Here is a 104155-nt window from a genome sequence, read left to right on the forward strand (position 1 = left end):
CGTGCAGGCACTTCACCCGGTCCGGCATGCCGCCCGCACTCGGGAAACCCTCCAGGACCTCGATGGCGTCACGGCGCGCGAGGTAGTCCTCGTGCGCGGCACGGTAGGCCGCGGCCAGCTCCGGGTCCGTCGTGAGCCGCTCGGTCATCTCCTTCATGACCCCATTGGCCTCCAGCGTGCCGATCGCGGACGCGGCACGCGGGCAGGTCAGGTAGTACGTCGTCGGGAACGGCGTGCCGTCCTCCAGACGGGGCTGGGTCTCGACCACGTCCGGGTTGCCGCACGGGCAGCGGTGCGCGATGGCGCGCAGCCCGCGCGGCGGCCGGCCGAGCTGGAGCTCGAACGCGGCGATGTCCGCAGCGGTGGGCGCGGTGGATTCGGTCTGCGGAGGGGGCGTGTCCATGCCTGCCTTGAATGTCATCGGTCGGACTGTATGAATCGGTACGGGGAGAGGGTGCGGCGCGTACCCGGGGTCACTCGCGGTCCGCGCTGTCGACGCCGTCCCAGAGGTTCGAGTGCCAGGGCCGCCCCGTCGCCCCCGGCTCGCCCCCGCGCTCCTCGGCCGCGTCCGGGTCGACCACCGTATAACCGGTCTCGCCGGGCAGCACGTAGTGCAGGTGCTGACGCGCGAGACGCCGGATGTACGCGTCGTCCTTGAGCCGCGCCTTCTCGTCGCGCAGCTCCTCGGTCCGCTGGTGGGCCTCCCGGGAGAGCCTCTCCTGATCGGCGATCTGGTCGCGCTGGGAGATGTACTGCCGCATGGGGTACGCGAGCGCGACCACCAGGGAGCAGACGATCAGCGCCAGGAACGCGGCCCGCCCGGTGAGCCGTGAACGGCGGGCCTGGCGGCGGTTCTGGGACCGGTAGACGCGGGCCGCCGTCTGCTCGCCGAGCAGCCGCAGCCTGGTCGCGGTGGAGAACCGGTCGCGGTCCTTCCCGGCCATGTCTCACGCCTCCCCGTTACGCACGTCCGTCCCCGCACACGGTACGGGACCGGATGCGGGGACGGACGGAGGCTGGTGCTCCGGACTCGGGCTGTCAGCCCTCGAAGCGGAACCGCGGGAACGCCGAACGACCGGCGTACACCGCGGCGTCGTCGAGGATCTCCTCGATGCGCAGCAGCTGGTTGTACTTGGCGACGCGGTCCGAGCGGGCCGGGGCGCCGGTCTTGATCTGGCCGCAGTTCACCGCGACGGCGAGGTCGGCGATGGTGACGTCCTCGGTCTCACCGGAGCGGTGGGACATCATGCACTTGAAGCCGTTGCGCTGGGCCAGCTCGACGGCGTCCAGGGTCTCGGTCAGCGAACCGATCTGGTTCACCTTGACGAGCAGGGCGTTGGCCGAGCCCTCCTCGATGCCACGGGCGAGGCGCTCCGGGTTGGTGACGAACAGGTCGTCACCGACGATCTGCACCTTGGAGCCGAGCTTGTCGGTGATGACCTTCCAGCCCGCCCAGTCGTCCTCGTACAGCGGGTCCTCGATGGAGACCAGCGGGTACGCGGAGACGAGCTCCTCGTAGTACTCGGTCATCTCGGCGGCCGAGCGGGACTTGCCCTCGAACTCGTAGACGCCGTCCTTGTAGAACTCGGACGCGGCGACGTCGAGCGCGAGCGCGATGTCGCGGCCCGGGACGTAACCGGCCTCCTTGACGGCCTCCAGGATGAGGTCGAGGGCGGCGCGGTTGGACTCCAGGTTGGGGGCGAAGCCGCCCTCGTCACCGAGGCCGGTGGACAGGCCCTTGGTCTTCAGGACCTTCTTCAGCGTGTGGTAGATCTCCGCGCCCCAGCGAAGGGCCTCGGAGAAGGACTCGGCGCCGATCGGCGCGATCATGAACTCCTGGATGTCCACGTTGGAGTCGGCGTGCGAGCCGCCGTTCAGGATGTTCATCATCGGAACGGGCAGCAGGTGCGCGTTCGGGCCGCCGAGGTAGCGGAACAGCGGGAGGTCGGACGCCTCGGACGCGGCGTGCGCCACGGCCAGCGAGACGCCGAGGATGGCGTTGGCGCCGAGGGAGCCCTTGTTCTCGGTGGCGTCCAGGTCGAACATCGCCTGGTCGATGAGGCGCTGCTCGGTGGCGTCGTAACCGACGAGCTCCGGGCCGATCTGCTCGATCACGGCGAGGACGGCCTTCTCGACGCCCTTGCCCTGGTAACGGTTGGGGTCCCCGTCGCGAAGCTCAATGGCCTCGAACGCACCGGTGGAGGCGCCGGACGGAACAGCAGCACGTCCCGTGCTGCCGTCGTCGAGGCCAACCTCGACCTCGACCGTGGGGTTGCCCCGGGAGTCGAGGATTTCCCTGGCTACGACGACGTCGATGGACGGCACGAGGCATCTCCTTCTGGGATCTGACACTGGTTGTGCAGGGTCACTGTGGCCTTGCGCCACGAGCCTAACCGGCTCGGCACGCTCCGTCGGCCGTCCGCCCGTCCCCTGGGACGAAAAAGGACCCAAGGACCTGCATTCCGGGCAAAGCTCCAGAAATTTACTGACGGGTAACCACAACTGTTGAACACTCACCTCCACGGCGGGCCCGCGCCCCGCCCCCGAGCGCGACGGCCGCAGGGGTCCGGACACGACCCCGGCCCGGCGCGCGGGGGGTCTGCGCGCCGGGCCGGGTCTCCGGGGCAGGAGGAAGACCCCGGGCCGTTTCCGGCTACTTCAGGTGGAGCTGCTGACCCGGGAAGATCAGGTCGGCGTCGTCGACGATGTCGTCGTTCAGCTTGAACAGCTTCGCCCAGCCGCCCTTGACCTTCTTCGCGTCGGCGATCTTACTGAGGGTGTCGCCGGCCTTGACCTTGTACTCGCCGTCGCCCTTCTCGACCTTCTCGCCGGTCGGGGTGGTGACGGTCTTCTCGGCGGCCGTGCGCTTCTCGCTGCGCGTGGTGGGCTGCTCGGCCTTGCGCTCCGGCGCGGCCTGCGGGGCCGTGTCGCCGTTCTTCGAGGAGCCGGTGTCGACACCCGGGTCCACACCGTCGTTCGTCAGGCCGCCGGCCCCGGCGCAGGCCCAGGCACCCGGGCCCTGCAGGTCGAGGAGCTTCTCGGCGGCGGCTATCTGCTGGTCCTTGGAGGCCAGGTCGGCACGCGCGGCGTACTGCGTACCGCCGGCGGCGGCCCAGCTGGACTGCGAGAACTGCAGGCCGCCGTAGTAACCGTTGCCGGTGTTGATGGACCAGTTGCCACCGGACTCGCACTGGGCGACGGCGTCCCAGGTCTCGACGGAGGCGGCGGAGGCGCCGGTCGCGCCCATCAGCGGTACGGCGACGGCGGCACCGGTGACACCGGCCAGGGTCGCGACACGGACGGCCTTGGACGGGCGACGGTGCTTGCCCTTGCTGGAAAGCAGCATGGTTCTCCTCACCGACGCCTACGAGGTGAGCTGTCGGGTTCGGGCCTGTGAGTTGCCCGGTCGCCCCCACTCGCGGACGACTTCACCCCTAGCCGTACCTCCGCCCGTCTTCCGACGGCCGGGTCCGGCGCTTACCTGGGTCCCCCGCTCCTGCCTACGGCGCTTTACGCGTCGGTCCCCTTCGGCCGACGGCAGGATTCGGCGTGACGGTCGAAGGTGCCCGCGGTGCGAGCGGCTCCGACCGTAAACACACGCAACCCCCACATTCAAAGATGGACATAACGACCAATCAGCCCGAACCGATCCAAGGTGAACATCCGTTTACGCAGGTCGGAGCCAATATGGACGGATCGGACGGACCGGCCGCAACAGTTCAAGCAAAGAGACCCATGTCTCACTTACGCATAAGTGGACATAGGCCTCTGAACTACCCCTGATTTCGGGGTGTTTTCCTGCTTTTGATCAGTTGGCGGCGGCGGTCTCCGACGGCGCGTCCTGCGCGTCGGACCCGAGGCCGAGGAGGTCCAGGCTCTGGCCGGGAAGGATCAGGTCCGGGTCGGAGCCCAGCTCGTCCTTGTTGGCCTCGTAGAGCGCGGGCCAGCCGCCGCGGAGATCCTGCGCGTCGGCGATCGCCCAGAGGTTGTCGCCCTCGCGGACGGTGTACGTCCCCTCCGCACCCTGACGCGCCTCGGATTCACCGCGCGAGGCGTGCCGGCCGGACTCGCGCCCGTCGTCCGGGCCCGATCCCTCGCCCGCCTCGGGGGCGGGCGTGCCGCGGTGCTTGCCGGCCGTCCCGCCGTCGCCCTTCGAGGCGCCGGACTTCCCGGAGGCCTCGGGGGACGGGGTGGCCGACGGCGACGCGCCGTCCTCGTCCCCCTTGTCCGCCGTGCCGTCGGAGGCGTCCGACGGGTCCGGCGCTTCGGACGAGGGGGTCCCGGACGGGGTCGCGGTGTCCGAGGGCTCGGCGGAGGGGGTCTCGGACGGCGTCGCGGTGTCCGAGGGCTCCGCGGAGGGCTCGCCGCCCGGGTCGATACCCGGCAGCGTCCCGTCCAGGGCGAGACCGGAGATCACCGCGCAGCTCGGCCACGCCTGCGGTCCCTTGTCGTCCAGGACCTTCTCCGCGACCGAGATCTGCTGCGAGCGGCTGGCGAGGTCGGCCCGGGGCGCGAACGCCGTGCCGCCGTACGCCGACCATGTGTCCTGCGAGAACTGCAGACCGCCGTAGTAGCCGTTGCCGAGGTCGGCACTCCACATGCCGCCGCTCTCGCATTCGGCGACCCGGTCCCAGGTCGACGCGTCAGCGGCTTGCGCGCCTCCGGCGCCGAGCAGCGGGATGGCAATGGCCGATCCGGTGACGCCTGCGGCGACGACGATGGCGGGTGCCTGGCGAGGGCGGCGGTGTCTGCCGGTCGCGGAGCCCATGGGATTGCCTTCCGTGTGACTGACATGTGACGGGTGAGTCGAACGGTGAACCTAGCCCTACTCGAACGTGTGTCACAAGTCGATGCAGCGGAGATCACGTGAAAGTCACAGAGTTGACAGGCTGTCACCTTTTTCGGCCGGATGCCCCGGACCGAACTCCACAGGAAGCGTGCGCAGTCCACGCATGATGAGTCCACCGCGCCACCGCAAATCGGCAGGATCCGCAGCGAGCCGCAGGTCAGGGAGGCGCCTCAACAGGGTCGCCAGGGCCACCTGCCCCTCCAGCCGGGCCAGTGGAGCCCCCAGGCAGTAGTGGATTCCGTGACCGTAGCCCAGGTGCTGATTGTCACTCCGAGCGAGATCCAGGGTGTCCGCATCCTGGAATCTGTCCGGATCCCGATCGGCGCAGCGCGGTAGCTCCCAGGCGCCGCGCTGTCGATCCGGCCGACATCAGAGAGACGGAGTTGCGGTTCGCACCACCGCCAGTACCCCGGAACGGAGCTGGCCGATGACAGTGAGCTGAGGCACCGTAGGCCGCCGGTACACCTCCACTCCCCTGCGCGCCCATCCTCGCCGCGGCGTCCGGCGCCGGTGTAGACCTCGCCGCAAAGACTCTTGATGCGTCCACTCAAGGGGTAGACCTGATCGCCGATACGCCCGTTCCGGAAGCCAAGCTTCTTCAGCGCCTCCATGAGACACCGGGCGCGCTCCTCGCTGAAGATCGCCGGCACGCCGATCTTCACCTGTTCGCCGTGGACAGGAGTGCCGTCGTCATGGCGCAGTGTCGTGTTCCTACCGCTGCCTCGGTCGGTCTTGCGGTAGACCACGTATCCGTTGTGAATGGTCTCGCTGTAGAGGCGGTTGCGTAGGTTCCCGACGGTCCAGGGCACTCCACTACGGGTGAACAGCTTGCGCTTGTTGAGTTCGTCGCAGGTCCTGGTGAGGCTCGCGCCCTGGTCGGTGACGAGCTCGACAGCAACAGCGAGCACCATGAACTCGTGCTCGTCGGTGACGAGGACGCTGAACTCCTTTTGGCGCTTTCCGACCCACGAAGCTTCCTGGGCGATCGCGTAGCCGTAGGGCGCGGGGCCGCCAGGCCAGCCGCCGTAGCTGATTTTCAGTTCGCGGCCGGCGGAGGTGCGCTCCGCGATGCGCCGCCACTCCCGCTCGGAGAAGGTGACGTACTGCATGAACTGGGACCAGCCGAAGTCCGTGTTGGTATCGATCCCTTCGCCTACCGAGATGAAGTGGATACCGAGGTCGGCCATCCCCCAGGCCCACTGGTAGGCAGCGCGGGCGGTGCGGCCGATGCGGTCGATCCTGGGGACGAGGATTCGGTTGAAGCGCTGCTGGTGCGCATCGAGAACGAGGCGCTCCATCTCCGGGCGACTCTCCAGAGCCCCGGACACCGCTCCGTTGAGGCCGGGGCATTTTATGGGGAGCGTACCTCAGTTGGTGATTCGAAAAGGAGCCGATGAAATCTCCTGCGGATTTCACGGAGGAGCAGAGAGACCTCCCCCCGGAACATGCGCACGATAATCATAAAATCCTCCTGCTGTGCCGCGATTCCTCGATCTTCAGGAGACACTGCGTGAAAGCATGGCACCGGGGCGAGGGCCGGAATGGCCGCAGAGTGACGAACGGCAGGGCGCGCCAGGGGGCGGGCGTCCCGCCTGGTCGGGCAGGGCAGGGGCGAGGGGTGGCAGCAGGCACCCGCCGGATACCGTCGTCCGGTGAACCACACCCCGTCGCCGGAACTCTTCACCTGGGAGTTCGCTACCGACCCGTATCCCGCGTACGCCTCGCTCCGCGAGCACAGCCCCGTGCACCGCACCACGCTGCCCAGCGGTGTCGAGGCCTGGTTGGTGACCCGTTACGCGCATGCCCGGCAGGCCCTCGCCGACAGTCGCCTCTCGAAGAACCCGGCGCACCACGCCGAAGACGCGCAGGGGAAGAGCAAGACCGGCATCCCTGGGGAGCGCAGTGCCAACCTCATGACGCACCTGCTGAACATCGACCCACCCGATCACACCCGGCTACGCCGACTCGTGTCCAAGGCGTTCACCCCGCGCCGGGTCGCCGAGTTCGCACCGCGCGTGCAGGAGTTGACGGACCACCTCATCGACGGATTCGCCGGCCGGGGGGAGGCGGACCTGATCCACGATTTCGCGTTCCCGCTGCCCATCTATGCGATCTGCGACCTGCTCGGAGTCCCGAGCGAGGATCAGGACCAATTCCGGGACTGGGCAGGAATGATGATCCGGCACGGTGGCGGCCCTCGTGGCGGCGTGGCCCGGTCGGTGAAGAAGATTCGCAGCTATCTCGCCGAACTGATCCACCGCAAGAGGGAGAATCCCGGCGACGACCTGATCTCCGACCTGATCCGGGCGAGCGACCACGGCGAGCACCTCACGGAGAACGAGGCCGCCGCCATGTGCTTCGTCATCCTCTTTGCCGGTTTCGAAACCACCATCAATTTGATCGGGAACAGCGCCCACGCGTTCTTTCGCAACCCCGCACAACGCTCCGTTTTCCAGAATGCTGTCGACGGGGGTGACGACACGTTCCTGGACACCGCCATCGAGGAGCTGCTGCGTTTCGACGGCCCGGTGGAAATCGCCACCTGGCGCTACGCCACCGAGGCGCTGGAAATCGGCGGGCAGGAGATTCGCGAGGGCGATCCGGTCCTGGTCGTACTCGCCGCTGCTGACCGTGATCCGGCCCGCTTCGAGGAACCCGACACCCTCGACCTCTCCCGCCGCGACAACCAGCACCTCGGATACGGGCACGGCATCCACTACTGCCTGGGAGCTCCGCTGGCCCGGCTGGAGGGCCGCACCGCGCTGGCGACCCTGTTCCGTCGTCTGCCGGATCTTCAGCTGGCCACCAGCCCCGACGACCTGCGATGGCGGGGTGGCCTGATCATGCGCGGCCTGCGCACGCTGCCGGTGGAGTTCACTCCTCGGTGACGGCCCGGAGGTGAGCCTGCTGGAACCCCGCCGTACGGGTCGGTGGCGAACTCCCAGGTGAAGAGTTCGGGCGCTGCGGCGGGCGCGTGGGCCGTGCCGGGGGCGTCTCGGGACAGCCTGCCCCGGGGCTGTCCTTCACTCCCCGACGCTATCCGGAGCGGTCCCGGGGGCCGTGAGCCCCTCCGCCGTCCGGATCGCGTCCCGGTAGGCGCGGGCCGCGGCCCGCAGGGCGGCCTCCGGGTCGGTCCCGTCCTGTTCGGCCTCCACGGCGAGGGCGAGCAGCCGGTAGCCGACTCCGTCGCCCTCGGGGAGCACGGCGTCGAGGCCCGCGGCCCGGGCCCGGCTGCCGAGCTTGGCGGCCAGCGCCAGACCGGGCTGGCCGAGCGGCACCCCGTCGGTGACCGATTCGCGCTGCTTCTCGATCGCCTTCGTACGGAGCCAGTGCGCGTGGACGTCCTCCGGGGTCTCGGCGGTCGCGTCGCCGAAGACATGCGGGTGGCGGTGGATCAGCTTCTCGACGATCGTGGCCGCCACGTCGTCGATGCCGAACGGCTCCTCCTGGTCCTCCTGCGCGATCCGGGCGTGGAAGACGACCTGGAGCAGGACGTCACCGAGCTCCTCGCGCAGTTCCTCGCGGTCGCCGTCCTCGATGGCCTCGACCAGTTCGTAGGCCTCCTCGATGGCGTACTTCGCGAGGCCCTTGTGCGTCTTCTGCGAGGTCCAGGGGCATTCGAGCCGGATCCGGTCCATCACCTGCACCAGGTCCAGGAGCCGCGCGCCGGGCAGGTCGTACGAGCCGGGGAGCAGCTCCAGGTCCGGCATCTGCACCCGGCCCGAACCGCCGAGGCGGGCCAGGCCGTCGGTGAGCCGCTGATCGCCCTCGCCGCCCACCAGCACCACCACGGTCCGGCCGCCCGCGCAGTCGTCCACCATCTCCTCCGCCGACGGCGCGCCGTGCTCCACGGCCACGCCGGCCTCCCGCAGATACGGCAGCTGCGGGTGGCCGGGCTCGGCGCAGAGCACCCGGTCGGCGGCGTGCAGCGTCTGCCAGGCGGGCCAGGACAGCAGACCGGGGGCGACCCGGTGGCTGGCGGTGAGCAGGACGATGCGGCCGGGGTCTTCAGCGTTCACCCCCCGAACCTACCTCCGGGAACGCGTCAGGCGCCCGCCTGCTCCTGCCCCTCGACCGGGGTGACCTGGGTGATCCACGGCGTCTTGTAGGTGCTGAGCTGGACCTTCTGGTCGTCCCAGCTGCCGTAGCGCGGGTTGACGTCGATGTGCAGCGCCTTCGACGCCTTGGTGAGGTTCTCGCCGACGGCCTGCACCCCGGCGGGGCTCTGCAGGTCGGCGCCGAGCGCCTGGGCCAGCTTCTGGAGCTGGACCTCCTGGCGCAGGCTCGCGTCGATCTGGCCGGGTGCCACCCAGCGCTGCTCCAGCATGCCCGTCCGTACGGCCTCGTCGCCGCCGGACTGCTCGGCGGCTGCGCTGCGGATCTGCTGGATCTCCTTGCGGCTGACGCTCACCCCGGCGTCCTTCGTGGCCCGGTCGAGGACCCGTCCGAAGATCAGGCCGGACAGCTTGACCCGGGTCAGCTGGCCCGACTTCGTCACCAGTTCCTCGGAACGGACGGATTCCTGCTGCGCGCTGCGCACGTCGGCCGCCTGTGCCTGGACCGTGGCCACGTCGATCCGGTCGCCGCCGACCACGGCCGCGGCACCGGGGTGGGCCTCGCTGCCGCAGGCGGTCAGGAGCGGCGCCGCGACGAGCGTGGCGGCGGAAAGGGCGAGCGCGGTACGACGACGGCGGTGCAAAGGAGCCTCCCGGGGAGAGTTTGTGCATCAGTGCACAAAGCCTTGCGGTGATCGATGTTAGGCAGTGGACGTGATTCGGGCCACTGCTTCGACCAACGATTTCCGGACCGGTCAGTGTGGGGTCGCGGGCGAAATCCCTTCCGGCTCACCCTTTTCGGCCGTCCCCGGCCTCACGCCGAACCGCGTACGTCCTGGTGGTGGGAGAGTTGCCGGCGGAGTTCGGTGGGGAGCGGGTGGTGCGGGCCGTAGACGCGCTCCGTGTCGTACAGGAGGGCCTGCAACTGGGCGCGGCCCGCCGCGTGGTCGCCCACCCCGAGCAGGAGGTGCCCGATGCGGTGGCGGATGTCGAACGCCCGGCCGGGGCCGGACTGTGTCGCGTAGCCGTTCTCGTAGGAGGGGAGGACGGCGCGGTATTCGGCGAGCGCGGCGGCCGCCTCGCCGAGCTGCTCCAGGCACTGCGCGGCGTCGTAACGGAACTGCAGGGCCTGGGAGTCGGCGGGGCCCGCTTCCGCCGCGCGGTCGTCGGCGAGGCGGCGGAGCTCCGGGAGGGCGCGGCGGTACTGGCCGTCGTCCATGAGCGTGGCCGCGTACTGCTTGCGCAGGATCCGGACGACCGGTGAGTGTTCGCCGTGCTCCTGGGCGGCGGCCGGGAGGATGCCCCCGAGGATGTCGACGGCCTGGGTGATACGGCCCTCCCCGAGCAGCCGCTTCACGTCGTCGACGGCCTGCGCGACGTTCGGCCGGGCGGGCGGTGCCTCGGGGGCGGGGGGTGCCTGCTGGGCGGGTACGGGCGCGGACGCGGGGACGGCCGCCCGGTCGGGCCAGGGGGCGTGCGGGCGGAGGAAGGGGCGGGTCGGGTCGAGGGGCCCGGCCGGGGTGCCGCCGAGGGGCAGCAGGGGGCGCAGGGACTCGTAGACCTCCTGGGCGGAGGCGGGGCGGTCCTGGGGGTCCTTGGCGAGCAGCCGCAGGACGAGCGTTTCGAGGGCCTCGGGGACCTCGGGCCTGAGGTGCCGGACCGGGAGCGGTGGCTCGTAGAGGTGGCGGTGCAGGACGCCGAGGGCGGTGGAGCCGCTGAACGGGACGTCGCCGCAGAGGAGTTCGTGCAGGAGCACGCCGAGGGCGTACAGATCGGTGTACGGGCCGACGGCGCCGCCCATCGCCTGTTCGGGGGCCATGTAGGCCGGGGAGCCGATCACCGATCCCGTGTGCGTCAGACGGGTGGTGTCGGTGTCCATCACGGAGGCGATGCCGAGGTCGAGCACCGTGAGGGTGCCGTCGGGCTTCACCATCGCGTTACGGGGCTTCAGGTCGCGGTGGACGATCGGCACGGCGTGCACGGCGGAGAGCACGGCGCACAGCTGGGCGGCGATGGCCACGGCCCAGGGCCATGGGTAGGGGTCGTGCTCGGCGAGGTGGTCGGCGAGGTCGGCGCCCTCGACGTACTGCATGACGAGGAAGAGGTCGTCGCCGTCGCTCCCCGCGTCGTGGACGGTGACCAGGCCGGGGTGGTCGACCTGCGCGGTGACCCGGCACTCGCGGACGAACCGGCGGCGCAGCTCGTCGGCGGCCCCGCTGCCGGAGGGGCCCGCGACGCGTTCGGGGTGCAGGAGCTTCACCGCGACCCTGCGGTCGAGGCGCTGGTCGTACGCCGTCCAGACCTGTCCCATGCCTCCCTGGCCGAGAATGGTCGCCAGCTGGTAACGCCCGGCGATGACGCGCCCGTTCACCTACTGTCACCCTCCTTGCGGAGGTAGTCGCTCAGCTCGTCGAGCTCGGCGCGCACCTGGTCGATGCGCTGGGGCCCGGCGGGCCTCGGGGTGGCGGGGGGCGTGGCGGGTGCGGGAACGGGGGGTGCGGGCTGTGCGGGGGCGGGGTTCTGGCGCGGGGCGGGCAGATAGCTGTTGGAGGGTGCGGGCGGGGTGGGTGCGGGCTGCCGCGGCGCGAGCCCTGCGGACGGGAACGAGGACACTCCGGGGTTACCGCCGTTGTAGGGGTTGCCGTACGGACCTGCCTGCGGCCCGGTCCGGAGGCTGTCGCGCGCCGCGAAGTGCCGTATGTCCGTGTACAGGTAGTAGGTGACCGCGCCGATGAAGACCACCAGCATCCAGGACAGCATGACGATCGCCTGGCCGTCCGTGATCACGTCGTCGTCCTCCACGGGCAACGCCCCGAGGTACACGATGAGTCCGATGTTCAGCGCCAGTACGAGGCCGAACAGCCACCAGTCGCGCTGCTTGCGGGTGACGATCGCCAGTCGGAGCATCGGCGCCCAGGCGAGGAACGTGCAGCTCAGCAGGGTGAGCGCCACGAAGACCACGCGCAGTGCGACCAGCGTGGACGGGGACGGACGGCGCTTCGGCTGCTGCTCCGGCGGATAGCCGTAGCCGTGCATGTGCTGCTCCCGGAGGGGTGGAATGGGACGTGTGCAGTGAGCGTATACAGCGATACGGACAACCGGTCCCGGGTTGTGCACAACCGTTGTGCTCACGTCACTTCGGAGCGACCGATCCGTCCGTGAGCCCGTCGTACATCCCCTGCACCAGTTGCCCACCGAGCCGGCCGGCCGTGCGCAGCGCGTCCTCGAAGGCTGCGAGTGCGCTGAACTGCTCACCATACGTGCGCTGTTCGGCCAGCGGCAGGCGCGGCACCTGGAGGCGTCGGGCGTCGAGCCGGGTCGCGGTGGAGGCGTAGCTGCTCGCCTGGCGGTTGTTGGCGGTGCCGCGCAGGAAGCCGGCGAGGAACCAGGGGTCGAGGGCGGCCGGATCGGGGCGCAGGAGCTGGAGGTTGCGGCCGAGCGCGGCCCCGGCGGTGGCCTCGTCGACGACCCTGGCGACCGAACCGCCGCCGATCACGGGCACGACGACGTCGCCCGGTTCCAGCAGGATCGGGGCGCCTTCCGGGGACGCGGCCGGCGGGGTGGAGGGCGTACCGCTGGGGGCCGTCCCGGAGAGGACGTCGTGCTCGGTGAGGACCGGTGCGGTGCCGCTGCCCGAGCCGGTGCCGGTCCGCAGGTGCAGGGCGCCCGCGCGGGCCAGTTCACCGACCGTGGTGTACGGCCGCCTGGCCGGTTCGCAAGGGGTGGCGGGGGGCGGGGTGAGCCGGGTGGTCAGCTTCAGGGTCTCGTCCAGCCGCTCCCGTACGCGTACGAGTTCGGCGGCGGTGGCGCCGGTGGCCGGGGGCGGCAGATGGCGGGCGGGGGCCAGGTCCACGTCGTCGTCGAGGAGTTCGATGACGGGGACGGCCCGGCTGGTGCCGGGGCGCTCCTCCACGGGTTCCCGGCGCCCCGGCGCGTCGAAGGGGGTCCACGCGTCGAGCACGGCGCCGCGGACCGCCGGCCAGTCCAGCCGGTCACGGCCGGAGGGGGCGCCCGCGGGTTCGGGCTCCGCCGCGTCGACGACGAGCAGTTCGGGCGTCGAGGGCTGTTCGGTGCCCGGCTTGCGGAGGACCCAGATGTGGAGCGGGATGCCGTACGGGGGTGCGGCGCCCGCGGGGAGCGCGATGACGGCACGCAGGGCGCCCCGGCGGAGCAGGTCGGCGCGGATCCGGCGGCCCGAGCGGCGGGAGGCGGCGGCCGGGGGCATCAGCACCACGGCGGTGCCGCCTTCGCGGAGATGGGCGAGGGCGTGCTGGACCCAGGCGAGTTCGGACTCGGTGCGGGCGGGGAAGCCGTACTCCCAGCGTGGGTCGTAGGCCAGTTCGTCGTGGCCCCAGTTGCGCTCGTTGAACGGGGGGTGGCAGAGCACGGCGTCCACGGCCAGCCCGGGGAACGCGTCGGTGCGCAGGGTGTCGCCGGTCCGTACGGCGAGGGCGGGTCCGTCGGCTCCGCCCCCCTCGGAGTGCAGGGCGAGCCGGAGCGCGGTGAGCGCCGCGAGGTCGGGGTCGGCCTCCTGTGCGTACAGCGCCGTGGGCCGGCCTACGGCGCACAGCAGGGCGCCTGTTCCGGCGGCGGGGTCGAGGACCGTGCGGGATCCTCGCCCGCCGTTCTGCCGGGCGGCCTCCCTCGCCGGTGCGGCGAGGTCGGCCATCAGCTCGGCGAGGCCGGGGGGCGTGAGGGTGTACTGGCGTGGGTTCGCGTCGAGCTGGCGGCGGAAGAGGAAGTCGAAGGCCTGCCGGGCGCCGGTCTCCGCGGCCAGTTCGGCCGCGGCGCGCAGCAGCGGGACGGAGGGCAGGAGGGCGGACGCCGTGGGTGTGGGGACCGCCCGGCCCGCTCCGAAGCGGGCTGTGAACACGTGGTCCAGGGCGCCGGGCAGCACGCCTGCCATCCGGGCGTCCGAGACGGCGGTGATCTCCAGCCAGGCGGTGGGCCGGTCCCTGACGAGCAGCAGGGCGCACCCGGTGTGGACGAGTGCGGTCACCGCGCCGTCGGGGTGACCGGCCACCTGCTGCCAGACCCGTTCGCGTAGCGGTACCTCGGCGAGCTTGCCCTGGTCGCGGAGCCAATCCTCGACCTCGGGAAGCGCGAACGAAGGGCTGGCCTCGGTGCCTCCGACGGGCTTGGGGAAGTCGGCGTGCCGGCGGCGCCAGTTGCTGACGGCGGCGCGGCCCACGCCCGCGAGCCTGGCGATTCCGGCCGCGGTCACCTCGGTCGAGTTATCCGGCACTGGCCTGTCTCCCGTTCCGCGCACATCGGTGTCGCCTGCTGTGTGTGGGTGAGCATACCGATACCGCCAAGCTACCGGTTCACACGAAATGCAGTGTTGACTCGGTTCACAGGGAATGGTCTTATTGACCTGCCGCACACCGATGCGGCGCAGCGTTCCGCTCACAGTCCCCGTTCTTCATCGGAAGGGCACAGCCATGTCCCAGTACACGCAGCCGCAACAGCCCCAGCAGCCGTACGCCCCCGCGCAGGCGCCGGGCACAAGCCCCGCCCGCAACGGTCTCGGTACCGCCGCCCTCGTGCTCGGCATCATCGGGACGGTCTCGGGGCTGATCCCGTTCTTCTTCTGGCTCGCGGGGATCCTCGGCCTGATCGCCCTGATCCTGGGGCTGGCCGGGCGGGGCCGCGCCAAGCGCGGGGAGGCCACGAACAAGGGGGTGACGACGTTCGGCGCGGTCCTCGGCCTCGTCGCACTGATCCTGTCGGTCGTCGGAGCGGTCCTGACCTTCAAGGCCGTGGACGACGTGGTGACCGACATCAACAAGGCGGTCCAGGAGAGTTCGGCCTCCGCGAAGCCGGCCGCGGGCGGGGAGGCGGCGGCCGGCGAAGGAGCGGCCGGCGGCACGGAGGGCAAGGACGACGTCCTCAGACAGGGCGACTCCGCGGTGTACGACGACGGCCTGGAGATCACCGTGGGCGCCCCGGCCTCGTACACCGCCGACGAGTTCGCGATCGGTCACACCAAGGGCAACAGCGCCTGGACGGTCTCGGTCGTCATCGAGAACAAGGGCAAGGAGAAGTTCGACACGTCGCTCGTCAGCCTCGACGCCCGCGCCGGGAAGGACGGTGTGAACGCCGAGCAGATCTACGACGGCACGATCGGCGAGGGCTTCACCGGCACCGTCCTGCCGGGCAAGAAGATCACGGCGAAGTACGCCTTCGACGCCCCGGCCGACGCCGGGCACCTGACCGTCGAGGTCGCCCCCGGCTTCGACTGGGACGCGAGCCAGTGGGAACTGAAGCTCTGACGGACGAGGACGTCGGCCCGCCTCCTCGGAGGCGGGCCGGTCCTGTGGCGTCAGCCCGTCCGGTGCCGCACCCAGACGTTCGGCTCGACGTACACGGCGTACCCGTGGGCGGGCGAACAGTGCACCGGGACCAGAGCGCCCGCCACCTCGACCGGCCCCTCCGTGTCGAACGGCAGCCCGGTCCACTCCCGCCACCGGTCCAGCGATCCGCTCACCGTCATCGACACGGGGGCCACTCCCTCGATGACTCCGCCGGCCCGCACGTGGACCCGCAGCCACGGGTCGTACGGCAGTCCGTCCTCGTCCCGGACTCGGCGGGCGTACTCGGCCATCGGCACCGCGGCCTCCGCGTGCTTCGCGCTCGGCCTGACCGGGGCGACGAGTTCCCGGAACCCGAGGCGCCTGGCGTTGTCCCGCATCGCGGCCACCATGCGCCCGGAGATGCCCTGCCCGAGCCGCCCGGTCGCCACCGTGATCTCGATCGCGCTGACGGTGTCCGGGGTGCGCCCGTGCCGCAGGTCGGAGAACGCCCACAGCAGCACCTGGTCCCAGCCGCCTTCCGGCAGCCGCCCCCGTCCCGGCGCGCCGAGGGCGAACGGCACGCTGTACCCCCGGGCCACCACGGCGCCCCCGGGGTCGGTGGCCACGAGCACGAACTCGGGGAACTCGGTGGCTATGCGGGGGAAGTTGGCCCAGCCGACCAGGTCCTCCAGCACGAAAGCGGGCCAGGTGTCGGGCATCTCCCCGAGCGCCCCGGCGAGCTCGGGACGCTCGGCCAGCGTGGTGATCTTCAGGTCCATGCGGCCACGGTATGCAGCGCCCGCCCCCGGGCCAACATATTTCCGGGCCCGCACCGGGCCGGTGACCAGCACACCCGCCCGGGCATGGGCGTCACCGGCCCCGTCAGGGCGTCCTCAGCGCGTGGGCGCCTCGGTCGGACTGCCGCCGGTGGGCAGCTTCTCGGCGGGGCAGCCGGACAGCACCTTCCGCATGGCGTCCCGTTCGGCCTCGGTCACCCACAGGCCGTACTTCGCCTTCACCGACACCTGACCCGCCACATACGTGCAGCGGTACGCCTTGTTCGGCGGCAGCCAGGTCGCGGTGTCCCCGTCGCCCTTGCGGCGGTTGGTGGACGAGTCGGCCGCCACCAGGTTGAGCGGATCGTTCGCGAAGGCCCGCCGCTTGCCGTCGCTCCACTTCTGGGCGCCCTTCTGCCAGGCGTCGGACAGGGCGACGAGGTGGTCTATGTCCACCTTGCTGCGGCCGCGTTCGAAAGCGATGCGGCCCCCGGTGTACGGATCGGGGTCGAGGACGCCGCTGAGCACCTTGCAGCCGTCGGCGTCCCGCCGGACCCCGGACAGCTGGTGTGCGAGTACGTCGTCCCGGGTGCCGCACCCGTTGCGGTCGGTGTCCAGCCAGGCGGACCCGAACTCGTCACGGTCGTAACCGGTCTTCGGCGCCCGGCCCTTCACCACGAGCGCGTCGACCGCCTTGAGCGCCGCCCCGCCGGCGGCCGGTGCGGTCGTGGTGGCCGAAGGGTCCGGCAGGTCGTCCAGGGCGTCGCAGCCGGTCAGGGCCAGCGACCCGGTCAGGGCCAGCGTCAGCAGCGGGGCCAGGCGGTGGCGGTGCGGGTGGCGTACGGAAGGAAGAGGCGTCACGGCGGCCAGCGTAGGCGCAGGGCGCAAGGGCGCCGAAGGGGGTCACGCCCCCGTCGGCGCCCCGCCGCACCCCCGGGAGGCTCTACGACCCCAGGATCGTCGTGAGGAACTCCCCGGTCCACGAGAGGAGTTCACGCCCGACCACCGGCTTCCCGCCGATCCGGCCCGCGGTCGGACGCGGCACCAGGATCTGGTGGGCGGCCTGCTTGATGACCGTCTTCGGGTGCAGCCGCTTCAGCCGCAGCTCCTGCGACTCCCGCAGCTCCACCGGCGCGAAGCGGATGTTCGGCCCCTGGAGCACGATCTCGCCCACCCCGCAGGCCCGGGCCAGCATCCGCAGCCCCGCCACCAGCAGCAGGTTCTCCACCGGCTCCGGCAGCTTGCCGTAACGGTCGGTGAGCTCCTCGCGCACCGCCCTGATGTCCTCCTCCGAATTCGCGGAGGCGATCGAGCGGTACGCCTGCAGACGCAGCCGCTCACCCGGGGCGTAGTCGTGCGGGACGTGCGCGTCGACCGGGAGCTCGATCTTGACCTCCAGCGGCGGCTCCTCCTCGACCCCGCCGTCCACGGCCGCCCGGTAGTCCGCGACCGCCTCACCGACCATCCGGATGTACAGGTCGAAGCCGACCCCCGCGATGTGCCCGGACTGCTCACCGCCGAGCATGTTCCCGGCGCCGCGGATCTCCAGGTCCTTCATCGCCACATACATGCCCGCGCCCATCTCGGTGTGCTGGGCGATGGTCGCGAGCCGCTCGTGCGCGGTCTCGGTCAGCGGCTTCTCCGGCGGATACAGGAAGTAGGAGTAACCCCGGTCCCGGCCACGGCCGACGCGGCCGCGCAGCTGGTGCAGCTGGGAGAGGCCGAAGTTGTCGCCGCGCTCCACGATCAGCGTGTTCGCGTTGGAGATGTCGATGCCGGACTCGACGATCGTCGTGGAGACCAGCACGTCGAACCGCTTCTCCCAGAAGTCGACGACGACCTGCTCCAGCTGGCTCTCCCCCATCTGCCCGTGCGCCGTCGCGATCCGCGCCTCGGGCACGATCTCCCGCAGCCGCGCCGCCGCCCGGTCGATGGACTCGACCCGGTTGTGGATGTAGAACACCTGGCCCTCACGCAGGAGTTCACGCCGCACGGCCGCGCCGATCTGCTTCTCCTCGTACGGCCCGACGAAGGTGAGGACCGGGTGCCGCTCCTCGGGGGGCGTCGTGATCGTCGACATCTCACGGATGCCCGTGACCGCCATTTCGAGCGTACGGGGGATGGGTGTCGCCGACATCGTGAGCACGTCCACGTTGGCCCGGAGCTTCTTCAGCTGCTCCTTGTGCTCGACACCGAAGCGCTGCTCCTCGTCGACGATGACCAGGCCCAGGTCCTTGAACTTCGTCTCCGACGAGAACAGCCGGTGCGTGCCGATGACCAGGTCCACGGACCCGTCCTTCAGCCCCTCCAGCGTCGCCTTCGACTCGGTGTCCGACTGGAAGCGGCTCAGCGCCCTTACGTTGACGGGGAATTGCGCGTACCGCTCGGTGAAGGTGCCGAAGTGCTGCTGGACCAGCAGCGTCGTGGGCACCAGGACGGCGACCTGCTTGCCGTCCTGGACCGCCTTGAAGGCGGCGCGCACCGCGATCTCCGTCTTGCCGTACCCGACGTCGCCGCAGATCAGCCGGTCCATCGGGACCGACTTCTCCATGTCCTCCTTGACCTCGGCGATCGTGGACAGCTGGTCGGGCGTCTCCGCGTACGGGAAGGCGTCCTCCAGCTCCCGCTGCCACGGGGTGTCCGGGGCGAACGCGTGGCCGGGGGCCGCCATCCGCGCCGAGTACAGCTTGATCAGGTCGGCGGCGATCTCCTTGACCGCCTTCTTGGCGCGCTGCTTCGTCTTCGTCCAGTCGGCGCCGCCGAGCCGGTGCAGGGTCGGGGCCTCGCCACCGACGTACTTGGTGACCTGCTCCAGCTGGTCGGTGGGGATGTAGAGGCGGTCGCCGGGCTGGCCGCGCTTGGCGGGGGCGTACTCGACGAGGAGGTACTCGCGGGTCGCGCCCTGCACGGTGCGCTGCACCATCTCGATGTAGCGGCCGACACCGTGCTGCTCGTGGACGATGTAGTCGTTCGCCTGGAGGGTCAGCGGGTCGATGGACTTACGGCGGCGGGCCGGCATCCGCCCCAGGTCCTTGCTGGCGGTGCGCTGCCCGGTCAGATCCGTCTCGGTCAGCACGGCCAGCTTCAGCGCCGGGTCCACGAAGCCGTTGTCGATGGCGCCGCAGGAGACATGGACGAGCGACGGCGTGATCTCGGCCAGGTCCTGGTCGAGACGGGCCGGGATGCCCTCGCCGCCGAGCACCTCGACCGTGCGGGAGGCGGGGCCCTGCCCCTCGGTGACGTACACCGTGCGCCAGCCCTCGGCGAGCCACCCCTTGGTGTCGGCGAGCGCCCGGGCGGTGTCGCCGCGGTACGCCTCCGGGGCGTGCATCCCGAGCTTCAGGGAGTCCCCGTCGAGCTCCTCGTCGGCGGCGAACGGGGAGGTCGACCACCACATCATGCCCAGCTCACGGGCCCGGTCCCGGACGTCCGCGATGCCCCACAGGGACGCCGCACCGACGTCGATCGGGGCCTCGCCGCCGCCCGCCGTGGCCGCCCAGGACGCCTGGAGGAACTCCTGGCTCGTCGCGACGAGGTCGGCGGCCCTGGTCCGCACCCGCTCCGGGTCGCAGACCAGCGCCATGGAGCCCTTCGGCAGGACGTCGAGCAGCAGCTCCATCTCGTCGACGAGCACCGGGGCGAGGGACTCCATGCCCTCGACGGCGATGCCCTCCGCGATCTTCCCCAGCAGCTCGCCCAGCTCCGGATGGGCCTCGGCGAGGGCCGCGGCCCGGGTGCGTACGTCCTCGGTGAGCAGCAGCTCACGGCAGGGCGGGGCCCACAGGCCGTGCTCGGCGACCTCCAGGGACCGCTGGTCGGCGATCTTGAAGTAGCGGATCTCCTCGACGTCGTCGCCCCAGAACTCCACCCGCAGGGGGTGTTCCTCGGTCGGCGGGAAGACGTCCAGGATGCCGCCGCGCACGGCGAACTCGCCGCGCTTCTCGACCAGCTCGACCCGGGCGTACGCCGCCGCCGCGAGCGCGTCCACGACCTCGCCCAGATCCGCGCTCTGCCCACTGCTGAGCGCGACGGGTTCCAGGTCGCCGAGCCCCTTGACCTGCGGCTGGAGGACGGACCGCACCGGTGCGACGACCACCTTGACCGGGCCGGTCTCCGGGTCGTCGGGCCGGGGGTGCGCAAGGCGCCGGAGCACGGCGAGACGGCGGCCCACGGTGTCCGAGCGGGGTGAGAGCCGCTCATGGGGCAGGGTCTCCCAGGAGGGGTACTCCGCGACGGTGTCCGGCGGCAGCAGGGTCCGCAGCGCGGCCGCCAGGTCCTCGGCCTCCCGGCCGGTCGCGGTGACGGCGAGCACGGTACGCCCGGCGTCACGGGCCAGCGCGGCCACGGCGAAGGGGCGCGCGGCGGGCGGGCCGACCAGGTCGACATGGGCCCGGTGGCCGTCGGAGGCGGCCTTCACCGCTTCGGAGAGCGCCGGGTCGGTGACGACGACATCCAGCAGACCGTGCAGGCTCATGAAGGTTCCGTCCGGTGGGGCGAGTGGAGCAACGCGAAGGACCCGACACGTGGCACGGGCCGGGGGCTCCAGCGTACGACGCCGGTGTGTCACTCGCGCGAGGGAACGCCGTTGTCCGTACGGCGGCAGCGAGGCTAAACTTAGTCCAGCAGCTAGTCCACTTCTGGCCCGAGCGAGGCGGTCATGGAAGCAGCCCGGCAGTACAACGTGCACGAGGCCAAGACGCACTTCTCGCGCATCCTGCAGCAGGTCGAGACGGGCGAGGAAGTCGTGATCAGCCGGGCGGGGGAGCCAGTCGCCAAGGTCGTGCCCCTGCACCCGAAGGTGCGACGGACCGGTCGCGGCTCGCTCCGGGGACAGATTCACATCCCCGACGACTTCGATGAGCTCCCGGACGATATCGCCGAAGCCTTCGGGATGCGCTGATGCGTCTTCTGCTCGATACCCATATCGCCCTCTGGTGGCTCGAAGACTCCCCCGAGCTTTCCGAGGAGGTGAAGGACCTGATCGACACGGAGCCCGCCGTGTTCCTCAGCGCCGCCACTCCCTGGGAAATCGCCATCAAGCAGTCCGCCGGGAAGCTCGCGGGACCCGATGATCTGGCCGAGCGGGTCCGCGACTGCCAGCTGACGAGCCTCGCGATCACCGCAGGACACGGGGTCAGGGCCGGCCGCCTCCCCCCGCTCCACCGTGACCCCTTCGACCGCATCCTCGTCGCCCAGGCCCAGACCGAAGGGCTGACGATCGTCACCCGCGACAAGTGGATCCCCCAGTACGACGTGCCGGTCATGCACGCCTGACGAAGGCAGCGGGAACCGAACCGGCCCCGGGGTGTTTGGAGGAACACCCCGGGGCCGGATCCGTCATCCTACGTCCGCCGCCGTCACCCGTCCGTGGCGATCGCGTTCAGGACGTTCATCCGGCCGGCCCGGAAGGCCGGGACCAGGGCGGCGAACAGGCCGACGAAGGCCGAGGCGACGAACACGGTGAGGATCGTCGGCCACGGGATCTCCAGGACCCCGAGCCCCTCCAGGGCCAGCAGCTTCTGGGCCGAGGTGCCCCAGCCCATGCCCAGGCCGAGTCCGAGCAGCGCGCCGAACAGGGCGATGACCACGGACTCCAGCCGGATCATGCGGCGCAGCTGCCGGCGGGAGAGGCCGATCGCCCGCATCAGGCCGATCTCACGGGTCCGCTCGACCACCGACAGGGCCAGGGTGTTCACCACACCGAGCACCGCGACGATGATCGCCAGGGCGAGCAGGCCGTACACGATGTTCAGCAGCTGGCCGATCTGGTCCTTCAGGTCCTCCTTGAAGTCGGCCTGGTTCTGCACCTTGTACTGCGGGTACGCGGCGAGCGAGCTCTTGAGGGCGGCGTAGGCTTCCTTCTCCTTGCCGTCCTCCGCCGTCGCGAACATGATCATGTTCCCGGGCATCCGGTCGGCGGCGACGTGACGCTCGGCCGTGGCGACGTTGATGTACATCGCACCCTGGTCGACGCTCGTGTCGTCCGAGGTGATCGCGGCGACCTTCAGCTTCGCGGTGTCTCCGGCCTTGAAGGCGACGGTGAGCTCGTCGCCGACCTCGATCCTGTGCAGGGCGGCGTAGTCGGAGCCGACCGACATGGCGTTCTCGCCGTACGCCGCGGACAGTTCACCGGCGACGGTCTCGCGCCGCAGGTCCTGCGGGTACGTCGGGTCGGCGGCGGTGACCTGCTCGTCCGCCGTCGAGCCGTCCGGGTTGGTGAGCTTCGCGGCGAGCACCCTGTAGTTCGTGACGTGCTCGATGCCGGGGACCTTCCCGATGGCGTCGGCGGCCTGCGGCACGATCAGCTGGCCGGTGTCGGACTGGACGATGAAGTCGGTGCCGACCGACTTGTCGAGCTCGTCGGTGGCCGAGGCGACCATGGACGAGCCGACGACGGACAGGCACGCCACCAGGGCCAGGCCGATCATCAGGGCCGCGCCGGTCGCTCCCGTACGCCGGGGGTTGCGCAGCGCGTTGCGCTCCGCGAGCCGTCCGACCGGGCCGAACAGCCGCAGGACGACGAGGCCGAGGACCCGTACGACCGCACCGGCGAGCAGCGGGCCGATCACGATGAAGCCGATGAGGGTGAGGACCACGCCGAGGCCGAGGTAGAGCGAACCCTCGCCCGCCTCGTCGACCCGGGTCGTCGCCCACAGGCCCGCGGCTCCGGCCCCGGTGAGGACCAGGCCGATCCCGGCACGGATCCAGCCGGACTTCGCGTCCGCCGGGGTACCCGCGTCCCGCAGGGCGGCCATCGGGGAGACCTTGCCGGCCCGGCGGGCCGGGATGTACGCGGCGAGGACGGTGACGACGATGCCGAGCGCAAGGCCGATCGCGGGAGTCGTCCAGGCGATGGTGAGGTCCCTGGTGGACAGCTCCATGCCGACGGCGCCCATGAGCTTCATCAGCCCGACGGCGAGCCCGATGCCGGCCGCGACGCCCAGGACCGACCCGACGATGCCCAGGAGCACCGCTTCGACGAGCACCGACCGGTTGACCTGCTTACGGCTGGAGCCGATGGCCCGCATGAGGCCGATCTCGCGGGTGCGCTGGGCGACCAGCATCGAGAAGGTGTTGACGATCAGGAAGATGCCGACGAGGAAGGCGATCCCCGCGAAGCCGAGCATCGCGTACTTCATGACGTCCAGGAAGGAGCCCATGGAGTCCTTGTTGGCGTCCGCGGCCTCCTTCTGTGTCTGCAGCTTGTACGCGGCCGTGTCACCCAGCGCGGCGGCGACGCTCTTCTTCAGCTCGGTGTCCCCGACACCGGGTTCGGCGGTGACCGAGATGTGCGTGAAGACGTCGGGCGCGCCCAGCAACTTCTGCTGCGCGGTGGCGGTGTCGAGGTAGACGACGGCCGCACCGGGGTTGGTCACGGTGAACGAGGCGATACCGCTGATCTTCGCCTTGATGTCCCCGGTCACGGCGATGGTGCGCACCTCGTCGCCGAGGGCCAGGTGGTGCTTCTCGGCGGTGTCGGCGTCGATCATGGCCTCGGTGGGCCCGCGCGGGGCATGACCGGAGGTGATCTCCATGGACCGCAGGTCGTTGTCGGTCCAGTTGCCCGCGATGGTCGGGGCACCGGTGTCCGACCCGAGGTTCTTGTTGTGACTGTCGACGAGGGTGACGGCCATGCTGCTGACCGCGCCCTCCGCCTCCTTCACCCCGTCCACGCCGGAGACCTCGGCGACGAGGGACGCGGGAAGCGCCTCGGGCTTGCCGTTCTCCGGGACGTCGGTGACCTCGGCGGCCTTCGGGCTGACCGTGACGTCGGCGGACGTCGCCGCGAAGAGCTTGTCGAAGGTGGTGTTCATCGTGTCGGTGAAGACGAGCGTGCCGCAGACGAACGCCACCGACAGCAGGACGGCGACGGCGGAGAGCGCCATCCGCCCCTTGTGCGCGAGGAAGTTGCGCATCGAGGTCTTCCACACGGTCATGACGTCCGCCCGCGTGCGTCGAAGTCCTTCATCCGGTCCAGGACCTGCTCGGCGGTCGGGTTCTTCATCTCGTCGACGATGGAGCCGTCGGCGAGGTAGAGGACCCGGTCCGCGTAGGAGGCGGCCACCGGGTCGTGGGTGACCATGACGATGGTCTGGCCGAGCTCGTCGACCGACCTGCGCAGGAAGGACAGCACCTCGGCGCCGGCCCGCGAGTCCAGGTTCCCGGTGGGCTCGTCCCCGAAGATGATCTCGGGGCGGGCCGCGAGCGCCCTGGCCACCGCGACGCGCTGCTGCTGACCGCCGGAGAGCTGGGTGGGCCGGTGCTTGAGCCGCTCGGCGAGACCCACGGTCTCCACGACCTGCCGCAGCCAGGCCGCGTCGGGCTTACGGCCCGCGATATCCATCGGCAGCGTGATGTTCTCGATGGCGTTGAGCGTGGGGAGCAGGTTGAACGCCTGGAAGATGAAGCCGACCCGGTCCCGGCGCAGCTGCGTCAGCTTCTTGTCCTTGAGACCGGTGATCTCGGTGTCGGCGAGGTGGATCTGACCGGAGGTCACCGTGTCCAGGCCCGCCAGGCAGTGCATCAGCGTCGACTTGCCGGACCCGGACGGGCCCATGATCGCCGTGAACTGCCCGCGGACGATGTCCACATCGACGTGGTCGAGCGCCACGACCCGGGTCTCCCCGGCGCCGTACGCCTTGACGACCTGCCGCGCCCGCGCAGCGACGGCCGTACGCCCTCCAGTGTCCCCGTGCCTGGGAATGGTTACAGCCGTTGTCACGGTTTATCTCCTATGTCGGTCGATGCGCGGACGTCTCTGTGTACGTTCCGAGTCTCGGGTGCAGAGGGGTTCCGGCGCGCTGGTGCCCGGCGCAGTCTTCGAGGGGGGTTTTCCCCACCCCGCCCCCTGCGGCCGGCCGCATCCGCGGTTCGTTCCGCGGTGTAGGAACACGCTAAGGAACGGGGTGCCCCCGTCTCGTCCTCCGGCGGGAGGAACGGCCCCCAGGCCCAACTACGGTGCTCCCCCTAGGGGTCGGGGCCCTCGGGGCGGGAGCCGAGTAGGGGTCTCACCCCTCGGCCTGCGGCTCCCGGACGGCCACCGGCGGTGAGACAGTGTCACCCGGCACATAGATGCATAGGGAAGGGAACCCTGTGGGCGGCACGGGCGGCACAGGCGGCACGGACGGCACCGGCGGTACGGACAGCCCGGAAGCGGTACGCGGCGGGACCGCCCCGGACACGGCCCCGGACACCGACCGGGGACGCCGCCCCGTCGCCGCGGCCCTCATGCTCGGCATGGGGCTCGCCGCCATCGACGGCACCATCGTCGCGACCGCCGTCCCCCAGATCGTCGGCGACCTCGGCGGATTCTCCGTCTTCTCCTGGCTCTTCTCCGGCTACCTGCTCGCCGTGACCGTCACCCTGCCGGTGTACGGGAAGCTCTCCGACACCTTCGGCCGCAAGCCCGTCCTGATCGCCGGCATCATCCTCTTCCTGGCCGGCTCCCTGCTCTGCGCCGCCGCCTGGAACATGGCCGCCCTCATCGCGTTCCGCGTCGTCCAGGGGCTCGGCGGCGGCGCCCTCCAGGGCACGGTGCAGACCATCGCCGCCGACCTGTACCCGCTCAGGGAACGGCCGAAGATCCAGGCGAAACTGTCGACCGTCTGGGCCACTTCGGCCGTGGCGGGGCCCGCGGTCGGCGGACTGCTCGCCGCGTACGCGGACTGGCGCTGGATCTTCCTGATCAACCTGCCGGTCGGCGCCGTCGCCCTCTGGCTGGTGGTCCGTCACCTCCACGAACCCTCCCGGCCGCGCCCCGCCACCCGCCCCCGCATCGACTGGGCGGGCGCGCTCGCCGTCTTCGCCACGGGCGCGCTCCTGCTGACCGCGCTCGTCCAGGGCGGCGTCGCCTGGCCCTGGCTCTCCGCCCCCTCGCTCGGACTGCTGGGGGCGACCGCCGCGCTGGCCGCCCTGACCGTCCTCATCGAGCGCCGCGCCGCCGAACCCGTCATCCCGGGCTGGGTCTGGCGGCGCCGCACCATCGCCTCGGTCAATCTCGCCCTCGGCGCGATGGGGCTGCTCATGGTCGCCCCGACCGTCTTCCTGCCGACCTACGCCCAGTCCGTCCTCGGACTCGGCCCGATCGCCGCCGGGTTCGTCCTGTCCGTGATGACCCTCAGCTGGCCGGTCGCCGCCGCCCTCTCCGACCGGGTCTACAACCGCATCGGCTTCCGCCGCACCGCGATCACCGGGATGTCCGGGGCGCTGCTGGTCCTGCTCTGCTTCCCGCTGCTGCCCTACCCCGGCGCCGCCTGGCAGCCCGCGCTGCTCATGCTGCTGCTCGGCGCGACGCTCGGCCTCTTCCAGCTCCCGCTGATCGTCGGGGTCCAGTCGACGGTCGGCTGGACCGAGCGCGGCACGACGACCGCGTCCGTGCTCTTCTGCCGCCAGGTCGGCCAGAGCGTGGGCGCCGCGCTCTTCGGCGCCGTCGCCAACGGCGTGCTCGCCTCACGGCTGGCCGCCTCCCCCGTCCCGGGGCTGCCCGGCGACCTGGACGCCGTCTCGCACGCACTCGACGACCCGGCGGCGCTCTCCGCGGCGGCGACGGACCATCTGCGGCGGGCCGTCGACACCGCCGTGGACCACGTGTTCACCGGCGCCGCGGTCGCCGCCGCCCTCGCCCTGCTGGTGCTCGTCCTCGTGGCCCCGCGCCGCTTCCCTGTCCTGGCCGAGCACGAGAGCGCTCCCCGGGCACCGAAGGCCTAGACAACTGACGGGTTACCTGGGGTAGTTCGTCCGTAACCCTCCCCCTCCGCGATACCCGCGAGTAACGTACGCGCTCCCACCCGCGCACCCGCGCACCTGCCTTGCAGCCCGTCCCCGGGCCCGAGCCATGCAAGGAGCACCGCCATGCCGCACGACTCGCAGCCACCCCCGCCCCGGCAGCCCCCGCACACCCACCGCCCCGCCCCACCCCCGTACCCCGGCGACTACCTCATGCCCTGGCAGAGCTGCCCGCCGCCACCACCCCGCCGCCCGCAACGCACCCCGGGCCCCGCCCCGGCACCCGGGCACCACAGCGACCTGCGACGGCTGCGCACCGCCTACCGGCTGCTGCGCCGCGTCTCGACCCTCACCGCACTCGGCTACTTCACCCTGTTCCTCCTGCTGTCCGGCTACGCCCCCGCCCTGATGACCCGTCCTGTCGGCGACGGCGGGCTCACCACCGGCCTCCTCCTGGGCCTGTGCCAGTTCCCCGTCATCCTCGTCTCCCTCGCCCTCTACGAATGGACCGCCCGCCGCACCGTCGACCCGCTGAGCGCCGGACTCCGCGACCGGGCCGGCCGCGGCACCCGCCAGGCACCGGCACCGGACCGCCGGAGAGGCGCGGGCCGGTGAACGGGTTCGACGCTTCCGCCCAGACGATGTCGCTCACCGCGTTCATCGCCGTCGCCAGCCTCACCCTGCTGCTCTGCGTCATGACCGGACCCGACCGCGACGACCTCGACGCGTTCTACACCGGCTACCGCGCGCTCTCACCCCTGCGGGGCGGCCTCGCCATAGCCGGTGACTACCTCTCCGCCGCCACCGTCCTCGGCACCACCGGAGTCATCGCGCTCACCGGCCACGACGGCCTCGTACTCGCCCTCAGCACGGTGCTCTCCCTGGTCCTGCTGATGTTCCTGCTCGCCGAACCCCTGCGCAACGCGGGCCGGTTCACCATGGGCGACATGCTCACCCGGCGGGCCCCCGGCCGGGCCGCCCGCATCGCCTCGTGCGCCGTCACCCTCGCCGCGCTGCTGCCGCTGATGGTCGTGCAGCTCGCCGGCAGCGGCAATCTGCTCTCCTTCATCCTCGGCTTCGACAGCTCCGGATTCCGCACCGGATCCATCATCGCCCTCGGCATCGTCATGATCGGCTACGCGGCCATCGGCGGGATGAAGGGCACCGCCCTGATCCAGATCCTCAAGACCGTCGTACTCCTCGGCGCGGGACTCCTCGTCTCCGTACTCGTCCTCGACCGCTTCGACTGGGACGCCGGCGCCCTCCTCCGCGCCGCCGAGACCGGCAGCGGCGCCGGCACCGCCTACCTGCACTCCGGCCTCCAGTTCGGCGGCAGCGACCTCGACATGATCAGCTCCGAGCTCACCGTCGTGCTCGGCGCCGCCTGCCTGCCCCACATCACCATGCGGATGACCGGCGTCCGCGATGCCCAGGCGGTCCGGCGCTCCCTGTCCTGGGCGGTCTGCGTCGTCGTCGGCCTCTGCCTCCTCCTCGCCGTCATCGGCTTCGGGGCCGCCGCACTCGTCGGGAGCGACCGCATCACCGCCGCCGGCGCCCAGGGCAACAGCGCCGTCCTCCAGGTCACCGGCGCCGTCGCGGGCGGCGGCGAGCTCGGGGCGCTCGTCGTCACCACCATGACCACGGCGATCTTCCTGACCCTGCTGGCCTCGGTCGCCGGAATGATCCTGGCCTGCGCCAACTCGCTCGCCCACGACCTGTTCGCCCACGGCAGGCCGGCCGGCCGCCCGATGGAGCCCCGCACCGAGATGGCCACCGCCCAGGGCGCGGCGATCGGCGTCGGAGCGGTCGCCGTCACCCTGGCCGTCCTCGCACGGCACTGGAACGTCCAGGCGCTGGTGACCCTGTCCTTCTGCGTCGGGGCGTCCGCCATCGCCCCGGCACTCGTCTACAGCATGTTCTGGCGCCGCTTCACCCGCACCGGGCTGCTCTGCACCCTCCTCGGCGGCACCGCCTGCGTGTTCGTCCTGATCACCGGCACCAACCTCGTCTCCGGATCCCCCGGTTCGGTCTTTCCCGGGCGGGACTTCAACTGGTTCCCGCTCACCACGACCGGCCTGGTCTCCATCCCCTTCGGCTTCCTGGCCGGGTGGCTGGGCACCGTGTACGGACGGGACCAGGACACCGCCGGACAGCGCCGGCAGTACGAGGCCGTCGAACCCTGGATCCTCGCGGGCGCCCCGCCCGCGGGACGGGGATGAAACGGGCCCGGCTCCGGCCCCCGCGGGGGTCGGAGCCGGGCCGTCGGCGTACGGGGCGCGCGTGGCAGGTCAGCCCTTGAGCGCGGCCACCTCGGGGGAGGCGGACGCGTCGGCCGTCTCACCGGAGGCGGCGTCCCGGCGTACGGCCGGGATGAACGCGGCGATCGCCACGGCGACGACGGCGACACCGCAGCCGAACATCAGACCGGTACGGAACCCGGCCTCGGAGGTGAAGCTGTAGCCGGCCGTCTCCGTGGTCATCTGGGCCAGGAGCGCGCCGATCACCGCGGCGCCGATCGAGGTGCCGAGCGAACGCATGAGGGTGTTGAACCCGTTGGCCGCGGCCGTCTCGGACAGCGGGACCGAGCTCATGATCAGGGCGGGGATCGCACCGTAGGCGAGGCCGACACCGCTGCTGCTGATCATGAGGAACAGCATCAGCCCCCAGGCCGATCCCATCAGGAGGATCCCGATCCCGTAGGCCGCGGCGATGACCAGCACACCGGAGATCAGCGTGAACTTGGGGCCCCGGGCGTCGATGAGCTTTCCGCCGAACGGGGAGACGATCATCATCATGAGACCGCCGGGCGCCATCCACAGGCCCGCGGCGAGCATCGACTGGCCCAGGCCGTAGCCGGTGGCCTCGGGGAACTGCAGGAGCTGCGGCGCGATCAGCATGCCGGCGTACATGCCGAAGCCGACGAAGAGCGACGCGATGTTGGTGATGAGGACGCGGGGGCGGGCCGTGGTGCGCAGGTCGACCAGCGGGTCCTTGGTCCGCAGCTCCCAGTAGCCCCAGACGAGGAGCACCACGACGGCGACGGCGAACAGGCCGAGCGTGGTGGTGGAGGTCCAGCCCCACTCGGCGCCCTTGGACACGGCGAGGAGCAGGCAGACCAGACCGACGGCCAGGCCGAGGGCGCCGGGCACGTCGAAACGCTGCCCCTTGGCGGCGGCCGGGACGTCCGGGATCAGGAACCAGATCAGGGCGAAGATGACGAGGGCCAGCACGGCGGAGCCCCAGAAGAGCACCCGCCAGTTCGCGTACTGGGCGACCGCCGAGGCGATCGGCAGGCCGAGGGCGCCGCCGATGCCGAGGGAGGCGCTGACCAGGGCGATGGAGGAGCTCATCTTCTCCTTCGGCACCACGTCACGCAGCAGGGCGATGCCGAGCGGCACCATGCCCATGCCCATCCCCTGCAGACCGCGTCCGACGATCATGGGGACGACGGAGGACGCGAGCGCGCACACCACGGACCCGACGATCAGCGGGACCGCGCAGGCGAGCAGCATCCGGCGCTTGCCCAGCAGGTCGCCCAGCCGTCCGGAGACCGGCACACACACCGCCGAGACCAGCAGGGTGGCCGTGATCACCCAGGCGGCGTTCGAGGACGTGGTGTCGAGGAGCTTCGGCAGCTCCGCGATGAGCGGGGTGACCAGGGTCTGCATGATCGCCGCCACGGTGCCGGCAAAGGCGAGCGTGGCGATCACACCGCCTGATCTGGCTGTCGGCTGGGGGGCATCCATGAGGATGGGACTCCTAGGGATCGTTGTTGCGTTCTACCCGATAACGATGTGCATCGTACACGTCCAATGTGTCATACACGTTATGTGTCCAGTACACATCTCGGGCCACGCCGAAAACGGCCGGACGGACGTCACAAGAACGCCCTCCGGCCGCGAACCCCTGACTGAAGCCCCCCGGCCCCCCCTCAGTCCCCCGCGGGACCTGCCACCGCGCGCCCCGTCAGCGCCGCCAGCGAATTGCGTACGTGCGTCATGTGCGCCTGCACCTCCTCGCGGACCTCCTCGTGCTCCCGCAGGATCCGCTCGGTCTCGCGCACCACACGCTCCTCGGCCATCCGGGCCCCCGACAGCAGCTCGGCCGCCCGCGCCTCCGCGTCCTCCTGACCGTGCCGGGCCGCCTCCTCCACATCCGCGAGCTCCCGCCGCGCCCGCGCGAGCAGCGCCTCCCCGTGCGCCGTCAGCTCCGCCTCACGCTCCGCCGTCGCGGCCTCCGCACGGGCGATCTCACCGTCCGCCGCCTTGCCCCGCTCGGTGTGCTCCTGCTCCTGGTGCGACAACACGCCCGCCGTACGACGACGGGTCCCGGCCATCTCCGCCTCGGCGGCACCCCGCACCTCACCGGCCTCCTGGCGCGCCTCCTCCACCAGCGCCCCGGCACCGCCCCGCGCCGCGGCCAGCGCCTCCTCCGCACGGGCGTCCGCCGCGGCCCGCACCGCGTCCGCCTGCTCACGCGCCGCCTCACGGACCTCCCGGCCCGCCGCGTCCGCCGCGTCCCGCAGCGCCTGCGCCTCCTCCAGCGCCGCCCCCCGCGCCGCCTCCGCCTCGGCCTCCGCCAGAGCCAGGATCCGCTGCGCCCGCTCCCCCAGCGACACAAACGTCTGCGGCGCGAGCGAGGCCACCACCTCGCCCAGCCGCGCCGCCTCCGCCGCCAGCTCCTCGGCCTGCACCGTCAGCCGGGAGAGCCGCTCCTCCGCCCCGTCCCGCTCCGCGGACAGCGAGGCCACCATGCGGTCCACCTGCTCAGGACGGTAACCACGCCCCCGTACACCGACGAAACCGTGCGCGGACACCGGTCCACCACTCATCCCTGAAGCCCTCTTTCCCGCTCTCCGACCCGACGACCATGAAGCAATACGTCAAGGATGCGGTAATTAGCCCGGAAGTCGGAATCGATCAGCCGTATTCAGGACCGAAGCGACCCGCATCACAGAACTCCACACAAAAGGCGCCCACCCCATCACGGGACGAGCGCCTCTCGTACACAAAAGGTCAGATCCGATCGGACCGGCTCACAGCAGCCCATCCCACATCTGCTCCAGCAGAACCGACCACCAGCCCTCCGGCGACGCCAGCGCCGCCGGATCGACCGCCACCAGCTGCGCCTGGAAATCAACCGTCCAACGCCCAGCCTGCTCCGGGTTCAACCCGAACCGCAGACGCCACATCCGGCCCAACAACGCCATCGACCGCACGAACTCCGGCAGCCCCGTGTTCACGAACTGCGGCGGAACCGGCTGACCACCCGGACCCGCCTCCACCGGAACAGCCACGATGTTCGCCGTCCCGTACTGCACACAGATCGCCCGGCCGAAGTCCGAACCCATCACCAGGTACGAACCCGCGTCCGACGCAGGCTGCACCTGACGCTGCGCCGCCAGCTCCGCCAGCGTCGGCACCACCGGATGACCCGGCTGCGCCCAGAAGAACGGCCCGAAATCAACGGGCAGCCCCGCCCACACCAGCGTCCGCGCCACCACCTCGGGTACACCCTGACGGGACACCGCCCGCTGATCGAAACGCAGCACACCCTGAGGACCGAACGCCCCCAGCATCTCCTCCGCCAACGCCTCCGGAGGCACCGCCATGGCAGGCGGCATCTGCGGCAACGGCGCCCGCACCGGAGCCGGCCGCGCCGGACCGTCCGCCACCTGGTGCAACTCACCCTGATGCGTCAGCAGATGCTGCATCCCCTGCTGCCGGCTCGCATGATCCGTACCGTACGGCGCGACACTCGTGATCCGGACCTGCGGCCACGTCTCCCGGATCATCCGCGCACAGTAACCACCCGGCAGCTCACACGACTCCAACTCCGTGTGCAGCTCGATGACCTGCTGCGGCGGCACGTTCATCGCCCGCAGCTCATGCAGCATCTGCCACTCCGGATGCGGCGTACCCGGCGCCGAACGCCGGATCAACTGCTGCTCACTGCCGTCCGCCGCACGGAAACGCAGCACGGCCTGATAGCCCGGACCGACCGTCGGCTGCCCCGCCGGCTGCTGCGGATAGCCGTACGCCCCGGGAGGAGGAGGCGGCGGAGTGTGCGGGCCCTGAGCCGGAGCCCCGGGAGGACCGGGCGGACCCGGAGGACGCGGCGCACTCGGCCCACCGATACTCGCGTCGGCGAACATCGTCGCGGCATGGTGCACCCCACCACCCGGAGGCGGCGTCGCCCCCGGAGGAGGCCCGGGCGGACCCGGAGGACCAGGAGGCGGCGGCGTCACACCCTGAGCGCCCTGAGCCCCAGGAGCACCCGGAGGACCGGGAGGCGCCGGCGGACCGGGCGGACCCGGAGGACGCGGCGCGTTCGGCCCACCGATACTCGCGTCCGCGAACATCGTCGCGGCATGGTGCACCCCACCACCCGGAGGCGGCGTCGCCCCCGGAGGAGGCCCGGGCGGACCAGGAGGCGCCGGCGGCTGCGCCCCCGGAGGCGGCGTCGCACCCGAATCCGGCGCACCCGGAGGACCCAGCTGCGAAACGAGCTGCGTCGGCACATAACCACCCGCCGGCGCACCCGGCGCACCAGGCCCCGAAGGCGGCGGAGTCGCACCCGGCCGCACCCCCGGCGTACCAGGCGCCCCGGGCGGCGGCGGAGTCGTCGACCCCGACCCCCGCGCACCCCGCGGCGGCACGACCGCCTTGCTCGTTGCCGCGTCCGCGATGTCCTGCGCCCCGGCACCCGGACCCGCAGAAGAAGGAGCAACAGGCGCAGGAGTAGAAGGCGCAGAAGGAGCCGAGGCAGCAGGAACACGAGGCCCCGGAGGCGGCGCCTGCGGATCCAGCCCCGGAACGACCGCCGTCGGCGGCAGCTGACTGCCCCCCGACATCAGAGCCGTGGGAGCCTCCGCCGGAACGACCCGCGGCGGAGCCTCGTCATCGTCCGACCCCGAGAGCGGCGGCGCGAACACCGTCGCCGGCAACGGCACCGCACCCTCATCGGCACCCGCGTTCGTGTCCGTACCCGCCCACGGCGTCCCCCCGGCCGGCACCCCGTCATTCGCCGTCGGCTCGTGATCCGCCTGCCCACCGGCAGCCGGCCACGCCGACCCCGAATCAGCACGCGCCGGCGCCGGAACAGAAGGAGGAGAGGGAGAGAGGGAGGGAGAGGGCGCAGGCGGCGCATCCGACTCCGCACGTCGGTCCGGAATCCCCAATTTGTCCGCCGCCTCCTGAAGCCACTCCGGCGGCGTCAACAAGAACGACGTCTGATTCAGATCAATACGCTGCGGCGGCTCCGGAGCAGCATCCACCTCCGCGGACACCCCGTAATCCTCCTCATACCGCCGGATCACCTCACCCACCGGCAACCCCGGCCACAACGTCGCCTCACCACTGTCCCGGGCGATCACCAGCCGCTGACGGCCCCCGTCCGAAACAGGACCCTCCGCACGGTCCTCGGCCCACACCACGAAACCCAGCTCGAACTCACGGACCCGGACCTCACGGTGCTGATACGCGGGCACATCACCGTTGACCCACTCATCCGCCCGCTCCTGCGCCTGCGCGAACGTCACCACCGCGCTCACCCCTCCACCGGGACGGCCCGCGCGAAGCCACCGTCCACCATCAGGTTCGCCACCGTCTCCAGCTCCGGCGGATTCCCCGCCAGCCGCTGAAGGAACGCATCGAAGTCCTCACCGCACGGCAGCAGAAGCCGGTCCACCCGCTCCTGCACACCCCAGCCGTCCTGATCCCGCGCATCGTCGTACGCGCAGAACCACACCGAACCCACGTCGGCACCCCGCACCTTCACCGCAAGAATCCCACCCTGGACAAAACCCACGCCCAGAAAATCCTTCGTGAAGTGATCACGCAGACACTTGTTCACATAGACCAGATCATTCACAGCCGCTTCCTCACGCACCGTGAAGAACGGCTGATCCACCAGCAGACCCAACTCCGCGTCCAACGCCGCACCCACCGGCGCCGAACCACCCGCCGCCTTCAGGAACGACCGGTACGCACCCGGAAGCCGATACCCCAGATCCTCCTCGACCCCCAGGACCTGCTGCTCACCCACCGCCACCGAACCCTTCGGCAACCGGAAATGAGCAGGCCGCGTCTCCTGCAACGGCCGCGTACCCCGACGGTCCTGATCCACCGCCGCCGTCGCCAGACCACCGTGATGACGCAACAACGCCTTCACCTCGACCGGCACCAGCTCCATCCGCCGGCCACCCGCCACGTGATGCCACGTCCAGCCGTGCGGAGTCGCCACCGCGGGAATCGTGTCCCACAGCTCATGACCACTCGCCGCCAACGCCGCGTTCGCCGACACGTAATCCGTCAACCGCAGCTCATCGACACCGAACCCCGGAGGCGGATCCGCGATCTCCGCGGCCGCACGCGCATACGGCGAAAGCACCGGATAGCCGTCCCCGTCCACACGCACACCCCTCGGGTGGCGGGACGCCCGGACCGGATCCGGGAAATGCACGACCTGCCCGGCATAGGCCGCATTCGGTGGCGCGGCTTGCTGCCCGAGCCGACCTGTCGTCATGGCGGTTGCCCCCTGCTGCGTCTGGTGTTCCGCACAGCCTATGCGGTGACGCAACAACACCCCCCGCCCCCGGCCACCCCCTCACCCACCGTCACCACCACGTGACGGACGCACGACAACCACCCCACCCACCCGCGACACGCAGACACGTTTCACCCACCCCGCTTCCCCACCACCCTGCATATTTGGCAGGCTGTCCCCCGCAACTCGGGGGATTGCAGGGAGGGACACCAGCACCATGCACACAGCACAAACAGTCACATCCGGAGACCCACGACTCAGCTGGAGCACCACCGAACCCAACCACCCACCCCAGCTCCACCACCGCCGCGACGGCATCCTGCCCGCGGTGGCCGCAGCACTGTCCGTACGCGGAGAAACCCTCACCTGCACCGCAGGCAAAGGCGACCAACCACCCGTCCTCCACCCCCTCGTACAGGACTTCCTCGACACCCTCACCAGCAACCAGCGCGAACGCTTCACCGGCCGCTGCCCCGAAGCCATACTCCTGTCACGCCAGCTCACCGCAGCCGACGACAGCCGCTCCAAACGCGCCCAGCGCAAACCCCTCACCAACGGCGAAGCCCGCCGCGCACTCAAACACGCCCGCCTCACCGCCCGCCGCATCCGCGAGGACGGCGACCCCCTCCACGGCAGCTACGCACCCCCCTGCCGCTCCTGCACGGCGATGCTCGCCCACTTCGGCGTACGCCCCGTCGACCTCACCACCGGGGCGGCGACCACCGCCGAGAAGGGCTGAGCACACCACCATGCACGACCGCACCGACGTACCCGCCCAGCAGACCCGCACCTCCACCACCCGCTTCCCCGTCGCCGTCGACGCCGCCCTCCGCGACGCCGGATGGCAACCCGGCCGCTGGGACATCCGCCAGGCCGAGGAATGGGCCGACGCCCTCCGCTCCCACGCCTCCCCCGCCGGACACCAGCACGCCGTCTTCCCCGCAGCCGTCGAAGCCTGGGCCGAATTCGGCGGACTCCGCATCACCACGTCCGCACCCGGCCGGCAGATCGCCACCCCCACCGTGCACATCGACCCGCTCAGCGGACTCCACCTCGCACGCACCCTCGGCGACCTCGGACGCGCACTCGAAACCGAAGTCGCCCCCCTCGGCGAAGAAGGCGACGGACAAGCCGTCCTCGCCATCGACAACGAAGGACGCGTCTACTCCATCGACCACACCGGCGACTGGTACCTCGGCTCCGACATCGACCGCGCCCTCGAAACCCTCATGACCGGCACCCAGCCCGCCCGCCTCACCAGCGGCTGACCCCCCTCACGCCTCCCCGGCATCCGGCAGCACCGCCGACACCCGGAAACCCCCCGCATCCGTCGGCCCCGACACGAACACACCCCCCAGCCCCAGCACCCGCTCCCGCATCCCCACCAGACCGTTGCCACCACTCGGCAGCCCCGCATCCGCCGTCACACCATCCGTCGGACCGTTCTCCACCTGCATCGCCACCTCCGCCCCCCGATGCGCCAACCGCACCCACGTCCGCGCACCCGCCGCATGCTTGTGCACGTTCGTCAACGCCTCCTGCACCACCCGATACGCCGTCTGCTCCACCTCCGGCGCATACGGACGCAACTCCCCCTCCACCGAGAGCTCCACCGTCATCCCCGCCTCACGCGACTGCGCCACCAACGCCTCCACCTCATGCAGCCGAGGCCCCTCCTCCAGCGCCTCCGCAGCAACAGCGGCCGCCACCCGGCCCACCGAAGCCAACGGCACCTGACCCGCCCGCGGAGCCACCAGCGCGTCCCCACTCCGCAACACCCCGAGCATCTCCCGCAGCTCCGTCAACGCCTGCCGGCCCATGTCCCCCACCAGCACCGCGTTACGCACCGCCTTCGCCGGATCCTTCGGCGCCACCGCCTGCAACGCCGCCGCATGCACCACCATCAGACTCACCCGGTGCGCCACCACGTCATGCATCTCCCGCGCGATCCGGGTCCGCTCCTCCGTACGCGCCCACTCGGCCCGCTCCTCCGCCCGGTCCGCCAGCAGCGACAGCTCCCGCTCCAGCGAATCCGCACGCTCCCGCAGGCTCTCCATCAGCCTGCGCCTGGCCCCGATGTAAAGACCGAAGAGCACCGAGGGCGCCGTCAGGCCCAGCGACATGAACAGGGACACCACCGGCACGTACCAGACACCCGGCCCGAAATCCGCGTGCTCGTCCACGCTCTGCCGCAGCCGGACGTACGACACGATGAACGTGCCGACCAGCGTCATCCCCGTCAGCACCACCGTGATCCTGCGCGGCACCTCCGACGCCGCCAGCGTGTAGAGCCCGACGATCGCCATCAGGAAGCCCATCTCGGCCGGCGTCGTCGCTATCGACACCAGCACCACCGCGATCGGCCACCGCCGCCGCAGCACCAGCACCGAACCGGCCAGCAGCCCGAAGAGCACCCCCAACGGCACCGGCAACCCGGTGTCCCCGGCGAACTCCACGCCCTCCAGCGCACACTCCAGCGCCGAAACCAGCGCCAGCCCCACGTCCAGGGCGACACCGCGCCGCCGCTCCCACCACCAGTAGCCGCGGGGGGTCGGCCCCGCCGCTTCCTGGTCTGCCCCCGTTGCGGTCATGGCATCCAGCGTACGGGCGGACGCATCTCATTTTCCGGAGACTCCGGCAGCACGGAAAGTGACCGGTCACACCGCAAAGGCGGGTAGATCGCACGATCTGGTGAACCGAGCATCCTTTCGACCCGGACGTCCGCATTCCGGACCACGCTTTCCGTATGACACATGCCAGTGGCAAGTACGCGGACTTCGAAGGCCTGCGCGAGAAGGCGATCGCGCTCCGGCGGGAGGGGCTCAGCCGCCGCCAGATCCGCGACCGGCTGTACGTCGACAACAACGACATCCTCAACCGCCTCCTGGAAGGCGAGCCCGCCCCGGAGTGGACGAAGCGCCCCAACGCCAAGGACGACATGCGCGCGAAGGCCCGGGAGCTACGGCTCCAGGGCATGACCTACGACCAGATCCAGGTGGAGCTGGGGTGTTCGAAGAGCTCGATCTCGCTGTGGGTACGAGATCTGCCGAAGCCGGAACGCAAGCGGACTCGCGAGGAGGCATCCGCCATCGCGCGGCGCGGCTGGGAAGCGACTCTTCAGCGGCGCGAGGAGGAGCGTCAGGAGACGAAGCGGATGGCGGCCGCCGAGTTCGCGACGCTGACCGATCGGGAGCTGTTCGCCATCGGGGTCGCGCTCTACTGGGCAGAAGGCTCCAAATCCAAGCCTCACCGGCCGCAGGAGAGGGTCACGTTCATCAACAGCGATCCGGACATGATCTCGCTCTACCTCGCCTGGCTGCGCCTCCTTGGCGTACCGCCGGAACATCTCCGGTTCCACGTACACATCCACGAGACCGCCGACGTCGCAGCATCGGAGCGCTACTGGGCGGACCTGACGGGCGCCCCGGACTCGGCATTCGGCAAGACCACGCTGAAAACGCACTCACCGAAGACGAACCGGAAGAACGTCGGGGAGAGCTATCGAGGCTGCCTCGTAGTACGCGTCCTGAAAAGTGCCGAACTGTACCGTCGCATCGAGGGCTGGTGGTGCGGCATAGTGGGAGCCACACTGTCGGCCGGATGACCTTGTCCGGTTTGACAGCGACACCCGCCATCCCCTATGGTGTAATCGGCAACACGTGTTACTTTGGATAACATATTCCAGGTTCGAGCCCTGGTAGGGGAGCTTCGCATCGGGCCCCGACCTCACGGTCGGGGCCCGCGCTCGTTTCGGGTATATACGCCCCCGGTATCCTGCGGATGTCCACCACCCGAAGCCGAAGGGCACATCCGTGAGCGCCAACCGCCCGGCCGCCGTCGTCGTCCTCGCAGCGGGTGAGGGCACCCGCATGAAGTCGAAGACTCCCAAGGTCCTGCACGAGATCTCCGGGCGCTCGCTCGTCGGACATGTCGTCGCCGCCTCCCGTGAGCTCGACCCGCAGCACCTCGTCGTTGTCGTCGGCCACGCCGCCGAGCAGGTCACCGCGCACCTCGCCGCCGGGGACACCCCCGTACGCACCGCCTACCAGGCCGAGCAGAACGGCACCGGCCACGCGGTCCGGATGGGCCTGGAGGAGCTCGGCGGCACCGTCGACGGCACCGTGATCGTCGTCTGCGGGGACACCCCGCTGCTCTCCGGCGAGACCCTCTCCGCGCTCGCCGCCACCCACACGGCGGACGCCAACGCGGTCACCGTGCTGACCGCCGAGGTCCCGGACTCCACGGGCTACGGCCGGATCGTCCGCGACACGGCCACCAGGGCGGTCACCGAAATCGTCGAGCACAAGGACGCCACCGATGCGCAGCGTGCGATCCGGGAGATCAACTCCGGGGTCTTCGCGTTCGACGGCCGGCTGCTGAGCGAGGCGCTCGGCAAGGTGCGTACGGACAACAGTCAGGGCGAGGAGTACCTCACCGACGTGCTGTCGATCCTGCGTGAGGCCGGGCACCGTGTGGGGGCGTCGGTGGCGGGCGACCACCGGGAGATCCTGGGCATCAACAACCGGCTGCAGCTGGCCGAGGCGCGGCGTCTGCTGAACGAGCGGCTGCTGGAGCGCGCGATGCTGGCGGGTGTGACGGTCGTGGACCCGGCGTCGACGCTGATCGATGCGACGGTGACGTACGAGCGTGACGCGGTCGTGCACCCGGGGACGCAGCTGCTGGGGTCGACGCATCTCGCCGAGGACGCCGAGGTGGGTCCGAACTCCCGTCTGAAGGACACCGTGGTCCATGCGGGCGCGCGGGTGGACAACACGGTCTCGGACGGTGCTGAGGTGGGTCCTGGGGCGTCGGTGGGGCCGTTCGCGTATCTGCGGCCGGGTACGCGGCTGGGTGCGAAGGCCAAGGCGGGTACGTACGTCGAGATGAAGAACGCGACGATCGGTGAGGGCACGAAGGTGCCGCATCTGAGTTATGTCGGGGACGCGACGATCGGCGATCACACCAACATCGGTGCGGCGAGCGTGTTCGTGAACTACGACGGGGTGGCGAAGCACCACACCACGATCGGGTCGCACTGCCGGACCGGGTCGGACAATATGTTTGTGGCGCCTGTCACGGTCGGGGACGGCGTTTACACGGCTGCGGGTTCGGTCATCACCAAGGATGTGCCGGCGGGTTCGCTGGCCGTCGCCCGGGGCCAGCAGCGGAATATCGAGGGTTGGGTCGCCCGGAAGCGGCCCGGGAGCGCGGCGGCTCAGGCCGCTCAGGCCGCCTCGCAGGAGTCCGACGGCGAAAGCTGACCGGAAACGGGTGCGCCAAAGGCGGCGTACCGTGATAGATGCTCACCCATTTCGGCTGGCTCGTCGCACATCGGGACACATGCTGCGCGGGGCCAGATACACGTCTGAGGAGACTGTGCTGTGACCGGGATCAAGACGACCGGCGAGAAGAAACTGATGTTCTTCTCCGGCCGCGCCCACCCCGAGCTGGCCGAGGAGGTCGCGCATCAGCTGGGTGTCGGCCTCGTGCCGACGAAGGCCTTCGATTTCGCCAACGGTGAGATCTACGTGCGTTTCCAGGAGTCCGCCCGTGGCGCGGACTGCTTCCTGATCCAGAGCCACACGGCTCCGATCAACAAGTGGATCATGGAGCAGTTGATCATGCTGGACGCGCTGAAGCGCGCGTCTGCTCGGTCGATCACGGTGATCGTGCCGTTCTACGGGTATGCCCGTCAGGACAAGAAGCACCGTGGGCGTGAGCCGATCTCGGCGCGTCTGATCGCGGATCTGATGAAGACGGCGGGTGCGGACCGCATCCTCACGGTGGATCTGCACACGGACCAGATCCAGGGCTTCTTCGACGGTCCGGTGGACCACCTGTTCGCGCTGCCGATCCTGGCGGACTACGTGGGTGCGAAGGTCGACCGTTCGAAGCTGACGATCGTCTCGCCGGACGCCGGCCGTGTGCGGGTGGCGGACCGTTGGTGCGACCGGCTGGACGCTCCGCTGGCGATCGTGCACAAGCGGCGTGACAAGGACGTGCCGAACCAGGTCAGCGTCCATGAGGTCGTGGGTAACGTCGAGGGCCGGGTGTGTGTGCTGGTCGACGACATGATCGACACGGGTGGCACGATCTGTGCCGCTGCGGACGCCCTGTTCGCGCACGGTGCGGAGGACGTCATAGTGACGGCGACGCACGGGGTGCTGTCGGGTCCGGCCGCGGACCGTCTGAAGAATTCGAAGGTGAGTGAGTTCGTGTTCACGGACACGCTGCCGACGCCGGGTGAGCTGGAGATCGACAAGATCACGGTGCTTTCGATCGCGCCGACGATCGCGCGTGCGGTGCGTGAGGTGTTCGAGGACGGTTCGGTGACGAGCCTCTTCGAGGAGCAGGAGTAGTCACACGGTTGATCGCCTGCGGGTGATCGACTTTGGGTGCGGCCTTCCCGCCGGGTAGACTGAACAAGTTGCTCGGCGAGGGAGGCCGTTCTCATGCCTGGTCATGGGGTCGGTGGTCCGTTATCGACGCGCTCTTCGTAGCAGGCCTGTCGTGGGCCGGGTGACCATCGGTTTTTCGTCACCTTTTGTGTCACCTACGAGGAGTGCAGCATGGCTGAGATCAAGCTCGACGCAACGGTCCGTACGGAGTTCGGCAAGGGCGCTGCCCGTCGTACCCGTCGTGCCAACCTGGTTCCCGGGGTCGTCTACGGCCACGGTGCTGAGCCGGTTCACATCAACCTGCCGGGCCACGAGCTGCTGCTGGCGCTGCGTACCGCCAACGTGCTGATCGGTCTTGAGATCGACGGCAAGGACGCGCTGGTGATCCCGAAGGCCGTGCAGCGTAACGCCATCAAGGGCAACATCGAGCACGTCGACCTGCTGACCGTGAAGCGCGGCGAGAAGGTCGAGGTCGAGGTCGCGGTGCACGTCGAGGGCGAGCTGGCCCCGGGTGGCAACCTCCTGGAGTACGTGCAGAACACGCTGCTCGTCGAGGCCGAGGCCACGCACATTCCGGAGTCCGTCACGGTCTCGATCGCTGGTCTGGACGCCGGTGACTCGATCCTGGCGAAGAACATCCCGCTGCCGAAGGGCTCCGTGCTCGCCGGTGACGAGGACGCCGTGGTGCTCCAGGTCGTCTCCGCGCAGGTCGAGGAGGCCCCCGCCGAGGAGGCCCCGGCCGAGGCCTGATCCTCGCTCCACCTGTTTGACTGACGGGGTGGCGGTTCCCTTCCGGGGGTTCCGCCGCCCCGTTTCCCTGTATCGACCGGCTGTGTACGTACGCGAGGAGACCGAGCTCTGATGTCCGACGTCACCGACCCCTGGCTGATCGTGGGCCTCGGTAATCCTGGCCCCGAGTATGCGGCGAACCGGCACAATGTCGGTTTCATGGTGGCCGATCTGCTGGCGGAGCGGATCGGTGGGAAGTTCAAGCGGGCGCAGAAGGCGCAGGCGCAGGTGTTGGAGGGGCGGGTCGGTCCGCCGGGGCCGGCGAGTCGTCGTGTGGTGCTGGCGAAGCCGATGTCGTACATGAATCTGTCGGGTGGGCCGGTGACGGCGTTGCGGGATTTCTACAAGGTGCCGACGGATCATGTGGTGGCGGTGCATGACGAGCTGGACATCGATTTCGGGATGTTGCGGCTGAAGCTGGGTGGCGGTGACAACGGGCACAACGGGTTGAAGTCGATGACGAAGGCGATGGGTCCGGATTATCACCGGGTGCGGTTCGGGATCGGGCGGCCGCCTGGGCGTATGCAGGTGGCGGATTTTGTTCTGAAGGATTTTTCGTCGGCGGAGCGCAAGGAGCTTGCGTATCTGGTGGACCGGTCGGCGGATGCGGTGGAGTCGTTGTTGGCGGAGGGGTTGGAGCGGGCTCAGTCCGCGTACAACTCCTGACATTCCTGGTGCTTCTTGGGTGTTTTTCGGCCATAGGTTGACCGGCGGCAGGGCTCTGCCCAAGGATCGGCCCCCATGAAGCGGAGTTCCTCCCACCGGCTGGTGGCCCATGGCCGTACGTTCGCCGCGGGTTGTGTCGTGCTGTTGTTGCTGGTGGCGGGCGTGTGGACGTCGTGGGACACCGCGCATCACATCGTTCTGGCCAAGGGCCGTGAGCACGGGACGATGACGGTGACGGGGTGTGGTGACGACGCGTGTACGGGGTCGTTCGCGCCGGACGCGGATTCGCAGGCGCGGTCCGAGGTGGCGGTGGAGCGGTCCGTCGCGGTGAAGAAGGGGGATCGTTTCCCCGTGGTGGTGAAGCCCGGGACCGGGGACGTCGTGCGTACCGGGTTGCCGGGCTTTCTGCATGCCTGGGTGCCGTTGGGTGGTGCGCTGGTGCTGGCCGCGTTGTTGATCGGCGGCGGGATGCGGTTGCCCCGTACTGCATGGGGCACCGGGGTCGCGGGTGCGGTCCTGCTGGTGGCGACGTTCATCGCCCTCTGACAGGGGCCGCACCCGCTCACATGGTGATCAGCCGGTGTTGCGGAGGCCTGCGGCGACGCCGTTGACGGTGAGCAGCAGGGCCCGTGCGAGCAGCGGGTCGGCTTCTTCGCCGCGTTCGGCGGCCTGGCGCTGGCGGGCGAGCAGGGATACCTGGAGGTAGGAGATGGGGTCCAGGTAGGCGTCGCGGATGGCGAAGGTCTGCTGGAGCACCGGGCTGGTGCCGAGGAGTTCCTTGCCGCCGGTGACCTTGAGGACTTCCTGCACGGTGAGTGCGTGCTCGGCCTCGATGACGTCGAAGACGTGCTTGAGCTCGTCGGGGACGAGGGTGTCGACGTAGTGCCGGGCGATGCGCAGGTCGGTCTTGGCGAGGGTCATCTCGACGTTGGAGAGGAAGTTCTGGAAGAAGTGCCACTGTCCGTGCATTTCTTCCAGGACGGGGTCGAGGCCGGCTTCGCGCAGTGCCTTGAGGCCGGAGCCGACGCCGAACCAGCCGGGGACGATCTGGCGTGACTGGGTCCAGCCGAAGACCCAGGGGATGGCGCGCAGGCCGTCGAGTGAGACACCTGAGCCGGGGCGGCGGGAGGGCCGGGAGCCGAGGTGCAGGTCGGCGAGCTGGTCCACCGGGGTGGAGGCGAGGAAGTAGGCGGGGAGGTCGGGGTCCTCGACGAGCTTGCGGTAGGCGTGGTGGGCGGCGTCGGAGACGGTGTCCATGGCCGCGTCCCAGCGGGCGAGGGCTTCGTCGGACTGGCGGGGTGCGGTGTGGAGTGCGGAGGCCTGGAGGGTGGCCGCGACGGTCAGTTCCAGGTTTTCGCGGGCGAGGGCGGGGATGAGGTACTTGTCGGAGATGACCTCGCCCTGCTCGGTCACCTTGATCTCGCCCTCCAGCGTTCCCCACGGCTGGGCGAGGATCGCGTCGTGCGAGGGGCCGCCGCCGCGGCCGACGGTGCCGCCGCGGCCGTGGAAGAGGCGCAGGCGTACGCCGTAGCGGTGGGCGACGTCGCGGAGGCGGCGCTGGGCGCGGTGGATCTCCCACTGGGAGGTGGTGATGCCGCCGAACTTGGAGGAGTCGGAGTAGCCGAGCATGACCTCCTGGACGTCGCCGCGGAGGGAGACGAGCCGGCGGTAGGAGGGGTCGGCGAGCATCTCGTCGAGGATGACGTCGGCGGCCTTGAGCTCGTCGGTGGTCTCCAGGAGGGGGACGATGCCGATCTTGGCCCAGCCGCCGTGGAGGTCGATGAGGCCGGCTTCGCGGGCGAGGACGGCGGCGGCGAAGACGTCGTCGGCGCCCTGGCACATCGAGATGATGTAGGACTCGATGACTTCGGGGCCGAAGCGCTCGAAGGCCTGGCTGATGGTGTGGAAGACGCCGAGGGTCTTCTCGCCTGCGGCGTCCAGCGGGGCCGGGGTGGGGGCGAGGGGGCGGCGGGAGCGGAGTTCCTTGGCGAGGAGCTTCTGCCGGTAGTCGCGGGGCATGTCGGCGTAGCGCCAGGATTCCTCGCCGAGGCGGTCGAAGAGTTGGCCGAGTGCGTGGTGGTGGGCGTCGGCGTGTTCGCGGACGTCCATGGTGGCGAGCTGGAGGCCGAACGCGGTGAGCGTGCGGATGGTGCGGTCCATGCGGCCGTCGGCGAAGAGTCCGCCGCGGTGCTCGCGCAGGGAGGTCTGGATGAGGACCAGGTCGGCGATGAGCTCGGAGGTGCCGAGGTAGTCGCAGCCGGGGCGGTGGGGGGTGCCTGAGGCGAGGCGCTCGCGGGTGTTGACGAGCTTCTGCCGGATGCAGGTGGCCTTGAGGCGGTAGGGCTCCTCGGCGTTCAGCCGCTTGTAGCGGGGGCTGATCTCGGGGAGGCGCTCCAGGTCGGTCTGGAGTGAGGTGAGGAGCTCGTCGGTGGCTCCGGTGTAGCGGATGGAGTTGGAGAGCAGTCCGCGCAGCTGGTCGACGAGTTCGAGGGCGTCGGTGATGCCGTGCTCGTGCTGGAGGATGAGCACGTCCCAGGTGACGGTGGGCGTGACGTTGGGGTTGCCGTCGCGGTCGCCTCCGATCCAGGTGCCGAAGGTGAGGGGGCGGGTGCCGGCGGGGAGTTCGACGCCGACGCGCTCCAGCTCCGCGGCCAGGTCCTCCAAGACGTCGCCCACCGCGTTGGCGTGGAGTTCGTCGAGGTAGTAGATGGCGTTGCGGGCCTCGTCGGCGGGCTCCGGGCGGACCACGCGGAGTTCGTCGGTCTGCCAGATGAGGTCGATGTTCTCGGCCAGCCGGATGTCCTGGCGTCGGCGGTCGGCCTCGATGACCGGGGTTTCGAGGAGTTCGGCGATGCGGCGGAGCTTGTTGAGTACGGAGCGCCGTGCGGCCTCGGTGGGGTGTGCGGTGAAGACGGGCCGGACGTTGAGGTTCTTGACCGTCTCGCGCAGGTGTTCGGGGTCGGCGTCCTTGAGGCGGTCGGCGGTGCGGGCGAGGAGTCCGCCTTCGGCTGCCCGGCGGTCGCGCATCTCGTGGGCGCGGTGGACCTGCTCGGTGACGTTGGCGAGGTGGAAGTAGGTGGAGAAGGCGCGCACGAGCTGTGCGGCGGTCTCCAGGTCCGTGTCGCCGAGGAGCTCGGCTGCTGCCTCGCCGTCGGTGCGGGTCAGGGCGCGGACGCGCTCGACGAGGTCGAGGAGGTCCTGGCCCTCCTGTCGTACGAGGGTCTCGCCGAGGAGGTCGCCGAGGCGGCGGATGTCGGCCCGCAGTTCGGTGTTGGCGGCAGGGGTCTGGTCGGCACTGCTCACAGTGTGCGGCTCCTTGCAGTGGTTGAGCACGTCTGTCAGGGGGGCCGGGGCGCTCGCGGTGCTGACGGGTCACCCCGGGTATGCAGAGTGCGGACCGCGCTGTCCGACCCACCCAGGATAGGTGTCCGGGGGTTCGGCGTGCTCGTTGCCCTGCACCGTGAGACGGATCGGTGGCAGGCGGGGGGTGGGGGCCTCGCCGCACGGGGGTTGTGGCGGCGGCGCTCTCGTGTCGTGGCGCTCTTCGCTGTCATACTTACGTTGCCGTAGGTTACGGAAGCGTAGCCCGTTCATACCGTCATATTTCCTCACCTCACGGGGGACTCCCCATGCCCACCAGCCCCGATGTGATCGACGACGGCCTGCCGACGGCAGGCGACTCCGCAACCCGGTCCGGCACGCTCGGCGGCGACAAGAAGCGTTCGATCGAACAGATCGCGCTGCTGCTGTTCATCGTGGTGCCCTTCGCGGCCCTGGTCGCGGCGGTGCCGCTGGCCTGGGGCCGCGGTGTCAGCTGGCTCGACCTGGGTCTGCTGGTCGCCATGTACTACTGGGGCTGCCACGGTGTGACGATCGGCTTCCACCGGTACTTCACGCACGGCTCGTTCAAGGCGAAGCGTCCGCTCCGGCTCACCCTGGCCGTCGCGGGCTCGATGGCGGTGGAGGGGCCGCTGGTGCGCTGGGTGGCCGATCACCGCAAGCACCACCGGTTCTCCGACGCCGAGGGCGACCCGCACTCGCCGTGGCGGTTCGGTGAGAATCTGCCGGCGCTGCTGAAGGGCCTGTGGTGGGCCCACATCGGCTGGATGTTCAACGAGGAGCAGACACCGCAGCAGAAGTACGCCCCGGACCTGGTCAAGGACCCGGCGATCCGTGCGATCTCGCGTCACTTCCTCAGCTTCACGATCCTCTCGCTGGCGATCCCGCCGCTGGTCGGTGGCCTGGTCACGATGTCCTGGTGGGGTGCGTTCACCGCCTTCTTCTGGGGCTCGCTGGTCCGGGTCGCGCTGCTGCACCACGTGACGTGGTCGATCAACTCGATCTGTCACGCGGTCGGCAAGCGGCCCTTCAAGTCCCGTGACAGGTCCGGGAACGTGTGGTGGCTGGCGGTGCTCTCGTGCGGCGAGTCCTGGCACAACCTGCACCACGCGGACCCGACGAGCGCGCGGCACGGGGTGATGAGGGGCCAGATCGACTCCAGCGCCCGGCTGATCCGCTGGTTCGAGAAGCTGGGCTGGGCGAGCGACGTGCGGTGGCCTGATGCCTCGCGTATCGCCTCCCGCCGCAAGGCCGCGGCCGCAGACCCGGCATGATTGACGACGTGGCGACCGACGGAAGTACCAGCGGCGAGAAGAGCAGGCCTGCCCCCACGCGAAGGCCCCGGCGGGTCCGGATGACCGGCAAGGAGCGCCGCGAGCAGCTCCTGGACATCGGCCGCACCCTGTTCGCCGACAAGGGCTTCGAGGGCACCTCGGTGGAGGAGATCGCGGCGCGTGCCGGGGTCTCCAAGCCGGTGGTGTACGAGCACTTCGGCGGCAAGGAGGGTCTGTACGCCGTCGTGGTCGACCGCGAGATGCGCCAGTTGCTGGACCTGGTGACGGGGGCGCTCACGGCGGGGCATCCGCGCGAGCTGCTGGAGCAGGCGGCGTTCGCGCTGCTGGACTACATCGAGACGTACACGGACGGTTTCCGGATCCTGGTGCGTGACTCGCCGGTCGCGCAGTCCACGGGCACCTTCGCGTCGCTGATCAGTGACATCGCGACGCAGGTCGAGGACATCCTGGGCCTGGAGTTCAAGGCCCGGGGCTTCGACCCGAAGCTGGCCCCGCTGTACGCGCAGGCGCTGGTGGGGATGGTGGCGCTGACGGGTCAGTGGTGGCTGGACGTACGGAAGCCGAAGAAGGCCGAGGTGGCCGCCCACCTGGTGAATCTGGCGTGGCACGGGCTGGAGAACCTGGAGTCGAAGCCGCGGCTGATAGGCCACCGGAAGAGCTGATCAGCGGCGCGTCACCCGTTGTGATGACGCCTGTGGATTCCCGGCCGTAGTGTGGTCGGCAGGGCACAGAATCCCGTCCATGGGAGGAACAACCATGAGCGCCGAGCCGATCACCGGGCACAGCAGCCGCTGGCCGGTGCCCCCGCAGGACGGATACACCGTGGACGACCTGTTCACGCTGCCCGATCTCCCGCCGCACACGGAATTGCTTGACGGGAGCCTGGTTTTTGTGAGTCCGCAGCGAGATTTCCACAGCACGATGATCGACCTTCTGGTGACCGGGCTCCGGCACAGCGCCCCACCGGAACTGAGGGCGCGCCGCGAGATGACCGTGGTCCTCGACCGGCGCAACGCTCCCGAGCCGGATGTGTCCGTCGTCCGGGCGGAAGCGGTCACCGGGCCGGAGCTGACCCGTTTCGCAGCTGCGGACGTGCTCCTCGCCGTCGAGGTGGTCTCACCCGACTCCGAGGCCCGCGACCGTGACACCAAGCCGCAGAAGTACGCGGCGGCCGGCATCCCGAACTTCTGGCTGGTCGAGATGGCCGGGAGCGACAAGCACCCGGTCGTGCGGGTCTACGAGCTGGACCCGGTGAACAAGACGTACGCGCTGACGGGCATCCATCACGACCGGCTCAAGACGGGTGTGCCCTTCCCTGTCGACGTCGACATCTCGCCGGAGGCGCTCGACCGGCTCTGAGCGGTCATCCGGCCGTGCGGACCACCGCGAAGATCCGGCGGAACGGGAAGACCGTGCCGTGCGGGCCGGCCGGGTAGGCGGTGCGCAACAGGTCGCGGTATGCGGTGAGGAAGGCGTCGTGGGCCTCGGGGTCGTCGGCGAGGGCGTCGAGGACGGGGCGCAGGCCGGTGCCCTTGACCCAGTCGAGGACGGGGTCCTCGCCCTGGAGCAGGTGCAGGTAGGTGGTCTCCCAGACGTCCACGGTGCGGCCGGGCGCGGTGAGGTGTTCCAGGTATTCGGTGGGGGTGTGTACGGCGTCCGCGTGGCGCAGGAGGCTGCCGAGGCGGTCGTGCCAGCGGGGGGATTCGGCGAGTTCGCGCATGAGGGTGTGGCTGGGGGCGTCGAAGTTGCCGGGGACCTGGAAGGCGAGGGTGCCGCCCGGGGCGAGGGCGTCCAGCCAGTGGGGGAAGCGGGCGGTGTGGCCGGGGACCCACTGGAGCAGGGCGTTGGAGACGATGAGGTCGTACGTCTCGGTGGGCTCCCAGGTCGCGGCGTCGGCCTCGGTGAAGTCGAGGAGGGGTCCGGCGTGGGTGCGGGCGCGTTCCAGCATGCGGGGTGAGCTGTCGTAGCCGGTGGTGCGGGCTCCGGGCCAGCGGTCGCCGAGGAGCGCGGTGACGTTGCCGGCGCCGCAGCCGAGGTCGGCGATCCGGGGTGCGGGTTCGTGCGGGAGGGGGCCGATGCGGGCCAGGAGGTCGTGGAAGGGGCGGGTGCGGTGGTCCGCGTGACGGAGGTACTGCTGGGGGTCCCAGCTGGTTGCTGCCATGGGATCAGGATCACCAGCATTTTCTCTTGATGTCAAGACACTTGAATTCAAGAGACTTCATGTCGAGGGACCCTCTACACTGATCGACATGGAGGACGAGGTCGACCGACTGGTCGCTGCATGGCGCCGCGAGCGCCCCGACCTCGACGTGGAACCACTCGAGGTCCTGAGCCGCGTCTCGCGCCTGGCCCGGCACCTGGACCGGGCCCGCAGGATCGCCTTCGCGGAGCACCAGCTGGAGCCCTGGGAATTCGACGTCCTGACGTCCCTGCGCCGCGCGGGCGCCCCGTACCAGCTCTCCCCCGGCCAGCTCCTGACCCAGACCCTGGTCACCTCGGGCACGATGACGAACCGCATCGACCGGCTGACCAAGAAGAATCTGGTGGAGCGGCTCCCCGACCCGAGCGACCGCCGTGGCGTCCTCGTCCGGCTGACCGACCTGGGCCGCGACAAGGCCGACCAGTCGCTGGCCGGGCTGCTCGCCCAGGAGCGGGCCATCCTGGGTGAGCTCTCCCGCCAGCAGCGGTCCGAACTGGCCGGACTGCTACGCCAGTTGACCGCCCCGTTCGACAACATCCCCGGTTAGCGCGACCGGTCCCACCCCGGCCCGCCGGGCCAGCGCCACGGCCGCCAGCGTCGAGTGCACGCCCAGCTTCCCCAGCACGTTCTGCATATGCGTACGCACCGTGTGCGGGGACAGGAAGAGCCGCTCCGCGACCGCCTTGCGGCCCAGGCCCGCCACCATGCAGCGCAGCACCTCGCGCTCGCGCGGTGTCAGCGACTCGACGAGCTGCTCGCTCTCGGTGCGGTGCTTGCGGGCCGCCGTCAGCTCCCGCAGGACCCCGGTCAGCAGCGCGGCCGGCAGATGCGTCTCGTCCCGCAGCACACCCCGTATGACCGTCAGCAGCCGTTGCAGCGAACAGTCCTTGGCGACCCAGCCCGAGGCACCGGCCTGCAGCGCCTTCGCGGCCCGGCGCGGGTCGTCCTTCTCGGCGAGGACCACCGTGCGGATCCGGGGCTGACTCGAACGCACCCCCGCCACCAGCGAGATGCCGTCCACCGGACCGCCGGCGGGTGCGCCCTCCGGTGCGCCGCGCGGCGCGGGGACGACGCCGGCGCCACCCGGGGCGAGAATGCCCAGTTCGGCGTCGACCAGCATCACGTCGTAACGCCGCCCCTCGGCGGCCGCGCGCTCCAGACACCGCAGCGCGGCGGGACCGCTGCCCGCCGCGGACACGTCGACGTCCGGTTCGGCGGCGAGGGCCGCCGCCAAGGACTCGGCAAAGATGCGGTGGTCGTCGACCACCAGAACCCGGATACGCGCCACAGACACCCCCATGCTGTGTGAACTCCTGGGGCGCCCCGTTCATGGCCTGCCCCGACGAGGACGGACCACGGCGGACACGACGCCCGGAGCGTTCCGGTGAACAGCCGGCTCACGGCCGCCGCCGTGTGCCGGCCGCCACCCGCCCCGGGCGTCGTATCCGACTGTCTCGTCCCCTGAAACGGCACCGGCCCCCACCGGTGCTGCGCATCAGCCTACGGTGGGCGGTGGTTGTCGGAAGGCGATTCACAGAACTGACCGCCCAAGGTGTTTAGGGTGTTGCACATGTTCCGTCTTGAGACCGAAGTGGACAAGGAACGTCGTATTCTGCTGGGCCGTCGGCTGCACGACGACAACTGGGACGGATCACCCGAGTTACGCGCCCTGCGGTCCACCTCCGCCGAGCACGAAGTCCCGCTGGAGGTCTGGCTCCTGGACGAACGGGGGGAGCTGGCCGGCGGACTGAGCGGGCGGACCTGGGCCTACTGGCTCCATGTGGACCTGCTCTGGGTCGACACCCGCCACCGCGGTCTCGGTCTCGGCTCACGGCTGCTCGCCGAGGCGGAGCGCCTCGCCCACGACGACCGGGCCTGTATCCGCTCCCGGCTGGAGACCTGGGGCTTCCAGGCCCCGGACTTCTACCGGAAGCAGGGGTACGAGGTGGTCGGCGAGGTCGAGGACTACCCGCCCGGCGTCGCGGAGTTCATCCTGGTCAAGCAGTTGGAGCGATCCGCCGGCCGCCCGCCGAGGGAACCGCGGGGAAGACTCCTGGGGCGGCGTAACCGGCCGCGGTGAAGGCCTCCGAGACGGCCTTGGCGACGGTGTCCTCCATCGCCTCCTCCACCAGCACGATCGCCGAGCCGCCGAAGCCGCCGCCGGTCATCCTGGCGCCGAGCGCCCCGGCCTCGTTCGCCGCGGAGACCACGAGGTCCAGCTCCGGGCACGAGACCCGCAGGTCGTCGCGGAGCGAGACGTGGCCCTCGTTGAGGACCGGGCCCGCCGCGCGCACCTCGCCCGCGTCGAGCAGCGCGATGACCTGCTCCACCCGGTGGTTGTCGCTCACCACATGGCGGACGTAGCGCACGACCGACTCGTCCTCGCCGGCCGCCGCGAGGGTCTCCAGCGCGGCGTCGAGGCCCTCGTACGGGAGGTCGCGGAGGGTGCCGATGCCGAGCGCCCGGGCGCCCGCCTCACAGCCGGACCGGCGCTCGGCGTAGGCGCCGTCGCCCAGGGCGTGCTTGACGCGGGTGTCGACGACCAGCAGGCGCAGTCCGTGCGCGGCGAGGTCGAAGGGGACCTGGCGCAGGGTGAGGTCGCGGGTGTCGAGGTGCAGGGCGTGGCCCTCGGTGCAGCACGCCGAGGCCATCTGGTCCATGACGCCGCAGGGCACGCCGACGAAGGCGTTCTCGGCCCGCTGGCCGAGCACGGCGATCTCCGGGGCGCTCAGGCCCAGCTGGAAGAGGTCGTTCAGGGCGAGCGCGGTGACGACCTCCAGGGCGGCCGAGGAGGAGAGGCCGGCGCCGACCGGGACGGTGGAGGTGAGCTGGATGTCCGCGCCCGTGACGGAATGCCCGGCCTCGGTGAGCGCCCAGACGACACCGGCCGGGTAGGCGGCCCAGCCGTGGCCCGAGTGCGGGGTCAGCTCGTCGACGCGCAGGGAGACGACGCCGCCCGGTACGTCGGTGGAGTGCAGCCGCAGCTGCCCGTCGGTACGGCGGGCGACGGCGGCGCGGGCGGTGTGCGGGAGGGCGAGCGGCATGACGAAGCCGTCGTTGAAGTCGGTGTACTCACCGATCAGGTTCACCCGCCCGGGGGCGGCCCAGATCCCCTCGGGGGCGGTCCCGTAGAGCTCGGTGAAGGAGGCGGTGAGCTCGGCGTTGTCGGTCATGGTGCGGTGGGCTCCTCTCGGCGGGCGAACGTCCAGGCGTCGGCGACGATGGCGGCCAGGTCGGCGCGCGACGGCTGCCAGCCGAGCCGCTCCCTGGCGGTGGCGGCGGAGGCGACGAGGACGGCCGGGTCGCCGCCGCGCCGGGGTGCGGCGGTCTCCGGGACGGGGTGGCCGGTGACCTTGCGGACGGTCTCGATGACCTCGCGTACGGAGAAGCCGTTGCCGTTGCCGAGGTTGCAGATGAGGTGTTCGCCCGCGGTGGCCGCTCCGAGGGCCAGGAGGTGGGCCTCGGCGAGGTCGGCGACGTGGATGTAGTCGCGTACGCAGGTGCCGTCGGGGGTCGGGTAGTCGTCGCCGTAGACGGAGATCGACCCGCGCTGTCCGAGGGCGACCTGGAGGACCAGCGGGATGAGGTGCGACTCGGGGCTGTGGCGCTCGCCGCAGCTGCCGTAGGCGCCCGCGACGTTGAAGTAGCGCAGGGAGACGGCGGCCAGGCCGTGGGCGGTCGCCTCGCCGGAGATCATGTGGTCGACGGCGAGCTTGGAGGCGCCGTAGGGGCTGGTGGGCGCGGTCGGGTCGGTCTCCGTGATGGGGCTGGAGACGGGCTCGCCGTAGGTCGCCGCGGTGGAGGAGAAGACGAGGGTGCGCACTCCGGCGTCGCGCATGGCGGCGAGGAGGGCGGTGGTGCCGCCGACGTTGTTGACCCAGTACTTCTCGGGGTCGGCGACGGACTCGCCGACCTGGGAGTACGCGGCGAAGTGCAGCACTCCGTCGTAGGAGGGGTCCAGCCACTTGGCGGCGTCCTGGATGCGGCCCTCGATGAACTCGGCGCCCTCGGGGACGCCTTCGCGGAAGCCGGTCGACAGGTCGTCGAGGACGGTCACGGTGTGACCGGCCTCCAGCAGGTGGGTGGCGACGACACTGCCGACGTATCCCGCGCCGCCCGTCACCAGGTACTTCTTGCCGGTGTTGCTCACTCGCTCGCTACCTCTCGCAGTCGCTGGGCCGCGGCCTCCGGCGGCACGTCGTTGATGAACACGCCCATGCCGGACTCGGAGCCCGCGAGGAACTTCAGCTTGCCGGTGGTCCGCCGGATGGTGAAAAGCTCCAGGTGCAGTCCGAACTCCTCGCGGCCGGGGACCCTGAAGGGAGCCTGGTGCCAGGCGGAGATGTACGGGGTCGGCGGCTCGCCGGGGCCGAAGATCCGGTCGAATCGCCTCAAGAGTTCCAGATAGATCTGTGGGAACTCTGTGCGGGCGCCCTCGTCGAGTTCCCGCAGGTCGGGGACGCGGTGGCGCGGGTGGAGGTGGACCTCGTACGGCCAGTGCGCGGCGTACGGCACGAAGGCGACCCAGTGCTCGCCCTCCAGGACGACGCGGTCGCCGTCGGCGAGCTCGCGGGCGACGACGTCGTCGAAGAGGTTGCGGCCGGTCTCCGCGCGGTGGGCCTCCATCGAGCGGAGCATCTGCTCGGTGCGCGGGGTGACGAACGGGTAGCCGTAGATCTGCCCGTGCGGGTGGCCGAGGGTGACGCCGATCTCGGCGCCCCGGTTCTCGAAGCAGAACACCTGGGTGACCTGCGGGAGCTCGGCGAGGTCGGCGGTGCGGTCGGTCCACGCCTCCAGGACCAGGGCGGCCTGGTCCTCGGTGAGGCCGGCGAACGACACGTCGTGGTCGGAGGTGAAGCAGACGACCTCGCACCGGCCGGAGTCACCGGCGAGGGAGGGGAAGCGGTTCTCGAAGACGGCGACGTCGTAGTGGGTGTCGGGGATCTCGCTGAGCCGGCCCTCCTGCGAGGGGCAGAGCGGGCACTCGTCGGCCGGCGGGTGGTAGGTGCGCCCCTGGCGGTGCGAGGCGATGGCCACCGAGTCGCCGAGCAGGGGGTCGTGGCGGATCTCCGAGTCCTCCCCGGAAGCGGGGACGGCATCCAGCGGCCGCAGGTCGACGGCGTCGCGGACGGTGTCGTCCGCGGAGTCGTAATAGATCAGCTCACGGCCGTCGGCGAGGGTCGTAACCGTCTTCTTCACCAGGCTCCTCCATATAACGCGACACCCTCCAAACATAACCGCACATAACAAATCACAAGTCAACACGGAACGTCAATGCCGCCGAGTCCTGTGAGCAGCATGTGCAGATGGATGGGCAGATCAGGACATTTCCTCCCGTCCGATCACGATCAAACAAAGAACGTCATGCGACCTGTTCATTTTCTGAACACATAGGCGTAGGTTCCGACGGGTTCAGTTCGCGCAACGAAGCGAGTACCCCCCATGCACTATCTGGCCGAAGGGCTCCGGCTCCCCACGAACGGGCTCGATTACACAATCCTGGCGATCTACTTCGTCGTGGTGCTCGGCATCGGCTTCGCCGCCCGGGCCAGTGTGAAGACGAGTCTCGACTTCTTCCTGTCCGGAAGGTCACTGCCCGCCTGGGTGACCGGTCTGGCCTTCGTCGCGGCGAATCTCGGTGCCACCGAGATCCTCGGCATGGCGGCGACCGGCGCGCAGTACGGCGTCGCGGTCGTCCACTGGTACTGGATCGGCGCCATCCCCGCCATGGTCTTCCTCGGCCTGGTGATGATGCCCTTCTACTACCGGTCGAAGGTCCGCTCCGTACCGGAGTTCCTGCTCCAGCGCTTCGACAAGTCGGCGCACCTGCTGAGCTCGGCCCTCTTCGCCTTCGCGGCGATCCTGATCGCCGGTGTGAACCTCTACGCGCTGTCGATCGTCGTGGAGGCCCTGCTGGGCTGGCCGAAGTGGGTCGCGATCGTCGTGGCCGGCATCTTCGTGCTGCTCTACATCACCATCGGCGGCCTCTCCTCGGCGATCTACAACGAGGTGCTCCAGTTCTTCGTCATCCTTGCCGCGCTCATACCCCTGACCATCCTCGGTCTCAAGCGCGTCGGCGGCTGGGACGGTCTGACCGGCTCGCTGGAGCAGAGCCACGGCGAGAACTTCCTCTCCGCCTGGGGCGGGACGGGCATCGGTGACGCCAACCCGCTCGGCGCCAACTGGCTGACGATCATCCTCGGCCTGGGCTTCGTGCTCTCCTTCGGCTACTGGACGACCAACTTCGCCGAGGTGCAGCGTGCCCTGTCCGCGAAGAACCTCTCGGCCGCCCAGCGCACCCCGCTCATCGCCGCGTTCCCGAAGATCTTCATCGTCTTCCTCGTGATGATCCCGGGCATGGTCGCCGCCGTCGTCGTCCCGAACATCGGATCGGCCCACTCGGACCTCACGTACAACGACGCCATTCCGCTGCTGATGCGGGAGCTCCTGCCCAACGGTGTGCTCGGTATCGCGGTGACCGGTCTGCTGGCCGCGTTCATGGCCGGTATGGCCGCCAACGTCTCGTCGTTCAACACGGTGTTCACCACGGACATCTGGGCGCGTTACGTGCAGAAGGACAAGCCGGACGCGTACTACCTGAAGTTCGGCCGCGGCGTCACGGCCGCCGGTGTGCTGGCCTCGATCGGCACCGCGTTCATCGCTTCGAGCTTCTCGAACATCATGAGCTACCTCCAGACGCTCTTCTCCTTCTTCAACGTCCCGATGTTCGTGGTCTTCATCATCGGCATGTTCTGGAAGCGCGCGTCGATGAAGTCCGGAGTCTGGGGGCTGGTCGCGGGCACCACCGCGGCGATGGTCAACTACTTCGTCATCTACAAGCAGGGCATCATCGACATCCCCTCCGACCAGGGCGCCAACTTCGTCTCCGCGATCGTCGGATTCGTCGCCGGCGCGGTCGTCATGGTCGCCGTCACCCTCTTCACCGCGCCCAAGCCGGAGGCCGAACTGGCCGGTCTGGTCTACGGGACCGAGGCCCCCGGCGCCGACGAGCCGCCCGAGGAGGGCGACGACGCCTGGTACCGCAAGCCGGCACTCCTCGGCTGGGGCGCCATCGTCCTCGCCGCCCTCTGCTACCTGCCCTACTCGCTCTGATCGGAGGCACTCACCATGTCCGACCTGCACAAGGAAGTCTCCGAGCTGGAGCAGAAGTCCGCGACCGCGGCCCGGCTCTTCGACATCCGGCGGATCATCGGCGGTCTCTTCGTGGTCTACGGAGTGATCGTCACCATCGCCGGTATCGACCCGTCCGACGCCGACCTGAAGAAGGCCGAGGGCGTCCACATCAACCTCTGGACCGGCCTGGCCATGCTGGCACTCGGCCTCTTCTTCCTGATCTGGATGAAGCTGCGCCCGGCCCAGGTGCCCGACGGGGCGCCCGGCACGCCGGAGAGCTGACCGGAACGCCGCAGGGGCCGGACCGTCACGCGTTCACGCGAGGCCGTCCGGCCCCTGCGGCATTCCCGGCGCGGCCCGGTCGAGCAGTCCCGTACGGGCCGCGAGTGCGGCGGCCTCCAGCCGGGAGCCGACCCCGAGCTTCATCAGCACCCGCTGCACATGGGTGCGGGCGGTGCTCGGCGCGATCCCCATGCCCGCCGCGATCAGCCGGGTGTCCTCACCCTCGGCGACCCGCACCAGCACCTCGACCTCGCGCGGGGTCAGCATGCGCAGCAGCCGCTGCCCCTCGTCGTCCGGCTGGACCGCCGGGTGCAGCAGCTCGGCGAACGCGCCGCGCAGCAGCTGCGGGGCGACCGCGACCTCTCCCGCGCGGGCCTTGACCATGGCGCGCTCGACGCCCTCTATGCGTTCGTCGTGGCGGACGTAACCGGCCGCTCCCGCGGCGAAGGCGGCGGCGATCCCCCGCGGGCTCGGCACCGGTCCGAGCACCACCACCGCGACCTGCGGGCGCTCCCGTCCGATCCGTACGATCGGGTCGAACGCCCCGGGTTCGGCGGGCGCCGCCGTGCCGAACAGGCAGACCTCCGGCGCCCTGCTGACGACGAGTTCCGCGGCCCCCGAGGTCGGCGCGGCTGCCGCGAGCACCCGGTGCCCGCGCAATTTCAGCGCCGAGGCGAGTGCCTCGGCGAGCAGACGGTGGTCATCGACCACCATGAGCCGCACGCCCATCGAGATAGCCCCCACGTGTGCAGCGCACTACCGCTGCGTAACTCCGAACAGGCCCCCCGGCCTCTCTGACCCGGCAAGTTACACGCTTGTTCGACGTGGCGCGCCCTCTACCGGGCAGAAGCCCCCCTGAATGCCGAATTCTGAGTCATTCAGTACTACTTGCCCGTCGGAAAACGATCGGCCCTGCCGGTCGGATGATCAACCGGCAGGGCCGTTCCGCCTGACCCGCCCGGGAGCGGGCCGGGCGGGTCAGACGGTGCTGAAGGAGACGACGAGGTACTGCTTGTCGTCCAGTGTGCTGGACTTGCTGGGCTCACTGACCATCTGCTCGGAGATGAACAGCCGGCCCTTCTCGTAGATGAACTCGGCGTAGTTGACGGAGAAGCTGGTCTCCGCCTCGCGCACCGACTCGTCGTCCGGGTTGACCATCAGCACGGTCTCCTCGAAGGTCGAGCCGTTGATGGAGACGATCTGGCCGCCCTTGTCGTACGGGGGCCTCTTGTACGCGATGACGTTGGAGCCGTCCGTGCGCAGCGGGGTCAGCGTGTAGCGGTCGCCCGCGTCCGCCCTGCCTCCGACGAGCTTGCCGGTGGTGAGGTCGAAGGCGACGATCTCGTTGGTGTCGCCGTACTCGCCGCCGCCCTCGTGCTCCTCGGTCGGCACGTAGATCCTGTTGTTGCCGACGGCCAGCGAGGTGCAGTCCTCGACCTCGGTGGAGCCGCAGTCGCCCGCGTACTTGTCCGCGTCGGCGGAGATCCGGACGATGAGCTTGCCGGTGGCCGCGTCGATGGAGAAGAAGTCCGAGATGCTGCTGCCGTCGCCGGCGGTGTCGCCGACGTCGGCCGCGACGACGAGCGGCTTGGTGGAGACGATGTGCGCGTACTCGACGCCGGCCGGCATGTTGTACGAGGAGAGCGGTGCGCCGGTGGTCGGGTTGAGCGCCTGGATGGTCAGCTGCGGTTCGTCGTAGCTGCCGCACTTGCGCACGACCGCGAGGGCCTCGCCGCCGCCGTAACCCATGTCGTAGCAGTTGTTGGTGTCGGCCTTCGGCTTCCAGAGCTCGGCGCCGTTCGCGAGGTTGAAGGCGGCGCCGCCGCTGGTGCCGCCCGCGGCGACCGTGGTGCCGCTGAGCGTGACCTCGTTGAACCTGACGGGCTCGTCACCGCTGGCGGAGGAGGTGACGGACTTGCTCCACATCAGCTTGCCGGTGGCGAGGTCGAGCGCGCCGATCCGGTTGCAGGAGGGGTACTTGTCCTTGGCGGTCGGCTTGCCCTCCTGGAAGGCGATGGCCGTCTTGTAGTCCTTGCTCATGTGCCGGGACGCGGCGCAGACCTGGCCTTCCAGCGGGATGGACCAGAGTTTGGTGCCCTTGGCGAGGTCGTAGCCGACGATCTCGTACACGCCGGACTTCACGTACACCTTGTCGGTGGCCCAGGAGCCGGCGACGACCGTGGTGTCGGTGACCTTCGGGTGCGGAAGCTGGAAGCCGACCTTGGACTTGGTGTCGGACGGTGCCTTCTCGGTGCCGCCGGCCAGGCCGTCGCCCTTGCCTCCCTTGCCCTCGCCGTCGGCGCCGCCGCCGTCGGGGCCGGCCGAGGACGCCTCGTCCTGCTTGCCGTCGTCACCGCTGCTGGAGGCGTAGATGATCCCGCCGCCGACGATCAGCACCACGGCGACGACCGCGGCGACGATGATCTGCATCTGGGTGGTGAACTTCTTGCCGCCGCCGGGCTGGGGGGTGGCGTACTGCGGCTGCATCGGCGCGGTCGGGTAGCCGTACCCCTGCTGCGGGTACATGCCGGGCTGGCCGGGCGGGGGCGTCTGCGGGAAGCCGTAGCCGGGCTGGGCCGGCGGCTGCCCGGGAGGCGGTCCCTGCGGGAAGCCGTAACCGGGCTGGGCCGGCGGCTGCCCGGGAGGCGGTGCCTGCGGGTAGCCGTACGCCGGGTTCTGCGGCGGCTGCCCCGGCGGGGGCGTCTGCGGGAAGCCGTAGCCACCGGCGGGCGGCGGGGGCGGGCTGCCGTAGCCACCGGCGGGCGGCGGGGGCGGGCTGCCGTAGCCACCGGCGGGCGGCGTGGGCGGTGCGGCCGGGGGCTGCTTGGCCAGCGGGTCGGCGGGCGGCGGGGTGGGTGCGCCGAAACCGCCGGGCGGCGGGTCCTGCGGTGCTCCGAATCCGCCCTGGGGCGGTTCGTTGGGCGGCTGGGGCGGCTGGGTCATGGCGTACGTACCTCTGCGGAGTCTGAGAAGGAGGGGCTGCGGTGGCGGTCGTCGGCCGTCACTTGCCGAAGGCCATCATGGTCGTCTGTTCCTTCTCCTCCTCGTCGTTGCTCGCGCTGACGCGGTCGCTGACGACGAAGGAACGGCCGCCCACATAGAAGGTCTTGGACGAGAAGAAGTTCTCGATCCGGGTCGTGGAGTCCGGGTGCTGCAGCACCACCTCGGGCGCCCCTCCGGTAGGTGCGATCGTCGCGATGGCCCCGCCCTTGTCGTACGAGGGCTCCAGGTAGACCAGGACCTTGCCGCCCTCCATACCCAGCGGCTTCATGGTGCGCTCGGCGGGCGCCGCCGACTTCCACTTGGTCTTGCCGGTGTTCAGGTCGAACGCGATGACCTTGTTGGTGCGGCCGGTGCCGCTGGTGTCGTCCTCGGTCATCATGTAGAAGGTGTTGGCGTCGGCGGCGAGACCGCTGCACCCTTCCAGCTGCTGGCCGAAGACCGAGAAGTCGTTCCCGCAGTCGACGGCGGGGTTGTCCCCCTTGTCACTGATCAGCTGGGAACGGAGCGCTCCGTTCTCCTTGAGCGCGAGGATGCCCCACTTCTTCTCCTCGCGCTGGGTCAGCGAGACGACGAGCGGGCTCACCGAGTAGACCTTGTCGATCTCCCAGCCGCGCTTGGGCTGGTACGTCCACTTGGCCTTCCCGGTGGTCGGGTCGACCTCCTGGATCTGGTGCTGCGGGTTGTCCACGTCGTCGGTGCGGCAGCTCACCGCGGCGATCAGCTTGGGGCCGCCGGCGAAGGCGAACGGCTGGCAGTTGCCCGACGGCTTGCCGAACAGCTCCTTGCCGTCGCTGACCCGGTAGGCGTTGGAGTTGCTCGTACGGCCGACGGTCAGGGTGTCACCGCTGATCGCCAGGCCGATGTCGGACAGCAGGTCCCAGGTGCCGTTCTTCTTGACCGACTTCTTCCAGCCGGCCTTGCCGGTGTTGAGGTCGATCATCTGGAGGTCGGCGCAGTCGGCCCTGTCCGTCGTGCCGTTCTTCACGCCGATGACGATCTTGCCGTCGGCGGTGGCCGTCCCGGGCGCCGAGCACATGTCGGCGGGCAGCGGGAGCTTCCACTTCTCCTTGCCGTCCGCCACGGAGTAGCCGACGACCGAGCGGTACATGCCCTTGACGATCGTGTCCCCTACGATCCACGGGCCGTACACGTCGGCGCCGTTGCGCGGAAGGTCGACGTCGTTCTTCGTCAGCCAGAGGACCTTCGCCTCGCCGTCCTTGCGCCCGGCGTTGAGGTCGTCGTTCGCCTCACGGCCGTCGCCCTTGCCGTCGCCCTGGTCAACGGTGGGCGAGGTGCTCGGGTCAGGGGCGCCGCTGCTGGACTTGGCGACGGGCTTCTTCTCGTCGTCGTCACCGCTCGTGGCGAAGAAGATGCCGGCGCCGGCGACGAGGAGCACGGCGACCGCGGCACCGATGATGACGGCGGGCTTGCCCTTGAAGGGACCGCTGCCGGAGCCGCCGGGCGCGGGGGTGCCGGGGTACTGCTGCTGCGGGTAGCCGTAACCGGGCTGTTGACCGTAGGGGCCGGGCTGTTGCGCGTACGGGCCGGCCGGGGCGCCGTAGGGACCGGGCTGCTGGGCGTACGGGCCGGGCGCCGGCTGACCGGGTGCCTGCGGGTAGCCGTAGCCCGGCTGCGCCCCCGGTGCCTGCGGGTAGCCGTAACCGGGCTGCGCGGGCGGAGGCGTCTGCGGCGCGCCCGGGGGCGGCGTCTGCGGGGGCACGGGCGGCATCTGCGGCGGGGCCGCCGGTGGTGACTGCGGCTGGGGCGGCTGGGGGGTGCCCTGCGGATCCTGCGGAGCCCCGAAGCCCCCCTGCGGCGGTTGCTGGCTGGGCGGCTGGGTCATCAGCACGTCCCCCTTCGTGCGGTCCGGTGCCCGGTCCGGTCTCCCCCGCGATTCCGCTGGGCTCAGAGGATCAGGTGCAAGGAATCTCTGAATTCCCCCCGGAAAGGAGCGAATCGGGCATGGCTTCCGCGGCGTTACGACAGTCGAGCGGGGCTTCTTTGTACCACCCGCACCACACAGGGCACCGGTTCGGTCCACCCCCTGTTCCCAAGGGAGAACCGGGCCGTGACGCCGTCGTTATGCACCTGTCACGGCCGCCCGGGCCCGTCCTCCCCGATGCTCCGTCAACTGTGCCCGGGAGGTGCGGCTTTCACAGGATCCTCGCAGGTGCGCCCTATTCGCCGAAGACCAGCAGCGCGGTCGCCGCCATCTCCTCCTCGTCGTCGTCCGCGCTGATCCGGGTCGCCAGCAGTACGGAACGGCCTCCCGCATAGGCGACTTTCGGCTCGAAGAGGGAGCTTTCGGTCTCGGCCGCCGACGCCGGGTGCTTCAGCAGTGTCCGGAGTTCTCCGCCGGTCGGTGCGAGCGTGGCGATCGATCCGGCCTTGCGGTACGACGCCTGCACGTGGACGAGCACGTCCGTGCCTTCCATGCGCAGCGGCCACACCAGCCGGTGGCCGGGTGCGGCGGCCTTCCAGACGGCCTTGCCGGTGGCCAGGTCGAAGGCGACGACCTTGTTGGCCTCCCCCTCCTTGTCGGCCTTCGGCTCGGTCGACAGATAGACGCGGCCGCTGTCGGCCGCGACACCGGCGCAGCCGTCGAGGTTGCCGCCCTCCGTCACGGAGTCCTCGTCGCACCGCACGGCGTAGTTATCGTCCCCGCCGGCCAGCTGGGAGCGGTAGGTGCCGTCGTCGTTCAGGACGGCGATGGCCCACTTCTCGGGCTGCTTGATCGAGATGACGAGCGGGCTCACGGAGTAGACGTGCGCGACCTCCCAGCCGGGCTTCAGCCGGTACGTCCACTTCGGGGCACCGGTGGTGGGGTCGACCTCCTGCACCTCCTGCTGGACGGGGTCGTCGGGCTGCGCCTGGCAGCTGACGGCTCCGATCATCCGGGCGCCGCTGGTGTAGGCGTACGGCTGGCAGACGCCCTCGCGCCTGCCGAAGAGCTCCTTGCCGTCGCTGATCCGGAAGGCGGAGGTGTTGCCGGTGCGTCCAAAGGTCAGTGTGTCGCCGTTGACGGCCATGGCGACGTGGGACAGGGCGTCCTGCGCCCCGGTGCGCGGGACCGTCTTCCTCCAGCCCGCCCTGCCGGTACGGAGGTCGATCATCTGGAGGACGGAGCAGTCCGCTTCCTCCTCCGCGACGTTGTCCTCGACGGCGACGACGATCTTCCCGTCCGCGGTGGGCAGGGTGGGCGCCGCGCAGAGGTCGGTGGGAAGGGCCAGGGACCACTTCTCGGTGCCGCCGGCCGCCGCGTAACCGGTCACCTTGCGGTACATGCCCTTGGCGACGATGTCCCCGGCGAACCAGGGGCCGTAGGCGTCCTCGCCGTACGCGGGCAGGTCGACGCCGTTCGCCGCGAGCCACGCGACCTTCGCCTCGCCCGGCTCGCGCCCCGCGTTGAGTTCGGCGGCGGTCGGTGCGGTGACGGTCCCGTCCTTGTCCGCCGTGGGTGAGCCGCTCGGCTTCGCGACGTCACCGCTCTCTCCGGCGACGGGCTTCTTCGTGCCGCCCCCGTCGTCGCCCGTGGCCAGCCATATGCCGCCGCCGGCCAGCAGCAGCACGGCGAGCGCGGCGCCGACGACCACACCGGTCCGGCCCTTGAACCGGCCACCGCCGCCGGGCCCCGGCGGCGGTCCGCCCGGTGCCGTGACGGTGGGCGGCTGCGGCGGACCGCCGTAACCCGGGTGCTGGGCATAAGGGTTCGGCTGGGCGTACGGGGCGGGCTGCTGGGTGCCGGGACCGTAGGGGCCCGGCTGCTGGGCGTACGAGCCCGGCTGCTGCGGCGGGTATCCGTATCCGGGTGCCGGCTGAGGGGCCCCGGGCGGACGGTCGTGCGCGGCACCGAAGCTTCCCTCGGGCGGTTGCGGGCCGGGCGGCTGGGTCATCAGCACGTCCCCCTTCGTGCGGTCCGGTGCCCGGCGCGTTCACACGGCCGGGCGGAGTCCTCTGCGCCGTCCGCGGCGCGGCGGGCGGGCCGCCCGCTCACTCGCCGAAGGCGAGCATCGTCTTCGTGCTCATCTCGGCCTCGTCGTCCTCGGTGGTGCCGACCAGCGGCAGGGTGAGGAGGGAACGGCCGTCCTCGTAGTCGACCTCGGCGGCGGTCATGCCCGCCTCGATGGCGGCCGTCGACGCGGGGTGGGTGAGCAGCGTCCGCGGCTCGCCGCCGGTGGGTGCGAGCGTCGCGATCTCGCCGCCCCGTGTCTCGGTGGCGGCCACGTGGACGAGCAGCTTCCCGCCGTCCACACGCATCGGTTCCATCCTCCGCCCGAGCGGGGCGTCGGCCGCCCATTTCTGCCGGCCGGTGTCGAGGTCGAACGCGACGACCCGGTTGTCGATGTCGAACTCGACGTGCTTCCGCTTGGTCGAGATGTAGAAGGTGTCGTCGTCCGCGGCGGCGCCCTCGCAGTCGTCCCTGTTCCTGGAGAGGACCAGGTAACCGCCGCACCTCACCTCGTAGTCGGCGAAACCGAGGTCGACGTCCCGGGTGCCCAGATCGATCCGCGAACGGTAGGTGCCGTCGTCCCTCAGGGCGACGAGCCGCCATGCGTCGTCCTTGCCCATCGCCACCACCAAGGGGCTGACCGAGTAGACCTGTTCGACGGACCAGCCCTCCTCGACGGCGTACCGCCACTTCAGCTTTCCGGTCGCCGGGTCGAACTCCTGGACCTCGTGGCCCTCCGCGCAGTTCGCGAGGGCCACCGTCCGGGGTCCGCTCACGAAGGAGTAGGACTGGCAGTCGCGTGGCTGTGCGGCGAACAGCTCCTGCCCGTCGGCCGCCCGGTAGGTGTGGACCTGTCCGGGGCGCGCGAACGTCACCGTGGCGCCGTTCGACGCCATGGCTGGCCGCCGCTGGATGTCGGGGTTGTTCGGCATGGACTTCGTCCAGCCCGTCTTCCCCGTCCGCAGGTCGATCATCTGCATGACCGAGCAGTCCGCGCCGGTGTCGGTCTCCTCCCCCTCGGTCACGACGACGATCTTGCCGTCCGTGGTGGGCAGGGTGGGCGCTCCGCAGATCTCCTTCGGCAGCCGCAGGCTCCACCGCTCCGCCCCGTCGGACATCGAGTAGCCCGACACGGTGCGGTAGAAGGACTTGGCGACGATGTCGCCGGCCCTCCACGGCCCGTACACGCCCATGGCCCGGGCCGGGAGGTCGACGCCCAGGCTCCGGACCCAGCGGACCTTCGCCTCGCCCGGCTCGCGGAGGCCGTCGAGCCGCGCCGCCAGTTCGGCGTCGCTCTCGCCCTCGCCGTCGCTCTTCCCGTCGCTCTGGCCGGCCGTGGGCGCGGGTCCGGCGGCCGGCTTCCTGCCGTCGTCACCGCTCAGGGCGAACCAGACGCCGCCCCCGGCGACCAGGACCAGGGCGAGCACGGCGCCGACGACCGCGCGGGTCCTGCCCTTGGAGCGGCCACCGCCGCCGGGGCCGGCCGGTCCCGTGCCACCGGGCGGCTGCGGCGGCGGGGGGCCGTAACTCCCCTGCGCCGTCGGCCCGTACGGCCCGGGATGCGGGGCGTACGGGGTCGGCGGGTGACCGTATCCAGGGGCGCCGGGCGGCGGATCGTACGGGGCTCCGAAGCTCCCCTGCGGTTGTTGGCCGGCAGGCTGAGTCATCGGCGGATCCCCCTCGTACGTCCATGGCTCCGCAGGGTCACGCCAACCCGAGCGGATCTACTTTCTACCACCCGCCCGGGCACGGCTCTCGGCCCGCACCGGGGCCATCCGTCAGGCGTCCTCGGCCAGTTCCAGCCAGCGCATCTCCAACACGTCCCGCTCCGCGACCAGTTCGCGCAGCTCGGCGTCGAGGGTGGCGACCTTCTCGAAGTCGGTGGCGTTGTCGGCGATCTGCGCGTGCAGTGCCGTCTCCCTGGTCGACATCTTGTCGAGCTGCCGCTCGACCTTCTGGAGCTCCTTCTTCGCGGCGCGCGCCGCCTGCGGCGAGACCGTCTCGGCCGGTGCGGCCTTCGGCGCCGAGGACCCGGCGGCGGAGGCGGGCGTCGCCGTCTCCTCCATGCGCTGCCTGCGCTCGATGTACTCGTCAATGCCGCGCGGCAGCATCCGCAGCGCGTGGTCGCCGAGGAGCGCCATCACCTTGTCGGTGGTCCGCTCGATGAAGAACCGGTCGTGGGAGATCACGATCATCGATCCGGGCCAGCCGTCGAGGAGGTCCTCCAGCTGGGTCAGGGTCTCGATGTCCAGGTCGTTGGTGGGCTCGTCGAGGAAGAGGACGTTGGGCTCGTCCATCAGCAGCCGCAGGATCTGCAGCCGGCGCCGCTCACCGCCGGAGAGGTCGCCGACGGGGGTCCACTGCTTCTCCTTGGCGAAGCCGAACTGCTCGCAGAGCTGCCCGGCCGTCATCTCACGGCCCTTGCCGAGGTCGACGCGGTCGCGGACCTGCTGGACGGCTTCGAGGACCCGCAGGTTCGGGTTGAGTTCGGCGACCTCCTGGGAGAGGTAGGCGAGCTTGACGGTCTTGCCGACGACGACCTTCCCGGCCGCGGGCTGCACGTCGCCCTGGCTGCGGGCCGCCTCGGCGAGCGCGCGCAGCAGCGAGGTCTTGCCCGCGCCGTTGACGCCGACGAGGCCGACGCGGTCGCCGGGGCCGAGCTGCCAGGTGAGGTGGGTGAGCAGCGTCTTGGGTCCGGCCTGGACGGTCACGTCCTCCAGGTCGAAGACGGTCTTGCCGAGCCGGGCGTTGGCGAACTTCATCAGCTCGCTGGTGTCGCGCGGGGGCGGCACATCGGCGATCAGCTCGTTGGCGGCCTCGATGCGGTAGCGCGGCTTGGACGTGCGCGCGGGGGCGCCCCGGCGCAGCCAGGCCAGCTCCTTGCGCATCAGGTTCTGCCGCTTGGACTCCTCGGTGGCGGCGATCCGCTCCCGCTCGGCCCGCGCGAACACGTAGTCGCTGTAGCCGCCCTCGTACTCGTGGACCGCGCCGCGCTGGACGTCCCACATGCTGGTGCAGACCTGGTCGAGGAACCACCGGTCGTGGGTGACGCAGACGAGTGCGGACCGGCGGGCGCGCAGGTGTCCTGCCAGCCAGGAGATGCCCTCGACGTCGAGGTGGTTGGTGGGCTCGTCGAGGACGATCAGGTCCGGCTCGCCGATGAGCAGCTTGGCCAGCGCGATCCGGCGCCGCTCGCCGCCGGAGAGCGGGGCGATGACGGTGTCCAGGCCGTGTTCGAAGCCGGGGAGGGCGAGGCCGCCGAAGAGTCCGGTGAGTACGTCGCGGATCTTGGCGCTGCCGGCCCACTCGTGGTCGGCGAGATCGCCGATGACCTCCTGGCGGATGGTCTTCGCCGGGTCCAGGGAGTCGTGCTGGGTGAGGACACCGAGACGCAGCCCGCCGTTGTGGGTGACGCGGCCGGTGTCGGCGTCCTCCAGCTTGGCGAGCATCCGGATGAGCGTCGTCTTGCCGTCGCCGTTGCGGCCGACGACGCCGATCCGGTCGCCCTCGGACACCCCGAGGGATACACCGTCGAGCAGGGCACGGGTGCCGTACACCTTGCTGACCTGCTCGACATTGACCAGATTGACGGCCATTTCACTCCTGCGACGGGGGTCCCTGCGTCGGGGACCGCTCGGCGTCCCAGGGTAGTCGCCACGCGGGGTGCGATAGCGTGCGGCGATCGATCATGGGGAGAAACCCCAGGTCGGAGCGGTTCGGAACATCTTCGGGGTGGGGACTTCATGATGCGTGGAGCGGTACGGGCTCTGATTCCGGCGGCGGTGGCGGCGGTGGCGCTGGCCGGCTGTTCGTCGTCGTCCGGCGGCGGTGACGGTGCGGACCCGGGGAAGAACGGGGACAGCGCCCCTTCCGGGGCCGCCGGGAGCACCGCCGCGGCGAAGGGCGTCACGCTCGGCGGCGCGGGCTCGCCCTGCGAGCTGCCGGTGACGTTCGACCTGGCGGCGGACTGGAAGCCGCAGGCCGTCACGGTGGAGCCGGGTTCCGACCTGGCCGCGCTGGGCGAACAGGGCCCGGTCACCATGGTCTGCGAGGTCGACGCGAAGCCGGCGGGGAACATCGGCTACCTCCGCGTGTGGCAGGGCGAGGCGTCCGGCGACACCCCCCGCGCGGTGCTGGAGGCCTTCGTCAAGGCCGACCCGAACGCGGGCGAGGCCGCGTACACCGAGGTCGAGGCCGGTCCGCTGCCCGCCGCCGAGGTCGGCTACACCGTGAGCGGCGAGCTGCTGGACGAGCCGAAGACCGAGCACGCCTTCGCGGTCACGACCCCCGACGGCCCGGTCGTGGTGCACCTGGGCGGGCTGGACTCCCAGGAGCACCAGGAGATGCTCCCGGCGTACGAGCTGGCGAAGAAGACGCTGAAGCTGGGCTGACGGCGACGGCTGCGTGCCCGTCCCCCGCCGTCTCCCCCTGTCAGACGACCGTGGCGCCCGCCGCCGGGGACACCGCCACGCGGGCGTTGCGGCAGGTGCCCGAGGTCAGCAGCGCGTCGGCCACCTTCCGCGCGGACTCCTCGTCGGCGGTCAGGAACGCCGTGGTCGGTCCGGAGCCGGAGACCAGCGCGGCCAGGGCCCCGGCGGCGGTGCCCGCCTCGAGGGTGTCGGCCAGTGCGGGGCGCAGGGAGAGCGCGGCGGCCTGGAGGTCGTTGGAGAGGGCATCCGCGAGGATGGTGGCGTCCCCCTTGCGCAGGGCGGTCAGCAGGGCCGGCGAGGCGGCCGGCTCCGGGACGTCCGTGCCGGCGGTGAGCCGGTCGAACTCGCCGTACACGGCCGGGGTGGAGAGCCCGCCGTCGGCGACGGCGAAGACCCAGTGGAAGGTGCCGCCGACCTCGACGGGCGTCAGCTGCTCACCGCGGCCGATGCCGAGGGCGGCCCCGCCGACCAGGCTGAACGGCACGTCGCTGCCCAGCTCGGCGCAGATCTCCAGGAGTTCCTCCTGGGTGGCGCCGGTGCCCCACAGGGCGTCGCAGGCCAGCAGGGCGGCGGCGCCGTCGGCGCTGCCGCCCGCCATGCCACCGGCGACGGGGATGTCCTTGGCGATGTGGAGGTGGACGTCGGGGGCGATGCCGTGCCGGGCGGCCAGCGCGATCGCGGCGCGGGCCGCGAGGTTCGTGGCGTCCAGCGGGACCTGGTCGGCGTCCGGTCCCGAGCAGGTGATGCGCAGGGCCTCGGCGGGGGTGACGGTGACCTCGTCGTACAGGCCGACGGCGAGGAAGACGTTGGCCAGGTCGTGGAAGCCGTCGGGGCGCGCGGCGCCCACCGCGAGCTGCACGTTGACCTTGGCGGGTACGCGGACGGTGACGCTCTGGGTCATGCGGAGGGCTCCGGCTTGTTCTCGGCGATGGCGGCGAACTCCTCGACGGTGAGGGCCTCGCCGCGCGCCTGCGGCGAGATCCCCGCGGCGGTCAGGGCGGCCTCGGCGGCCGGGGCGGAGCCCGCCCAGCCGGCCAGTGCGGCGCGCAGCGTCTTGCGGCGCTGGGCGAAGGCGGCGTCCACGACGGCGAAGACCTCGGTCCTGCTCGCGGTCGTACGGATCGGTTCCGTGCGCCGGACCAGCGACACCAGCCCCGAGTCGACGTTGGGCGCGGGCCAGAACACCGTGCGGCCGATCGACCCGGCGCGCTTGACGTCGGCGTACCAGTTGGCCTTGACCGACGGCACTCCGTAGACCTTGTTGCCGGGCTTGGCGGCGAGCCGGTCGGCGACCTCGGCCTGCACCATGACGAGGGTCCGCTCGATGGTGGGGAAGCGTTCCAGCATGGTGAGCAGCACCGGCACGGCGACGTTGTACGGCAGGTTGGCGACGAGCGCGGTCGGCGGGGGGCCGGGCAGCTCGGTGACGAGCATCGCGTCCGAGTGGACCAGGGCGAAGCGGTCGGTGCGCTCCGGCAGCCGTGCGGCGACGGTGGCGGGCAGGGCGCCCGCGAGCACGTCGTCGATCTCCACGGCGACGACCCGGTCGGCCGCCTCCAGCAGTGCCAGGGTCAGCGAGCCCAGGCCGGGCCCGACCTCGACCACCACGTCGTCGGGCCGCACCTCGGCGGTCCGTACGATCCTGCGGACCGTGTTGGCGTCGATGACGAAGTTCTGACCGCGCTGCTTGGTGGGGCGTACGCCCAGCGCTGCGGCCAGCTCGCGGATGTCTGCGGGGCCCAGGAGGGCGTCGGGCTCTGTGGTGCTCACCCGTCAAGCCTACGGCCGGAGCCAGGGCGCTCCGTCCGGCACGGGACCGAAGCCCCGCGTCTCGCGGAGGACGACGACCTCGTCGCCGTCGTCGAGCCCGGTGGCGGGGGCGGGGGCGACGAGGTCGCGGGCGCCGACCGTGACGCCCTCGGCCTCCAGGAGCTCCCCGACGTCGTCCGCGAAGGTGTGCAGGGTGCGGGACGTCCCGTCGACGCTGACGCGGACGGCCTTGTCCTGGGCGAGGAACGCGACGGTGCCGCCGGCCAGCACGGCGACGACCAGGGCGCGCGGGACGAGGCGCCGCAGGCTCTCCGGGGTGCCGGTGTGCCTCCGCGCCGCCCGGTGCCCGGCGGGCTCCTTCCGGCGGGCCGCCTGCCGGGGCACCAGCGGGGTGTCCAGCACCGTGGGGTCGTGGACCGGCAGGGGGCCGGGCCAGGGCCCGGCGGCGACGATGGTCCGCTCCTCGTGGAGGGAGCGCGTCGGTGCCGGGAGCGGGGCGGGGGGCCTCGGGGCCGGGGCGTGCCTCGTACGCCGACTGCCGCGCGGTGCGCGGTGACTGCCCTGCGAATGGCCCACGACGCTCCAGACGTTCCGGCCTGCCGACCCCGTTGCGCGGGGACGATAGCCGAGCCCCCGTAACCGTACAAAGTTGTACGATTACCCCACGTGTCGGCAGGCAGCCTCCCGCCCCCTCAGAAGTCGAACGCCCGCGCGGTGTTGTCGTAGACGGCGGCGGCCAGGGTGTCCTCGTCGGTGCCCCGCACCTCGGCCATGGCACGGAGCGTGACCGGGATCAGGTAGGGCGCGTTGGGCCGTCCGCGGTACGGGGCGGGGGTGAGGAAGGGGGCGTCCGTCTCGACGAGCACGAGTTCGGCGGGGGCGACGGCCAGCGCGTCGCGCAGGGGCTGCGCGTTCTTGAAGGTGACGTTGCCCGCGAAGGACATGAAGTACCCGGCGGCCGCGCAGATCCGGGCCATGTCGGCGTCCCCGGAGTAGCAGTGGAAGACGGTCCGCTCGGGCGCCCCGGCGTCGGCGAGGATCCGCAGGACGTCGGCGTGGGCGTCACGGTCGTGGATGACCAGGGCCTTGCCGTGCCGCTTGGCGATCTCGATGTGGGCCCGGAAGGACTCCTCCTGGGCGGCCACGCCCTCGGGTCCCGTACGGAAGTGGTCGAGGCCGGTCTCGCCGACGGCGCGTACGTGGGGAAGGGCGGCCAGCGCGTCGATCTCGGCGAGCGCCTCGTCGAGTGCGGCCCTCCCGCCCGGCTCCCGGGCCCCCTGGCGGGAGGTGCCCTCCGGGTCGCCGTGCACGATGCGCGGCGCCTCGTTGGGGTGCAGGGCGACGGAGGCGTGGACGGACGGGTGCGCGGCGGCGGTCTCGGCGGCCCAGTGCGAGCCCTTCACGTCGCAGCCCACCTGGACGACGGTGGTCACGTTGACCGCCGCGGCCCGGGCCAGGCCCTCCTCGACGGTTCCGTCCTGCATGTCCAGATGGGTGTGCGAATCGGCGACCGGAACCCTGAGGGGTTCGGGGAGCGGCGGGGCGTCGGTACGGCTCATGCCCTCGACTCTACGAGGGCATGAACCCTCTCTCACCGCCGGTGGAAGGGGCGCAGCAGATCGGACAGCTGCCAGTGGCGCGCCGACGGGCCGGCGGCCGGGACGGCGGTGGCCACGGACATCTCCTCGGGGGCCTCGTGACTGCCGGCCGCGGTCTGCCGGGGCCTGAGCAGCTGCTGCACGGTGGACACCCGGCCGGCGCGCATGATCCGCACCACGTCGCCACCGCAGTTCGCGCAGGCCGGGGTGGACAGCGGCGAGGGCACGCGCTCCCCGTCCGCCGTGTAGACCACGAACGCGTTGCCCGAGCTGTCGACGTGGTGCTGTATCTCGTAGGCCTGTTCCCAGCCGTACCCGCACCTCATGCAGGCGAAGGCGTACGCCTCGTGCACGGTGGCTGCTGCGATCTCACTCATGCCTGCTCCTCTTGTCCGCTGGACAAGCACTCCGGACAAGCACTCCGGATGGTGCGTTCCACCCTCAAGTGGACGCCCTCGCCGACGGCGACGCACCAGGTCTGCCGAGTGTTGGAACGCTTTTGGCCGATCCGTGGCCGAACTGCCCGCCACGCGGCTCGGGCTTTACATTTCAGGTTAGTCCTTTGCCCTGCTCCTGGCCGGTCCGAGCCGCGTTCTTTGCCGCCACCACCGCATCGAACACCTCCCGCTTGGGCAGCCCCGCGTCGGCGGCGACCGCCGCGATGGCCTCCTTGCGCCGCTCCCCCGCCTCCTCGCGCACCTGCACCCTGCGCACCAGCTCGGCGGCGTCCAGCGCCTCGCCCCCGGAGTCGGTGGCACCCTCGACCACGACGGTGATCTCGCCGCGCACGCCCTCGGCCGCCCAGACCGCGAGCTCGCCCAGCGGGCCGCGCTTGACCTCTTCGTACGTCTTGGTCAGTTCCCGGCACACGGCGGCCCTGCGGTCGGCGCCGAACACCTCGGCCATCGCGGCCAGGGTGTCGTCCAGCCGGTGCGGGGCCTCGAAGAAGACCATCGTGCGGCGCTCATCGGCCACCTCGCGCAGCTTCCCGAGCCGCTCGCCCGCCTTGCGCGGCAGGAAGCCCTCGAAGCAGAAGCGGTCCACGGGCAGGGCGGACAGCGCCAGCGCGGTCAGCACGGCCGACGGGCCCGGTACGGCGGTGACCTTGATGTCCTGCTCCACGGCGGCGGCGACGAGCCGGTAGCCGGGGTCGGAGACGGACGGCATCCCGGCGTCGGTGACGAGCAGGACGCGCGCGCCGCCGGCCAGGGCCTCGACGAGCTCGGGCGTACGCGCCGACTCGTTGCCCTCGAAGTAGGACACGACACGCCCCGTCGTGTGGATGCCCAGCGCCTGGGTGAGCCGGCGCAGCCGCCGGGTGTCCTCGGCGGCCACCACATCGGCCGTCTCCAGCTCGGCGGCGAGCCGTGGCGGGGCGTCCGCCACGTCGCCGATGGGGGTCCCTGCGAGTACGAGCGTTCCAGTCGTTCCAGTCACATCGGCCATCCTCCCAGCACGGGCGGCACCACTCGCACAGATGCGTTCCCTACGATGGCGCGGTGACGAGTACTGCGCCCGAAGCCCAGCAGGGCAACGACGCCGGGGATCACACCGGCGACCAGCCGCCTTCCTGGCAGCAGCGGCTGCGCCGCTTCGGCCATTCCCCACGGCCGGAGACGGGGCTGCGCGAGCGCCTGGACCCGCCGTACGCCCGCCCCGGCGCCCAGTTCTGGAACGTGGTCGGCGCCCCGCCGGTCCTCGCCGACCGCCTGGTGCGCTGGTCCGCCTGGGGCGGACCGCTGCTGGTCGCCCTGGTCGCCGGGGTGCTGCGGTTCTGGAACCTGGGCAGCCCGAAGGCGGTGATATTCGACGAGACGTACTACGCCAAGGACGCCTGGGCCCTGGTCAACCAGGGGTACGAGGGTTCCTGGCCCAAGGACGTCGACAAGCTGATCCTCAAGGACCCGTCCTCGGTGGACATCCCGGTGGACCCGGGTTACGTCGTCCATCCCCCGGTCGGCAAGTGGATCATCGGGTTCGGGGAACAGCTCTTCGGGTTCACCCCGTTCGGCTGGCGCTTCATGGTGGCGCTGCTCGGCACCCTCTCGGTCCTGATGCTGTGCCGCATCGGCCGGCGCCTGTTCCGCTCGACGTTCCTGGGCTGCCTGGCGGGCACCCTGCTCGCCGTGGACGGGCTGCACTTCGTGATGAGCCGCACCGCGCTGCTCGACCTGGTGCTGATGTTCTTCGTGCTCGCGGCCTTCGGCTGCCTCCTCATCGACCGCGACTGGTCCCGGCGCAAGCTGGCCGCCGCGCTCCCGGTCGACGAGGAGGGGCTGCTGCGCCCGGACGCGCACATCGCTGAAACGCTCCGCCTGGGGTGGCGCCCGTGGCGGATCACGGCCGGCCTGATGCTCGGCCTGGCCTTCGCGACGAAGTGGAACGGGCTCTACATCCTGGCCGCGTTCGGTGTGATGGCGGTGCTCTGGGACGTCGGCGCACGGCGCACGGCGGGCGCCGTCCAGCCGTACCGTGCGGTGGTCCTCAGGGACCTGCTGCCCGCGTTCGTCTCCACGGTGCCCGTCGCGATCGGCACGTACCTCGTCTCGTGGACCGGCTGGATCGTCACGGACAAGGGGTACTACCGCAACTGGGCCGCCACCGAGGGCAAGGGCGGCAGCTGGACCTGGCTGCCCGACTGGCTGCGTAGCCTGTGGCACTACGAGAACCAGGTCTACGAGTTCCACGTCGGCCTGACCTCCGGCCACACCTACCAGTCCAATCCGTGGAGCTGGATCGTGCTGGGCCGCCCCGTCTCGTACTTCTACGAGGAGAAGACGGGCTGCCTGGAGTCCTCGACCAACAAGTGCGCCCGCGAGGTCCTGGCGCTCGGCACCCCGCTGCTCTGGTGGGCGGCGTGCGTGGCACTGCTGTACGTGCTGTGGCGCTGGTTCTTCCGCCGCGACTGGCGTGCGGGCGCGATCGCGTGCGGGGTGGCGGCGGGCTGGGTGCCCTGGTTCTTCTACCAGGAGCGCACGATCTTCCTCTTCTACGCGGTCGTGTTCGTGCCGTTCCTGTGCCTGGCGGTGACGATGATGATCGGAGCCCTCCTGGGCCCGGCGGCCGGCACGGGCACCAAGCACCGCCTGGGCATGGACACCGCCGACCCCACGGGTGAACGCAGACGCACGCTGGGCGCGATCGCGGCGGGCGTGCTGGTGCTGCTGATCGTCTGGAACTTCATCTATTTCTGGCCGCTGTACACGGGCACGTCGATCCCGGAGGACTCCTGGCGCGACCGGATGTGGCTGGACACCTGGGTGTGACCGAGCCGACCGCGGCCACCCGGCCCCGTAACCGCAGGCAGCTCATCGTCGAGGCGGCCGGCCGCGTCTTCAGCGAGCACGGCTACCACGCGGCGTCCATGGAGAGGATCGCCGCCGGGGTGGGGATCACCGCGGCGGCGCTGTACCGGCACTTCCCGAACAAGTACGCGCTGTTCGCCGAGTGCGCCGACACCACGGCGGGCCGGCTCGTCGCCGCGCTCGACGAGGTGCCGCCCGGGGCGGCGCTTTCCGACGTGGTGAGCGCCCTCACCCGGGTCACCGTCGCGCACCGCGCGTCGGGCGGTGTGTACCGGTGGGAGGCCCGGTACCTGGACCGCGAGGACCGCCGGCGTCTCATGGTGAGGTTCGGGCACATCGTCGGGCGGGTCGCCGGGGCGGTGCGGCGTGAGTACGCGGTGCCTGACGACCGGCTGCGGGCCGTGGCGGCCCTCGGCGCGATCGGGTCCATCACGATGCATCACACCTCGATCGCCCAGCGGCGGGCCGAGGAACTGCTGTCGGCGTCCGCGCTGGGCGTCGCCGCGGCCGGCCCCGCGGCGGCCCGGAGGGGCGCACACCCGGTCGAGCTGCCCGCCCTGCCGGTGCCGCGCACACGGCGCGCGGAGATCCTCGCGGCCGCCGTCCCGCTGTTCGCCCGGGACGGCTTCACCAGCGTCACGAACGGGCAGATCGCGGAGGCGGTGGGGCTGGCCCCGTCCGCGCTCTACCGTCACTACTCCGGCAAGGTCGACATCCTGGCGGCCGCGTGCCTCCAGGCGGCGGGACTCCTGGCGCAGGGCGTCGACCGGAGCCTCCAGGAGGTGTCCGGCCCGCACGACGCCGTCGAGGCGCTGGCGGCGACGTACGTGGCGTACAGCTTCGAGCACACCGCGCTCAACAGCGTCGCCGAGGCCGAGCTCGCCGGCCTGCCGGCCGGCCTGCGGCAGCCCCTGGTCCTCGCCCAGCGCGAACACATCGCCGTCTGGGAGCAGCAGTTGCGGCTGGCCCGTCCGGAGCTGGACCCGCGTCAGGCCCGGGTGCTGGTGCACGCGGGGTTCGGGGTGGCGGTCGAGGCCGGACGCGGACTGCGGTGGCAGGACAGCTACCGCCACCGCGACGCCGTGACCTCCCTGGTCGTGGCGGCCCTGGGCCTCAGCCGGCCCTGTTCCCGGTCGGGATCGTGATCGGGGTGGTGGTCCCGGAGGAGCCCTTGTTGAGGAACAGCATGGCCAGGGCGCGCACGAACTGGTCGAACATGTAGAAGGTGCCGGGCATGACGGGCGACAGACCCTCACGGAACAGGATGTACGCCGGCCACGCGGTGCGGACGAGGGTCGCCGACACGTAGTCGCGTTTCAGTCCCAGCCAGTCGCCGACCTCGTCGCTGAGGACGTAGCGCACGAACTCGTTCAGGAACCCGCGCGTGACGCCGAGGTCGATCTGGGCGGTCAGGCCGAGCAGCTCCTCGGCCAGCTCGATGCCCTCGGTCGACGGGGTGAGGATCGGGGTGAGCACCTGCGCCGACTGCTTCTCGGCGGCCGCCCAGGTCTTGGGGATGTGCTCGTACGGCACACCGAGCAGGTGGACGGCGACCTGCCACGAGTGCAGGAACGCCTCCTGGTCGGCGGCCGGGTACGGGATCCTCCAGTCGAGCAGCTTCCTGTGGACGTAGGTGCCCAGGCTGTGGAAGGTGACCAGGATGTCGGCGGCGCTGATCGGGACGGTCTCGTCGGCGACCACCCGCCAGTGCGGCGACTGCGGCAGCAGATGGCGCACCGCGGCGTGCACCACGCGCGTCTTGTTGGCGGTGACGACGAACTGCCCCGTCGGCTCGAAGGCCTTCAGCTGGGCCAGGTCGTAGCCGAACGTGAACGTCTTGGCCGCGCGGTCCTGCATCTGGGCGCCGCCCGCGGACCAGTAGACGCTCTTGGCCTCGCGCGGGATGACGGTGCTCATGATCCCGCTGCCGAGGCCGTACAGCATGAAGAGGTACGTGTCCCTGCGCCGGTTGAAGTCCGCGGCGCGGGCCAGCTTGGCGGGGTCGGCCCAGGAGGGCAGCCTGTTGACCTGCCCCAGGTACGCGGCGAACTCGGCCGGCAGGCCGCCGGGCAGCGGGTCGTCGTTGTTCACCCACGACACCCAGGCGGTGTTGATCGCGGGCACGTGGCCCTTGTCGAGCATCGAGACCATCAGAGGGTCCGCCGCCTCGTCCCAGATCCACTCCGGACCGGTCCCCGCGGCGGCGCCCTTCACCGCGCCCGTCGACGCCCAGGCCTGGGCGGAGTTCCCCACGCCCACGAGGCCGAGCGCGACACCGAGGGACAGGACACTTCGCCTGTTGAGATTATGCATTTACATACCCACTTCCCTGCTGGACCAGGCCGCTTCATCCGCCTTGCCTGGCTTGCGAGTTGCGCTACCACCGCGTTTCCGATCATGCCGAAAGATGTGATTCCTGATTAACATAGCGAGGCGCACCACCGTCGGCAATGGTGAGGACCGAGGCCAAGCGGAGACGTAAAGCGGCCACATGGCAGAAAGCGCTCTCCCGGGGCGCATCGCGGTCCGGTAACAACCCCCTCAGGGAGCACCCCCGTCCCGTAAAGTGCCGGAGGAAGGCCTTGTTTGAACATGTTCAAGCAAGGCTCATGGGGAGGGGGACTGCACAGATGCGCAGTGGAGCGAAGGTCGCCGTGGTCGGCGGAGTGTTCGTGCTGGTGGCGGGGGGACTCGGCTACGGCGTGTACGAGGTCGTGCTGGGGGGTGGCGATTCCGGGGGGACGGAGTCCGCGTCCGCGTCCTCCGAGACGAAGACCGGGCCGCCGGACAAGAAGGAGATCGAGGAGACCGCCAAGGGCTTCCTCACCGCGTGGGCGTCGGGCGACGCGTCGACGGCGGCGCAGCTGACGAACAACGAGTCCGTGGCCGAACCGCTGCTGGCCGGCTACACCGAGGACGCCCACGTCACCAAGGCCGTGATCACACCCGGCCCCGCGGTCGGCACCAAGGTGCCGTACACGGTGAAGGCCACGGTGTCCTACGAGGGGAAGACCAAGCCCTGGTCGTACGCCTCCGAGCTGACCGTGGTGCGCGGCCTGACCACCGGCAAGGCCCTCGTGGACTGGCAGCCCGCGGTGATCCATCCGCAGCTGACCGAGGGGGCGTCGCTGAAGACCGGCGAGTCCTCGACGGCGGCGATCGAGGCCGTCGACCACGACGGGAAGGTCCTCGACAAGGAGACGTACCCGTCGCTGGGGCCGATCCTGGACACCCTGCGCGAGAAGTACGGCGACTCCACGGGCGGTTCCCCTGGCATCGAGACCTGGATCGAGCCTGCCGACGAGCAGCTTCCCAACACCACGCTGCTGACGCTCGCCAAGGGGAAGCCCGGCAAGCTGCAGACGACGCTCGATGCGGGCGCCCAGGCGGCGGCGGAGAAGGCGGTCAAGCAGTTCAGCGGGGCGTCGGTGGTCGCGGTGAAGCCGTCCACGGGCGCGATACGCGCGGTGGCCAACAACCCGGCCACCGGCTTCAACGCGGCGATGCAGGGGAAGCAGGCCCCCGGCTCCACGCTGAAGATCATGACCGCTGCCATGCTGCTGGAGAAGGGCCTGGTCACGGCGGGCGGTGCGGCGGAGTGCCCGAAGGAGGTGCGGTACTACGAGAGCACGTTCCACAACCTGGGCAACTTCTCGCTCCCGCCCACGGACACGTTCACCACCAGCTTCGCGCGCTCCTGCAACACGGCCTTCATCAAGAAGATCGACGAGGTGGACGACGACGCCGCGCTCGCCAAGGAGGCCCGCGACGTCTTCGGGATCGGCCTCGACAACTGGAAGACCGGCATCACGTCCGTCGACGGGAGCGTACCCGAGGCGACCGGCGGTGAGGCGGCGGCCCAGTACATAGGCCAGGGCACCGTCCAGATGAACGCCCTCAACATCGCGTCCATCACGGCGACCGCCCGCACAGGAACGTTCCACCAGCCCGTGATCGTCCCGCAGTCCCTCGACGACCGGCAGCTCGCCACCGCGTCGCGGTCACTGTCCCAGAACGTCACCCGCCAGCTGAACGACATGATGCGTGCCACCGCCTCCTGGGGCACCGGCAAGGCGGCCATGGCCTCGGTCAACGGCGACAAGGGCGCCAAGACCGGCTCCGCCGAGGTCGACGGTCAGTCCACGTCCAACAGCTGGTTCACCGGTTTCAGCGACGACCTCGCGGCAGCGGCTGTCGTCCAGTCCGGCGGCCACGGCGGCGACGCGGCCGGCCCGGTCGTCGCGGCGGTGCTGCGCGCGGGTTCCTGACCGGCGCCCTCCGGCCGACGGCGCGCGCACCGGGAACTGCCTGGTGTGCGCGCCCGGCCGTTCAGTAGCGTGCGGGCATGAGCACTTCCGACACCACCCCCGCCACGACCTCGACCGACGCCCACCCCCGTTTCGCGGAAGCCCTGCGGGAGCTGGGCCTCGACGTCGAGGTACGCCGCTTCCCCGACGCCACCCGCACCGCGGTCGAGGCCGCCGCGGCGATCGGCTGCGAACTCAGTCAGATCGTCAAGTCCCTGATCTTCGAGGCGGACGGCGTTCCGGTCCTGGTGCTGATGGACGGCTCGTCCCGGGTCGACGTGGAGCGCGTGCGGGCCGAACTCGGCGCCGGAAAGGTCAAGCGGGCGGGTGCCGACCTGGTCCGCGAGACCACCGGTTACGCGATCGGCGGGGTCCCGCCGTTCGGGCACCGTACGAGGACCCGGGTGCTGGCCGACCGGGGACTGCTGGACCACACGACGGTCTGGGCGGCCGCGGGCACCCCGCACACGGTCTTCCCCCTCGCCCCGGGGCGGCTGGTCGAACTCGCGGGCGGCACCCTCGTGGACGTGCGCGAGCGGACCGCGTGACCCCGCTGGTGGCGGCGGCCGTGCTGGCCGCCGCGATCACGCACGCCAGCTGGAACGCGATCGCCCACGCCATACGTGACCAGCTGCTCTCCTTCACCCTGATCTCGGGCGGCGGGGCGCTGATCGGGCTCGTACTGGCCTGCTTCGCCCCGCTCCCGGCGTCCGGTGCCTGGCCGTACCTGCTGGTCTCCGCGGCTCTGCACGTGGCGTACATGCTGCTGCTGATGCGCTCGTTCACCCTGGGCGACTTCGGCCAGATGTACCCGATCGCCCGGGGCACGGCCCCGCTCGTCGTGACGGTCCTGGCCGCCGTGTTCGTCGGGGAGCGCCCGGACGGCTGGGCCACGGCGGGCGTCGCGGTGGCCTCGGCGGGGCTCGTCGGGCTGGCGCTGTGGGGCATCCGCGGCTCCGGCAAGCGGCCCCAGTGGCCCGCGATCCTGGCGGCCCTCGCCACGGGTCTCGCCATCGCCGGGTACACCACGGTCGACGGCGTCGGGGTCCGGGCCTCGGGCACACCTGTCGGCTACATCGGCTGGCTGATGGTCGTGCAGGGTGTGATCATCCCGGCGTACGCGTACGCGCGCAGGCGAGGTGAACTGGGGCCGCAGCTCTCCCCGTTCCTCAGGCGCGGGCTGCTCGGCGCCGCCCTGTCCGTCGCGGCGTACGGCCTGGTGCTGTGGGCGCAGACCAAGGCCCCGCTGGCTCCGATCGCCGCGCTCCGGGAGTCCTCGATCATCGTGGGCGCCGCGATCGGGACGCTGTTCTTCAAGGAGCGCTTCGGGGCGCCCCGGATCGCCGCGGCCGGACTGATGGTGGTCGGCATCGGCCTGATGCTGCACACGAGCTGAGCGCCGCTCCGCCCGTCACCGTGCGGCGGAGGCCGCCAGTTCCACTACGATCTCGCCGTCCTCCTCCTCACCGGTGGGGCGGAAGCCGAGCGAGGCGTAGAGCTCCCTGGCCGCCGTGTTGTCCGTGTCGTAGGAGAGCCGGAGCACCTCGCACCCCTCCTGTTCCACCAGCCATGCGGCCAGCGTGCGTACGGCGGCGCGGCCGAGGCCCCTGCCCTGCTGGGGGCCGTCGACGAGCACCCCGCCGATCCAGTACGAACCGTCGTCGTCCCGGGCCCACATCACATGCCCGGTGACGGCGTCGTCCCCGTACACCGCGAGCGAGTGCCAGGTGTCCTCGCGCAGGGACAGCAGCAAGTAGCGGGCGGCCAGTGCGGGCGCGTGGGCGCGCTGGGAGTCCTGGGGCGCGATGTCGGCGACCGCGCGCCAGTTGGCGTCGTCCACCCCGCGCAGGGTGACGCGCCGGCCGGTCCGGTCCGTGAGTCCGTGGTCGATCATCCGGGCAGGGTAGGCAGCGGGCCGCCGGTCCGGCTACCGGGTTTCGGGGTCCGCCGTCATCGCCGCGCGGAAGCCCGTGTTGACGGCCAGCAGGCCGCCGTCCACCCGCAAGGTCGTGCCGGTGATCCAGGCCGCGTCCGGGGAGGCCAGGAAGACGACGGCGGACGCGATGTCGTCCGGTTCGCCGACCCTGCCCAGCGGATAGAGGGACCGCGCCCGCTCCAGTACGGTCTCGCGGCCCGCCCAGGCGTCCGTACGGATCGTGCCCGGGGCGATGAGGTTGACGCGGACACCGCGCGGTCCGGCGTGCCCGGCGAGCGTACGGGTGAGGCTGGCCAGGCCCGCCTTCGCGGCGCTGTAGGCGTGGCCACCGAAGTCCTGCTCGCCGTTGACGGAGCCGATGTTGACGATGGCTCCCCGGCCGGAGGCCACCAGGTGCGGCAGGGCGGCGCGGCAGCAGCGGTAGGCGCCGGTGAGCGTGATGTCGAGGCTGCGGGCCCACTGTTCGTCGGCGTCATCCTCGAAGAGCGGGGCGTCCTGGTGGTCGGCGTAGGCGTTGTTGACCAGGATGTCGAGGCGTCCGAAGGCGGCGACGGCGTGCGCCACCGCCGCCTCGACGGCCGTCCGGTCGCCCACGTCGCAGGCCAGGGCCTCGGCGGTGCCGCCCGCCTCGCGTATCCCGGCGGCCGTGCGCTCGGCGCGGTCGGCGTCCAGGTCGGTGACCAGGACGGCCGCGCCCTCGGAGGCGAGCCGGCGGGCGGTGGCCGCCCCTATCCCTTGTCCCGCGCCGGTGAGCAGCGCGGCGTATCCGTCGAGGCGAGCGAGGCGAGGAGTCATAGCGCCGACCGTACTGCCCGGACCAGGGCCTGGGCACGGGGGTCGGCGGTGACTCCCTTCTGCAGACCGTTCGTCACATAGCCGAGCGCGATGCCCGATTCGGGGTCGGCGAAGCCCAGCGAACCACCGCGCCCGGGGTGCCCGAAGGAGCCGGGTCCGAGCAGCGGCGCGGACGGGCCGTGCAGCATGTAGCCGAGGCCGAAACGGGTGTTGACGACCAGGACGCGGTCCGGCCCCGCGGACTCCTCGGTGCGTGCCAGGGTGAGGGTGGCGGGGGCGAACAGCCGCTGCCCGTCGACCTCGCCGATCATCGCGGCGTAGCAGCGGGCCAGCCCACGCGCGGTGGCGGCGCCGTTGGACGCGGGGAGTTCCGCCGCCCGGTAGGCCGGCGCGTTCTCGTCGGGGAAGGGGTCTATGGCTCCGAAGGCGCGGCGGGTCAGCGAGGCCGGATCGCCGTACGCCTCGACGACGGAGCGCTTGGGCCGCATGCGCAGGGCGCCGCTGCCCTCGGCGGGCGGGGGTTCGACGGGGCCGATCCGCCCGATCCGGTGCGCCTCGTCGGCGGGGAGCCCGAACCAGAAGTCCAGCCCGAGCGGCCGGGCGATCTCCTCGGCGATCCAGCGCCCGATGGTCCGCCCGGTGACCCTGCGCACCAGTTCGCCGACGAGCCAGCTGTAGGTCTGGGCGTGGTACCCGTGGTCGGTGCCGGGCTCCCACTGGGGCTGCTGGGCGGCGACGGCCTCCGGCCCGGTGACCCCGTCCGCCGCCTCCTCGGGCGTGAGCGTCGTGTCGAGGGCGGCCAGCCCGGCCCGGTGGGCGAGGAGGTGGCGTACGAGCACGCGCTCCTTGCCGTTCGCCTTGAACTCCGGCCAGTACGTGCCGACGGGGGCGTCCAGGTCCACCTGCCCGCGCTGGTGCAGCAGCAGCGGCACGGCGGCGGCTACGCCCTTCCCGGCGGAGCGGACGATCTGGACGGTGTCCACGGCCCAGGGTTCGGTGCCGTCGACATCCCTCGTCCCGGCCCACAGGTCCACGACCTTGCGGCCGTGGCGGTAGAGGGCGACGGCCGCTCCCCGCTCCCCGCGCTGTTCGAAGTTACGGACGAAAGCGTCCCGTACCGCCTCGAATCCCGGCGCCACCGTGCCCCGTACGTCCACGCCTGCTCCCGCGCTCCCGCTCATCCCCCCATGGTGCATTGCCCCGCAGGTGGAGCGGGTGCCGGGTCATCATCTGTTCATGGACGCGGAACGGACACGGAACGCGGGTCGAAGCCGAAGGGCAGCTCCAGCCGGTGCCTGCGCATGAGTTCCTCGTCGCAGAGCAGGTCCTGGGTACGGTCGTCGGCGGTGATCACCCCGTCGCTGAGGATGACGGCGCGCGGGCAGAGTTCGAGGGCGTACGGCAGGTCGTGGGTGACCATCAGCACGGTGACGTCCAAGGAGCGCAGGATGTCGGCGAGTTCACGGCGGGAGGCCGGGTCGAGGTTCGAGGAGGGCTCGTCCAGGACGAGGATCTCCGGCTCCATGGCGAGGACGGTGGCGACGGCGACCCGGCGGCGCTGGCCGAAGGAGAGGTGGTGCGGGGGCCGGGCCGCGAACTCCTCCATGCCGACCCGCTTGAGCGAGGTCATGACCCGGTCCTCCAGCTCGGGACCGCGCAGCCCCGCGGCGGCGGGCCCGAAGGCGACGTCCTCGCGGACGGTCGGCATGAAGAGCTGGTCGTCGGGGTCCTGGAAGACGATGCCGACACGGCGGCGGATCTCGGCGAGGTGCCGCTTCTCCACGGGCAGCCCGGCGACCCGGACGGTGCCGGCGCCCGCGTCGAGGATGCCGTTGAGGTGGAGGACGAGCGTGGTCTTGCCCGCGCCGTTGGGTCCGAGGAGCGCCACGCGTTCGCCGCGGTCCACGGTGAGGTCGACGCCGAAGAGCGCCTGGTGGCCGTCGGGGTAGGCGTAGGCGAGGCCGCTGACCTCGAGGGACGGCGCGGGGGCGGTGGGCAGGCTCATACGGTCCATCCCAGCAGACAGACGCCGAGGGCGAGCACGGGGAGTGCCGCTGCGTGCGCCCACTGGGTGCGGGAGGCGGTGACCTCGTCGATCACGGGCATGGTTCCGGTGTAGCCGCGACTGACCATCGCGAGGTGGACGCGCTCGCCGCGCTCGTAGGACCGGATGAAGAGGGCGCCCGCCGTCTTGGCGAGGGCGCCCCAGTGCCGTACTCCGCGCGCCTCGAAGCCGCGGGAGCGCCGCGCGATGGACATCCGGCGCAGCTCGTCGGTGATGACGTCGCCGTACCGGATCATGAAGGACGCGATCTGGACGAGCAGCGGGGGCAGCCGGAGCCGCTGGAGGCCGAGGAGCAGGGAGCGCAGCTCGGTGGTCGAGGCGAGGATCACCGAGGCGGCCACGCCGAGGGTGCCCTTGGCCAGGACGTTCCAGGCGCCCCAGAGGCCGGGGACGCTGAGGGAGACGCCGAGCAGCTCGGTCTGCTCGCCGGGCACGACGAACGGCATGAGCAGCGCGAACGCCACGAACGGCACCTCGATGACCAGCCGCTTCAGCAGGAATCCGGGGCGGATCCGGGCCACCGCGGCGACGGCGGCGAGCAGCACCGCGTACAGCACGAAGGCCCAGACGGCCTCGCGGGGGGTGGAGACGACGACCACGACGAAGCAGAGGACGGCGGCGAGCTTGCAGTGCGGCGGCAGGGCGTGGACCGGTGAGTGCCCGTGCCGGTAGAGCTTGTGAGCGTGGCCGGCGCCCATCAGACGGACTCGGGGGTGCGGGTCTCGGGTGCCTCCGGCGTACGACGGCGGCGCACCGCCCAGAAGACGCCGCTGCCGACGGCGACGGTGACGCCGACGCCGATCACTCCGGCGAGGCCCCCGGAGACCCGGGCGTCGCTGATGTCCTTGACGCCGTAGTCGGCGAGCGGGGAGTCGGCGGCGCCGTGTTCCTGGACCTTCTCGTCGATGCCCTTGTCGGCGGCGACCTTCTCCAGGCCGTCGGGGCTGGCGGAGGCGTAGAAGGAGACGAAGCCCGCGAGGACGAGCGCGGCGGCCAGACCGGCGCCCCAGACCTTGCGGGTGGAGCGGGCGGCTGCCGGGGCGGGGTGGGCGGCGGGGGCCGGGGCATCGACGAGCTCGCCGTCGACCCGGAGCTTGAGCGGGGCGGTGAGCCCACGGGCCCCGTGCACCAGGTCGGGGCGCACCGCGATCACGGCGCCGACGGTCAGCGCGGTGATCGCCGCCTCCCCGATGCCGATGAGGACGTGGACACCGACCATCGCGGTGAGCACCTTGCCGATGGGTACGTCGGTGGTCCCGCCGATCGCGTAGATCAGGGTGAACGCGACGGCGGCGGCCGGCACGGAGATCAGCGCGGCCACGAAGGCGGCGGCGGTCGTCGAGCGGCGGGTGCGGGGCAGCACCCGGGTCAGCCCGCGGAAGAGGGCGTAGGCGACGACGGTGGTGACGACCCCCATCACCGTGATGTTCACGCCGAGCGCGGTGAGGCCGCCGTCCGCGAAGAGGATGCCCTGCATCAGCAGGACGACCGCTATGCAGAGCAGCCCCGTGTAGGGCCCGACGAGGATCGCCGCCAGCGCCCCGCCCAGGAGGTGGCCGCTGGTGCCCGCCGCGACCGGGAAGTTCAGCATCTGCACGGCGAAGATGAACGCGGCGACGAGCCCGGCCAGCGGGGCGGTGCGTTCGTCCAGTTCACGCCGGGCGCCCCGGAGACCGACGGCGACCGCGCCTGCGGCGACGACACCTGCGACTGCGGAGACAGGTGCGTTGATGAAACCGTCGGGTACATGCATGGAGTGGCTCCGCTTTCGGGCGTTGCTGCTGGCGGGGGCGGGAAACGCTCCATGATAGAGCCCTCTTGCACATAGTTCGCAAGAGCGCATCTATGACAACTGCACCAACCCTCAACATGCCCAAATGGGAATATATGGGACATTAGGGGGAGAGATTTTCACACAGGAGGAGCCGGCCATGTCCCTCGTGATCCAAGAACACGCCCGAGCCCGGCTCATCACCGACGGCCCCGACCCCCGACTCGTCCCCGTGGAACTGCGCTGGGACCCCGACGAGCCCCGGACCGCCCACGTCCGGCTCCCCGGCGGCATCGACCAGGCCTTCGACCTCGACCTGCTGGAGCGCGGTCTGCGCTCCCCCGTCACCCGCGGCGACATACGGATATGGCCGTGCGGCCGGGCCCAGCTGGTCCTGGAACTGCACTCGCAGGACGGCGTCGCCGTCTTCCAGTTCGACAACGCGCCCATCATCCGCTTCCTGACGCGGACCCGTGCGAGGACACCGAAGCGCCCGCCGGCCACCACCGCCACGGCCACCCGCGCCACCTCCGCCCCCGCCACCCGCGCCTGAGCAGGACGAGAGCCCCCGTGCCGCGTGCACGGGGGCTCTCTGTCGCCCCGGCCCCCCGTCCCCACAGGTAACCGGCGCTCCGGGGGCGCGTTCCGCTCAGACGCGCGCCCCGGGGTCTCGTCGCGTCAGACGCGGACCAGCTCCCGCTCGCCGCCGCCCTCGGACGGCCCGTCCTCGGCGAGGTCCTTACGCAGGCCCTCACCCTCGACGTCCACGTTGGGCAGCGCACGGTCCAGCCAGCGCGGCAGCCACCAGGCGCGCCTGCCGAGCAGGGCGAGCACCGCCGGCACGATCGCCATCCGCACCACGAAGGCGTCGAAGAAGACGGCGATGGCCAGCGAGAAGCCGATCATCTTGATCATCTGCTCCGAGGAGCCGATGAAGCCGGCGAAGACGGCCATCATGATCACCGCGGCGGCCGTGACCACCCGGGCGCCGTGCTTGAAGCCGGTGACGATCGCCTGGCCGGGGGTCTCCCCATGGACGTACGCCTCGCGCATCCGCGTGACCAGGAAGACCTCGTAGTCCATCGCGAGGCCGAAGACCACGCCGACCATGAAGATCGGCATCATGCTCATGATCGGACCGGTCTGCTCGACCCCGAAGAGCGAGCCCAGCCAGCCCCACTGGAAGACCGCGACGACCGCGCCCAGGGCCGCGACGACCGAGAGCAGGAAGCCGAGGGCCGCCTTCAGCGGGACGAGGACCGAGCGGAAGACCACCATCAGGAGCAGGAAGGCCAGGCCGACGACGAGCGCCAGGTAGGGCAGCAGCGCGTCGTTCATCTTCTCCGAGAAGTCGATGTTCATCGCCGTGGCACCGGTGACCAGCACCTCGGCACCCGTGTCGCTCTTGATGCCGTCGCCCGCGTCACGGATGGCGTGGACCACGTTCTCCGTCTCGACGGAGCTCGGCCGGTCCTTGGGGATGACCGTGATGGTCGCGGTGTCGCCGGCCTTGTTGAAGACGGCCGGAGTGACCGCGGCGACGCCGCCGGAGCCCTCGATCTCGTCGGAGACCCTGTTCACCGCGGCCTTGCCGTCGGAGCTCTTGCTGGTGTCGACGACGACCATCAGCGGGCCGTTGAACCCGGGGCCGAAGCCGTCGGAGAGCATGTCGTAGGCCTGGCGCTGCGTGGTCGACTTCGGCTGGGCGCCGTCGTCCGGCAGACCCATCTCCAGCGAGGCGGCCGGTACGGCGATGGCGCCGAGGCCGAGGACACCCACCAGCAGCACCCACACCGGGCGGCGCAGCACGAACCGGGCCCAGCGGGTACCCATGTTCGGCTTCGCCTCGGGCTTGTTCTCCGCCTCGGCGGCCTTGCGCGCCTTGCGGCCCAGGACCCGCTTGCCCGCGAAGCCCAGCAGCGCCGGGACGAGGGTGAGGGCGATGAGGACGGCGATCGCGACCGTACCGGCGGCGGCGAAGCCCATCTTGGAGAGCATGGGGATGTTGACGACGGCGAGGCCGACCAGCGCGATGACGACGGTCAGACCGGCGAAGACCACGGCGGACCCGGCCGTTCCCACGGCCCGCCCGGCGGCTTCCTCACGCTCCCGGCCCTCGGCCAGTTCGGCGCGGTAGCGGGAGACGATGAACAGCGCGTAGTCGATGCCGACCGCGAGGCCGATCATCATCGCGAGCGTCGAGGTGGTGGAGCCCAGGTCCAGGACGTTGGCCAGCGCGGTGATCGTCGAGACCCCGATACCGACCCCGATGAGGGCGGTCAGCAGCGGCAGCCCCGCGGCGATCAGCGAGCCGAAGGTGATCACCAGGACGACGGCGGCGATGGCGACACCGATGATCTCGGTGGCCCCCGTCTCCGGCATCACCTGGAGCGCGTCACCGCCGATCTCCACCTTCATGCCGCTGTCCTGCGCGTCGTGGCCCACGTCCTCCAGGGCCTCCCGCGTCGCGTCGGTCAGCTCCATCGAGCTGACCTTGTAGGACACGGAGATGTACGCGGTCGAGCCGTCCTTGCTGACGGCGTTCGCCTTGTACGGGTCGGCGACGGAGGCGATCTGGTCCGAGCCGGACTTCAGTTCGCCGACGATCCCCTGGATCTCGGACTTGTTCGCCGCCTGGGACACCTTCTCGCCCTCGGGGGCCTTGAAGACGATCCGGGCGGTGGCGCCGTCGGCGCTGCCGCCGGGGAAGCGCTCCTCCAGCAGGTCGAAGGCCTTCTGGGCCTCCGTGCCGGGGATCGAGAAGGAGCTGGAGGTGGCGGTGGCGGCGGACGAGGCACCGAACCCGGCCAGCGCCAGCAGGGCCACCCAGATCAGGGCGACGTAACGGCGACGCCGGAAGGCGAGCCGTCCCAGTTTGTACAGGAATGTAGCCACGGAGGGGTTACTCCCGGTCAGGTCGTTGAGTGGAAGAGGGCGTGAGGAACCAGCCCGACGACGAGAGCGGCGTGTCAGGTGGAGCGTCGGAGACAGGTCGTACGGGAGGAGAAAAGGGGACGTCAGACGCCGAGGGCGGGGAACACCACGGATTCCGCGTAGTCGATGAGGAACGCCTGGTCGACAGGGCGGTCGTCGACCAGCTCCCGTGCGGCGAAGGCGCCGATCATCATGTGGGGCACATAAGGAAGCGCCGAATTGTCCGGCGGGACTTCCCCTCTGTCCACGGCCCGCTGGAGCATCGCCCCGAGTCCGGTCATCTCCGGCTCGATCAGCAGCTCGCGCAGTGCCTGGAAGAGATCGGGGTTGTTGTGGACGGCATGGCTCAGACCCCGCAGCAGTGCGGAGTTCTTCTCCATCTGGCAGTCGTCGGTGCGCCCCATCACGGCGAGGAAGTCGCCGCGGAGCGAACCGGTGTCGACATCGCCGAGGTGCACCGGCTTGTCGTTCCGGAGCGCCTTGACGACCAGCTCGGCCTTGCTCCCCCACTGGCGGTAGAGGGTGGCCTTGCTGGAACGGGTGCGGGCGGCGACGGCGTCCATGGTCAGGGCTTCGTAGCCGACCTCGCCGAGCAGGTCGAGCACGGCCTCGTACAGCTCGTTCTCACGTTCGGGCGTGAGCCGGCTGCGTGCCATGGGTCGACCTCCTCTTCCTCGCGCCTGCTGGATCGTACGCCAGTCGAAGATCAACTAACGGAACGAAACTGTTTCGTACACTTCGAAGATACTCCCCGCCCCAAGCGAAACGAAACAGTTTCGCTTGTGTCCTGCACCACAAGTTGCCGCGGGCCCTTCACACGGAAAGCATTGGAGGGTGAGTGACGACGTCGCGTATCTCCGTTTCCCGCACCTCCACAAGGATTTGCTCTGCTTCGCGGCGGAGGACGACCTCTGGGTCGCCCCTCTCGCCCCGGCGGGGCAACGGCCCGGCCGGGCGTGGCGGCTGACCATCGACCGGACCAGGGTCAGTCATCCGCGCTTCTCGCCCGACGGCAGCCGCATCGCCTACACGACCTGGCGCACGCTCGACCCAGAGATCCACCTCGTCCCCGTCGAGGGCGGGCCCGCCCGCAGGCTCACCTACTGGGGGTCGACCGACGCCCGGGTCTGCGGCTGGAGCCCCGACCCCGGGGACTCGTCCCAGATCCTCGCCGTGTCCTCGCACAACCAGCCGTTCTCGTACTTCTCCTGGGCGTACAGCGTCCCCACCGACGGAAGCCCCGGCGGCAAGCTCCCCTGGGGGCCCGTCTCCGACATCGCGGTCGCCGACATCGACGGCGAGCGGCGCACCCTGCTCCTCACCGGAAAGCCGCCGCACGAGCCGGCGGCCTGGAAGCGGTACCGGGGCGGCGCCATGGGCCGGCTCTGGCTGCACGGCGAGCGGCTGCTGCCGGACATCGACGGGCACCTGGACGCGCCGATGTTCGTCGGGCGCCGCATCGCGTTCCTCTCCGACCACCAGGGCGTCGGCAATCTGTACTCCTGCCTGATGGACGGCAGCGATCTGCGCCGGCACACGGACCACGACGCGTTCTACGCCCGGCACGCCTCCAGCGACGGCAGCCGGGTGGTCTACCAGTGCGGCGGCGACCTGTGGCTGGTCGACGACCTGGAGTCCAAGGACGCGAAGCCCCGGAAACTGGACGTACGGCTCGGAGGGCCCCGGACCGGCAGGCGTACGTACCAGGTGCCGGCGTCCAGCAACGTCGACTCGCTGGCCGTCGACGAGACGGGCCGGGCGAGCGCCGTCTCCGTGCGCGGCAGCCTGTACTGGCTCACCCACCGCGACGGCCCCGCCCGTACGATCGCCGACACCCCGGGGGTGCGGGTCCGGCTGCCGGAGATGCTCGGCAGCAGCGGCCAGGTCGCGTACGTCACGGACGCGGAGGGCGACGACGCGGTCGAGATCGCCTACCTCCCCCGGGCCAGCGGCGACCGCCCGCCCCGCCGGCTGGCCGCCGGGCAGCTGGGCAGGGTCCACGAGCTGATCTCCGACCCGGAGGGCGAACGGCTGGCCATCGCGTCGAACGACGGCCGGCTCCTGCTGCTGGACACGGGGGAGGGCGCGGAGGCCGGGATCGTCGACGTCGTCGAGGTCATCGAGGACCTGGAGAGCGGCCGCGTCGAAGGCAGCCTCGTGGAATCCGGGGCCGCCGGGGCCGGGGACAGCGGGGCCGGTGGCACCGGGGCCGGGGACACCACGGAGGTCACCGAGCTCATCCGTTCCGTGAACGGCCCGGTCCGCGATCTCGCGTTCTCCCCGGACGGCCACTGGCTGACCTGGTCGCACCCCGGCGTGGGCCGGTCACTGCGGCAGATCAAACTCGCGCGGATCACCGGCCCCGACGCCCCGGTGATAGTGGATGTCACCAACGGCCGCTTCGAGGACGAGAACCCCGTCTTCACCGGCGACGGCCGCTATCTCGCCTTCCTGTCCTGGCGCGGCTTCGACCCGGTGTACGACGTCCACACCGGCGACCTCTCCTTCCCGCTGGGCTGCCGCCCCTATCTGGTCCCCCTCTCCTCCGCCACCCCCTCCCCCTTCGCCCTGCTCCCGGACGGCAGGCCGGCGGCGGGCGGCCTGGACCCGGTGGACATCCCCGAGGGCCCGGTCGAGGGGCCGACGGTCATGGTGGAGTTCGAGGGGCTGGAGAACAGGGTCACCCCGTTCCCCGTCTCCGCGTCGAAGTACTCGGGGCTCCAACCGGTCAGCGGCGGCGGCCTCGTCTGGCTGCGCTGGCCGATCTCCGGGGCGCTGGGCGAGACCTTCGCGAACCCGGCGGACATGTCCGGCCGGCCCACGCTGGAGCACTTCAACATCGCCAAGGCCCGCAAGACCGAACTGGTCGGCCACCTCGACTGGTTCGCGGTCAGCGGGGACGCGACCCGGCTGGTCGTCATGGACGACGGCGAGCTGCGCGCCGTACCGTCCAACGAGCCCGGCGACAACGACACGACGGTCTTCCTCGACCTGCGCCGCATCCTGCACGACGTCGACCCGGCGGCGGAATGGCGCCAGGCGTACGGGGAGGCCGGACGCATCACCCGGGCCTACTTCTGGGAACCGGACATGTGCGGCATCGACTGGGACGGCGTGCTGGAGCAGTACCGTCCGCTGGTCGAACGCGTCGCCTCACCCGACGAGTTCGCCGATCTGCTGCGCGAGGTCCTCGGCGAGCTCGGCACCTCCCACGCGTACGTCTCGCCGGCCCGCCGCAACGAGGGACCCCCGCACTACCAGCGGGCGATCGGCCTGCTGGGCGCCAACCTCGTGTGCCGCGACGGCGACTGGACGGTGCAGCGCGTCCTGCCCGGCGACTCCTCGGACTCCAAGGCCCGTTCACCGCTCGCCGGTACGGGCATCAGGGAGGGCGCCGTCCTCACCCATGTCGATGGCCGGCCGGTCGACCCGGTGGCGGGCCCGTACCCGCTGCTGACGGCGGCGGGCGGCACCACGGTGGAGCTGACGTTCCGCCCGGCCGGGGGCGAGTGCGGCGGCCGGTCCCGGCGCATCGCGATCGTCCCCCTGGTCGACGAACGCCCCCTGCGCTACCAGGACTGGGTGGCCAAGCGCCGTGAGGTCGTACGGGAATTGAGCCACGGCAAGTGCGGCTACCTGCACATCCCCGACATGGGCGGCTCCGGCTGGGCCCAGTTCAACCGGGATCTGCGGCTGGAGGTCTCGCGTCCGGCGCTGATCGTGGACGTACGGGGCAACGCGGGCGGCCACATCAGCGAGCTGGTCGTCGAGAAGCTCACCCGCACCATCCTCGGCTGGGACCTGACCCGCAACGCCCAGGCGGTCAGTTACGCCTCCAACGCCCCCCGGGGCCCGGTCGTCGCCCTGGCCGACGAGGCCACGTCCTCGGACGGCGACATGATCACGGCCGCGTTCCGGCTGCTGAAGCTGGGCCCTGTGGTGGGCCAGCGCACCTGGGGCGGCGTGGTGGGGATGACCGGCCGGCACAAGCTCGGCGACGGCACGGTGATCACGGTGCCGATGAACGCGGCCTGGTTCGACACGTACGGCTGGTCCGTCGAGAACTACGGCGTCGAGCCCGACCTGGAGGCCCTGCGCACCCCGCTGGACTGGGCGGAGGGCCGCCACGCGGTACTGGACGACGCGGTCAGGATCGCCCTGGACCTGCTGGCCGCCCACCCGGCAGCCACACCCCCCAGCTACGACACGGCCCCGAACCTACGCAGGCCCCCACTGCCCCCGAGGTAGCCGCCCAGCCCGGCCAGATCAAGCTCAGCCCACAAACCAAGCCCAGCCCGGCACAATCAAGCTCAGCCCGGCACAATCAAGCCCCTCCGGCGATTGAGGAGCGGGGGACCGGGGCGGAGCCCCGAAAGCCGCACCGCGCACCCCGCACCCCGCACCCCGCAAAGAAGGGGCGTACCCAGAACCCTGGGTACGCCCCAACAGACCTCAGACGCGCAGTGCGTCAGCGACCGGAACGCTCACGCGCCTGGTCCGCAGCGTCCTGCGCCCGGTCGCGGGCGCCGGGCCGACGGCCCTGCGCCTGGTCCTGGGCACGGTCCGAGCGGTCCGAGGAACGCTCACGCGCCTCGTCCCGCTTGCCGCCGGCCTTCTGCTGCTTGGCCTGGTCGGCAAGCTCCTGCGCCTTGTCCTTGAACTGGTCTGCGATGCCCATGCTGTTCACTCCTATGTGGGTGCGTGGGGTCGGTCCCGGTGGGACCTCGCTCAGACTTACACACCCGGACATTCACCGCATTTCGATCATCAACGAGAGACGCGGGCCTTCCGGTCGGCCTCGCCACCGGCCCCCACGAGCCCCTTGCTGACCCCGTCGAGCCGCGACCCGAACCGCTTCATCTCGCGCTGCCCGACGGTCCCGACCACCATCGGCAGGTACCCCCGGATCGACTGCATCCCGCGCAGCCACCACTGGGCGTACACGTGCGCGGAGCGCCGTTCGATCCCGGCCACGATCCGGTCGACCGCCGGACCCAGGGGGTACGTGCGGTTCGTCGGCCACGGCAGCCGCTGCCGCAACTCCCGCATGACGTCGTCCTCGTCGGCACCGCGCACCATGTCCGTGTCGGTCCAGGACAGATAGCCGACCCCGACCCGCACACCCCGGTGTCCGACCTCGCCGCGCAGGCAGTGCGCGAAGGCCTCCACGCCCGACTTGGACGCGCAGTACGCGCTCATCATCGGCGCCGGGGTGATCGCGGCCAGCGACGCTATCTGGAGGAAGTAGCCGCGGCTCTCCATGAGCACCGGCAGGAACGCCCGCGCCGTCACCGCGCCGCCTATCAGGTTCACCTCGATGACCCGCCGCCACGCCTCCGGGTCGGAGTCCACGAGCGGTCCCCCGGAGGCGACACCCGCGTTGGCGACGACGATGTCGATCTTCCCGAAGCGCGCCTTGACCTCCTCGGCGACCCGGCTCATCGCCTCGTGGTCGGTGACGTCCGCGTGCCAGTGGCCGCTCTCCGAATGCAGCCGCTCCGAGACCTTCTTCAGCTCGTCCGGCTCCAGGCCGACCAGCGCCAGTGTGGCGCCCCGCGCCGACAGCTTGCGGGCCAGCAGCTCGCCCACTCCCCGCGCGGCGCCCGTGACGACGACGACCTGACCTTCGAGACTCCGCCTGCCGCTCATGCGACCTCCTCCTCGCTCACGGCTTCCGCCGTACTGCCCGCGCCTTCCACAGTGACGTACAGGGCCACCAGCTCGCGCAGCTTCGCCGTGACCGCCTCGGGCGCCTCGACCGGCGTCATATGGCCCATGCCCGCCAGCTCGGTGAGCCCGAGGCTCTGCGGCAGCGCCGCTTCGATGGCCCTCGCGTGCACGGGCGGCGTCAGCCGGTCCTCCGTACCCGCGATCACCGCCGTCGGCAGCCGCAGTTCCCGTACGCGCGCCTCGAGGTCGAGCTCCGCGAGCACGTGTCCCCAGGCGACCCGCGCCCTGCGGGGACACGCGTGGACGATCCTGGCACAGGCGTCCACCCGTTCCGGGGCCGAACCGCGCCCCATCGTGGCGTACTTGAGAATCGCCCTGGACACCGCGTTGACCGGCCCGAGCGGCGCCCGAGCGCCGAGGACGGCGGTGGTCATCCGGGTGCGGAGCGCACCGGCCCGCAGCGGGAGCACCAGCGACTCGGCCGTCAGCCGCGAACTGCCGGTGCTGCACAGCAGCACGGCCGCCCCGTGCTCCCGTACGGCGGCGCGGCCGGCCGCCGCCATCAGCGTCATCCCGCCCATGGAGTGGCCGGCGAGCACCGCCTTACGGCCCGGCTCCAGGGTGGCCTTCAGAACCGCTTCGAGGTCGTCGGCCAGCGCACGCGTGCTGTATCCGCCCGGACCGGCCTCGGGCGTACGCCCATGGCCGCGCTGGTCGTAGACGACGACCCGGTGGTCCACCGCCAGGTCCCGCACCTGGGCGTCCCAGAAGCGGGTGTTGCAGGTCCAGCCGTGGGCCAGGACGACGGCGGGGGCGTCCTCGGGGCCGTGCAGCTCGACATGGATGCGTGAGCCGTCGGCGGAGACGACGCTCAGTTCGCGTACGGGAACGGGTACGGGCGGGGTGTCCGCCCGCTGCGTCAGCCGGCTCATCGTGCGGCCTCCTCGGTCACGGCCTGCGCCGTGGAATGGACGGCGGGGGGACGGACGACCTCGTACTCCCCCAGGTCGACCGAGCGCGTGGCCCGCCGGAACTCGGCGGTCGTGCCCGGCCAGACGGTGGTGTTGCGCCCGTTGGCGTCGAGGTACCAGCTGGTGCAGCCGCCGGTGTTCCAGACGGTCCGCTTCATCCGGTCCTGGACCCGCCGGTTCCAGGCGCCCACGGCGGACGGCCGCGCGTCGAGCGCGACACGGCCGCCCAGGACGTCCAGCTGGCGCAGGTAGTCGGCCATGTAGTTCAGCTGGGACTCGATCATGAGGATCATCGAGGAGTTCCCGAGCCCCGTGTTGGGGCCGATGATCGTCATCCAGTTGGGGAAGCCGGCGGCGGTCGCGCCCCGCAGCGCCTGCATCTCGTCCTTCCAGGACTCGGCGAGGGTGATGCCGTCGGCGCCGACGACCCGGTTCGCGATCGGCATGTCCGTCACATGGAAGCCGGTACCGAGGATGATCACGTCGGCCTCGGTCTCCGTACCGTCCGACCCGACCAGGGTGGAGCCCCGTACCTCGGAGAGCCCTGAGTCGACGACGTCCACATTCGGCTGCGCGAGCGCCGGGTAGTAGGCGTTGGAGAGCAGGATGCGCTTGCAGCCGATGCGGTACGAGGGTGTCAGCTTGGCCCGCAGCGCCGGGTCCTTGATCGCCCGCGCCATGTTCGACTTGGCTATCGACTCGACGATCCCGAGCTGGTTGGGGTGCTTGGTGAAGGCGCCCACCTGCAACTCCCGGATGCCCCACAGGAGTCCGCGCCGCGCGGTGGCGGTGAAGGGGAGCGTCCGGTGCAGCCACTTCTCGGCACCGCTGATGGCACGGTCCATGCGCGGCATCACCCAGGGCGGGGTCCGCTGGAAGAGGGTGAGCCGGCCGGCCTTCGGCTGGATCTCCGGGACGATCTGGATCGCCGAGGCGCCGGTCCCGACCACGGCGACGCGCTTGCCGCTCAGGTCGTAGTCGTGGTCCCACTGCGCGGAGTGGAAGACCTTGCCGGGGAATTCGGCGAGCCCCGGGATGTCCGGGAGCTTCGGGTCGGAGAGCGGGCCGGTGGCGGAGACGACGGCGTCGGCGGTGATCGTGGAACCGTTCGCCGCCTCGATCACCCAGTGCAGCTCGTCGTTGTCCCAGCGCATGACCGTGACTTCATGGTTCAGCCTGATGTGCGGGCGCAGCCCGAAGGTGTCGGCCACGTGCTCCAGATAGGCGCGGATGTGCTGCTGCCCCGAGAAGGTGCGCGGCCAGTCCGGGTTGGGCGCGAAGGAGAACGAGTACAGGTGGGACGGGACGTCGCAGGCGCAGCCCGGGTAGCTGTTGTCCCGCCAGGTGCCGCCGACGGCGGCGGCACGTTCGAGGACCAGGAAGTCGGTGACGCCTTCGCGGCGGAGCCGGACCGCGGCTCCGAGGCCCCCGAATCCGGATCCGATCACCGCCACTCGTACATGCTCGTGCTGGGCCATGCTGCCTCCCCGCGGTACGTGATACGACTCTGCCAGCAATCACTGGCATTGTTGGGAGAGTAGAGCAGCTCCGTACTGATGGGTAGGGGGCGGGACGAGGAAAGTTACCGGCGGTACAACATAGGGTGCGGGTGTGGCTGAAGGACGCGAGCACCGCGAGTACCGCATGGAGGAGCTGGCCGAGGAGGCCGGCATCACCGTGCGCACCCTGCGCTTCTACCGGGAGCGCGGCCTGATCCACCCACCTCGCCGCGAGGGCCGCATCGCCTGGTACGACGACCACCACCTGGCCCGGCTGCGCACCATCACGGGCCTGCTGGAGCGGGGCCACACCCTCAACGGCATCGCCGACCTCGCCACCACCTTCGACAGCGGCCGCGATGTCGCCGAGGTGCTCGGCCTGGGCGAACCGACCGAGGAGACCCCGGTCCGGCTCACGCCCGAGCAGCTCGCCGACTACTTCCAGGACCAGGCCACGGCGGAGAACCTCGCCGCCGCCATGGAGCTGGGCTACCTCGGCATCGACGGCGACGAGATCGTCCACATAAGCCGCCGCCTGCTGGAGGCATCCTCCGAACTGGTGCGCGCCGGGGTCCCGCTCGACGCCGTACTCACCGCGGGCCGCCAGGTCCGCGAGCACGCCGACGCCCTGGCCGACCTCTTCGTACGCGTCCTGCGCACCCACACCGCACACACCGAGCCGGACCAACTACGCACGCTGGCCCAGGCGGTGGTGGACGCCGAGCTGTCGATGGCGCTGGACCGGCGGCTGCGCAAGGACGATCAGCGCTCGTAGGTGACCGTCACCGGCGCGTGGTCGCTCCACCGCTCGCCGTGCGTGGCGGCTCGCTCCACCCACGCCTTGACCGCGCGGCCGGCGAGACCGGGCGTGGCCACCTGGCAGTCGATGCGCCATCCCGCATCGTTGTCGAAGGCCCGGCCCCGGTAGGACCACCAGGAGTACGGGCCCTCCTCGTCCGGGTGCAGCGCGCGGACCACGTCCACGTACGCCGCCTCGTCGAAGACCCGGGTGAGCCACGCCCGCTCCTCGGGGAGGAAGCCGGAGCTCTTCCTGTTGGCCTTCCAGTTCTTGAGGTCGGCCTCCTGGTGCGCGATGTTCCAGTCGCCGCACACGACCACCTCGCGCCCCTCGGCGGCCGCCCGCGCCTTCAGCCCCTGGAGATAGGGGAGGAAGGCCGCCATGAAGCGCTCCTTCTCCTCCTGCCGCTCCGTGCCGACCTCACCGGACGGGAGGTAGAGGCTGGCGACCGTCACGCCCGGGAGGTCCACCTCGACGTAGCGACCGGAGGTGTCGAATTCGCCACTCCCCGGGACCTCGAACCCGCCGAACCCGATCTGGACGCGCTCCGGCGCGTGCCGCGTGTAGAGGGCCACGCCCGCGCGCCCCTTGGCGGCGGCCGGGGCGTACACGACGTGCCAGCCCTCGGGCTCACGCACCTCCTCGGGGAGCTGCTGCGCTTCGGCGCGGACTTCCTGGAGGCAGATCACATCGGCCTCGGTCTGCCCCAGCCACTCGACGAAGCCCTTCTTCGCGGCGGCACGGAGCCCGTTCACATTCACGGTGGTAACAGTCAGCATCCAGGTACAGTACCTACACACCCCCTGCGCATACATGTACCATCGTGCGCATGCTTATCCAACCTCGGCCCTTCGACCACCCCGACGCCGTGAAACTCAACGACCAGGTGCAGCTCGAATACGCCGAGCGCTACGGCGACGAGGGCGACATCACACCGCTCGACGCCGCCATGTTCGATCCGCCGCGCGGACTGTACCTGCTCGCCTACGACGAGCAGGCCCGCCCACTGGCCACCGGAGGCTGGCGCAGCCAGGAGCGGAACGACGAGGGGTACTCCGACGGCGACGCCGAGATCAAGCGGATGTTCGTCGTCCCCGAGGGCCGCGGCCGGGGCCTCGCCCGCCGGATCCTCGCCACCCTGGAGGCCGACGCCCACGCGGCCGGCCGCATCCGCATGGTCCTGGAGACCGGCGACCAGCAGCCCGAGGCGATCGCGCTGTACACGTCGAGCGGCTACACGGTCTGCGAGAAGTTCGGCCACTACCGGACGTACGACAGCAGCATCTGCATGGCGAAGCCCCTGGGCCTGCCCGCCTAGGAAACCTGTCGGCCAGGGAACCAGCCCGGCTGGGGAACCCGCGCCACTCCGACGTAGAACCCGCTCCGCTCGTACACCGGCGCCGGCTCCTCGCGGTACCACTCGGGCGCGGTGACGAGCCCCGGCTCGACGAGCTCCAGCCCCTCGAAGAACGGCTCGACCTCCGCGCGCGTACGCATCCGCAGCGAGATCGCGCCCTTCTTGTACGCCGTCTCCGTCTCCTGCTTGAGCTCCGGGTGCTGATCGGCGGTCCCGTGCGACAGCACCAGGTAACTCCCCGGCGGCAGCGCCCCGACCAGCGTGCGGGTGATGCTGTACGGGTCCTGCTCGTCCGGCAGGAAGTGCATCAGTGCGATGAGGGACAGCGCGACGGGCCTCGTGAAGTCCAGCAGCTTGCCCGCCTGTTCGAGGATCGCCTCCGGCTGCCGCACATCCGCGTGCATGTAGTCGGTCGCACCGTCGGGGTGGCTCACCAGCAGGGCTTCCGCGTGACGGAGCACGATGGGGTCGTTGTCCGCGTAGACGACCTGGGCGCTCGGGGTGACGGCCTGGACGATCTGGTGCAGATTCGGCGCGGTGGGGATGCCGGTCCCGATGTCCAGGAACTGGTCGACGCCCTGCCCGGCCAGCCAGGCGGACGCCCGGTGCATGAACGCCCGGTTCCGTGCCGCGTTGGCCCGCGCCTCGGCGGGCAGCTTCTCCGCGACCTCCTGGTCGACCGGGTAGTTGTCCTTCCCGCCGAGCAGCCAGTCGTAGACCCGTGCCGGGTGCGGCTTGCTGGTGTCGATACGGGAGCTGGGTATTCCGGCTGTCACAGGACGCCTCCATACGGAACCACGAACAGGCACCCCGCCCCCCGGCCCGCGCAGCCCTCAACACCGGTCACCGCAGGCGCAGATGAGCGAGGAGGCCTAGGTTACCGCCGGCACGGCGACCTCGGCCCAGACGGTCTTGCCCGGTGCCCCCTCCCGTGGCACGACGCCCCAGGCCTCGACGAGCGCATCGACCAGCACCAGCCCCCGGCCGGCCTCCCCGTCGGCGGACGTACCGCCACGGACGACGGGCCAGCACTCCCCCCGCGTATCGGCGACCTCCACACGCACCCGCTCCCCGGTCACCCGGACCAGCCGCAGCAACGTCTCCCGCCCCGGCACCAGCCCGTGCGTGACCGCGTTCGCGGCCAGCTCACCGACGACCAGGCTCACGGTGTCGTTCACAGCTTCGGCCGTCAGGTGAAACTGCTGCGCGAGGCGGCGGGCCTCACCCAGGCGGAACTGGGCACGAGCGTCGGCTACGGCGAGGCGCACATCGCTTCGGTCGAGCAGGGCCGACGCATCCCGAAGCCGGAGATGGTCGAGGCGGTCGACCGGGCGGTGGACGGTCGTGGGGTGCTGGTGGCGATGAAGGGGGAGGTGGGGCGGGCCCGGTATCCGTCGTTCTTCCGTCAGTACGCGCAGTTGGAGGCGGAGGCTGCCCAGCTGCACGCGTACGACAGCCATGTGGTGAAGGGGCTGTTGCAGACGGAGGCGTACGCGCGTGCCGTGTTCGAGATGTGGCGTCCACTGCTGGATTCCGACACGGTGGAACAGCGCGTCGCCGCGCGCATGGAGCGGCAGAAACTCTTCTCACGGCGCCCGGCACCGCTGCTGAGCTTCGTCATCGAGGAGACCGTCCTCCGGCGTCCACTCGGCGGGACGCAGCGTCCTGCGCGGCCAGTTGGAGCAGCTTCTGCACTTCGGGCACGAGCGGAACATCGAGATCCAGGTCATGCCGACCGATCGCGAGGAACACGCCGGGCTGGCCGGGGCGTTCACGTTGCTCCACATCGGAGATCAGCGCAGGATGGCGTACATGGAGGTGCAGGACCGGAGCGCACTGCACTCGGATCCGAGGACGGTCGGCGCATTCGAATCGACCTACGGCGTACTCCGGGCCCAGGCGCTCACTCCGAGGGAGTCGCTGGCCTTCATCGAGAGGCTGTTGGGAGAGCAATGAGTACTGAAGTACCGAAACCACACTCGATCCGGCGGACATGGTTCACAAGCAGCTACAGCGCGGGCAACGGCGGCGACTGCGTCGAGGTGGCAGCCACCGACACCTCCGTCCACATCCGCGACTCCAAGCGGCCGGCTGGGCCTGTCCTCGCTGTCGGGCCGGGCCAGTGGGCGGCGTTCGTACGGATGGCCGCGCAGGACTGAATCCGCTCAGGGCATCCGGAGCTTGTCGCGGAGGAGCCGCATGTGGGCCTCGATGTCGCGCTCGGCGAGCGGTTCGCCGGGTTCTTTCGGAGGGGCCTGGCGACAGGAGCGGCAGAGACCGTCGGGCAGTGCGTCGGCGGGCCCGGGGCGCCCGCATTCGCTGCATTCGACCAGCAGGCGGCGTACGGAGGCCTCCGGCGCGGCAGGGGTCTGCGGCAGCTGCGCCGGAACCTTGTCGGTGAGGCGGCGGCGTACGAATCCGACGGGCGAACCGACCTGGTCGGGCAGCCCGGACGTCAGGGCGCGGGCCATGTAGTCGGCGTCCACGCCGCGCTCGAACCAGACGGCGGCGAGGCTCTCCAGGGCCGTGCAGTCGGCGGCGGAGAGCGCCAGGCGCGGCTCCGTGCGACCGAGCCGGGCCAGGGCGAGGTAGGCGGGGGGCGGCCCGGCGGGGTCGGGCTGCGGCGCTTCCGGGGTTCGCTGCAGCGGGACTGCCGGGGCCTCGCAGGCGGGCCCTTCAGGCGCGGCGACTCCACTGCCGCCGGTCGCGAGCCGCTCGGCCCACCACTCGTTGTCGCGGGCGGTGCGGGACCAGAAGGTGAGGGTGACCCAGCGGCTCTGACCGAGGGACTCCACGCGGCAGCGCACATGACGGAGGTGCCCGGCCACGGCGAGCGCCCTGAGAGCGGACCCGATGGCCATCTGGCCGTACAACGGCAGGTCCTTGGCGAGGGACTTGATGTCCATGGCGGCGCCGTCGGGCAGATGGTCGACGTACCCGGCGACGTACCGCTCACGCTCGGGGAGCAGGGCGAAGTCATCGGCGGAGAAGGGCCGTTGATCGGGCGCGGATCGCTTGCCGTAGCCGGTACGGGCCTGGCGGTAGGGGCGTGAGGATGCGGGCGCACTCGGGGCGGAGTTAGTCTGCTGAACAGCCACGGGATCGGCCTGTCTCTGATCTTGGGGTGAGACCCCGGCCGGTGCTCTAACACCGCGTCGGGGTCGCTTCGTTGCACGCACCGTAAGCAGTCGCGACTCTGCGCCGCAACTCGCTCACGATTAGTCATACTTGCTGGCCGTGACGGGGTAGGGAGGGTGGGAAGGTTTTTTCCTTCCCCTTCTTTTCCCTTCTTTTCCCAGCCGGATGAACAACAGCGCTCGACTCCCGACTCTCGGATCCCGACCCCCGGATCCCGAAGCTCAAGCGCCGGGCCGGAGCCCTCCCCCGCCCACTCGAACGAGTGACACCTCGGTCCCGAAGCTCGGCCCCCCGAGCTTCGGGACTCGGGCGCCGGGCGACGCTCAGGGCGCCCCGCGCCCCCGCTCGACGGCCTCCACCGTCTGCGCGAGCAGGACCGCATTGGTCATCGACTTGCCGAGGATCGCACTGCGGCCCACACGACGAAGTGCTTGCCGGACAACTGGACGTCGTACGCGTCCAGCAGCCGCATGATGCCGCCGGGGATGCACGACGTCGGGCGGGCAGACACAGCGACCTGCCCTACAGGCCGGATTACCCGTCAGCGGACGGACGGCCTGCCGCCCGCCGGAGTTCGGCTGCATCGGGCAGAAGCCCGGTGATCCGCTTCCAGATCGTCCCGGCCTCCGCGCGGACGATCCGGAAGGGTGCATCCGGGGTAACCCGGTCCTCGGGCACGGGTTCGGTGGGCAGCTCACGCAGCCAGTACCCGAGGCGACCGCAGTCCCAGACGGCGAAACCACGGGCCTCCGCGACATCCCTGCCGTCGACCTGGTTGCGCCAGGCCGCCGTCAGGCGCCAGCTCGACCGCAGCTCGGAGATCAGGTCGGCAAGGAGGGTCAGCGCCGGCCCGGGCAGTCCGCCGCCCGCTGCGAGGGCCGTGCGGATGGCCACGAGCTCCTCCTCGGCGGTCCGGCCGAGGCTCGCGCCCTCCAGGATCGCGAGACCCGCCTCGGCGGTGCCGATGGTCGTCTCGACAACAGAGGCAGCCGTGTCATGGTCAGTCGAAGACCGCTGCAGGTTCACCATGTCGGCGAGCTTCCACACCAGCATCTTCGGCTCAACGCAGGAGTACTCGGCCTCACCCTCACCCGGCCACACTTCATGCGCGACGACGTGCTCCTCACCGATGAGCATGCCGTGGTGCAGCCGCCCCTGACGACCGGCGGATTCCAGCGAGATGACCACACCCGGTGAGAGGACCGTCTTCATCAGCGGCAGCAGCAGCGGGGACAGCTTGTCCGCCTCGTCGATGAGGCCGCAGTCCAGCAGCTCCTGCCGGGCTGTCGTGAACTCTTCGGGCACCGCGCTCCCCGCAGCCAGCTCGGAGAGCACGATCAGATGCTCGTCGGCCAGCCGGAAACGGGACCGGGAAATGTCGAACGAAGGCATACACACTCACTTGATAGTGGCTTAGACCGTGTCCTATGTGGTGAGTCGGAGGAGTCGCTTGTAGCAGCAAAGGGCGGCGGCGAGGCCGAGAAAGGCCAGGTAGTTGCGGGGTTGGCGT

The 104155-nt window shown here is 70.9% G+C and carries 88 protein-coding genes, 5 pseudogenes and 1 riboswitch (1 of these 94 running past the window's edge); of the genes and pseudogenes, 34 read left to right on the forward strand and 59 right to left on the reverse strand.

Annotated elements, in window-relative coordinates; genetic code table 11:
• The 7 genes and pseudogenes from ACIRD8_RS27210 to ACIRD8_RS27240 form a co-directional block, all read right to left on the reverse strand.
• Positions 1-403, reverse strand: partial view of a DUF501 domain-containing protein gene (locus ACIRD8_RS27210; RefSeq protein ID WP_403997052.1) — the 5' portion only. Its footprint begins 128 nt before the window's first position; the window shows 403 of its 531 coding nt (coding positions 1-403); its start codon is at positions 401-403; its stop codon lies off the left edge, out of view.
• 70 nt (positions 404-473) lie between these two features.
• On the reverse strand, positions 474-944 hold the full coding sequence (locus tag ACIRD8_RS27215; RefSeq protein ID WP_124277326.1) for a septum formation initiator family protein: 471 nt from the start codon (positions 942-944) through the stop codon (positions 474-476).
• 94 nt (positions 945-1038) lie between these two features.
• Positions 1039-2325 (reverse strand): phosphopyruvate hydratase, encoded by a 1287-nt coding sequence (gene eno / locus ACIRD8_RS27220; protein ID WP_014155837.1) that lies wholly within the window; start codon positions 2323-2325, stop codon positions 1039-1041.
• Between the two features lie 328 nt (positions 2326-2653).
• Complete coding sequence (locus ACIRD8_RS27225; protein ID WP_403996804.1) at positions 2654-3346, reverse strand: transglycosylase family protein; 693 nt, start codon at positions 3344-3346, stop codon at positions 2654-2656.
• Positions 3347-3518, reverse strand: a riboswitch (cyclic di-AMP (ydaO/yuaA leader).
• Positions 3519-3808: 290 nt separating this feature from the next.
• Positions 3809-4768: a transglycosylase family protein gene (locus tag ACIRD8_RS27230; protein WP_403996807.1), complete on the reverse strand. Its 960-nt coding sequence runs from the start codon at positions 4766-4768 to the stop codon at positions 3809-3811.
• Positions 4769-4873: 105 nt separating this feature from the next.
• Positions 4874-5173, reverse strand: a pseudogene (locus ACIRD8_RS27235) (cytochrome P450); the annotation flags it as partial.
• Between the two features lie 314 nt (positions 5174-5487).
• Positions 5488-6177 (reverse strand): annotated as a pseudogene (locus ACIRD8_RS27240) (recombinase family protein); the annotation flags it as partial.
• Positions 6178-6501: 324 nt separating this feature from the next.
• Between ACIRD8_RS27240 and ACIRD8_RS27245 the strand changes: the two are divergent.
• Positions 6502-7737 (forward strand): cytochrome P450, encoded by a 1236-nt coding sequence (locus ACIRD8_RS27245; RefSeq protein WP_403996810.1) that lies wholly within the window; start codon positions 6502-6504, stop codon positions 7735-7737.
• 135 nt (positions 7738-7872) lie between these two features.
• Here the strand turns inward: ACIRD8_RS27245 and ACIRD8_RS27250 are convergent, their stop codons facing one another.
• The 5 genes from ACIRD8_RS27250 to ACIRD8_RS27270 form a co-directional block, all read right to left on the reverse strand.
• Positions 7873-8868, reverse strand: a complete 996-nt coding sequence (locus tag ACIRD8_RS27250) for a nucleoside triphosphate pyrophosphohydrolase (protein ID WP_403996813.1) — start codon at positions 8866-8868, stop codon at positions 7873-7875.
• A gap of 26 nt (positions 8869-8894) precedes the next feature.
• Complete coding sequence (locus ACIRD8_RS27255; protein ID WP_403996816.1) at positions 8895-9548, reverse strand: SurA N-terminal domain-containing protein; 654 nt, start codon at positions 9546-9548, stop codon at positions 8895-8897.
• Between the two features lie 170 nt (positions 9549-9718).
• Positions 9719-11275 carry a serine/threonine-protein kinase gene (locus ACIRD8_RS27260; RefSeq protein ID WP_403996819.1) on the reverse strand — a complete coding sequence of 519 codons (1557 nt, stop codon included), beginning with the start codon at positions 11273-11275 and terminating at the stop codon, positions 9719-9721.
• Entirely contained in the window at positions 11272-11940 is a 669-nt protein-coding gene (locus ACIRD8_RS27265; RefSeq protein WP_403996822.1) for a hypothetical protein, read from the reverse strand. Before ACIRD8_RS27265 ends, ACIRD8_RS27260 begins: the two co-directional genes overlap by 4 nt.
• 97 nt (positions 11941-12037) lie before the next feature.
• Complete coding sequence (locus ACIRD8_RS27270; protein ID WP_403996825.1) at positions 12038-14149, reverse strand: N-6 DNA methylase; 2112 nt, start codon at positions 14147-14149, stop codon at positions 12038-12040.
• 196 nt (positions 14150-14345) lie between these two features.
• On the opposite strand from ACIRD8_RS27270, the gene ACIRD8_RS27275 reads away from it, so the two are divergent.
• A complete protein-coding gene (locus ACIRD8_RS27275) occupies positions 14346-15176 on the forward strand; it encodes a DUF4352 domain-containing protein (RefSeq protein WP_403996828.1) in 831 nt (276 codons plus the stop codon).
• 50 nt (positions 15177-15226) lie between these two features.
• Here ACIRD8_RS27275 and ACIRD8_RS27280 read toward each other — a convergent pair whose 3' ends face one another.
• The 3 genes from ACIRD8_RS27280 to mfd form a co-directional block, all read right to left on the reverse strand.
• Positions 15227-15976 carry an N-acetyltransferase gene (locus ACIRD8_RS27280; RefSeq protein WP_403996831.1) on the reverse strand — a complete coding sequence of 250 codons (750 nt, stop codon included), beginning with the start codon at positions 15974-15976 and terminating at the stop codon, positions 15227-15229.
• 114 nt (positions 15977-16090) lie between these two features.
• Positions 16091-16774, reverse strand: coding sequence for an HNH endonuclease family protein (locus ACIRD8_RS27285; RefSeq protein ID WP_403997055.1), 684 nt, complete (start codon positions 16772-16774; stop codon positions 16091-16093).
• Positions 16775-16916: 142 nt separating this feature from the next.
• On the reverse strand, positions 16917-20447 hold the full coding sequence (gene mfd, locus ACIRD8_RS27290; RefSeq protein ID WP_403996834.1) for a transcription-repair coupling factor: 3531 nt from the start codon (positions 20445-20447) through the stop codon (positions 16917-16919).
• Between the two features lie 183 nt (positions 20448-20630).
• Between mfd and ACIRD8_RS27295 the strand changes: the two genes are divergently transcribed.
• Together ACIRD8_RS27295 and ACIRD8_RS27300 are read left to right on the forward strand one after the other, a co-directional pair.
• The gene (locus ACIRD8_RS27295; RefSeq protein ID WP_401521862.1) at positions 20631-20873 is read left to right on the forward strand and encodes a type II toxin-antitoxin system Phd/YefM family antitoxin; all 243 of its coding nucleotides are present in this window, start codon (positions 20631-20633) and stop codon (positions 20871-20873) included.
• The gene (locus ACIRD8_RS27300) at positions 20873-21247 is read left to right on the forward strand and encodes a type II toxin-antitoxin system VapC family toxin (RefSeq protein ID WP_403996837.1); all 375 of its coding nucleotides are present in this window, start codon (positions 20873-20875) and stop codon (positions 21245-21247) included. The genes ACIRD8_RS27295 and ACIRD8_RS27300 overlap by 1 nt, the downstream gene beginning before the upstream one ends.
• A gap of 83 nt (positions 21248-21330) precedes the next feature.
• On the opposite strand, the gene ACIRD8_RS27305 is transcribed toward ACIRD8_RS27300, so the two are convergent.
• Both ACIRD8_RS27305 and ACIRD8_RS27310 read right to left on the reverse strand, forming a co-directional pair.
• The gene (locus ACIRD8_RS27305; RefSeq protein ID WP_403996839.1) at positions 21331-23910 is read right to left on the reverse strand and encodes an ABC transporter permease; all 2580 of its coding nucleotides are present in this window, start codon (positions 23908-23910) and stop codon (positions 21331-21333) included.
• Complete coding sequence (locus tag ACIRD8_RS27310; protein ID WP_403996843.1) at positions 23907-24695, reverse strand: ABC transporter ATP-binding protein; 789 nt, start codon at positions 24693-24695, stop codon at positions 23907-23909. Before ACIRD8_RS27310 ends, ACIRD8_RS27305 begins: the two co-directional genes overlap by 4 nt.
• A gap of 350 nt (positions 24696-25045) precedes the next feature.
• Between ACIRD8_RS27310 and ACIRD8_RS27315 the strand changes: the two genes are divergently transcribed.
• The 3 genes from ACIRD8_RS27315 (at position 25046) to ACIRD8_RS27325 (ending at position 28917) form a co-directional block, all read left to right on the forward strand.
• Positions 25046-26680, forward strand: coding sequence for an MFS transporter (locus ACIRD8_RS27315; RefSeq protein ID WP_403996846.1), 1635 nt, complete (start codon positions 25046-25048; stop codon positions 26678-26680).
• A 144-nt stretch (positions 26681-26824) separates the two neighbouring features.
• Positions 26825-27313, forward strand: coding sequence for a DUF485 domain-containing protein (locus ACIRD8_RS27320; RefSeq protein ID WP_403996849.1), 489 nt, complete (start codon positions 26825-26827; stop codon positions 27311-27313).
• A complete protein-coding gene (locus ACIRD8_RS27325; protein ID WP_403996852.1) occupies positions 27310-28917 on the forward strand; it encodes a cation acetate symporter in 1608 nt (535 codons plus the stop codon). The genes ACIRD8_RS27320 and ACIRD8_RS27325 overlap by 4 nt, the downstream gene beginning before the upstream one ends.
• 69 nt (positions 28918-28986) lie before the next feature.
• On the opposite strand, the gene ACIRD8_RS27330 is transcribed toward ACIRD8_RS27325, so the two are convergent.
• The 4 genes from ACIRD8_RS27330 to ACIRD8_RS27345 all read right to left on the reverse strand — a co-directional run bounded on the left by ACIRD8_RS27330 (position 28987) and on the right by ACIRD8_RS27345 (position 35224).
• The gene (locus tag ACIRD8_RS27330; protein WP_403996855.1) at positions 28987-30444 is read right to left on the reverse strand and encodes an MFS transporter; all 1458 of its coding nucleotides are present in this window, start codon (positions 30442-30444) and stop codon (positions 28987-28989) included.
• Positions 30445-30629: 185 nt separating this feature from the next.
• Positions 30630-31529, reverse strand: coding sequence for a cellulose-binding protein (locus tag ACIRD8_RS27335; RefSeq protein ID WP_403996858.1), 900 nt, complete (start codon positions 31527-31529; stop codon positions 30630-30632).
• A gap of 204 nt (positions 31530-31733) precedes the next feature.
• Entirely contained in the window at positions 31734-34250 is a 2517-nt protein-coding gene (locus ACIRD8_RS27340; protein WP_403996861.1) for an SUKH-4 family immunity protein, read from the reverse strand.
• Positions 34247-35224, reverse strand: a complete 978-nt coding sequence (locus tag ACIRD8_RS27345; RefSeq protein ID WP_403996864.1) for an SMI1/KNR4 family protein — start codon at positions 35222-35224, stop codon at positions 34247-34249. The genes ACIRD8_RS27340 and ACIRD8_RS27345 overlap by 4 nt, the downstream gene beginning before the upstream one ends.
• Before the next feature lie 238 nt (positions 35225-35462).
• Between ACIRD8_RS27345 and ACIRD8_RS27350 the strand changes: the two genes are divergently transcribed.
• Positions 35463-35984, forward strand: coding sequence for a YwqJ-related putative deaminase (locus tag ACIRD8_RS27350; protein ID WP_403996867.1), 522 nt, complete (start codon positions 35463-35465; stop codon positions 35982-35984).
• A gap of 10 nt (positions 35985-35994) precedes the next feature.
• The gene (locus ACIRD8_RS27355) at positions 35995-36513 is read left to right on the forward strand and encodes an SUKH-3 domain-containing protein (protein ID WP_403996870.1); all 519 of its coding nucleotides are present in this window, start codon (positions 35995-35997) and stop codon (positions 36511-36513) included.
• Positions 36514-36519: 6 nt separating this feature from the next.
• Here the strand turns inward: ACIRD8_RS27355 and ACIRD8_RS27360 are convergent, their stop codons facing one another.
• Positions 36520-37836, reverse strand: coding sequence for a sensor histidine kinase (locus ACIRD8_RS27360; protein WP_403996873.1), 1317 nt, complete (start codon positions 37834-37836; stop codon positions 36520-36522).
• A 155-nt stretch (positions 37837-37991) separates the two neighbouring features.
• On the opposite strand from ACIRD8_RS27360, the gene ACIRD8_RS27365 reads away from it, so the two are divergent.
• The 6 genes from ACIRD8_RS27365 to ACIRD8_RS27390 all read left to right on the forward strand — a co-directional run bounded on the left by ACIRD8_RS27365 (position 37992) and on the right by ACIRD8_RS27390 (position 43644).
• Positions 37992-38849, forward strand: coding sequence for a hypothetical protein (locus tag ACIRD8_RS27365; RefSeq protein ID WP_403996876.1), 858 nt, complete (start codon positions 37992-37994; stop codon positions 38847-38849).
• A 208-nt stretch (positions 38850-39057) separates the two neighbouring features.
• Positions 39058-40506, forward strand: a complete 1449-nt coding sequence (glmU, locus tag ACIRD8_RS27370; RefSeq protein WP_403996879.1) for a bifunctional UDP-N-acetylglucosamine diphosphorylase/glucosamine-1-phosphate N-acetyltransferase GlmU — start codon at positions 39058-39060, stop codon at positions 40504-40506.
• A gap of 120 nt (positions 40507-40626) precedes the next feature.
• Complete coding sequence (locus tag ACIRD8_RS27375) at positions 40627-41604, forward strand: ribose-phosphate diphosphokinase (protein ID WP_099177314.1); 978 nt, start codon at positions 40627-40629, stop codon at positions 41602-41604.
• Between the two features lie 210 nt (positions 41605-41814).
• Positions 41815-42393, forward strand: coding sequence for a 50S ribosomal protein L25/general stress protein Ctc (locus ACIRD8_RS27380; protein WP_403996881.1), 579 nt, complete (start codon positions 41815-41817; stop codon positions 42391-42393).
• A gap of 111 nt (positions 42394-42504) precedes the next feature.
• Complete coding sequence (gene pth, locus ACIRD8_RS27385; RefSeq protein ID WP_403996884.1) at positions 42505-43098, forward strand: aminoacyl-tRNA hydrolase; 594 nt, start codon at positions 42505-42507, stop codon at positions 43096-43098.
• A 75-nt stretch (positions 43099-43173) separates the two neighbouring features.
• Positions 43174-43644: a hypothetical protein gene (locus tag ACIRD8_RS27390; RefSeq protein WP_403996887.1), complete on the forward strand. Its 471-nt coding sequence runs from the start codon at positions 43174-43176 to the stop codon at positions 43642-43644.
• Positions 43645-43671: 27 nt separating this feature from the next.
• On the opposite strand, the gene ppc is transcribed toward ACIRD8_RS27390, so the two are convergent.
• Entirely contained in the window at positions 43672-46401 is a 2730-nt protein-coding gene (gene ppc / locus ACIRD8_RS27395) for a phosphoenolpyruvate carboxylase (protein ID WP_403996890.1), read from the reverse strand.
• A 326-nt stretch (positions 46402-46727) separates the two neighbouring features.
• On the opposite strand from ppc, the gene ACIRD8_RS27400 reads away from it, so the two are divergent.
• The 3 genes from ACIRD8_RS27400 (at position 46728) to ACIRD8_RS27410 (ending at position 49091) form a co-directional block, all read left to right on the forward strand.
• Positions 46728-47711, forward strand: coding sequence for an acyl-CoA desaturase (locus ACIRD8_RS27400; protein ID WP_403996893.1), 984 nt, complete (start codon positions 46728-46730; stop codon positions 47709-47711).
• Positions 47708-48394 (forward strand): TetR family transcriptional regulator, encoded by a 687-nt coding sequence (locus ACIRD8_RS27405; RefSeq protein WP_403996896.1) that lies wholly within the window; start codon positions 47708-47710, stop codon positions 48392-48394. The genes ACIRD8_RS27400 and ACIRD8_RS27405 overlap by 4 nt, the downstream gene beginning before the upstream one ends.
• Before the next feature lie 94 nt (positions 48395-48488).
• Positions 48489-49091 (forward strand): Uma2 family endonuclease, encoded by a 603-nt coding sequence (locus ACIRD8_RS27410; protein WP_403996899.1) that lies wholly within the window; start codon positions 48489-48491, stop codon positions 49089-49091.
• A 4-nt stretch (positions 49092-49095) separates the two neighbouring features.
• Here the strand turns inward: ACIRD8_RS27410 and ACIRD8_RS27415 are convergent, their stop codons facing one another.
• Positions 49096-49893 (reverse strand): trans-aconitate 2-methyltransferase, encoded by a 798-nt coding sequence (locus ACIRD8_RS27415; RefSeq protein WP_403996902.1) that lies wholly within the window; start codon positions 49891-49893, stop codon positions 49096-49098.
• Between the two features lie 88 nt (positions 49894-49981).
• Here ACIRD8_RS27415 and ACIRD8_RS27420 point away from each other — a divergent pair, with 88 nt between their 5' ends.
• Positions 49982-50479, forward strand: coding sequence for a MarR family winged helix-turn-helix transcriptional regulator (locus ACIRD8_RS27420; RefSeq protein ID WP_403996905.1), 498 nt, complete (start codon positions 49982-49984; stop codon positions 50477-50479).
• Here the strand turns inward: ACIRD8_RS27420 and ACIRD8_RS27425 are convergent.
• On the reverse strand, positions 50438-51220 hold the full coding sequence (locus ACIRD8_RS27425) for a LuxR C-terminal-related transcriptional regulator (protein WP_403997058.1): 783 nt from the start codon (positions 51218-51220) through the stop codon (positions 50438-50440). The two genes, ACIRD8_RS27420 and ACIRD8_RS27425, sit on opposite strands and share 42 nt — an antisense overlap.
• Before the next feature lie 282 nt (positions 51221-51502).
• On the opposite strand from ACIRD8_RS27425, the pseudogene ACIRD8_RS27430 reads away from it, so the two are divergent.
• A pseudogene (locus ACIRD8_RS27430) lies at positions 51503-51940 on the forward strand (GNAT family N-acetyltransferase); the annotation flags it as partial.
• Here the strand turns inward: ACIRD8_RS27430 and galK are convergent.
• From galK to galT, 3 genes are read right to left on the reverse strand one after another with little or no spacing between them, the layout of a single operon-like run.
• The gene (gene galK, locus ACIRD8_RS27435; protein ID WP_403996908.1) at positions 51930-53105 is read right to left on the reverse strand and encodes a galactokinase; all 1176 of its coding nucleotides are present in this window, start codon (positions 53103-53105) and stop codon (positions 51930-51932) included. The pseudogene ACIRD8_RS27430 and the gene galK overlap by 11 nt on opposite strands.
• Positions 53102-54082, reverse strand: coding sequence for a UDP-glucose 4-epimerase GalE (gene galE, locus ACIRD8_RS27440; RefSeq protein ID WP_403996911.1), 981 nt, complete (start codon positions 54080-54082; stop codon positions 53102-53104). The genes galK and galE overlap by 4 nt, the downstream gene beginning before the upstream one ends.
• Entirely contained in the window at positions 54079-55131 is a 1053-nt protein-coding gene (galT, locus tag ACIRD8_RS27445; RefSeq protein ID WP_403996914.1) for a galactose-1-phosphate uridylyltransferase, read from the reverse strand. The genes galE and galT overlap by 4 nt, the downstream gene beginning before the upstream one ends.
• Before the next feature lie 243 nt (positions 55132-55374).
• On the opposite strand from galT, the gene ACIRD8_RS27450 reads away from it, so the two are divergent.
• The gene (locus tag ACIRD8_RS27450; protein WP_403996917.1) at positions 55375-57045 is read left to right on the forward strand and encodes a sodium:solute symporter family protein; all 1671 of its coding nucleotides are present in this window, start codon (positions 55375-55377) and stop codon (positions 57043-57045) included.
• Positions 57046-57060: 15 nt separating this feature from the next.
• Positions 57061-57348, forward strand: a complete 288-nt coding sequence (locus tag ACIRD8_RS27455; protein ID WP_403996920.1) for a hypothetical protein — start codon at positions 57061-57063, stop codon at positions 57346-57348.
• A 33-nt stretch (positions 57349-57381) separates the two neighbouring features.
• Here the strand turns inward: ACIRD8_RS27455 and ACIRD8_RS27460 are convergent, their stop codons facing one another.
• The 6 genes from ACIRD8_RS27460 to ACIRD8_RS27485 form a co-directional block, all read right to left on the reverse strand.
• The gene (locus tag ACIRD8_RS27460) at positions 57382-58077 is read right to left on the reverse strand and encodes a LuxR C-terminal-related transcriptional regulator (RefSeq protein ID WP_403997061.1); all 696 of its coding nucleotides are present in this window, start codon (positions 58075-58077) and stop codon (positions 57382-57384) included.
• 249 nt (positions 58078-58326) lie between these two features.
• A complete protein-coding gene (locus ACIRD8_RS27465; RefSeq protein ID WP_403996923.1) occupies positions 58327-60291 on the reverse strand; it encodes a PQQ-binding-like beta-propeller repeat protein in 1965 nt (654 codons plus the stop codon).
• Between the two features lie 58 nt (positions 60292-60349).
• Positions 60350-62194: a PQQ-binding-like beta-propeller repeat protein gene (locus ACIRD8_RS27470; protein WP_403996926.1), complete on the reverse strand. Its 1845-nt coding sequence runs from the start codon at positions 62192-62194 to the stop codon at positions 60350-60352.
• Positions 62195-62528: 334 nt separating this feature from the next.
• Positions 62529-64244 carry a PQQ-binding-like beta-propeller repeat protein gene (locus ACIRD8_RS27475; protein ID WP_403996929.1) on the reverse strand — a complete coding sequence of 572 codons (1716 nt, stop codon included), beginning with the start codon at positions 64242-64244 and terminating at the stop codon, positions 62529-62531.
• 97 nt (positions 64245-64341) lie between these two features.
• Entirely contained in the window at positions 64342-65967 is a 1626-nt protein-coding gene (locus tag ACIRD8_RS27480) for a PQQ-binding-like beta-propeller repeat protein (RefSeq protein ID WP_403996932.1), read from the reverse strand.
• Between the two features lie 111 nt (positions 65968-66078).
• Positions 66079-67896 (reverse strand): ABC-F family ATP-binding cassette domain-containing protein, encoded by a 1818-nt coding sequence (locus ACIRD8_RS27485; RefSeq protein ID WP_403996935.1) that lies wholly within the window; start codon positions 67894-67896, stop codon positions 66079-66081.
• 150 nt (positions 67897-68046) lie between these two features.
• On the opposite strand from ACIRD8_RS27485, the gene ACIRD8_RS27490 reads away from it, so the two are divergent.
• On the forward strand, positions 68047-68691 hold the full coding sequence (locus ACIRD8_RS27490; RefSeq protein ID WP_403997064.1) for a lipoprotein: 645 nt from the start codon (positions 68047-68049) through the stop codon (positions 68689-68691).
• A 40-nt stretch (positions 68692-68731) separates the two neighbouring features.
• On the opposite strand, the gene ACIRD8_RS27495 is transcribed toward ACIRD8_RS27490, so the two are convergent.
• The 6 genes from ACIRD8_RS27495 to rsmI all read right to left on the reverse strand — a co-directional run bounded on the left by ACIRD8_RS27495 (position 68732) and on the right by rsmI (position 73544).
• Positions 68732-69631, reverse strand: a complete 900-nt coding sequence (locus tag ACIRD8_RS27495) for a 4-(cytidine 5'-diphospho)-2-C-methyl-D-erythritol kinase (RefSeq protein ID WP_403996938.1) — start codon at positions 69629-69631, stop codon at positions 68732-68734.
• Positions 69628-70500, reverse strand: a complete 873-nt coding sequence (gene rsmA / locus ACIRD8_RS27500) for a 16S rRNA (adenine(1518)-N(6)/adenine(1519)-N(6))-dimethyltransferase RsmA (protein WP_403996941.1) — start codon at positions 70498-70500, stop codon at positions 69628-69630. The genes ACIRD8_RS27495 and rsmA overlap by 4 nt, the downstream gene beginning before the upstream one ends.
• A gap of 9 nt (positions 70501-70509) precedes the next feature.
• Positions 70510-71076, reverse strand: coding sequence for a ubiquitin-like domain-containing protein (locus ACIRD8_RS27505; protein WP_403996944.1), 567 nt, complete (start codon positions 71074-71076; stop codon positions 70510-70512).
• Between the two features lie 116 nt (positions 71077-71192).
• Positions 71193-72059 (reverse strand): TatD family hydrolase, encoded by an 867-nt coding sequence (locus tag ACIRD8_RS27510; protein ID WP_403996946.1) that lies wholly within the window; start codon positions 72057-72059, stop codon positions 71193-71195.
• 32 nt (positions 72060-72091) lie between these two features.
• Entirely contained in the window at positions 72092-72475 is a 384-nt protein-coding gene (locus tag ACIRD8_RS27515) for a hypothetical protein (RefSeq protein WP_403996949.1), read from the reverse strand.
• A gap of 172 nt (positions 72476-72647) precedes the next feature.
• On the reverse strand, positions 72648-73544 hold the full coding sequence (gene rsmI / locus ACIRD8_RS27520) for a 16S rRNA (cytidine(1402)-2'-O)-methyltransferase (RefSeq protein ID WP_360363131.1): 897 nt from the start codon (positions 73542-73544) through the stop codon (positions 72648-72650).
• 53 nt (positions 73545-73597) lie between these two features.
• Here rsmI and ACIRD8_RS27525 point away from each other — a divergent pair, with 53 nt between their 5' ends.
• Both ACIRD8_RS27525 and ACIRD8_RS27530 read left to right on the forward strand, forming a co-directional pair.
• Positions 73598-75364: a dolichyl-phosphate-mannose--protein mannosyltransferase gene (locus ACIRD8_RS27525; RefSeq protein ID WP_403996952.1), complete on the forward strand. Its 1767-nt coding sequence runs from the start codon at positions 73598-73600 to the stop codon at positions 75362-75364.
• Positions 75361-76548 (forward strand): TetR/AcrR family transcriptional regulator, encoded by a 1188-nt coding sequence (locus ACIRD8_RS27530; RefSeq protein ID WP_403996955.1) that lies wholly within the window; start codon positions 75361-75363, stop codon positions 76546-76548. Before ACIRD8_RS27525 ends, ACIRD8_RS27530 begins: the two co-directional genes overlap by 4 nt.
• Here ACIRD8_RS27530 and ACIRD8_RS27535 read toward each other — a convergent pair.
• Positions 76517-77716: an oxygenase MpaB family protein gene (locus ACIRD8_RS27535; RefSeq protein WP_403996957.1), complete on the reverse strand. Its 1200-nt coding sequence runs from the start codon at positions 77714-77716 to the stop codon at positions 76517-76519. The genes ACIRD8_RS27530 and ACIRD8_RS27535 overlap by 32 nt on opposite strands.
• 317 nt (positions 77717-78033) lie before the next feature.
• On the opposite strand from ACIRD8_RS27535, the gene ACIRD8_RS27540 reads away from it, so the two are divergent.
• The 3 genes from ACIRD8_RS27540 (at position 78034) to ACIRD8_RS27550 (ending at position 81106) form a co-directional block, all read left to right on the forward strand.
• Positions 78034-79671: a penicillin-binding transpeptidase domain-containing protein gene (locus ACIRD8_RS27540; RefSeq protein WP_403996960.1), complete on the forward strand. Its 1638-nt coding sequence runs from the start codon at positions 78034-78036 to the stop codon at positions 79669-79671.
• 77 nt (positions 79672-79748) lie between these two features.
• Positions 79749-80258 carry a YbaK/EbsC family protein gene (locus ACIRD8_RS27545; protein ID WP_403996963.1) on the forward strand — a complete coding sequence of 170 codons (510 nt, stop codon included), beginning with the start codon at positions 79749-79751 and terminating at the stop codon, positions 80256-80258.
• Positions 80255-81106 (forward strand): EamA family transporter, encoded by an 852-nt coding sequence (locus ACIRD8_RS27550; RefSeq protein WP_403996966.1) that lies wholly within the window; start codon positions 80255-80257, stop codon positions 81104-81106. The genes ACIRD8_RS27545 and ACIRD8_RS27550 overlap by 4 nt, the downstream gene beginning before the upstream one ends.
• A gap of 15 nt (positions 81107-81121) precedes the next feature.
• On the opposite strand, the gene ACIRD8_RS27555 is transcribed toward ACIRD8_RS27550, so the two are convergent.
• The 6 genes from ACIRD8_RS27555 to ACIRD8_RS27580 form a co-directional block, all read right to left on the reverse strand.
• Positions 81122-81604: a GNAT family N-acetyltransferase gene (locus ACIRD8_RS27555; protein WP_403996969.1), complete on the reverse strand. Its 483-nt coding sequence runs from the start codon at positions 81602-81604 to the stop codon at positions 81122-81124.
• A 33-nt stretch (positions 81605-81637) separates the two neighbouring features.
• On the reverse strand, positions 81638-82441 hold the full coding sequence (locus ACIRD8_RS27560; RefSeq protein WP_403996972.1) for an SDR family NAD(P)-dependent oxidoreductase: 804 nt from the start codon (positions 82439-82441) through the stop codon (positions 81638-81640).
• Positions 82438-83598, reverse strand: a complete 1161-nt coding sequence (locus ACIRD8_RS27565; RefSeq protein ID WP_403997067.1) for a serine hydrolase domain-containing protein — start codon at positions 83596-83598, stop codon at positions 82438-82440. Before ACIRD8_RS27565 ends, ACIRD8_RS27560 begins: the two co-directional genes overlap by 4 nt.
• A 77-nt stretch (positions 83599-83675) precedes the next feature.
• Positions 83676-84446 (reverse strand): energy-coupling factor ABC transporter ATP-binding protein, encoded by a 771-nt coding sequence (locus ACIRD8_RS27570; protein ID WP_403996975.1) that lies wholly within the window; start codon positions 84444-84446, stop codon positions 83676-83678.
• Entirely contained in the window at positions 84443-85204 is a 762-nt protein-coding gene (gene cbiQ, locus ACIRD8_RS27575) for a cobalt ECF transporter T component CbiQ (RefSeq protein WP_403996979.1), read from the reverse strand. The genes ACIRD8_RS27570 and cbiQ overlap by 4 nt, the downstream gene beginning before the upstream one ends.
• Positions 85204-86259 carry an energy-coupling factor ABC transporter permease gene (locus ACIRD8_RS27580; RefSeq protein ID WP_403996982.1) on the reverse strand — a complete coding sequence of 352 codons (1056 nt, stop codon included), beginning with the start codon at positions 86257-86259 and terminating at the stop codon, positions 85204-85206. The genes cbiQ and ACIRD8_RS27580 overlap by 1 nt, the downstream gene beginning before the upstream one ends.
• A gap of 178 nt (positions 86260-86437) precedes the next feature.
• Here ACIRD8_RS27580 and ACIRD8_RS27585 point away from each other — a divergent pair, with 178 nt between their 5' ends.
• A complete protein-coding gene (locus ACIRD8_RS27585; RefSeq protein WP_403996985.1) occupies positions 86438-86830 on the forward strand; it encodes an SsgA family sporulation/cell division regulator in 393 nt (130 codons plus the stop codon).
• A 125-nt stretch (positions 86831-86955) separates the two neighbouring features.
• Here ACIRD8_RS27585 and ACIRD8_RS27590 read toward each other — a convergent pair whose 3' ends face one another.
• Both ACIRD8_RS27590 and ACIRD8_RS27595 read right to left on the reverse strand, forming a co-directional pair.
• Positions 86956-89172: an MMPL family transporter gene (locus ACIRD8_RS27590; RefSeq protein WP_403996988.1), complete on the reverse strand. Its 2217-nt coding sequence runs from the start codon at positions 89170-89172 to the stop codon at positions 86956-86958.
• 122 nt (positions 89173-89294) lie between these two features.
• On the reverse strand, positions 89295-89867 hold the full coding sequence (locus ACIRD8_RS27595) for a TetR/AcrR family transcriptional regulator (RefSeq protein ID WP_403996991.1): 573 nt from the start codon (positions 89865-89867) through the stop codon (positions 89295-89297).
• 178 nt (positions 89868-90045) lie between these two features.
• Between ACIRD8_RS27595 and ACIRD8_RS27600 the strand changes: the two genes are divergently transcribed.
• A complete protein-coding gene (locus ACIRD8_RS27600) occupies positions 90046-93459 on the forward strand; it encodes a S41 family peptidase (RefSeq protein ID WP_403996994.1) in 3414 nt (1137 codons plus the stop codon).
• 220 nt (positions 93460-93679) lie between these two features.
• On the opposite strand, the gene ACIRD8_RS27605 is transcribed toward ACIRD8_RS27600, so the two are convergent.
• The 4 genes from ACIRD8_RS27605 to ACIRD8_RS27620 all read right to left on the reverse strand — a co-directional run bounded on the left by ACIRD8_RS27605 (position 93680) and on the right by ACIRD8_RS27620 (position 97330).
• The gene (locus ACIRD8_RS27605) at positions 93680-93889 is read right to left on the reverse strand and encodes a hypothetical protein (protein ID WP_403996997.1); all 210 of its coding nucleotides are present in this window, start codon (positions 93887-93889) and stop codon (positions 93680-93682) included.
• A gap of 89 nt (positions 93890-93978) precedes the next feature.
• Entirely contained in the window at positions 93979-94860 is an 882-nt protein-coding gene (locus ACIRD8_RS27610; RefSeq protein WP_403997000.1) for an SDR family oxidoreductase, read from the reverse strand.
• The gene (locus ACIRD8_RS27615; protein WP_403997003.1) at positions 94857-95813 is read right to left on the reverse strand and encodes an alpha/beta fold hydrolase; all 957 of its coding nucleotides are present in this window, start codon (positions 95811-95813) and stop codon (positions 94857-94859) included. The genes ACIRD8_RS27610 and ACIRD8_RS27615 overlap by 4 nt, the downstream gene beginning before the upstream one ends.
• Positions 95810-97330: a flavin-containing monooxygenase gene (locus ACIRD8_RS27620; protein ID WP_403997005.1), complete on the reverse strand. Its 1521-nt coding sequence runs from the start codon at positions 97328-97330 to the stop codon at positions 95810-95812. Before ACIRD8_RS27620 ends, ACIRD8_RS27615 begins: the two co-directional genes overlap by 4 nt.
• Before the next feature lie 166 nt (positions 97331-97496).
• On the opposite strand from ACIRD8_RS27620, the gene ACIRD8_RS27625 reads away from it, so the two are divergent.
• On the forward strand, positions 97497-98126 hold the full coding sequence (locus tag ACIRD8_RS27625; RefSeq protein ID WP_403997069.1) for a MerR family transcriptional regulator: 630 nt from the start codon (positions 97497-97499) through the stop codon (positions 98124-98126).
• Here ACIRD8_RS27625 and ACIRD8_RS27630 read toward each other — a convergent pair.
• Positions 98114-98929 carry an exodeoxyribonuclease III gene (locus tag ACIRD8_RS27630; RefSeq protein WP_403997008.1) on the reverse strand — a complete coding sequence of 272 codons (816 nt, stop codon included), beginning with the start codon at positions 98927-98929 and terminating at the stop codon, positions 98114-98116. The two genes, ACIRD8_RS27625 and ACIRD8_RS27630, sit on opposite strands and share 13 nt — an antisense overlap.
• A gap of 50 nt (positions 98930-98979) precedes the next feature.
• Here ACIRD8_RS27630 and ACIRD8_RS27635 point away from each other — a divergent pair, with 50 nt between their 5' ends.
• The gene (locus tag ACIRD8_RS27635) at positions 98980-99468 is read left to right on the forward strand and encodes a GNAT family N-acetyltransferase (RefSeq protein WP_403997011.1); all 489 of its coding nucleotides are present in this window, start codon (positions 98980-98982) and stop codon (positions 99466-99468) included.
• Here the strand turns inward: ACIRD8_RS27635 and ACIRD8_RS27640 are convergent.
• Entirely contained in the window at positions 99465-100283 is an 819-nt protein-coding gene (locus ACIRD8_RS27640) for an SAM-dependent methyltransferase (protein WP_403997014.1), read from the reverse strand. The two genes, ACIRD8_RS27635 and ACIRD8_RS27640, sit on opposite strands and share 4 nt — an antisense overlap.
• A 96-nt stretch (positions 100284-100379) precedes the next feature.
• Positions 100380-100775 carry an ATP-binding protein gene (locus ACIRD8_RS27645; RefSeq protein WP_403997017.1) on the reverse strand — a complete coding sequence of 132 codons (396 nt, stop codon included), beginning with the start codon at positions 100773-100775 and terminating at the stop codon, positions 100380-100382.
• On the opposite strand from ACIRD8_RS27645, the pseudogene ACIRD8_RS27650 reads away from it, so the two are divergent.
• Positions 100701-101463, forward strand: a pseudogene (locus tag ACIRD8_RS27650) (Scr1 family TA system antitoxin-like transcriptional regulator). The gene ACIRD8_RS27645 and the pseudogene ACIRD8_RS27650 sit on opposite strands and share 75 nt — an antisense overlap.
• Positions 101460-101666, forward strand: coding sequence for a DUF397 domain-containing protein (locus ACIRD8_RS27655; RefSeq protein ID WP_403997020.1), 207 nt, complete (start codon positions 101460-101462; stop codon positions 101664-101666). Before ACIRD8_RS27650 ends, ACIRD8_RS27655 begins: the two are co-directional and overlap by 4 nt.
• 6 nt (positions 101667-101672) lie before the next feature.
• On the opposite strand, the gene ACIRD8_RS27660 is transcribed toward ACIRD8_RS27655, so the two are convergent.
• From ACIRD8_RS27660 to ACIRD8_RS27670, 3 genes and pseudogenes are all read right to left on the reverse strand, one after another.
• Entirely contained in the window at positions 101673-102605 is a 933-nt protein-coding gene (locus ACIRD8_RS27660; RefSeq protein ID WP_403997023.1) for a MarR family transcriptional regulator, read from the reverse strand.
• A 432-nt stretch (positions 102606-103037) separates the two neighbouring features.
• Positions 103038-103138: pseudogene (locus ACIRD8_RS27665) on the reverse strand (bifunctional 5,10-methylene-tetrahydrofolate dehydrogenase/5,10-methylene-tetrahydrofolate cyclohydrolase); the annotation flags it as partial.
• Between the two features lie 41 nt (positions 103139-103179).
• A complete protein-coding gene (locus tag ACIRD8_RS27670) occupies positions 103180-104037 on the reverse strand; it encodes a histidine kinase (RefSeq protein ID WP_403997026.1) in 858 nt (285 codons plus the stop codon).
• Between the last annotated feature and the right edge of the window lie 118 nt (positions 104038-104155).

The sequence above is a fragment of the Streptomyces sp. NPDC102451 genome, assembly GCF_044765485.1.
GTDB lineage: Bacteria > Actinomycetota > Actinomycetes > Streptomycetales > Streptomycetaceae > Streptomyces.

Excerpts from the sequence above, each read along its gene's own strand:
- ACIRD8_RS27215 (WP_124277326.1), bottom strand. The coding sequence starts at position 944 with ATGGCCGGGAAGGACCGCGACCGGTTCTCCACCGCGACCAGGCTGCGG.
- ACIRD8_RS27225 (WP_403996804.1), bottom strand. The coding sequence starts at position 3,346 with ATGCTGCTTTCCAGCAAGGGCAAGCACCGTCGCCCGTCCAAGGCCGTC.
- ACIRD8_RS27230 (WP_403996807.1), bottom strand. The coding sequence starts at position 4,768 with ATGGGCTCCGCGACCGGCAGACACCGCCGCCCTCGCCAGGCACCCGCC.
- ACIRD8_RS27265 (WP_403996822.1), bottom strand. The coding sequence starts at position 11,940 with ATGCACGGCTACGGCTATCCGCCGGAGCAGCAGCCGAAGCGCCGTCCG.
- ACIRD8_RS27275 (WP_403996828.1), top strand. The coding sequence starts at position 14,346 with ATGTCCCAGTACACGCAGCCGCAACAGCCCCAGCAGCCGTACGCCCCC.
- ACIRD8_RS27280 (WP_403996831.1), bottom strand. The coding sequence starts at position 15,976 with ATGGACCTGAAGATCACCACGCTGGCCGAGCGTCCCGAGCTCGCCGGG.
- mfd (WP_403996834.1), bottom strand. The coding sequence starts at position 20,447 with ATGAGCCTGCACGGTCTGCTGGATGTCGTCGTCACCGACCCGGCGCTC.
- ACIRD8_RS27295 (WP_401521862.1), top strand. The coding sequence starts at position 20,631 with ATGGAAGCAGCCCGGCAGTACAACGTGCACGAGGCCAAGACGCACTTC.
- ACIRD8_RS27300 (WP_403996837.1), top strand. The coding sequence starts at position 20,873 with ATGCGTCTTCTGCTCGATACCCATATCGCCCTCTGGTGGCTCGAAGAC.
- ACIRD8_RS27305 (WP_403996839.1), bottom strand. The coding sequence starts at position 23,910 with ATGACCGTGTGGAAGACCTCGATGCGCAACTTCCTCGCGCACAAGGGG.
- ACIRD8_RS27315 (WP_403996846.1), top strand. The coding sequence starts at position 25,046 with ATGCATAGGGAAGGGAACCCTGTGGGCGGCACGGGCGGCACAGGCGGC.
- ACIRD8_RS27320 (WP_403996849.1), top strand. The coding sequence starts at position 26,825 with ATGCCGCACGACTCGCAGCCACCCCCGCCCCGGCAGCCCCCGCACACC.
- ACIRD8_RS27330 (WP_403996855.1), bottom strand. The coding sequence starts at position 30,444 with ATGGATGCCCCCCAGCCGACAGCCAGATCAGGCGGTGTGATCGCCACG.
- ACIRD8_RS27335 (WP_403996858.1), bottom strand. The coding sequence starts at position 31,529 with ATGAGTGGTGGACCGGTGTCCGCGCACGGTTTCGTCGGTGTACGGGGG.
- ACIRD8_RS27345 (WP_403996864.1), bottom strand. The coding sequence starts at position 35,224 with ATGACGACAGGTCGGCTCGGGCAGCAAGCCGCGCCACCGAATGCGGCC.
- ACIRD8_RS27350 (WP_403996867.1), top strand. The coding sequence starts at position 35,463 with ATGCACACAGCACAAACAGTCACATCCGGAGACCCACGACTCAGCTGG.
- ACIRD8_RS27355 (WP_403996870.1), top strand. The coding sequence starts at position 35,995 with ATGCACGACCGCACCGACGTACCCGCCCAGCAGACCCGCACCTCCACC.
- ACIRD8_RS27360 (WP_403996873.1), bottom strand. The coding sequence starts at position 37,836 with ATGACCGCAACGGGGGCAGACCAGGAAGCGGCGGGGCCGACCCCCCGC.
- ACIRD8_RS27365 (WP_403996876.1), top strand. The coding sequence starts at position 37,992 with ATGACACATGCCAGTGGCAAGTACGCGGACTTCGAAGGCCTGCGCGAG.
- ACIRD8_RS27380 (WP_403996881.1), top strand. The coding sequence starts at position 41,815 with ATGGCTGAGATCAAGCTCGACGCAACGGTCCGTACGGAGTTCGGCAAG.
- pth (WP_403996884.1), top strand. The coding sequence starts at position 42,505 with ATGTCCGACGTCACCGACCCCTGGCTGATCGTGGGCCTCGGTAATCCT.
- ACIRD8_RS27390 (WP_403996887.1), top strand. The coding sequence starts at position 43,174 with ATGAAGCGGAGTTCCTCCCACCGGCTGGTGGCCCATGGCCGTACGTTC.
- ACIRD8_RS27400 (WP_403996893.1), top strand. The coding sequence starts at position 46,728 with ATGCCCACCAGCCCCGATGTGATCGACGACGGCCTGCCGACGGCAGGC.
- ACIRD8_RS27405 (WP_403996896.1), top strand. The coding sequence starts at position 47,708 with ATGATTGACGACGTGGCGACCGACGGAAGTACCAGCGGCGAGAAGAGC.
- ACIRD8_RS27410 (WP_403996899.1), top strand. The coding sequence starts at position 48,489 with ATGAGCGCCGAGCCGATCACCGGGCACAGCAGCCGCTGGCCGGTGCCC.
- ACIRD8_RS27415 (WP_403996902.1), bottom strand. The coding sequence starts at position 49,893 with ATGGCAGCAACCAGCTGGGACCCCCAGCAGTACCTCCGTCACGCGGAC.
- ACIRD8_RS27420 (WP_403996905.1), top strand. The coding sequence starts at position 49,982 with ATGGAGGACGAGGTCGACCGACTGGTCGCTGCATGGCGCCGCGAGCGC.
- galK (WP_403996908.1), bottom strand. The coding sequence starts at position 53,105 with ATGACCGACAACGCCGAGCTCACCGCCTCCTTCACCGAGCTCTACGGG.
- ACIRD8_RS27450 (WP_403996917.1), top strand. The coding sequence starts at position 55,375 with ATGCACTATCTGGCCGAAGGGCTCCGGCTCCCCACGAACGGGCTCGAT.
- ACIRD8_RS27455 (WP_403996920.1), top strand. The coding sequence starts at position 57,061 with ATGTCCGACCTGCACAAGGAAGTCTCCGAGCTGGAGCAGAAGTCCGCG.
- ACIRD8_RS27460 (WP_403997061.1), bottom strand. The coding sequence starts at position 58,077 with ATGGGCGTGCGGCTCATGGTGGTCGATGACCACCGTCTGCTCGCCGAG.
- ACIRD8_RS27465 (WP_403996923.1), bottom strand. The coding sequence starts at position 60,291 with ATGACCCAGCCGCCCCAGCCGCCCAACGAACCGCCCCAGGGCGGATTC.
- ACIRD8_RS27470 (WP_403996926.1), bottom strand. The coding sequence starts at position 62,194 with ATGACCCAGCCGCCCAGCCAGCAACCGCCGCAGGGGGGCTTCGGGGCT.
- ACIRD8_RS27475 (WP_403996929.1), bottom strand. The coding sequence starts at position 64,244 with ATGACCCAGCCGCCCGGCCCGCAACCGCCCGAGGGAAGCTTCGGTGCC.
- ACIRD8_RS27480 (WP_403996932.1), bottom strand. The coding sequence starts at position 65,967 with ATGACTCAGCCTGCCGGCCAACAACCGCAGGGGAGCTTCGGAGCCCCG.
- ACIRD8_RS27485 (WP_403996935.1), bottom strand. The coding sequence starts at position 67,896 with ATGGCCGTCAATCTGGTCAATGTCGAGCAGGTCAGCAAGGTGTACGGC.
- ACIRD8_RS27490 (WP_403997064.1), top strand. The coding sequence starts at position 68,047 with ATGCGTGGAGCGGTACGGGCTCTGATTCCGGCGGCGGTGGCGGCGGTG.
- ACIRD8_RS27495 (WP_403996938.1), bottom strand. The coding sequence starts at position 69,631 with ATGACCCAGAGCGTCACCGTCCGCGTACCCGCCAAGGTCAACGTGCAG.
- ACIRD8_RS27510 (WP_403996946.1), bottom strand. The coding sequence starts at position 72,059 with ATGAGCCGTACCGACGCCCCGCCGCTCCCCGAACCCCTCAGGGTTCCG.
- ACIRD8_RS27515 (WP_403996949.1), bottom strand. The coding sequence starts at position 72,475 with ATGAGTGAGATCGCAGCAGCCACCGTGCACGAGGCGTACGCCTTCGCC.
- rsmI (WP_360363131.1), bottom strand. The coding sequence starts at position 73,544 with ATGGCCGATGTGACTGGAACGACTGGAACGCTCGTACTCGCAGGGACC.
- ACIRD8_RS27535 (WP_403996957.1), bottom strand. The coding sequence starts at position 77,716 with ATGCATAATCTCAACAGGCGAAGTGTCCTGTCCCTCGGTGTCGCGCTC.
- ACIRD8_RS27540 (WP_403996960.1), top strand. The coding sequence starts at position 78,034 with ATGCGCAGTGGAGCGAAGGTCGCCGTGGTCGGCGGAGTGTTCGTGCTG.
- ACIRD8_RS27545 (WP_403996963.1), top strand. The coding sequence starts at position 79,749 with ATGAGCACTTCCGACACCACCCCCGCCACGACCTCGACCGACGCCCAC.
- ACIRD8_RS27555 (WP_403996969.1), bottom strand. The coding sequence starts at position 81,604 with ATGATCGACCACGGACTCACGGACCGGACCGGCCGGCGCGTCACCCTG.
- ACIRD8_RS27560 (WP_403996972.1), bottom strand. The coding sequence starts at position 82,441 with ATGACTCCTCGCCTCGCTCGCCTCGACGGATACGCCGCGCTGCTCACC.
- ACIRD8_RS27570 (WP_403996975.1), bottom strand. The coding sequence starts at position 84,446 with ATGAGCCTGCCCACCGCCCCCGCGCCGTCCCTCGAGGTCAGCGGCCTC.
- cbiQ (WP_403996979.1), bottom strand. The coding sequence starts at position 85,204 with ATGGGCGCCGGCCACGCTCACAAGCTCTACCGGCACGGGCACTCACCG.
- ACIRD8_RS27580 (WP_403996982.1), bottom strand. The coding sequence starts at position 86,259 with ATGCATGTACCCGACGGTTTCATCAACGCACCTGTCTCCGCAGTCGCA.
- ACIRD8_RS27585 (WP_403996985.1), top strand. The coding sequence starts at position 86,438 with ATGTCCCTCGTGATCCAAGAACACGCCCGAGCCCGGCTCATCACCGAC.
- ACIRD8_RS27595 (WP_403996991.1), bottom strand. The coding sequence starts at position 89,867 with ATGGCACGCAGCCGGCTCACGCCCGAACGTGAGAACGAGCTGTACGAG.
- ACIRD8_RS27605 (WP_403996997.1), bottom strand. The coding sequence starts at position 93,889 with ATGGGCATCGCAGACCAGTTCAAGGACAAGGCGCAGGAGCTTGCCGAC.
- ACIRD8_RS27610 (WP_403997000.1), bottom strand. The coding sequence starts at position 94,860 with ATGAGCGGCAGGCGGAGTCTCGAAGGTCAGGTCGTCGTCGTCACGGGC.
- ACIRD8_RS27615 (WP_403997003.1), bottom strand. The coding sequence starts at position 95,813 with ATGAGCCGGCTGACGCAGCGGGCGGACACCCCGCCCGTACCCGTTCCC.
- ACIRD8_RS27620 (WP_403997005.1), bottom strand. The coding sequence starts at position 97,330 with ATGGCCCAGCACGAGCATGTACGAGTGGCGGTGATCGGATCCGGATTC.
- ACIRD8_RS27625 (WP_403997069.1), top strand. The coding sequence starts at position 97,497 with ATGGAGGAGCTGGCCGAGGAGGCCGGCATCACCGTGCGCACCCTGCGC.
- ACIRD8_RS27630 (WP_403997008.1), bottom strand. The coding sequence starts at position 98,929 with ATGCTGACTGTTACCACCGTGAATGTGAACGGGCTCCGTGCCGCCGCG.
- ACIRD8_RS27635 (WP_403997011.1), top strand. The coding sequence starts at position 98,980 with ATGCTTATCCAACCTCGGCCCTTCGACCACCCCGACGCCGTGAAACTC.
- ACIRD8_RS27655 (WP_403997020.1), top strand. The coding sequence starts at position 101,460 with ATGAGTACTGAAGTACCGAAACCACACTCGATCCGGCGGACATGGTTC.
- ACIRD8_RS27670 (WP_403997026.1), bottom strand. The coding sequence starts at position 104,037 with ATGCCTTCGTTCGACATTTCCCGGTCCCGTTTCCGGCTGGCCGACGAG.